This is a genomic window from Thalassolituus sp. ST750PaO-4 (assembly GCF_020320405.1).
GTDB classification, from domain to species: domain Bacteria; phylum Pseudomonadota; class Gammaproteobacteria; order Pseudomonadales; family Oceanobacteraceae; genus Venatoribacter; species Venatoribacter alkanivorans.
In genome coordinates, this window is sequence record NZ_JABVCB010000013.1 from 423015 (window position 1) to 538357 (window position 115343).

Here is a 115343-nt window from a genome sequence, read left to right on the forward strand (position 1 = left end):
GCGCCCGGTGGCGGAAGTACTGCAGCGTATGAACGGTGGTCATGTGTTGGTGGTCCATTCCAAAGACGGGCTGGATGAAATCAGTCTGGCGACGGAAACCTACGCCTGCGAATTAAAAAATGGTGAGTTGCGCGAATTTATTATCCGCCCCGAAGATTTAGGGATTGAGCCTCAGGTGTTGTCCGGACTGGATGTCGACAGTCCGGCAGCGAGTCTGGCTTTAATCAAAGATGCTCTCGGTAAGCGGGAAACTGCGGCCGGTAATAAAGCGGCGGATATTCTGGCATTAAATGCCGGCGCTGCAATTTATGTCGCAGGTCTGTCACAAAGTATGAAAGACGGTGTGGCGATGGCTCAGGATGCTATTTACACCGGCCTGGCGCTGGAAAAATTGAATGAACTGGTCAGCTTCTCCAAGTATCTGGCCGAAGATGAAGCGAAATAAATCATGAATACTCCAACCATTCTGAAAAAAATTCTGGCAACCAAGGCAGAAGAAGTCCGTAGCCGCAGTAAAACATTACCGCTGAATGAACTGAAAGCTCAGGCGCTGGATATGGATGCTGCTGAGTTGCGTGGATTTTATCGCGCTATGCAGGCCAAGGTAGATGTGGGCTTACCTGCGGTTATTGCCGAAATTAAAAAAGCCTCACCGTCTAAAGGTGTGCTGCGTGAAAACTTTGTACCACAGGCGATTGCTGAGTCCTATGAGCGGGCCGGAGCGGCTTGTTTGTCGGTACTGACCGATCGTGATTATTTTCAGGGTCATGAAGATTTTCTTAAAGCGGCCCGCAGTGCCTGTTCTTTACCGGTTATCCGTAAAGATTTTCTGGTCGATCCTTATCAGATTTATGAAGCGCGCAGCATTAATGCCGACTGCGTACTGCTGATCGTGTCAGCGCTGAGCAAGATGCAGTTACAGGATCTGGAAGGCATTGCCCATGAGCTGGGTATGGATGTGCTGGTTGAGGTGCATGATGAAGAAGAACTGCAGACGGCTCTGACCATGCAGACTCCGCTGCTGGGTATTAATAACCGCAATCTGCATACCTTTGAGCTGACGCTGGATACGACATTCGGCCTGCTGGAGCAGGTGCCTGCAGGTAAATTACTGGTAACCGAAAGCGGCATTCTGACGCCGGATGATGTGGCGCTGATGCGTGCGCGTAATGTGAACGCATTTCTGGTTGGCGAAGCCTTTATGCGCGCTGATGAGCCGGGTGAGGCACTGCAGGCTTTGTTTTTCTGATAAATCCGCAGAGGCTGTAATACCGTCAGACATAAAAAAAACCGGCAGTTGCCGGTTTTTTTTATGTTACTTACCGCAGAAATTAATCCGGATGGTTAGCGCGAATTTCCAGAACTTCATCAAGATTGGCCAGCAGCAGTTCAACCAGTTTCGGGTCAAACTGATGCCCTGATTCTTTTGTTATAAGATCGATAATATCTTTATCGTCCCAGGGCTCTTTGTAGCAACGTTTGCTGCCAAGGGCGTCAAATACGTCGGCCAGCGCGGTAATGCGTCCGGCAATATGAATCTGCTCGCCCTTTAAACCGCGCGGGTAGCCGGTACCGTCCCAGCGCTCATGATGCTGACCAGCAATAATAGCGGCCAGCTGCAGAATGCGGCGGTCAGACTTACTCAGAATATCGGCGCCGATCTGGGCATGGGTCTGCATGGTATTCCATTCCGCAGCATCGTGTTTTCCGGGTTTATTCAGAATACTGTCGGGGATAGCAATTTTGCCGACATCGTGCAGTGGTGCCGCCATCTTGATCAGTTCTGCTTCCTGCTCCGGCAGGCCATAAGCAACGGCCAGCAAACGTGAAATCTGAGCAACGCGTTTAACGTGGGCGCCGGTTTCTTTTGATCGTTTCTCAACCGCCTCACCCAGCATGTATACCAGCTCGCGCTGGGTTTCGATGATTTCGTCGCGCATTAACAGGTTTTCGTAAGTGATGGCGACATTGGTGGCGTAAATTTCCAGCAACTGCTTATCCAGTTCTGAAGGTTCGCGGTGGTAAGTCACGTACAGCAGGCTTTCGCTGCCACGTTCGGAAGCAAAATAGCCAATATAGTAGTTTTCGTAATACTGGCTTTCACGGCTGTTCATGGCTTTTTCAAAGCCTTCGCGCACATGCTCGGGAATGCTGTCGAAGGATTCCAGATCGGTCAGCTTCTGCATCTCTCCGGTGGCGGCGAGTACGCGGAAGCGGCGGACACCGAGCAGCTGATCCTGATGGTTGCTGCTGGAGCAGTACAGGGCGCTTTGTTCCAGACCAAGCAGGTTGGTGACCTGGGATAAAACCGCCGAAGCAAACTGGCTGATAGCGCCGGTGCTGAATACCTGAGCTGAGGCTTTGATAACCCGCTCCAGACCGCGGCGGTGTTCATTCAGTGTGCAGATATCGCGATAGCTGCGCAGGGTGGCGTACATCAGGGTATTGAGCTTGGTGGTGGTCAGCTCGGTTTTGTCTTTGTAGTCGTTGATGTCGTAGGTGCGGATAACTTCGTGTTCCGGAGCCTGACCCGGTTGCCCGGTACGCAGCACAATACGGGTGTAGCGGTTACGCAATTCTTCGCGGATGTAGCGGGCAACGTTAAGACCGGCGTGGTCTTCTTCCATCACCACATCAAGCAGAACCATGGCGATATCATCGTGTTCGGCCATGATCTGGCGGGTTTCTTCGCCGCTGTAGGCGCTGAGCAGTTCTACCCGGCGTCCATCAAACTGAAATCCGGACAGCACCATGCGGGTAATACGGTGCACATCGGGTTCATCGTCGGCCACCAGTACGCGCCAGGTCTGTTCCGGAGTGCTGACGGCGTTGTCCTCACTGAAGAGGTCATCGTCGGCAAAAAGGGAATCGTCGGCCATAACCGGCTCCGTAACATGAGTAATTAACTGAGTTTAGAACAGGGTGGCGGGATTCGCTGCCGCGGGTGGTTTTTTCTTCATCCGCCGGTCAATCAGCGGGTGCCGAATACCACCATGGTTTTACCCTTAACGGAAACCAGCCCCTGTTCTTCAAGATCTTTAAGAACCCGGCCTACCATTTCGCGCGAGCAGCCAACAATGCGGCCGATTTCCTGGCGGGTGATTTTGATCTGCATGCCATCCGGATGGGTCATAGCGTCCGGTTGTTTGCACAGGTCGAGCAGGGTACCTGCCACCCGGCCGGTCACATCAAGGAAAGCCAGATCGCCGGCTTTGCGCGTTGTGCGGCTGAGGCGATTGGCCATCTGGCGGAAAATATGGAACATCAGCTGTGGGTCTTGTTTGACCAGTTCCTGAAATTTGGCGTAACTGATCTCAGCGACCTCGCACTCGGTCTTGGCTTTTACCCAGGCGGTGCGGGGTGGTTGCTGATCGTCAAACAGGCCCATCTCGCCAAAAAAGTCGCCTTCGTTCAGGTAGGCCATGATCATTTCGCGACCGTCACTATCTTCAATAATGACGGTGACAGAGCCTTTCATCAGGTAAAACAGGGTGTCGCTCTCTTCACCGGCATAAATCAGTGTCGAGCGGGCAGGGTAACGCCTCTTGTGGCAATGCGACAGGAAGTCGAAAAGATGTTGGTGTTTCGATGGCGCGTGGGGAAGGCTCATGCTCGGGCATCCGATTCCGTGTAATCGACCTCCGATTATCACTCATTAGCCGTCGAAGGTGAACTGTTATGCCGCGACGGCCTCTTTGGCTGTCTATCGGGCTTTTTTGACCTCTTACGATTTATCCCCGCCCCCCGGGTATGGTAATCTCCGCGTTTTTTCCAGTCAGACCTCAGAGGCCAGAATGAAAGCAACGGTTAAATGGGTTGATAATGCCATGTTTCTTGGTGAATCCGGCAGCGGTCACGCCGTTGTTATGGATGGTCCTGCAGATCACGGTGGTCGCAACATGGGTATCCGCCCGATGGAAATGCTGCTGCTGGGGCTGGGTGGTTGTACCAGCTTTGATGTGATGAGCATTCTGACCAAACAGCGTCTGGCGGTCAGTGACTGTGTTGCTGAAATTGAAGCTGAACGTGCTGATGCCGTGCCCAGTGTTTTTACCAAAATTCACGTGCACTTCAAGGTGACCGGCCGCGCTCTTAAAGAGTCGGCAGTAGAGCGGGCAGTGAAGCTGTCAGCAGAAAAGTATTGCTCGGCTTCCATTATGCTGGAGCAGGGTGGTGTTGAAATCACTCACAGTTTCGCTGTGATTGAATCTGAGTAAAACCAAATCCGTTCGTGCGGTTGTGTGAGGATGAACTATTGAACAATAAATTGCGGTTGCATGGTTTCAACAATCTGACCAAATCCCTGAGCTTTAATATTTACGATATCTGTTACACCAAAACAGAAAAAGAGCGTCAGGAATATATTGAGTACATCGATGAGTTGTACAGTGCAGATCGTCTGACAAAAATTCTGACAGACGTAGTTGATATCATCGGCGCGAATATCCTTAACATTGCGCGTCAGGATTATGACCCGCAGGGTGCCAGTGTGACCATTCTGGTGGCTGAGCATGAAGTGCCGCCAAGCGAAGACCTGATGCAGGAAAAACCGGGTCCGCTGCGTGATACCGTCGTTGCGCATCTGGATAAAAGCCACGTAACTGTACACACTTATCCGGAAAGCCATCCGCATGGTGGTATCTCTACCTTCCGGGCCGATATCGACGTCTCTACATGTGGTCTGATTTCACCGCTGAAAGCGCTGAATTATCTGATTCACAGCTTTGATTCTGACATCGTTACCGTCGATTACCGTGTGCGTGGCTTTACCCGTGATGTTGATGGTGTGAAGCACTATATCGACCACAACATTAACTCTATCCAGAAGTATCTGACTGAAGATACCCGCAACGCCTATCAGATGATTGATGTGAATGTGTATCAGGAAAATACCTTCCACACCAAAATGCTGCTGAAGGATTTTGAACTGGATAATTATCTGTTTGGCGAAGGTGTAAAAACCATGGACGCCGACGAGCGCGCCGAGGTGGAAGCCAAGTTGCGCAAAGAAATGCTGGAAATTTTCTACTCCCGCAATATGCCCTAAGGAGGTCGCTGTGCCGGCTTTAATCTGGGGATTGATGCTGGCACAGGCGCTGGCACTGAGTGCCGCCCCGCTGATGGTCTTTGCCGGTGGCATCATCGGCAGTCAGTTACAGTCCGATCCGCGTTTTTCCACACTGCCAGTCGCCGCCATGATTATTGGTACGGCTCTGGCCGTGCTGCCCGCGTCACAACTGGCTGGCCGCTTTGGCCGCCGCCCTCTGTTTTTAACTGCGATGTTGTTTGGTGCTGTAGCGGCTGTTGCTGCGGCCTGGGCGGTGCATGCTCAGTCGTTCTGGGCATTTACCTTCAGTGCTCTCAGCTTCGGGGCGGTTGGCGCTGTCGTACAGCAATTCCGTTTTGTGGCGATGGCAGCAGTACCTGCGGCACAGACACCGCTGGTCGCTGCGCGCCTGCTGTTGGCGGGTATTGCTTCTGCCTTTCTCGGCCCTGAGCTTACCCGGCTGGCAACGTGGTTACCTGAATGGGGTTTTGCGGCGTCCTTCTCCGGTCTGGCAGTCTTTTTTGTACTGGCCGGTGTGGTGCTCTGGTGGTTTATGCCACGTCAGCAGGCAGAAAGCAGTCAGCAGCACGATGATGCCCGTCCTCTGCAGGAGCTGCTGCAGCAGCCACTGCTATGGCTGGCGATGTTGTCGGCGGCCTGCGCTTACGGCGTTATGGCCTACATTATGACGGCAACGCCGCTGAGCATGACGCAGGGAATGGGCTATGCCCTGAGCGATGCCAAGTGGGTCATTCAGAGCCATATTGCGGCCATGTTTCTGCCATCGCTGATCTCTGGCCATCTGATCCGCTGGGCGGGTCACTGGTGGATGATTATGACCGGTCTGCTGGTGATGGTGGTGTGCCTGCTTATCGCCTGGTTTGATCAGACTCTGCTGCACTACTGGCTGGGGCTTGTGTTGCTGGGACTGGGCTGGAACCTGCTGTTTGTTGCCGGCACCTCATTGCTGAGCCAGTGTTACCGGCCCGCCGAGGCAACCCGCGTGCAGGGCATTAATGATCTGGCGGTTTTTGGTGCTCAGGCGGTGGGGGCTCTGGCGTCGGGAGCGGTGGTACTGCTGATCGGCTGGCAGGGACTGTTGCTGACCACGGTGCCGGCATTGTTGCTGTTACTGGTGGTGCTGTTGCGGATGCCGCGGACGTCCTTGTCCGCATAACCAGGGGTTGTCTGGTCAGTGTTTGCGCTGATGGCGTTCTGCCGGATCGATGGCTATTTCCTGTGGAACAGGTGAGCGTCCAATCCGCTGCAGGCAGGCGTACAGGCAACCGGCAAGCAGTAAGCCGGCGAGCAGGCTGTATGTGATCATGGCGGTGTCCTCGCTGGTGTGACGGGTGAGTTGGCTTGTCAGGTCGTCTCTGAAGCAACGAATAAAGCCTAGCTCCCCTGCTGGTTTGCTGACCGCCGGATGTTTGCCGTGTGGCCGTCTGTTGCCAGTTTTTTTCTCTAATTCTCTGTTTTAAAACGGAAAACTTTTTTGTAACCGGCTGGGGCCTGGGTGTTCAGGTCAGAATTGTCCCTGAATGGTCAGGTACCACAAAGGTTTCAGATTCTGATACTGGCGGATGCCATCCTGGCGGACAAAAGGGCTGGCGCCCGGAGTAAGGTTCAGGGTTGCAAGTCCGCGCCAGCGGCGATTCCATTGATACTCGGTATACAGATCGAGATTTTGCGCGTCGCTGGTGTCCTGGGTGATGTAGCCATCGGCGCTGAGTGGGGCTGGCAGGGTTTGTTCGCTGCCACCCTGTACGCGCCAGCAGATACCGTGCCGCCATGTGTCATTAACGCGTTGTTGCAGGCCGATGCGGGCCATGTAATCCGGCTGGTTGGAGAGACGGTGGCGGTGGGGCAGTTCGGTGGTGGCCTGTACGTCAGAGCGGTATACGCCGCCGCCCAGTTCCAGACTGAAGCGATGATCGCTGAGTGGAAATTCCATATCCAGCTCTGCACCTCTTAATACGGCATTGCCGCTGCTGTTTTTAGGTCTCAGTACATAAATGTCTGTAATGCCATCACTGTCTTTTTCCTGACTGCTGGTCTGCAGGATGGCCTGATTGATGATGCGCTGGAAAGCGCGCAGGTAAAGTCCACTGTGACGGTCGGCATGACTGCTGCTGTTGGCGCGAAAATTGTGCTCGTAGCCGATATCAATATTGCTTACCAGTTCAGCCTCCAGTTCACCGTTTCCTCGCCAGATGGTGTTGCCCTGGCGGAACTCATGGGGAATGCGGTCCGTAATCTCCGGCTCGCGGGTGTTCTGGCTCATGCTCAGACGCAGGCGGCGTTTACTGTCGAGGTGATGCAGCAGGTGAAAGCTGGGTAACCAGTGAGTATCGGTAGAGATGCCGGAATCGCCTTCGGCGCTGAAGGAATCCTGGCTGAGTTCATAGGTGCTCATATGAACTCCGGCCTCAAACAGTGTATTGGGGGTCAGCTGCCAGCGGTCGAGAGCAAAGGCACTGAGGCGGTTTTCTTTGTAATCGTAGTTGTAGGGCAGGCCGCTGCGGTCGCTGTTGCTGGTCAGGATGGCATTACTGAGGCTGCCGCTTACGCGCTTCATCTGCTGCATGCTGAGGCCGATGCTCCAGCGGTGTTCGTTACGGGTCTCGTTCAGCTGCCAGCCGAACTGGTAACGGCTGTCATCAATCTGATTGGTCTGAGCGATGCTGGTCGGGTTGTTCTGGCTCAGGCGGGTATCCTGATCAAACTGTTCGGCAACAAAAAAAGCATCAAGCGACAGGTGTTGCCAGTTGAGGCGCATGTTGCCGCCTAAGCGTTGTGTAACACGCTCGCTGTCGCGTTCCGTTCTGGTGTCCGTCAGTTGTGGCGTTTGCTGGCTGCTTGGGCTGTTCAGCGGGTGCAATCCGCGCAGCTGGTCGTCGTTGTCGGCCTGCAGGTACAGGGCATAGAGGTGTAATGGATGGCGGTCATTGAATAACGTGTCGAAGCTGAGCAGCAGGCTGCGGCTCAGCTCACGGTTGTGCTCGCGCCAGTCGTCGTTGCCTGCCGGTGTGCGGCTGAAGCCTTCACTGTCCTGACGGGCGAGGCGGCGTTCGGCGCTGAGGTGCAGTGGCGAGTCGCCACCAATCAATTGTGCCGAAGCGGCCAGCTGGGCATTTAATGCTGCGCCACCGCCACTGACCTGTATCCGGTTATCGCTATAAGCATCGTGCAGCACGACATTGATGGTTCCGGCAGGACCTCCGCCGGCGTCGAGGTCGGCGCGGGAATTGCGGTCAATTTCAATGTGGTGCACCAGACTGGCCGGGATCTGACGGGTGTTAAGACTGCTGTTGCCGGCCCCGCCGAGCAGTGGATGGCCGTTGATCAGCAGGGCCAGATACTGCGAAGACAATCCGTGCAGCTGAATTTCCAGCTCGCCATCCGGCTGCCAGCCAAGGCTGATACCGGGCAGACGCTGCAGCAGGTCGAACAGGGTTTGCGGTGCGTAGTAGCGGAAATCCTCAGCCAGATAGATTTCCTGCGGATAGGCAACGGTATTGAGCGGCTGTGGCAGCGCACGGGTATGATGGGTGACCAATAGGGCGGCAACCAGTAACAAAGGCTTTAAATGCCAAGTGGTCATGCCACCTTCCCGCATGCTGCTATCTCCCTGAATGAGTTCAACCGTTCTGTACGCAGAGCAGTTTAAAGCCTTTATCCTGCACCATAATTTCAACCTGACGGAATTGCTCGGCCGCCCAGTCTTCGTATGGCAGGTGGCGGTTGGCAACAATCCACATCTGGCCATCCCGGGTCAGATGCTGGCGGGCTTCACTGAACAAGCGGCGGGCAAATTCGTAGTCGGTTTCTTTGCCGAGATGAAATGGTGGGTTACTGAACAGGTAATCGAACTTACCTTCGATGCCGCTCAGACCATCGCTGGCCAGAATCGCGGCAGGCAGGTTCAGGCGTACACTGTTCAGCTGGCTGCTGCGGATGGCAAAGGCATCGATATCGGCGAGGGTGATATCCAGCGCCGGTTCGGCAGCTTTCATGCTCAGACCAATAACCCCGGAACCGCAGCCAAGATCAAGCAGCTTACCGTGGGCTGGTGCAGGAACATGCTCCAGCAGCAGCGCGGTGCCGGTATCCAGTTTGCCATGGCTGAAGACTCCCGGCAGGGTCAGGTAGGCCTGCTCCTGCCAGTTAAACGACTGGGCCTGCTTCAGCCAGTTAAATTCGTTGTTGGCCCGAAGTTGCAGGTTCCAGAGGCTGCAATGGCGGGCCGAGTCGGTTTTTTCGCTGCTTTCGCTCAGTGCCGCGCAGGCTTTACCGATGCTTTTACCACCAGCGTCGTTAGCGCCGACGATCCAGCATTCCTGTACCTGAGTGGCAACCAGCTGAAGCAGTGCCAGGGCCTGTTGCTTGGCTTTCGGCCACAGCAGAATGACTTGTTTGTCCGCAATATCCTGTGGCTGCGGAATGGCAAAACGCACCTGCGGTTCCCCCAGTGGCCGGTATGCCTGAGCGGTCAGCCAGTCCCAGGTCAGAACCTGAGCGCCCGTGGTTTTCAGCAGTGTTTGCCAACCGGCGGGTAAATCGGCTTCCGCACCAATAATCAGAGTGTTGGCGGTAATCAGGTCGGGATGGCGTAACAGTAATTCGTATACAGCAGTGCTCATTCGGGCAGGCTCGTCAGCAGGTCGCGGATGGTCAGGGCCGCCTGGTGGATGTCATCGCCAAGGGTTATCAGACCATGGGCGAGCAGGGCGCTTTGATGGTTCGTGTTATGCCCGCTGACAAATACCGGCAAACCGCCTTCGCGGGCCAGGCGCTGCAACTGACCAAGCTGCATGTCGTTCTGGTCATTGCCAATGTGAAGCACTGCCGCCTGCCAGGGTCTGGCCTGCAGCAGTTCCGTGAGTTGATCGGGGGTCAGCATGCCGCTGAACCAGACCGGATGCAGGCCCAGCTGTTTCAGCAGTATGGCTGACTGTAACTGTTGGATATCGTCTTCCCAGGTGCAGTTTGCTATCAGTATCAGTGGTGACTGCCCGCTGTCCGGATCATCGCCGGTGTTGTCACTTAGCCGCGCTGCCAGACGGGACTGCAGAATTGCAGAGTAAAACCGCAATCTGGCCACTCCCAGTGTCTGGCTGCTGTTGTCGCGCAGATGGTGATACAGCGGTATAAACAGGAAACGCATCGCCACATCAACGGGAAAGAACTGGCCAACTTCGTGGAATAAGTCAGCTACCTGTTGATCGTCAAAATCCTGTACGGACTTATGCAGCCGCTCGCGGTAGTGCTGCCACTGTGAAGGTCTGGCCGGCGTGCTGATTGGTGCTTCAGGCAGCTCTTCGCCATTATTGATCATGGCCTGAGCCTGGGAGATGGGGATGCCGCGGTTGAGCAGGGCTACGACCTGACGGATTAGGCGGATATCCTGCTCTGTGTAGAGACGGTGTCCTTTCGCTGTGCGTTTGGGTGTAATCAGACCATAGCGCCGTTCCCAGGCACGCAGAGTGATGGCGTTGACTCCGGTCTCACTGGAGACGATCCGGATCGGGTAATAGGCCATTTGTGAATCGCTTGCGGGGTTTGACATCGCCGGTGGTTCTCCGCTGGCTCTGGTGTTACTGATTCCGGGGTTGTAGCGTGCCGGAGTGTGGCTGTGCAAAGTTGTTCAGATTCTATAAGTACTTATACACAAAGTAAAAAAGAGCAATGCAATAAAGCGCCTACTTGACCGCAGGCGGCCTGGAAATTACCTTGGGCGGACTAAAAAATGGAGGCAACCATGGTCAATGACCTGAACGACGAGCAAGGCCCTATCAGTCTGGAATTGTTGAAGAAGGCCGTTGATGCATCCAACGACGGTATTGTGATTGCAGAGCAGGAAGGCGATGACAATATTCTGATTTATGTAAATAAAGCGTTTGAGCGCCTTACCGGCTACCGTGCGGATGAAATTCTTTATCAGGATTGCCGCTTTCTGCAGGCCGGTGACCGTGATCAGGAGGGGCTTACGGCTATCCGCAGCGCAATCAGTGATGGTAAAAGTTCGCGTGTTGTTCTGCGCAACTACCGCAAGGATGGCAGCCTGTTCTGGAACGAGCTGAGTATCTCTCCGGTTTATAACAGCGAAGATCAGCTGACCTATTACATCGGTATTCAGAAAGATGTAACGGCTCAGGTGGAGTTTGAAGAGCGTGCTCTTAAAGCGGAGCAGGCACTTGCTGAGCTGCGTGCCCAGGGCGGTTGAGCCGTCAGTACTCAGTAAGACGCGAGCAAAAATATAAAAAAGGGAGCCTGGCTCCCTTTTTTATGGTTGTGAATAAGTGCGATAGCGCTTATTTGGTAGCTTCTGCAGCTTTAACGATCATGCCGCGGGCTTCCTCAGCGTTGCCCCAGCCCTGAACCTTAACCCACTTGCCTTTTTCCAGATCTTTGTAGTTTTCAAAGAAGTGAGAAATCTGGTCACGCAGCAGCTGCGGAACATCGTCGATGTCATTCACATCGTTGTAGATCTGAGTCAGCTTCTGGTGTGGAACCGCAACCAGCTTGGCATCGCCACCGGCTTCGTCTTCCATGTTCAGTACGCCAACCGCACGGGCACGGATAACAGAACCTGGCTGTACCGGGTAAGGAGTGATCACCAGTACATCCAGTGGGTCACCGTCGTCGGCCAGTGTGTTTGGGATGTAACCGTAGTTGGCCGGATAAAACATAGGGGTGGCCATGAAACGGTCAACCAGCAGGCAGTCCATGTCTTTATCGATTTCATATTTGATCGGCGCGTGGTTGGCCGGAATTTCGATAACAACGTAGAAATCGTTAGGCAGGTCTTTACCGGCCGGAATGGAGTTGTAGCTCATAGGAGTTTCCCAGGGGTTAATGAACAGAATGCGCGGATTATATCGGCTGGGCCTTGCTCTGTCAGTCTGCCATAAGTATAAAGCGCGTCCGACGTTTACCGATGAGACTCTGGCGCCTAAACTCCCTTAAAGCTTCTGAAATAAGCCCGTGCCTGTTTCTGTTACCCCAGATGTACGGTCCGATGCCGGTTTTGGCCGATGGGACCTGTAGCTGCCAAGTGCTTGCCGGGATTTCTGGTGTGTGGAATGACCCAAATAACCATGTCAAAAATTTCAAGAATTATCAGTCTGTGTGGTGCGCTGCTTGTGTCAGATGCACTGCTGGCGGATGAGTACGACGATTTTGAGCTGGATGCGCCTTTTGTCCTGGATGACGATATACCGGTGGTGCTGACCGCATCCCGCCTTAAGCAACCGCGTGCAGAGGTGCCCGCCAGTGTTACGGTAATTGAGGCCGCCCAGATTGCGGCCTGGGGCGTCCGTACTCTGCCGGAGCTGATGCGCTTTGTGCCGGGCATGAGCATGGGCCATGGCGATGATGAGAATAATGCATCCATCGCCTATCACGCCTCTAACCCCAGCATTATGCGTCGTCTGCAGGTGCTGGTGGATGGTCGCTCGGTCTTCAAAGCGGGGATTGCCTCGGTTGTCTGGGATGATATTCCGGTAGCCATGGAGGATATTCTGCGTATTGAGGTCACCCGTGGCCCGAACGCGGCCAGTTACGGTGCAAACTCCTTTTTGGGTGTGATCAATATCGTCACTAAGCATCCGGGAGATACCCTGGGTACCCGTGTGCGCTACCGCAACGGTAATAATGGCGTGGACGATGCTTTTGTCAGCTACTCGGGGGAGAGTAATCAGAACAGCTACCGTATTTCCGCGCAGATTCGTGCCGATGATGGTTATGACGGACGTGATGCCCGTAATGGTGATGATGACTACCGTGACAGTAAACGTCACGGCTTTATAACCGCCTATTTCAACCGGCCGGTAGACAGCACGACGCAGCTGAATATGCAGGCATCACTGAAGCAGGGGCATACCGATATCCGCCGCGAATCTTCTGAACTGGACCCTCCGGATCAGGAAACCCGGCAAGGTTATTTGTGGACCCGGTTGCGCAAAGAATTCAGCACCGATCACAGCTCTCACCTGCAGGCCTACTGGCAGGTCGATAACCGCAAGCAGCTGAGCGCGGCTTGCCTGCCTACGATATCGCTCGATCCGGGATTATTCGCGCTGTATCAGAATAACCCGCAGTGGGCGAATGCTGTCGTGCTGCTGAGTTATCTGGCAGATCGTCCAGAAGACAGTAATAGCAATAGCATCCCTGATATACAGGAACTTTATGCCGGAATGGGAAGTGGTTTGCTGACACCTCAGGCTCTCAAGCAAACATTGGGCGACAATGCTCTAATCAAGAAGTCTTTTATAAAGGAACTGGGTTTTTCCCCGGAAGATCTGGATATTACTCAGGAACAGCTGAACAGTGCCGGAGATATTTACCAGAATGGCTTTAACGGCAATGATTTTTCTCAGCTGAAGGACATTACCTGTGGCGATACCCGGCGGGAAATGCGTGAAGAGCGCTACGATATCGAATGGCAGGACACTGTGCAGTGGAGCGACACCTTCCGTACCGTTTCCGGCGCCAGTTTCCGTCGTGATCAGGTCGATTCAGAAACCTATTTTAACGGTAAAGTGCATAACGATACCTACCGTTTGTTTGCCAATGCTGAATGGCGGATGACGTCATACTTGCTGCTGAATGCCGGCGGTATGTACGAAATGGAAGATACCAACGACAACGCATTCTCACCGCGTGTTGCACTGAATTTATTACTGGCACCACAACACAGTATTCGTCTGGTGTATTCCGAAGCAGTACGTTCACCAGATTTGCTGGAGCAGGACCCGGAGTATTCGATCCGTGTTTCTGGGTTGACTGCGAATTATCTGAACCTCGGTAGTAGCCGGCTTTATGTGAATCAGACCCCCGACTCACATGATCTTAAGCATGAAAAAATTGCCAGTACCGAAATTGGCTATTACGGAAAATTTTCTGACCTTAATCTGGAGATGGATGTCAAAGTCTATCAGGATAAACTCACACAGCTTATTTCTGACAATATTGCCCTGAAGTCTTTATCGGTAGAGTCGGATACTAAGATGAATGTCAATGGCGCCGAAATGCAGTTACAATGGCAGGCTGACAGCCATAACTGGTTCTGGATGACAGCAGCTTATATTGATGCGGATGTAACTCTTGGCGATACCTCCGAACTGACAGAAGAAGAGCGTCAATCACTGTCGGTGGTCGAGCTGCGGCAGACTGCGAAAGATAATCTGGTGATGAGCTGGCATCATCAGGGGGAAGACTGGAGTCTTACCGCTTCGCATTTCTGGCTGGATGCCTATGGAGGAAAAAGACGTTATCGGCGTTATGAAATTAACACCAGAAAAACATGGTCGATCGGGAGTTATCATCCGTGGGCCGGTTTTTTTGTACAGCATCTGATCGATGATAATTCCCTGACTTATGCCGATCAGCGTTATTCAACCCGCGACTTGTATTACTTTCAGGTAGGGCTCGATTTTTAATGGATTTCTGTTGCAAGGATGCACACAACCTTTATCGCTGGCTTGCGGCATGTTTACTCACATGTTTGCTGGCGCTTCCTGTACAGGCTGACAATACCCAGATTGCATTTGTTGTTCATGAGAAGCTGCCCTCCGTTGAACAGTTACTGCAAAAAACGGCTGAGCGTCTGGATATTACAGCGGAATTACGTCTGCTGAATAATCCGCCGCCCACTGGCTGGCAATCTTATGCTGCGGTTGTTCTGGTGGGGCCTCAGGCTCTGGAAGCCTGGTCTTTTGCTGAAAGCCCTCCTGCGGTTGCAGTGTTTGTCAGCCGTGATGCGGTTGCAGCCATCAGTTCGAAGCTGGCTTCCGCGTTGTACCTCGAACCTCCGCTGAAGCGACAGATCGCTCTGGCTAAAAGTATTCTTGGTGCAGATCGCCCGCTGGGGGTTCTGATGCAGGATAAATCGGAGTGGAAAAACTCCGGGCTATCCTCGCTGCCTTTACAGCAATCACTGGTTACACCGTACTTCGTTGATCAATACGAGAATCTTAATCGTGCTTTGCTGGATCTGTTAAAAAACAGCCACGCATTAATTGGTACGTACGATACCGAACTGTACAGCTCGACCAATATCAAAAATATTCTGATTACGGCTTACCGGCAGAATAAACCCTTAATCGGTCCCTCCAGTGCCTATATCAAGGCTGGGGCTCTGGCGACGACATACAGCGATATTGATGATGTTGCACATCGCCTCAGTGAAATGCTTCTGACCGGCCTGAAAGAACATGTATGGCCTGAAGCAGATTATAATCCCTACTTTAAGGTCCGTTATAACCAGCAGGTTGGCCGCTCCCTGAATCTGCTGCTGCCCGATGCAGAATCTCTGGCGTCGCAACTGACAAAAGATGAGAGGGAGCACTGATGAGTCTCAGGCAGTGGTCAATCCGGCGGAGAATCCTGCTGGTAGGGACCGTGCCGGCTCTCATTGTTGTTCTGCTGTTAACCACTTATCACATGGTTAACCGCTGGTCGGATATCCGCAAAGAAAATCAGAGTATTGCCCGTATCGTGTTGGAGAATATCGGTGTTACGGCGGAATACCCGATCATTTCCGGCAATTACGAATTACTCTTCCCTTTGGTGCACGCCGCATTATCACAACCGGCGATTGTCTCGATCCGGATTCACGACGCTGCCGGGCGGGTGTTGCTGGATAATCAGACAGAACGGTTTGCTGAAGTACCTGCAGAAGATATCCGTTATCTGCGCTATGACATTGTGCGTCAGGTGCAGAGTCTGGATGAGTTTTCTGAATTTGGTGATGGCTCTACCGAGGCTAAAACACTGGGCTATATCCGTCTGGGTATGGCAGACACCTTTACCCGTGACCGCGAAATATCCATTCTGCGTCAGTCATTACTGGTCGGGCTTGGCGTTGTGTTGTTGGCTTTTTTCATCGGCCGTGCTGCCTCTCTGTCGATCATTCCTTCTCTGGAAAAACTGTCACTGTTTATTGCCAGACTGGCTAATGGCAATTCCAATGAGCGTATAAAAGTTGATGACGGTGCTGAAATCGGCCATCTTCAGGTGAATGCCAACCAGTTAGCACAGTCACTGCAACAGGCCGAAAAAGATCAGCAAAGCTATACCCGGCAACTGATGAGCGAACAGCAGAAAACCCAGCAGGCAAGTCGGGCGAAGAGTGAGTTTCTGGCAATGATGAGCCATGAATTACGCACGCCATTAAATGGTGCTATCGGTATGCTGCAGCTGCTGGATCAGGATATCAGCCGGGAAGAGTTTAATGACTATAAACGTACAGCCGATCAATCGCTGACGCACCTGACGCAACTGCTGGAAGATGTTCTGGTGGTGGTCGACACCGAGAAAAATAAACTTCCGGTAGTATTTAAAGAGCAGAAACTACCTGATGTGCTGAATAACCTGATTCAGGATTTTTCACATCGTGCACTGGATAAAGAGCTGTCGCTGGTGGTTGATTACGACACCGAGTTACAGCGGAATGCAATTCGCTTTGATCCTTCGCTGGTGCGCCAGGTTGTGCGCCATCTGGTTGATAACGCCATTAAGTTTACTGACAGTGGTATGGTCGTTGTGCAGTTGCAACTGGTTAAAAATAATAACCATGACTGGCTCAGCATTAGTGTTACAGACACCGGTATTGGTATTCCTGAAGATCATAAACAGCGCGTGCTGGAAGCGTTTGCCCAGGTTAACTCTTCTTTTAACCGGCGCCATGCTGGTGTCGGTCTTGGCCTGACTATTACTCACCATATCAGCCGGATTCTCGGTGGCCATATAGAAATCAGCGATGGCATTAACGGCGGCACCCGGGTGTTGGTGGATTTTCCTCTGGGGCACTCGCCAGAGAGTGAAGCCGTTGAACCTCAGGGAGTAGCCCATGGCTTACGCACCCTGATCGTGGAAGATAACCCGGTTAATTCCAAAGTGGCGGAAAAAATGCTGCTGAAAGTCTGCCCGCAGATGCAGATCAACAAAGTCAGCTCCGGGGAGGAATCGCTGGAACGGGTAAAAACCCAGCAGTTTGATCTGATTCTGATGGATTGCCAGATGCCCGGGCTGGACGGTTTTGAAACAACCAGGCGCCTGCGCGAATCCGGACTAACCACCCCAATCGTCGCCTGCACCGCCAATACCACTGATCAGATTCAGGACAAATGCCGGGCAGCAGGAATGGATGATTATCTGGCCAAACCGCTGAAAGTTGCCACGGTAGAGGCGATGGTTAATAAATGGCTGCAGCGTACCAGCCAGGAATGCTGAACAGAGGATTGCAGCTATAAAAAAGCCCGCTATTGCGGGCTTTTTTCTGTCTGTGTCTGGCTCAGATCAGGCGTGGTAACGGACAACGGTTTCCACTTCATCGGCCGATCCCATTACTACCGAAACGCGCTGGTGAATACTGGTTGGCTCAACCGCCATAATATCTTCAAAGGCGGTCGATGCCTTACCGCCAGCCTGCTCGACCAGCATGCTCATCGGGTTGCCTTCGTACATCAGACGCAGTTTACCGGGCTTTTGTGGTTCACGGCTGTCGTAAGGGTACATAAAAATACCACCACGGGTCAGGATGCGGTGAATTTCGGCAACCATCGAGGCGATCCAGCGCATATTGTAACGCTTGCCCAGTGGACCTTCTTCACCAGCCAGCAGATCTGCCACGTAGTTCTGCATTTGCGGCAGCCAGAAACGCTGGTTGGACATATTGATCGCAAATTCTTTGGTGGTGACCGGAATCTGAACGTTCTCGCGCTGAAGGAAGAATTCTCCAACGCGCGGATCAAGGGTAAAGGTATGGGTACCGTTACCTGTGGTCAGTACCAGCAGAGTAGAGGGGCCGTACAGAACATAGCCGGCAGCAACCTGCTGTTTACCGCTTTGCAGGTAAGTGGCTTCGTGGGTGGCATCGTCATTGGCTGATGCTTTCAGAATGGAAAAGATGGTGCCGACGGTGACGTTCACATCGATATTAGACGAACCATCCAGCGGATCGAACAGTACCAGCAGCTCACCGTCCGGGTTGCAGGCCACCGGGTCGGCTTCTTCTTCACTGGCCATGCCTTTGACTTCCGGCATGCCTTTCAGGCAGTACTTGATCAGATCGTTGGAGATGACGTCGAGCTTCTTCTGGCACTCACCCTGTACGTTTTCCTGCTCTGCACTGCCGAGAACACCGGCCAGAGAGCCCATATGTAAACGGTAGGCGATATCTTTACAGGCAACCATCAGTCCATCGATGACGGCCACCAGAGCCTGATCATCGCAGTGGTGGTCTAAAAAAGTCCGTAAGCGCTGCATCTTGTCTTCCCCAAAGGTCGGAATCTGTTCAAATTGCGGCGCATACTACCTTAATTGCCAGCGGATTTCAGCGCCGCTGTCAGGAAAAGCCGGATGAGGATCTGCCGGTATGGAATAAACAGCTCCGCCGGAAAGGCCATTCTCTCAGGCCCTATCTCCTTTAATCCGTGTTAAAAGTCCCCGGTGCTTGGGTGCAGAGAGCGTTATCAGTACACTAGCCGCCTGACTGGTTGATCTGGACATGACAGAAACTATGCGTCTGCACATTCTCGGTATTTGCGGCACCTTTATGGGCTCTCTGGCACAGCTGGCCAAACAGCTCGGGCACGAGGTTTCCGGCAGTGATGCCGGCGTTTATCCTCCGATGAGCGATCAGCTCGAAGCCGCTGGCATTGTCCTGAGCGAAGGCTTTGATCCGGCCAATATTCCCGCCGACACCGATCTGGTGATTATCGGCAACGCCATGTCGCGCGGTAATCCCTCGGTTGAGTATGTACTGGATCGCGGTTTGCCTTATATGTCCGGCCCGCAGTGGCTGGGGCAGTATGTGTTGCGCGGTCGCTGGGTAGCGGCGGTATCCGGTACCCATGGCAAGACCACGACCAGCAGCATGCTGGCCTGGATTCTCGAATACGCCGGGATGAAACCCGGCTTCCTGATCGGTGGTGTGCCACAGAATTTTTCGGTGTCAGCCCGTCTCGGTGATTCGCCGTTTTTCGTCATCGAAGCCGACGAATACGACACCGCGTTTTTTGATAAACGCTCCAAATTTGTTCATTACCAGCCACGTACGCTGATTATGAACAACCTCGAATTTGACCACGCCGATATCTTCCCGGATCTGGCCGCCATTGAGCGCCAGTTCCATCATCTGGTGCGTACAGTGCCGGCCAATGGGCAGATTGTGCTGCCTGCCGGTGAAGAAGCTCTGGAACGGGTGCTGGCGCAGGGCTGCTGGACGCCGGTAGTACGCTTCAGTGAGCAGGACGACGCAGACTGGCAATGGCGTCTGGATGCAGCTGATGCCTCGGTGTTCAGTCTGCGTCACGTTGCTGCTGGGAGCGGAGAGAGCGGGGCCGGCGATCAGGCGGCTCAGGTGCGCTGGAATCTCACCGGTTTACACAATGTCAGTAATGCCATCGCCGCCATGCTCGCCGCCCGTCATATGGGCGTTACACCGCCAATCGCTGCGGCCGCACTGAGTGAATTCGCTTCGGTGAAGCGCCGTATGGAGCTGGTGGGCGAGACTTCCGGCATTCAGGTTTACGACGATTTTGCTCACCATCCGACGGCCATAACCACAACGCTCGAAGGTGCCCGTGCGCGTCTGCAGCAGGAAAATCCGCAGGGCCGCATTCTGGCGGTACTGGAGCCACGTTCGAATACCATGAAACTGGGTGTGCATAAATCCGAGCTGGCTGCGTCGGTTGATGCGGCGGATCTGGCGTTCTGGTTTCAGCCGGACAACATTGACTGGTCACTGGCCGAGGTGGCCGCCGCCAGCCGCATTGCCGGCCAGAGTTTTACCGATCATCAGGCGCTGATCTCCGCGGTTGTCGCCGCGGCCCGCCCCGGTGACCGTATTGTGGTGATGTCAAACGGCAGCTTCGCCGGTATGCCGCGTAAATTGCTGGCAGCGCTGCAGCAGCGTGAGGACAGTGTATGAGCTCGCGCATTTGTGTCGCTATTACCGGCGCCTCTGGCAGCCTGTATGCGTTGCGGCTTATTGAGGTCTTGCTGGCTGCGGGCGCGCAGGTGGATGTGATTGTGTCGAAAGCCGCGCAGCTGGTATTCGCCACCGAAACGCCGCTGGCCCTGCCGGGCAATCCCGCCGCTCAGGCAACTTTTTTACAACAGTATTTTCAGGTGGATGATACGCGGCTGCGGGTGTTTGGCCGCGAAGACTGGATGGCGCCCTGGGCTTCAGGTTCCGGTCAGCCCGGCCCGCTGGTGATCTGTCCGTGCTCCACGGGTACGTTGTCAGCCATTGCTACCGGTGCCAGTAATAACCTGATTGAGCGTGCCGCCGATGTGGCGCTGAAAGAACGGCGCAAGCTGATTCTGGTGCCGCGTGAGACGCCGTATTCAGAAATTCACCTGCAGAATATGCTGACGCTGACGCGCATGGGCGCGGTAATTCTGCCGGCCAGTCCGGGTTTTTATCATGAACCGCAGAGCATTCAGGATTTAATCGATTTTATTGTCGCGCGTATTCTCAACCAGTTGGGCATCGAACAGCAGCTGATGCCGGCCTGGGGCAAGGATAACGTGCCGCAGTAGTGGCATTATCCGGCAAACCGGTGCGCGCTGTGCGCTGGCCACCGGGATACATTTCAGAACGTTTAATTATCAGTGATTGGGGAAGTAAGCATGAACGAGCAACAACCAGAGGCACAGGAAGTGGATTACCCGAAATGGATTGGCCTGGGTTTTATTGCCGGTATTGTCGTCGCCGTGCTGGCGCTGGAATATTATGGTTTCATTGCTCATCCGTCCGAGCAGGACAGTGCGGTGGTGGATGAATTCCGCTTACTGGCGATCACGCCGGAAAGCGATCTGAAAATTTCCCAGAAAGACTCTGGTAAAACAGCATTCTGCGTTGGTGGTTACCTGTTGCTGCGTCCGGATAATGGTAAAGAAGTGGCCGGCATTCTCGTTGATCAGAAAAACCGTGGCATTCATTGCCGTCACAGCATGAATGCCCAGGCCGATCGTGACACTGCAGGCAGTGCCGACAATACCGCCGACAGCGATACTGAAGCAGCCCCGGGCGAGACCAGCACGGCACAATAATAAAAATAATACTCAGCAGATAAATTATGCATTCTCTTTTCTCACCTTCTTTCGTGCGGGTCTGTTCTTTCTGTCAGGCGCGCGCGCGCCATATGCTCTGCGCGGCTGTTTTATGCGGCGCGGTCTTGGGCAGCAATCACAGCCTTGCCGCACTGAATGATCTCGATAACGACGGTATTGCCGATCATCTCGATACCGACCGCGATGGCGATGGCGTATCCAACTTCCTGGAACAGGCGGCGGGTACAGACCCCGACGTTGCCGACCAGACCGATGTGGATAATGACGGTATTCCGGATGCCATTGACGACGACTGGGATAACGATGGGGTGGTGAACCGCAAGGATGACTTCCCGCAGGACGGCAGCGAATGGCTGGATACCGACCGCGATGGTGTTGGCGATAATGCCGACCGCGATATTGATAACGATGGCATCCGTAACGACCTCGAAGTACAGCTGAATTACGACCCGCGCGACAGCCGCTCGACTCCGGTTGACCGTGACGGTGACGGCTGGCCGGATTTGCTCGATACCGATATGGACAACGACGGTGTTGATAACGCCGAAGATGCCTTTCCGCTGAATGCCAAAGAATGGGCCGACCTGGATGGTGATGGTATCGGCGATAACGCCGACCCTGATCTGGATAACGATGGCGTGAGTAACGAGCTGGAACTCAGGGCCGGTACTGACCCGCGTGACCGCGCCTCGGTGCCGCCGGATCTCGACCGCGACGGCATTCCGGATACACTCGATGATGATATGGATGGCGATGGCGTTGCCAATGCGCAGGATCTGTACCCGCAGGATGCGCGTGAATCAGCGGACACCGATGGTGATGGCGTACCGGATAATCAGGATGTGGACGCCGATGGCGACGGTATTCCCAATGTGTTTGAGATGCATCTGGGCACCGACCCGCTGGATGCTTCGAGCAAACCGGCGGACGCCGACAACGACTCCATGCCGGACACCTTTGATACCGACCGCGACGGTGATGGTACCGAAAACCGTTTTGACGCCTTCCCTGATGATAAAAACGAATGGCGTGATACCGATGGCGATGGCATAGGAGATAACGCCGACCCTGATCGTGATAACGATGGCTTCAGTAATGACATTGAACAACAGGCCGGCAGCGATGACCTTGACCCGCGGAACAAACCGGCGGATCTGGATCAGGACGGTATTGCCGATGTGGTTGATGCCGATATCGATGGCGATGCCATTGCCAATGAACTGGATGCTTTCCCGCTGGATCGCAGCGAGTGGGCCGACTTTGACGGCGATGGTGTCGGCGATAACAGCGATACCGATCAGGATAACGATGGCATCGACAACGAATACGAACGCACGCTGGGCTTTAACCCGATGGATGCGGTCAGTGTGCCGTTCGACCTCGATGGCGACGGTATTCCCGATGCCCTCGACAGCGACCTTGATGGCGATACCTTAGGCAATGCCATCGATCGTTTCCCGCGTGACCCGCTGGAGTGGAACGATATCGACAACGACGGCATCGGCGATAACAGCGATCCGGACCGCGATGGTGATGGTATCCGCAATGATCATGAATTGCTGGCCGGTACCGATCCGGCAGATGCTGCCTCGGTGCCTGCCGACCTTGATGGCGACCGTCTGCCGGATGTCATCGATGACGATATGGACGGTGACGGCCATCTGAACGAGGCGGATGTCTTTCCGCGCAACCCACGTGAATGGGCTGATCTGGATGGCGATGGCACGGGCGATAACAGCGACAGCGATATTGACGGTGACGGCATCCGTAATGACTGGGAAGTGCAGTTAGGCTTCGATCCGCGTGATGGGCAAAGCAAACCGGCTGATCTCGACGATGATGGCATTCCCGACGTGCTCGACAGCGACATGGATGGCGATGAGGTGGCTAACGCCGCCGATGCTTTCCCGCGTGACGTCAGCGAATGGGCCGATATGGACGGTGATGGTACTGGCGATAACAGCGACGACGATATTGACGGCGATGGCATCAGCAACGACTACGAAGTGGCGATGAACACCGATCCGCACGATGCACGCAGCACGCCGGCCGATCTTGACCGCGATGGCATTCCCGATGCGCTGGACGATGACCGGGATGGCGATGGTCATCTTAACGAGGCCGATGTTTTCCCGGATGACCGCCGAGAATGGGCGGATCTGGACGGCGATGGCATCGGCGATAACCGCGATCCGGACCGCGACGGTGATGGCTATGCCAACACCGTCGAGCAGCAGGAAGGTACAGACGAATGGTCTGCGACCAGCTTCCCTGACCACGAGCCTCCGGTTCTCGACTATGTGCGCTGGTCTGCGACGGAGCCAACTCTGGTGCAGGGCATGGCTTATGACGACGGTATGGGGCTGGCGCGTATCTGGTTGCAAAGCCCGGCCGGAGATATCTGCGAAGGTGAGATTATTTACACCGGCCACTTCCGCGTGCCCTGTGCGCTTAAAGCAAACAGCGAACGCTGGCAGCTGCTGGCGGAAGATAAGGCAGGAAATCAGACAGAACAGTGGCTGGGCAGCAGCGACTGAGGCCTATTGTTCTGCCTGCCTATCACTACAATAAACTACAAGACCGACGTTTAGCCCGGCGCAGACTGGGCTAGGCTGAAACAGATGCCTCTGGCATGTGTTTCAGCATTTTTCAGGGAAAGGTCATGTCGCTCAATTGTGTGTTCTGTAATAAACCGGTCTTTGGTCTGGGTGGATTGACGGTTCCGCTGAAGGGACCGGCCCATCAACAGTGCTTTCAGGCGTACAACGTGCTGAAACGCACCTTTCAGAAGCTGGATATTACCGCGCTGAATGATGATGAATTACGGGATCTGAAGGATCTGGTGCTGGCCGAAGAGAATGATCGTCGCCGCCAGAATGAGCCTGACGGCGATGATATTGAGCTGTTTTAAGCGGACAGGGTCAGGATCAGGGCTACAGCCTGAACTTTAACAGCAGCGCGTTAAGCTGTTCCGCCAGCCGCGCCAGCTCCTGACTGGATGCATGGGTCTGGTTGGCACCGGCCGATGTCTGGAACGACAAATCACGGATAGCGACCAGATTCTTATCCACTTCACGGGCAACCATTGCCTGTTCTTCGGCTGCGCTGGCAATGTTCAGATTCTGCTCGTTGATGTTGCTGATCAGGCCGGTAATTTCTCCTAATGATGTTCCTGCTTCGTTGGCCATTTTCAGTGTATTCATGGCCCAGCGGTTGCTGTTTTCCATATTAACGACCGCAGCATCGGTGGCAGTCTGTACCGTCTGGATCATTCGTTCGATTTCTTTGGTGGATTCCTGAGTACGGTGCGCCAGAGCCCGGACTTCATCAGCGACCACAGCAAAGCCCCGGCCTGACTCTCCGGCACGGGCTGCTTCAATGGCGGCATTCAGTGCCAGCAAATTAGTCTGTTCAGCGATGGCGCGGATAACATCAATCACTTGGCCAATATCTTTTACGTTACCTGCCAGTGCCGAAATGCCATCAGCGGTATTGCTGATCTCACCCGCCAGCTGATCAATGGTGCGGATGGTTTCATCCAGCGTGTTCTGCCCCTGGCGAGCCTTGTCATTGACCTGTTCGGAATTGGATGACGTGGTACTGGCACTGTTTGCCACTTCATCCACGGCTACGGTCAGTTCGTTAACGGCTGTGGCTGCCTGCTCCAGCTGAGCGCTCTGCTGGTGGACGATTTCACTGGATTCGTTAGTCACTACACTGAGTTCTTCTGAGGTGGTGGATAACTGCTGTGAAGAATCGGCGATATGGTTCAGCGTGTTGCGCAGTTGTTCCTGCATCTGATGCATGGCGGCCATCATGTCTGCGGCTTCGTCACTCCCATGGTCGCTGATGCGGTGGCTCAGATCGCCACTGGCGATGCGCTGTGCCGCACTGACGGCGTTTTCCAGTGGGGTAACAATGCTCTGGCTGAACAGGCTGGCGAGAATAATCACCGCCAGCAACGCCACACCAATAGCAATATAAATGGCCATGCTGGACGTGCTGTAAGTTGTGGCTGCATTGGTTACAGCGTGGTTGGCTACCTCACCTTCGTAGCGGGCAAGATCGTTCAGTGCTTCGGTAATGCCGATACTCAGGGCATCAATATGCTGTACGCGCAAGCGCTGCACGGCTTCCATATCACCCTTGGCAACCAGACCCAGCAGCTGCTGCAGGCGCTGATCGTATTCGTTTTTATCAGCGATGATGCCGTCTAATTTTTGTCTGGCTTCGGGCGTATCTGCACGGCCTTTCATATCCGCTTCGGCGGCTTTATAGCTTGTGGTTACTTCGGCCAGACGGCGGCTGAACTGGTCGCTTTGCTCTTTCGTCTGGCTGTTGACCAGGTTGACGGCATACAGACGGGTGTAGAGGAAATCGCGGCGCATCTCGCCGATCCCTTCAACCTTGGGCAGGCTTACCTTACCCAGCATGTTGATGCTGTTGTTCAGCTGGCTGAGTTGTTGGGTGGCAAACAGACCGAGTGCAAGGGTGATAAGGCCCAGAAGGCCGAAGAAAAGCATTGCACGTTTGGCAACGCGCATATTTCTTAACATCGTGTTCTCCGTTTTCTCTGAAGTAATGAACCGTCCAGGCCGCAGATTGGTATTAATAGAATGGCTGGGCGGGAAAGGTGAGAACTTAATGTTAGATTACTTTTTAGGATCTGCCTGATCGTTTTGCGCAAGGGATTGTGTCGCTGCTGGCGGAGATCGCAGAGAAGGTTCCGGCGTATCAGGATGTGTATAATTGCCCCCTTGTTCACTGGCTGCCGGAGAGTGTGATGTTGATTGAAAATACCTCGGATCTGATTGTCCGTACGGAACAGCGCCAGTTGCCATCGGGAGTGCCTGTGGATTTGGCTGGCTTGCAGAATGGTACGGTGCTCGCTATCGGTGCGGATGCCCTGGCTTTGTATCGTTCGTTCGAAGCCGTGGGGGATGCTCTGGGGAATGGTCTGATTGCCAGTGTGACTTTGCCATGTACCCTGGCCGCAGAAAACGGCGGCTTTGTGCTGGAGCACCGCGCCGGTTATGTCGGGCTGGCGGGCGGCTTTGTGCTGTTAATTACCCTGAACGATGTGCAGCTGTTCAGCAGCAAAGAGGATGCTTTGCGTAACCGCAATGAAATCGCCCGTTTATCGCTGGCTCATTGAAAACAGCTGTGAACCTGCCGCCGCTCAGCGGCAGGTTGTGTGCGCTTACGGACGCTGGTACAGCGCTTCCAGCGTGGTTTTAGCCAGCGCATGGCCATTAAGGTAATAACCAACCAGTGCACCGGAGCTGCCTGGTGCCAGATCCAGCTTGTCTGTGTTTAAAGCAAATACTGTAAATTGATAACGGTGAGCTTTATCGCCTTTGGGCGGGCAGGCTCCACCAAAACCAGGGACGCCGTAATCGGTACGGCTTTCGGTGCTGCCTTCTGGCATGGTATTGCCACTGGCACCGGTTTTCAGACTGGTGATATCCGCCGGAATATTAAACGCCAGCCAGTGCCACCAGCCGCTGCCGGTTGGGGCATCCGGATCATAGGCTGTGATGGCAAAACTTTTGGTGCCCTCCGGGGCTCCGCTCCAGCTCAGCTGTGGCGACAGATTGCCGCCTTCGCAACCAAAACCATTGAACTCCTGTGCTTTGGGCATCGGCGTGCCGTTGCTGATATCGCTGCTCTGTACCCGGAATTCGGCCAGAGCGCCCTGGCTCCACAGAGTGGCGGCGGACAGCAGTATTAATATCGGCTTCATCGTAATCTCCTTTGAGTCTGTTTGGATGTTTCACAGCTTACGTCAGAGGTGAGGCTGTGGTTCGCCTCAAACGGTCAAGGTTGAGCCTGAAACCGTCGTTTGCCGGATCATAGTGTCAGCCGTCTGGCTATGGCGCAACTCGGCCGGGCTGGTGCCAAAGCGTTCACGGAAGCGTTCACTGAAACGCGATGCCGAGCGGTAGCCACAGGCGTCAGCGACCTGCTGGACACTGAGGCTGCTGGTTTGCAGCAGGTTCAGGCCCTGCACCAGCCGCAGCTGGCTGAGCAGATCGCGGAAGCTGTGCTGCTCGTCGGACAGCTTACGTCTGAGGGTCGATTCACTGACAGCCAGACGCTGGCAAACATCGCTTATTTGCCAGTCGTGGCTCAGGTCTTCACTGACCACAGCCTGTACGCGGCGGCTGAAATGTTGCTGCAGACCACTGCGCAGTTCTGCACTGTAGCCCAGCTCAAGCAAACGCAGAGTGATTTCACGACGCCGCGCCTGCAGCAGTTGTTGTGGGTCAGACAATTGCGGCTGTATCTGCAGCCACTGTTGCATCAGGGTCAGCAATAGCGGGTCTGAGCTGAAATGCTGTAACTCACGGCGCACCGGACCGCGTCCCAGTGGCAGTAAGTCATCCGCCGGCAGGCTGATCACCCAGGCCAGATACCGGCAATGCTCGTCGGGCTGATTGGTAAAGGTAAGCTCACAGCCGGCCGGAATCAGCAGCATTTGTCCGGCAGGCAGATTCAGCGACTGGCCGGGAGCCGGTTGCAGTTGTTTTTCGCCCTGCAGTATCAGCATCAGACAAGGCTCGGCAAAAGGCACCCGGCGCAGGCTTTGTGGCATGCGTGTGCGGAAGGGCAGGATCAGGCCATTATCATTGGCAACCGGCTGCAGCAGCAGGCTGTGTAACAGAGCAGAGAGTGACATGATGGTTTCGCTGTCGGCGGGTAGTGGTGAATGCTCAGCATAACCAAGGATGCCGACAGGCCCAAGCCGCAGTATGGGCAGAATAAAAAAACGGGCGCCAGGCGCCCGCTTTCAGGTTGCAGCAGCCCAGGCTTACAGTGCCCAGCGCAGACCGGCGGCGAAGGAGTTCACTTCGGTTGTGACTTCACCGTGCAGGCGGGCACCCGCCGTCAGCAGATCGTTCTGATCAATATCACGCTTCTGCGTCAGGGTGTGCTGATAGCCCACGTCCAGAGTCATGGCTTCGGTCAGTCCGTAGCTCATACCCAGAGAGATGGCTTTGTAATCATCAAAGGCAAAATCGATCTTGGTTTTGTCTTTGTCGATCGGCGTCATATCCAGAGCAAAACCACCACGCAGCGTCAGCTGTGGGCTCAGTTTGTAGTTAGCCCCCAGAGCAAAGCGCTGGGACTCACTCCAGTCGTAAACCTGTGGTTCAGCGGCCAGAGCTGCGACGGTACTGTTGTTGCTTTCCACCTGCAGCTTGTCGAAGCGCGACCACTTGGTCCAGGAGGCATCCGCCTGCAGCGACAGGTCGCCGAGCTGGTGGAAGTAACTGATGTTGGCACTTTCTGGCGTGACAAACTGTACACGGCCATCGGCTTTGGTGTTCTCAAGGCCGGCCAGACCGGTGAAGCCTGAAGCGGCGGCCGGGAATTCCACCGTTGCACTGCCGGTCAGCTCATGGGCGATACGGGTGCGGTAGTTCAGACCCAGACGACTGTTGGGGGTGAACTCAACCAGAGTACCCAGGCTGAAACCGAAGGCTGTGTTGTGGCCTTCCATCACGAAGCTGCCGTCGTAGGTATTGTTGCCCAGCTCCGCAGGGTTAATGCCCAGGCTATTGCAGGTGGAGGCATCAAGCCCACCTAAACACAGGGCTGCAGTATTGACCGCCAGGGCCGTTTTGGCATTCATATACTGAGCAATAATACTGCCGCCAATGCTGACTTTTTCGTGTACACGGAAGGCCAGTGACAGGCCTGCGTCGATACCGGTGATTTCGCTTTCAGTTGTCTGATAACGGGCGATGGAGTCATCACCGAAGTCGGTGCCGGTAGCGTATGGAGCGTTAATAAAAGCACCGGCAGAGAAGCCTTCGCTCAGACTACGGACAAAATACAAGGTTGGCAGAAAATCGAGGTTATCCGCTTCGGCATCTTCACCGTTAATCGGGATGCTGCCGTCGCCGGTTTCAGCACTGCCTTTCAGTTCTGAGCGTACAGAAATAGCCGCCAGGTTGATGGCCAGCTCGTCACGTACCAGCAGCATAGCCGCCGGGCTGTAGTAAGCGGCAGAAGCATCGCTGGCTGAGGCTGCACCACCGGAGAAAGCATCTCCCAGGCGCAGGGCGGATTGTTCGTCGACATAGTAGCCCTGGGCGAATACCGGGCTGATGGCCAGCAGAGTACCCAAACCGGCGCAGGCTGTTGCGATGGTTTTAGCAAGGGGTTGGCGTTTCATGTTCGTCTCCATCCAATATTGGTCTTTTTATTAGCAATTCAATATCGGGACTAAGGTACATAAATGCCGGGTGATTGCCAAACTGAAATTTTGTCTGACAATCCCGTACTGCAGAGACAGGAGTCGGTTCAGGATAGGAATACGGCTGGCTCTGAGATTAATAACAGCAATGTTCAGCGGCTTTGCTGTTGGCTATCGGGAATGGATAAAGGCAGTGCGCAGCTGCGGTTCCTGCCCTGATCTTTGGCCAGATACAGCGCTTTATCAGCCTGTTGGTAAAGTACCTCCTGCTGATCACGCAGGGGAGGGATTGCCGCGCACAGGCCGACACTGACGGTCAGGCTGAGTATTTGCCCTTCGTGTTCAAGACGCAGGCGCTCAATGCGCTGGCGTACCAGCTCGGCGACCTGTATGGCTCCGCTTTCATCCGTGTTGGGCAGTAAAATTGCAAATTCTTCCCCGCCGTAACGATAAACGCTGTCCTGTGGACGCTTGATGGCCTGCTGCATGGTTTGTGCAACCTTTTGCAGTACCGTATCGCCCAGCTGATGACCATGGGTATCGTTAAATTGCTTGAAGTGGTCAATATCAATCAATAGTAATGCGAGTGGCGTTTGTTGTCTGAAGGCATCCTGATACAGGGTATAGAAACGCTGATCGAAGTAACGCCGGTTACGTACCCGGGTCAGGGCATCGGTGGTGGATTCTTCCCGCAGGCGCTGGTTCAGCAGCTCCAGATCTTCTGTACGCTCACGGACCTTCTGATCCAGCACTGCATTGGCTTCGCGCTGCATGTTGATGATGACATCCTGAGCTGCTAACCGTGCCTGACGTTCGCGGTTATGGCGCTCGGCCATGCTCAGTGCCAGCAGTACAACCAATATGATGCTGCCCAGCTCGGCGGCATGTTCGGTAACGACATTGACTGGAATGACACCAAACTTCTGCATTGCATACAGGAAGAGGCCAATCAGCAGTGAGAAGGCGGCAAGGAAAAACAGGAACACATCCCGTGAACGGGTTTGCCACCAGAGCAGTTGGCCCAATGCCAGCGCTGACAGACTCATCAGCACAGCCTGACCTGTAAGCAAACGAATCATGGTGTGATACGGCAGATAGAAGGCCAGTACGGCAAAGACTAGGGCACTGACGACGTAGCTGCTGTACAGCATAAAAGCACGGGGATGCAGTTTACGCAGGCGCAGGAATGAAACCCCGAACAGTGCAAGAAAGGCCTCAGACAGGGCGAGGCTGAGCAGAATCGCCAGGTCGTTCAGGTGTGGAGATTCTGGCCACAGTAACGCATAAGTCCAGCCATGCAGAGCGGCCATCATCATGGCAAAGGCGCCGATGCTGAGCGAATACAGGAAAAAAATCAGATCGCGGCTCAGTAAAAAAATCAGCAGGTTATAGGTCAGCATACTGAACAGGATTGCGTGAAATGCGGCGTCAAAGGTAACTTCGCCGACCCGTTGCTGCCAATAGTTCTGTTCTGGAAAGGTGCGGATGGGAATCTGCACCGATGACTCCGAATGCACGTACAGATACAACCATTGTGCCTGGCTGAGTGGCGGCACTGGAAAGGCGAATTCGGGCACAGCCAGAGGGCGGGAAGAATAGGGCAGGTCGTTGCCGGCATCGGTGTGCAGCAGTACAACATCACCGTGCATAATATAAAGCTCGATATGGTCGAGCAGTGGATATCCCAGTTCCAGAATCCAGGGTTGCCGCTGATAATCAAAGGGCAGCTGACTCAGTGGCATCCGTACCCAGACGTGGTCATCGCTGAAGCCAAGGTTGATGCTGGCAGCCGGCATGTCCCGCCACATATCGTCGTTTAAGCCCACAACCTGTTGCAGGCTGGAGAACTCTGCAGCCTGGTAAACCTGAGCCATCAGCGGGGCAGGAGCATCCGTTTCGCCGCCCGCATAACGGGCAGTCGCAAAAGCACCGCCGAACAGAAACAGTGCGAGTATGAACAAACGATAATATAAAGACATAAGTACAACAGGCAGCAATATCCCCTGAGTATAGACGGGTCGTACAAATGCACGTCGTGATTGGCCCGGCGGCAGGGTATTATGCAGGCTGTAATATCAGTGGCCCTCAGTCTGGCCCCAGCGCACAGGAGACCCGGAGTCTTGGCTATCAGCAGTTTTCACAGCTTTATCATCGGCGCTAACCGCCCGGTGGGACACTTTCTTACCCGCAGTCTGGCTTCTCAGGATCTTATGTATAAAGGCTTTGGCCTGGAAAGCCGTGAGCGTTTGGCTATGGCGGCCGTTGGCAAACCTTTTTTTGTACTGGTGCCATCACTGTTCCATCCGGATGACTATGCGCATGTTCCTTTCTGGCTGGAACAGGCGGAAGAGCAGGATGTCCCGGTGGTATTGCTGTCCTCCAGCGCTGTTTTCCGTGCCCGCGCGGATGCTGTCTACCAGGAAAGTGATGAGGATTATGCCGATCATCCACTGGCGCTGGATTTACTGGCTCTGGAAGCCTTGACCCGTAATAACCGTCGTCATCTGATCCTGCGCATTGGCCAGGGGTTTTCGCTGATGGCTGACGATTTTGCCAACCGCCTGCTGACGGCTATCCGTGATGAGCATTCCCTCAGCCTCGATATGCAGCGTAAGTTCAGTCCGACGCCTGCTGATGATATTGCCGAAGTGATTCTGGCGATGCTTAAACAGGCAGCCTGCAGCGACGATTTATGGGGTACCTATCATTTTTGTGGTGTGGAACCGATCTCTTCATATGCCTTCGCAGAGGCGCTGCTGGCGGAAGCCGGTCAGTATGAAAATCTCAGTGGCGTGGAGCTGAAATCACAGGAAGGCGGCTTGATGCCGGCGGTCTGGGCGCCGGTTACCGATAATACGCTGCTGTTTCACACCTTTGGCATCAAGCCGAAAGCCTGGCGTAAGGGGTTAAGTCGCCTGATCCGCCGTTATTATCGTGCCGAAGGCTAGTGGTACGGGAGACCTTTGCAGGGCGTTAAGATCTGGCCTGGAAATCAGGCCAGGTTCAGGGCTGATGATTCCTGATACAGTTTCATCAGCTTGTCAGTAATGATGGTGCGGATACCTTCGCGCTCAAGGCCGGACAGCGAAGTCAGCTCTTTCAGGCGCAGACGGTTCAGGTGCAGACAAGGCATCTGATCATTGAATTCACGCAGGTCGCCTTTCATCAGTACCGGCAGGAATGGATCTTCGGTATTGGAACGGCGCAGAATCTGGCGGATACCTTCCTGAAAAGGAATCGGTACCGAGCGCACGTTTTTATCCTTATGTGAGATCACCAGATACAAACCGGTTTTACCGATCAGATTGCCAGGGATAACATGCAGACCGGTTGACTGTACCGCATCCGGATTCAGATGGCTGAAGGTATCGTGGAAGGCGTAAGGGTCGGGCAGAATAACCATCTGACGGTTGGCTTCTTCGGGGAAGAAAATACTGTAGTTGGTATACAGCTGACGTACGGAGCCGGAGAATACGCAGAAGCGGTTTTCAAACTGCTTAACGAAATTCATAGCGCGCTGGTGCTGGTGGATTTTCTCCAGGTCCCAGACCAGATCTGAATTTTGTTGTTTGTTTACGGCGCTCATAACGAACATCCTCTTAGTCTGCATACTCAGCTTAGCATTACGTCATATTATTATATTTTAACGTTTTTACCACGACGCTTAACGTTAAAAGGCATAATGTGACAAAAATTGTCATCCGAATACGGCAATTGCCGCCATTACCACAGCAGTATCTCAGTTAAATGTTGGGATTTCTGTGACAGCGGTAGTGCTGAAACTGTTAACCAGTCGTCAGCCTTACACCTGTTAACAGTACAGTTAACTCACTTAACAGAAGCCAGGGATCATCACCGCTGCCTTTAATGGCTGCATCGATTTTTTCGGCCTTACGCAGGGCGGCATGGAGCTGTGGGGCGCGCAGGTTCTGCAAAGCTTTTTTGTAGGGAGGCTGTTGTTTGGGCCAGATATTCTGTGCCTTGAAGGCTTCACTCAGCTGTTGTCCGCCAAGATCCTGCATGGCAATCAGCTGGCGGATCTTGCGCGTCAGGGCGCCGAGAATCATCAGCGCATCGACCCCTTCCCCTTTTAAGTGCGAAAGAATGCGGCTGGCTTCGGCCAGGTTACCGAGCAGGCAGGTATCGGCCAGACCAAAGGCGTCAAAGCGGGAGCTGTCGCCAATGGCTTCGTTAATCATCTCTTCGTTGATGGTGGTCGTGCCCAGCAGGCGCAGCTTTTCGACCTCCTGCACGGCAGCGAGCAGGTTGCCTTCGGTCTGATGCGCCAGAGCGGCCAGGGCGGGAGGTTCGATCTGCAGGCCGGCAATCTGCAGGCGGCGTTTCAGCCAGCCTGGATATTGCGAGCGTTCGATGGGCCAGATCGGCAGGAAAACACCGGCTTTATCCACCGCTTTAAACCAGGCGCTGCGCTGAATGGTGCTGTCGAGGCGCGGGCAGATAATCAGCAGCAGGTTATCCGGGTTGGGATTATCAAGAATCTGCTGAATAGCCGCGCCTTTATCGGAAGGCTTGCCGTTACCAATCCGTACTTCAAGAATACGGCGGCTGGCAAATAACGACATGGCGTTGGCTTCTTCCAGCAAATGGCGCCAGTCAAAGCCGGCTTCAGCATGGAACAGCTCACGCTCCTCGACACCGGCCTTACGTGCAGCGGCACGGATCTCGTCGCAGGCTTCCATCACCAGTAAAGGGTCGTCACCGGACACCAGATAGCAGGGTGCCAGTCCTTTGGCCAGCAGGCCGCTGAGCTGGTCCTGGCGGATTTTCACGGCTGGGTGCCTGTTGCAGCAGGAGCGCTTTGGGTTGTGGCAGCGCTTTGGCTGCTCTTGCCGAGACTCTGCAGGCGGCGCAGCAGTTTGTTGACCAGTTCGCGCTCCAGCTCAGCCCGTTGCTGGCTTTCGGCGCTGGCGGTACCGACGACGTTGTTCACATCGTTGGTCAGGGTGCGGCGTGCTTTCAGTTCGATTTCGACATCGGTGTCGCGGCCAATGTGCAGGATATGAGCGGTCAGACGGCCGTTCAGTTCGAACTCGCCCACCTGACCACTGCTGCTGACCGACAGTGTACGCCGTTCGATATCCACCGGCTCAATACGCAGAATGGCCGGGGCGTCTTCGGCGCTGGCGGTCAGCACGACATCGTTGAACTCCAGCTGCAGCTTTAACTGTTGGTTAAAGCTGTTGCTGGCCTGACTCTGCAGATACATCACCCGGTATTCCGGCGGCAGCGGCGTGACACCACGCAGATGCCAGCCGCAGGCGCTGAGCAGAATAAGAGAGCAGACAACAAGTGCATGACGCATACGGAGTTCTCAGTTTGTTTAGTCCGGCGTCTGACGTCCGACGCCGGACATGGGGGCATCAGTTAGCGACGATATTAACCAGCTTACCCGGCACCACAATCACCTTGCGTACGGTCACACCTTCGAGTTGCTGGGCGACGGCGTCTTTGGCGGCGGCTTCAAGATCGTCTTTGCTGGCATTAGCCGCCACTTCGATCTTGGCACGCAGCTTACCGTTCACCTGAACCACCACTTCGATGGAATCACGCACCAGGGCGCTTTCGTCAATCACAGGCCAAGGGGCATCAATCACCAGACCGTCGTTGCCAAAGGCAATCCACAGAGCCTGGGTAATGTGTGGCGCAATCGGCGACAGCATGCGGATCACCGCATCCAGACCTTCTGCCACCACCGCACGGCCACCGGCAGATGCCATATCGGCTTTCTGCAGGGTGTTCATCAGTTCCATAATGGCGGCGATACCGGTGTTGAAGTTGTAGCGGCGACCAACGTCATCGCTCACCTTCTGAATGGTTTCGTGCACCTTACGGCGGGCGTCTTTCTCATCTTTGGACAGGTTCGCCGCATCACCACGATCTGCCTGTTGCAGCAGTTCGTAGCTCAGACGCCAGACGCGCTGCAGGAAGCGCTGGGCACCCTGTACGCCGGAGTCAGACCATTCCAGGGTTTGCTCCGGGGGCGCTGCGAACATGGTGTACAGACGCACGGTATCGGCGCCGTACAGCTCGATGGCTTCCTGCGGATCAACACCGTTGTTTTTCGACTTCGACATTTTGCTCATGCCGGAGTACTGCAGTTCTTTGCCGTCGCTCTTACGCTTGGCAGCGGTCAGGCGGCCTTTGTCGTCGCGCTCAACGCTCACTTCTGTCGGATTAACCCACTCTTTGGCGCCGTGTTCGTTGGTGTAGAAGAACGCATCGGCCAGCACCATGCCCTGGCACAGCAGGTTTTTGAACGGCTCATCGCTGTTCACCAGACCGGCATCGCGCAGCAGCTTGTGGAAGAAACGTGCATACAGCAGGTGCAGAATGGCGTGTTCGATCCCGCCGATATACTGATCGACCGGCAGCCAGTAATTGGCTTCTTCCGGGTTCAGCATCTGCGTATCGTCGCGCGGTGAGCAGTAGCGCGCGTAGTACCAGGACGACTCCATAAAGGTGTCGAAGGTATCGGTTTCGCGGAACGCCGGCTGACCGTTGTATTCGATGTTTTCGAATTCCGGGTTGTTCTTGATCGGTGAGTTCACACCATCCATCACAACCTCAGTCGGCAGAATTACCGGCTGCAGGCTTTCCGGCGCGGCAATGGAGTCACCATCGGCGGTACGGATCACCGGAATCGGTGCGCCCCAATAGCGCTGGCGGCTCACGCCCCAGTCGCGCAGGCGGTAATTCACTTTGATCTCGCCTTTGCCTTCTGCCGCCAGTTTGGCGGCGATGGCGTCGAAGGCGGCGTCAAAACTCAGGCCGTCAAATTCGCCGGAGTTAATCAGGGTGCCTTTTTCGGTATAGGCCGCTTTGCTCAGGTCGCACTCGTCGCCTTCGTTGGCGGCGATGACCTGATGAATTTCAATGCCGTATTTCTGTGCGAATTCCCAGTCGCGCTGATCGTGTGCCGGAACGGCCATGACCGCACCGGTACCGAATTCCATCAGCACAAAGTTGGCGACCCACACCGGTACTTCTTTACCGGAAATCGGGTGAATGGCAGTAAAGCCGGTTGCCATACCTTTTTTCTCGGCGGTGGCCAGATCGGCTTCGGCGGTACCGGATTTGGAACATTCTTCGAGGAATGCGGCCAGCGCAGCATTGTTGGCTGCGGCTTCTTTCGCCAGTGGGTGACCGGCAGCCACAGCAACATAGCTCACGCCCATCAGGGTATCCGGACGGGTGGTGTAGATTTCCAGTGCGTCTTCACGGTCTTTCAGGCCAAAGCGCATCTGCACGCCACGGGATTTACCAATCCAGTTGCGCTGCATGGCTTTTACCTGATCCGGCCAGCCGTCGAGCTGATCGAGGTCGTTCAGCAGTTCTTCGGCGTAATCAGTGATGCGGATAAACCACTGTGGAATTTCTTTACGTTCAACCACAGAGTCACAGCGCCAGCAGCAGCCGTCGATAACCTGTTCGTTGGCCAGAACGGTCTGGTCATTCGGACACCAGTTAACCGCGGATACTTTTTTGTAGGCCAGACCCTTGTCGATCAGCTTGGTGAAGAACCACTGTTCCCAGCGGTAGTATTCCGGGTCGCAGGTCGCCAGTTCACGGTTCCAGTCGTAACCGAAGCCCAGCGATTTCAGCTGGCCTTTCATGTAGGCGATGTTTTCTTTGGTCCATTTGCCCGGAGCAACCTGATGCTTGATGGCGGCGTTTTCTGCCGGCAGACCGAAGGCGTCCCAGCCCATTGGCTGCATAACGTTTTTGCCCTGCATGCGCTGGTAGCGCGAAACCACGTCACCAATGGTGTAGTTACGCACGTGCCCCATATGTAGCCGGCCGCTTGGATACGGGAACATGGACAGGCAATAGAATTTCTCTTTATTGCTGTCGACAACGGCTTTGAATACCTGATTTTCTTCCCACTGAGTCTGTACGGAAGGTTCGATAATATGGGGCTGATAAGTCTCTTGCATCATGGCGTATGGTCTGAATCTGAGCGCAGTTAGAAAGGCGGGAAGTGTACCTGAATGCGGGTGCAGGGCACAGCCCCTTATCCATAAGCCTGGCGGTGCGGGAAGTGGATTTGGGCAACTCTGGCCGGAGTTCGCGGTTAGCGCTTGATACAGGTCAGCCTTTATTTAGAAAAGGCTAATACGAAAGGCGATTGGCTCTTGGCCTGACGAGAGCAGACGCGTATGTTTCACTCCCTAATAATAAGTTGATCAGGGTCTTCAGGGCGTTTTGTCCGCGAAAACAGCCGCTCCTGAATAACTCCATAACAGCAAAAGAACAGAAAAGTACACTATGAACAGATTAAGCAGTACGTTGGCAGGATTGCTTCTCTTACTGGGCAGCCAGGTGCAGGCCGAAAGTGTGGAGTCCATGCTGCAGGAAATGGCCATCATCGAAAAAAATACACCGCTGTTACAGGCCGCTATTGAAGATGGTGTTGAGCGTGCGCAGTTGTGCTTCCGCTGTCATGGTGATGATGGCAACAGCAAGCGTGACTATATCCCGAATCTGGCCAGTCAGAATGCCGCTTATCTTTTTACCCAGTTTGAGCATTTTGCCGATGGTGTGCGCAAAGATTATGTGATGAGCAAACTGGCCACCACGCTGAGTAAAAAAGACCGCATTAATATCGCGCTTTATTTTGCTCACAAGCCGGTGGTTAGCCGCGAACAACCCGTACCCACAAGTGCAAAAGGCGAACAGATTTATAAAACCACCTGTTTTGTCTGCCATGGCAACGCCGGCCATGGCAGCAGCCTGTACCCGCGTATCGCCGGTCAGCCATATGAATATCTGACCAAAACCCTGATGCGTTTCCTGCATAACGATCCGGAGCGTAAAAACTCACCGATGATCGGCGTGGTGCAGAATATGGATGAGCAGCAGCTGCGTGATGTGGCCGCCTATATTGCCCATATGCCATAAACGCGCAGGGCAGATACTGCCGTGCTGTATGTATCTGCTGGCGGTGTTGTTTGCCGGCTGTGCCCGTCTGCCGGACTATCCGCATCCCACCTCTGAAGTTCATACTCAGGCTCCGCCGCACAGTCCGCTGACGGATTGGGCGGAGCCTCTGTTACAGCAACATCCCGGTCAGGCCGGGCTGGTGTTGCTGGCCTCCGGAACCGATGCTTTTCTTGCCCGCCTGTTGTTGGCGGCCAATGCTCATGACCGTCTCGACCTGCAATATTATCTCTACCATCAGGATCTGACCGGCAAGGTTTTTACCTGGGCCTTGCTGCAGGCCGCCGAGCGCGGCGTACGCGTGCGGCTGCTGCTGGACGATATGGCAACCCGCGGCGCCGATAATGAGCTGCGGCTGCTGAACCGTCATCCCAATATTGATATCCGCCTGTTTAATCCGTTTCTGCGCGACTATCCGCGCGATATGCAGTTTCTGACCCGTTATGGGGTTTCAACCCGGCGCATGCACAACAAAACCATGATTGCTGATAACACCCTGGCAATCAGTGGCGGACGTAATATTGGTGACGAATACTTTGATGCCGCGCGTAATGCGGTGGTATTCGGTGATCTGGATGTACTGACACTGGGGGCGGTGGTCGATGACGCCTCAACCGAGTTTGACCGCTACTGGAATAGCGAGCTGGCGGTGCCGGTGGAGCACGTGTTGCAGGATGCTGATCCGCATGACCAGCAACCGCTGAACGGACTGAGCCAGAAACTGCAGAACTGGCTGCAGAGTAATCAGCAGCACCCTTATGTGCAGGCTTTACAGGCACGGGTCCAGAACCTGGCGGCGCACTATGAGCCACGGCTGTTCTGGGGAAAGGCGTACGTAGTGGCCGATGCACCGGATAAAATCCGCAGCCGCCGTTACCAGTCGCCGTTGTTGGGAAATCTGCTCACTCTGCTGGAAAATGCGCAGCAGGAAGTGCTGCTGGTTTCGCCCTATTTTGTACCGGGCGATGAGGGGGTTGCCTTTCTGGCGGCACTGGTCGCGCGTGGTGTTAAGGTGCGGGTGCTGACCAATTCTCTGGCCAGCACCGATGTGCCTGCGGTGCATTCGGCTTATAAACATTACCGCGCGGCGTTACTGCGTGCCGGAGTCGAACTGTATGAGCTGCGCCCGGATGCCAGCTCCGGGCGTGAGAACCGCCGCTGGACCGGCTCTTCTTCCGCCAGTCTGCACGCCAAAATGCTGGTGATCGATCAGCGCTACTTTTACGTCGGCTCGATGAATCTTGATCCGCGCTCCATCCGCGAGAATACCGAAATGGGTGTGCTGTTTGAGCAGGCGCAACTGGGTCAGGAAGCCAGCCGGGATCTGCAGCAAAACCTGCCATTCGAAAGTTATCACCTGCAGCTACATCAGGGAGAAGTCCGCTGGCAGGAGCTGTACGGCGATGGCTCTGTGCAGAGCTATGACAGCGAACCCCGGGCCAGCCTGTGGCGGCGCCTGCAATCCTGGCTGCTGGGCGTTCTGCCGCTCGAAGCGGAACTCTGACGACCAGCATCGTCCACGTAAGTTCAGGAATTCTTCTTATTATTTGTTGATAATCATTCTCAGACTCAGTAGCATTCGCGTCCTTTCGTATTGCTAATTACCAATCCGTATCAGGACATGCCCATGAAAACTGCTGTTTTTGCGATGATTCCAGCACTGCTGGCTCCGGTGGCTTATGCCGCAGACACACAGCTTCCGGCTGACGCTTCTGCGCCAGCGGAAAAAGTAACGCTGGACCGGGTTACGATCTCCGCCGTTCGCGGTGAGCGTGATGTCGCTACCATCCCGCATATGGTGACGGTCATCGAGCGTGAAACCCTGCAGGCCACTCTCGGTGCCAGCGGCGATCTGACCAGCGCACTGAGCCGCCTGCTGCCAAGCTTTGCGCCGTCACGTCAGAAAATGACCGGCTCCTCCGAGAGTTTCCGGGGCCGTTCGCCGCTGATTCTGGTGGATGGTATTCCGCAGACCAACCCGCTGCGCGATGGCTCGCGTGACGGCTTTACCATCGACCCGTCACTGATTGAACGGATTGAAGTGGTACATGGTGCCAACGCTTCCATGGGCCTGGGCGCAACCGGCGGCATCATCAACTTTATTACCCGCAGCGCTGCCGACGGCGATAACGAAATCCGTCTGAATACCGCGCTGACCAGCAGCAACGATTTTGACGGTGACGGTTTTGAATACCGCCTGGGTGGCTCGCTGCAGCGCAAGCAGAGCGCTTACGATGTGCTGGCCTCGGCGCAGTATCAGAACAGTGGGCTGTACTACGATGCCAACGGCGACAAAATTGCCGTTAACGAAACCCACGGCGACCTGATGGATTCTGAATCCCTTGATCTGCTGCTGAAGCTGGGCATGGATCTGTCGGCTACCCGCCGTGTGGAGCTGATGCTCAATCGCTACGATCTGGAAAACAGCGGTGATTACCGCAACGTACCGGGTGACCGCGATCAGGGTATTGCCGCCACCACCGAAAAAGGCAAGCAGGTGGGCGATCCGAACCGCAACAAAGCCACCGCCGCCGCGCTGAGCTACAGCGACCGTGATCTGGCCGGTGGTAACTTCAGCGGTAAGTTTTATTACCTCGACCGTACCTCGCTGTACGGCGCAACCCAGACCAAAACCTTTCAGGACCCGGCTTATGGCAGCCAGTACGATGGCAGTGGTGCGCTGACGCAGAGCATCTACGATCAGTCGCAGATTGAAGTGCAGCGCAGTGGTGTGCGCCTGGGCTGGAACCGTGACGATTTCCTGCTGAATGAACTCGACTGGGTGCTGGGCTTTGACTGGGTGCGTGATGAATCGAAACAGACACTGGCGATGACCGGCCGTACCTGGGTGCCGGAAATGAAGTTCGACAACTACGCGCCTTTTGCCCAGCTCGATTACGCCCTGACCGATCGTCTGCAACTGACCAGTGGTGCGCGTTACGAGACTGCCAAACTGCAGGTGGATGATTTCACCACGCTGTATAACTACGGCTCGCGTGATGTGGCCGGTGGTGATGATGAATTCTCTGAACTGCTGACCAACCTCGGCTTTACCTACCGCATCAGTGATGGCCTGAACGCCTATATCTCCTACAGCGAAGGCTTCAATATGCCGGATGTGGGTCTGGTGCTGCGCGGCATCAACACCGACGGTCAGGATGTGGATGATCTGGTGCGTATCAAGCCGATCATCACCGATAACTACGAAACCGGTTTCAACTATCAGGGCGAAGCGCTGAGTCTGAAAGCCAGTTACTTCCGTTCGACCTCTGCCTTTGGTTCGCGCCTGGCCGACACCAATGGTGATGGCAGCTACGAAGTGATCCGCGAGAAAACCCGCACCCACGGTTACGAACTGCAGACCGCCTATATGTTTAGTTACGATCTGGAAATCGGTGGTTACTACTCGAAGCTGTTTGGCCGCGTAGACTCCGATAAGAACGGCAGTCTCGACAGCGACCTGGGTGCGGCTAATATCAGCCCGGATAAACTCTCGGCCTATGCCCGCTACGAGCTGAATGGCCGCACCAGTGCGCGTCTGGCCAGCACTTACTACTTTGACCGCAGCTTCCACGGTCAGGCCAACGCCAATGCCGAGTCTTTTGCTGGCTATGCGCTGGTGGATATGAGTGTCAGCTACCGTGGCAACAACAGCACTACCAGCCTGTCGCTCGGTAACCTGCTGAACCGCGATTACTTTGATTACTACGCACAGACCTCCGATCTCGGTAATACTGCGCGCTATTACAAAGGTCGTGGCCGCAGTCTGATGCTGGCGTACGAGCACAGCTTCTGACAACGAGTCTCTGAATGACCGCTTATTACTGGTTTCGCCGCCTGCATCTGTGGGTCAGTCTGGTGCTGGCCCTGCCGCTGCTGATTATTCTGCTCAGCGGACTGTTGCTGTTGCTGGAGCCGGTATTACAAACGGGGTTACGTGCGCCGGAGCCTCTGCCTCCGGCAGCGACGCAAAGGCTGCAGCAACGCATGGAGGTGTTGCAGGCTGAGCATTCCGGTTGTGCGGTCAGTTATCTGGGGCTTTCTTCACCTCTGATTGCTCAGCCGCGTCTGTATCTGCGCTGCGCCGACGGCTTCCGCTCGTATGAGCTGGCCGCCGATGGCAGCGCGAGCCCCCTGAGCGACGGTTTTTTTAACTGGGTACTGTCACTGCACCGCACGCTGTTACTGGGTGAGGGCGGACGTCAGCTGGTGGCGATCAGCAGTGTGTTGCTGGCGCTCAGTTGTCTGCTTGGCCTGTTACTCTGGCTGGTGCGTGGCGACCGGATTCAGCTCAGCCGCGAGCATTTTCTGCCGCAGCGTTTAGTGAGTGGCAAAGCCGATGGCCTGCGCCGCTGGCATGCACTGAGCGGTCTGTATATCACGCCGCTGCTGATCGTGATGGTGATTACCGGTATCTGCTGGCCCTGGCGCGCGCCGCTGTACAGCCTGCTCAGCGCCGGGCAACTCGATCAGCCGGCGCTGAAAACGGTGATGGCAGGTCCGGTGGCAACCGGCATGACGGCGGATGCTGTTGCGGCAGTGCCCGATCTTCTGGCCTTAAAGAGCCGGGCAGAAGCTCTGCTGCCGGGCTATCAGCTGACCGGTATTGTGACGCCACGGCCTCCGGCCTTTAACTATCAGTTGCGAATGGTTGCCCGCGGTGGCCTCAGTCTGGTGCCACAACACTATCTTTTTCTGCACCCGGCCGATCTGAGCCTGTTGCAGCAGGTGGATATCTGGCCGGTGCCCTCGTCAGAACCGCAGGTATCACAAAGCGCCGGAGAACAGGCGCTGATCAGTCTGCGTTTTCTGCAATACGGTCTGCACACCGGCTTTGTGTTCGGCCTGCCCGGTGTGCTGCTGTGGGCGCTGGCATTGTTACTGACCGGTGGTCTGTTGCTGGTGGGTGGCATTGTATTGTGGCAGAGGCGGCGCTCATGAGTTTACTGCCGTTGCTGATTCTGGCGCTGATGCTGCTGGGGATCTGCCTGTTTGTGCTGTATGGCAGCTGGTCGGTGGTGTTGTTCTGGCAGCTGCGCCAGCTGTTGCGGCAACCGCCTGCGGCCGGAGAGAAAGCACAAAAACGGCGTATGGGGCAGGAAAAGGCCCTGCGTCTGTTGTTGCTCAGTGCCCGCCGCTGGTTAGGGCGGGCACTGCTGCTGTTGCTGATTCCGGTGGCGGCAGCGCTGTTCAGTTTCTGAAGAATCCCGCTGTTTGCTGGTATGATCGCTGGCAGTAAATTACGGGTGGAATCATGTCTTCAGTTTCTTCGTTTTCCTCTGTGGATTCTTCGGCCGCGGATTCTTCTGCCACAGGTTCTTCTGCTGAGAGGCCGGCGCACTCCGGGCAATGGCAATTTTGGGTCGACCGCGGCGGTACCTTTACCGATATCGTTGCCCTGACTCCGGCCGGTGAATTAATTACCCATAAATTACTGTCGGAAAATCCGCAGCATTATGCCGATGCGGCGGTTGAAGGCATCCGTCAGCTGCAGGCCCGTTATCCGCACTACGACAGCGCCATTGCCAGTGTAAAAATGGGCACAACGGTGGCCACCAATGCGTTGCTGGAACGTAAAGGTGCGCGCACTTTACTGTGCATCAGTAAAGGTCTGCGCGATCAGCTGCGCATCGGTTATCAGACCCGCCCGGATATTTTTGCCATTCATATTGAGCAGCCAGAACCGTTATACGAACGGGTGTACGAAGTACCTGAACGTATACTGGCCGACGGCACAGTGGATTATCCGCTGGATGAAGAAACCCTGCTGGTGCAGTTAATTGAAGCGCGCTCACTGGGTTACGACAGCATCGCCGTGGTGCTGATGCACGCCTATAAATATCCGCAGCATGAAATTCGAATCGGTGATATTGCCCGCCAGCTTGGCTTTAAACAGATTTCGTTAAGTCACCGCGTCAGTCCGTTAATTAAACTGGTGCCGCGTGGTGATACCACGGTGGCTGATGCGTATTTGTCGCCGGTATTACGCCGTTATGTTAATCAGGTGGAGCAGGCGTTGCCGCCGACGGCACTGCAGTTTATGCAATCCAATGGTGGATTATGTGCGGCGCAGAATTTTCAGGGTAAAGATGCGATTTTATCAGGCCCGGCCGGTGGTGTGGTCGGTATGGTTCGCACCGCTCAGGCCGATGGTTTTAACCGCATTGTCGGTTTTGATATGGGCGGAACCTCGACCGATGTCAGTCATTTTAACGGTACGCTGAATAACGATCTTGAGCGTGAAACCCTGACCGAGGTTAACGGCGTAAAACTACGCGTACCGATGATGAATATTCACACCGTGGCCGCCGGTGGCGGTTCGCTGGTACATTTTTCTGATGGCCGCTTTCAGGTCGGACCGGAATCCGCCGGCAGTTATCCCGGCCCTGCCTGTTACCGTAATGGCGGGCCGTTAACCGTCACCGACTGCAATGTGTTGCTGGGTAAATTACAGCCACAGCATTTTCCCCATGTGTTTGGTCCTGAACAGAATCAGCCACTGGATGCCGATATTGTGCGGCAGAAATTCAGCGAGCTTGCAGTACAGATCCGCAACGACAGCGGTCAGGAATATTCGCCGGAAGAAATAGCCGCCGGTTTTCTGCGCATTGCGGTGAATAATATGGCCGCGGCGGTGAAAAAAATATCGGTGCAGCGCGGTTATGATATCCGCGATTATGTGCTCAATGCGTTTGGTGGTGCCGGCGCCCAGCATGCCTGTCTGGTGGCGGCCGAGCTGAATATTAAACAGGTGTATCTGCATCCGCTGGCGGGGGTGTTATCGGCCTTTGGTATCGGTCTGGCTGAGCAGCGCTGGCTGGGCGAAGACGCGGTAGAAATACCATTAATCGATGCTGCGGCGCTGACCTGCGCAGAAGAAAAATTCGCGGCGTTAATGCAGCAGGCGGATTTCACACCGGATGCTGAAAAACAGGTGCAGGTACAGGAGCAGGTACAGATATTACGCCGTGCCTATCTGCGTTATGAGGGGTCCGATACCCAGTTGTTGGTCAGCTTTGCCGACGCTGCTGCTATGCGTGCCGAATTTGAACAGCAGCACCAGCAATTATTTGGTTTTATTGCCGCTCATAAATCCCTGCGCTTAGATGCGGTACAGCTGGAGTTGGTAGCGGCCGGAAACAGCGCTCCGGCGATTCCTTTTGCCCGCAGCGAACAAACCGCACAGGAAAATGCACAATTATATCTGGGCGGGAAATGGCACAGTGTTCCGGTACTGGCGCGTACGCAGCTGGCGGCGGGTTTTATTGCACCAGGCCCGCTGTTATTAACCGATGCCAACAGCACCATTGTGGTGGAACCCGGCTGGCAGCTTGAAGTGTTAAAAAGCGGGGCTTTACTGCTGAGTGATCAGGGTGAAGAACTTCCGGTGCCTGCCAGTAACCTGGCTCAGCGCGATCCGGTCACGCTGGAAATATTCAATAATCTGTTTATGTCGGTCGCCGAACAGATGGGCTTTGTGCTGGAGAAAACCGCCAGCAGTGTGAACATTAAAGAGCGGCTGGATTTTTCCTGTGCGCTGTTTGATGGCCATGGTGAGCTGGTCGCTAATGCGCCGCATATTCCGGTGCATTTAGGTTCAATGAGCGAAAGCATTAAAGTGGTGATGCAGGGGCATACGGATATGCGCCCTGACGATGCCTTTGTGCTGAATACTCCTTATAACGGCGGCACGCATTTGCCCGATGTCACGGTGGTTAAGCCGGTTTTTATCCGGCCATTTACGGCGGGTAATAAAGCCGATTTTTATGTCGCCGCGCGTGGTCATCATGCCGATATCGGTGGTATTACACCGGGCTCAATGCCGGCGGAAAGCACCCATATCGACGAAGAAGGTGTGCTGCTCGATAACCTGATTTTAATGCGCGATGGCCAGCTTAAAGAGCAGGAGATCCGTAAGGTTCTGGCGGCGGCTACGTATCCGGCGCGTAATCCGGATCAGAATATTGCCGATTTAATGGCTCAGCTGGCCGCCTGCGAAAAAGGTGCAGCGGAATTACAGCGCTTATGTGCGGCCTATGGTTTGCCACAGGTGACGGCCTATATGCAGCATGTGATGGATAACGCCGAGCAGACGTTGCGTGACTGTCTGGCGGATTTACCGTCCGGTGAATTCAGCGCGCAAATGGATGATGGTACCTGCTTTAATGTGTGCATTGAGGTTGACCGGCAGCAGCGCCATGCCACGGTCGATTTTTCCGGTACGCAATACCGTGCAGAACAAAAGCAACATCCCGGTAATTTTAATGCGCCGACCTCGGTGGTGATGGCAGCGGTGTTGTACAGCTTCCGCGCGCTGGTCGCCAAACCTATGCCGCTGAATGCCGGCTTTTTCCGCGCGTTAACGGTTAAGGTGCCACAGGCTTCCATTATTGCGCCGCAATATCCGGCGGCGGTGGTATCGGGCAATGTCGAGACGGCCCAGTATCTGGTGGATGTGGTGATGGGGGCGCTGGGCTTAATGGCCGGCTGTCAGGGCACCAATAACAATTTCACCTTCGGTAATCAGCAGCTGCAGTATTACGAAACCCTGTGCGGCGGTATCGGTGCCAGTGCGCAGGGTGACGGCGCCAGCGCGGTGCACAGTCATATGACCAATTCGCGCCTGACAGACCCCGAGATTCTGGAACAGCGTTTTCCGGTGGTGCTCGACTGGTTTCATGTGCGGCCACAGTCCGGTGGCGACGGGCAGTATGCTGGCGGTAATGGTGTGGAGCGGCATATCCGTTTTCTGCAGCCGATGCGTGCCAATATCATCAGTGGCCACCGTCGGGTTGCACCGCATGGCCTGCAGGGCGGCGGTGACGGCAAGCCTGGCGTGAACTTTGTGCTGCGCCATCAGGGGCGGATGCAGCGCTTATCCGGCTGCGCCTGTGTCGAGCTGGAAGCCGGTGATCTGTTCTGCATCCACACCCCGGGTGGTGGTGGTTTTGGCAGTACCGCCGATGGCTGATACCCCAGTGGCGCTGTCAGGCTTTTGCTGCTTTGTGTTAGAATCGCCGCAATTTCCATTCAACGTTTGAGAGAGAAGACCTATGGATATCATGCAGGTCATCAAAGACCAGATCGAAAGCAACGACATTCTGCTGTACATGAAAGGCTCACCAAACCAGCCGATGTGCGGCTTCTCTGCCCGTACTGTGCAGGCGGTTATGGAATGTGGTCAGAAGTTTGCGTATGTGGATATTCTTTCCAATCCGGAAATCCGCACCAATCTGCCGGTATATGCCAACTGGCCAACCTTTCCACAATTGTGGGTAAAGGGTGAGCTGATTGGCGGTTGCGATATCGTCACCGAGATGCACGCCAAAGGTGAACTCAAGCCTTTGCTGGAAGAAGCGGCGCCACAGGCATAAGCCCTTCTGCAGCATGACGAACCAGCCTCCGGGCTGGTTTTTTTATGTCTGCAGTACAGGAAATAAAGATATAGGAAGGTATTTCCGTAAGAGGTATCCCGTTATAGGCAGGCGTATTTTGTTATATTTATAAACAATAATAATTAGCGTTTAAATATTGAAGTGATTCCTGTTTATGTTATCTTGCACGCCGATTTTATTGCCATTTATCCCAAAGGATTTAACGCTATGAAAACCCGTGCTCTGCTGTTGGCTGCTGCCATCACCTCATCCAATCTGGCTCTGGCCGACGATAACGCTCAACTGAAAGCCGAAATTGAAGCGCTGAAATCTCAGCTGAACAGTCTGGCCGATACCGTTGAACAGCAAGGTGCCGCAACCCAGAACAGTGGTGTAAATATCGGTGGTTACGGTGAAATGCACCTGAACCTGGCTAATGGCACTGACAACGAAATTGATTACCACCGCTTCGTGCTGTTCTTCAGCAAAGAATTCAATGAGCGTACCCGCTTCTTCTCTGAGTTTGAGCTGGAGCACAGTCTGGCTGGCGATGGTAAGCCGGGTGAGGTTGAGCTGGAGCAGGCTTACATCGAACATGACCTGAGCGCCAATACCCGCGCCAAAGCCGGTCTGTTCCTGATTCCTGTTGGTATCCTCAACGAAACCCATGAGCCTGATACTTTCTACGGCGTTGAGCGTAACAGCGTTGAAAACAAAATCATCCCGACCACCTGGTGGGAAGGTGGTGCTGGTCTGAGCGGCAAAATCGCCGATGGTCTGAGCTACGATGTAGCGATGCACTCCGGTCTGAATACGGCTACCGGTGAGTTACGTAAAGGCCGTCAGAAGGTTGCCGAAGCACCAGCGAATAAAGCTGCCTACACCGCACGCGTTAAATACACCGCGGTACCGGGTCTGGAACTGGCTGCAACCCTGCAGTATCAGGATGATCTGTTGCAGGGCAGTGGCGCCAAAGAAATCGGCGCGCGCCTGATCGAAACCCATGCGATCTATCAGAACAACGGTTTTGAACTGCGTGCACTCTATGCGCAATGGGATCTGGATAAAGATATCAATGCCATCACCGCCGGTGCCGCCAAACAGACCGGTTTCTATGTTGAGCCGTCTTACCGCATGAATGATGTCGGTGTGTTCTACCGTAACAGCGGCTGGGATACCAAGGCTGGCGACCGTACCGATTCCAAAGCCGAGCGCCACGATGTGGGTGTGAACTACTGGCTGGCTGAGACCGTGGTATTCAAAGCTGATTACTACCGCGAAAAAGCGGCCGGTGATCTGGCGGCCACCGGTTACAACCTGGGCGTAGGCTACAGCTTCTGATATGCGGTTACTGCGCGTTTTTCTGCCTCTGATATTGCTGCTGTCCAGCGCTGTCGCGCTGGGCAAAGGCACTTATCTGACCCTGCCGCAGCTGCTCACCGAGTGGTTTCCGGCAGGGCAGGAAGCGCGCACGTTATGGCTCAGTGCTGAGCAGAAAGATCAGGCCCGTGAGCATATCCGTTACGATCTGCGTCAGGCACGGGTTAAATACTGGACGCATAACGGCCACAACTTATGGGTGCTGAGTGAAATCGGCAAAGAAAAACCCATTACCTTTGCGGTGCTGACCCACAACGGTGTGATTGAGCGGATTGAAGTTATGGTGTTCCGCGAAATCCGCGGTGATGAGATCCGTTTGCCGGCGTTTACCGCGCAGTTTGCCAGGCTGCAGTTAACCGATAATGGTGAGCTGAGTGGCAATATCGACGGTATTTCCGGTGCCACCTACTCGGTGCGCAGTATGGAGAAAGTTGCTAAACTCGCGCTCCTTCTCGATCGCTGGACAGCCGCCCCGGATGAAAACCTCCACTAGACGCCAACTCCGTTTCTGGCTGCATAAATGGCATCGCCGTGCCGGCCTGCTGGCGGCGCTGATTGTTATTCTGGTCACCCTGACCGGTCTGTTGCTGAATCATATTGCCGCCACCGGCCTCGATCGTCTTTATCCTCAGAACTCACTGATTCTTACGCCTTACCAGCATGCACTCAGTCGCCCACTGGGCTTTGCTGTGGACGCTCACTGGTTGTGGAGTGCCGATGGTCAGTTGCGCCTGGATCAGCAGGTGTTAACCGGGTGTCGCCAGCTGCAGGGCTATGCGAGGGGCGATGATTCGCAGTTTGTCGATTGCAGCAGCCAGTGGCTGCTGCTGGATAACAACCATCAGCTGCTGGAAGTGCTTGAACCCTCGCTGTTCAGTGAAGAGCCGGTCACGGCGGTGGTCTGGCAGGACGATGCTTACCAACTGCAGATTGGCCAGGATTGGTTTGTGCTGGACCTGCTCAGCTATCAGCTGACGGCGGCGACAGCACCTGCCGAACCTGCGGCAGCGCTGCAGGTTTTACCGCCAGAACTGGCCGCAGCACGTAATGAGTCCATCAGCTGGCAGCGGGTGTTGCTGGATCTGCATTCCGGCCGCTGGTTTGGCAGCTGGGGTGTTTGGGTGGTTGATGTTGCCGCGCTGATTTTGCTGTTTCTGGCATTATCCGGAGCCTGGATCTGGTTCAGCCGCAAGCGTGGTTTCTGAACCGCAGAATCACAGCTGATCGGTAAAGAATGGTCATCGCCATCGCTGATGAGTACAGATGCGCCACTTCGTGTAATATGCTGCATAACTTAGCCGCCGCTATGTCGCTGCAATCAGCCTGTGACGGCGGTTTTTGATCCGTTAGCCGAGTCAGACAGTTTTCATGGTGTTTACAGCAAAGCCCGACGCGTCACAGTCGCCCTGGCTGGAATCCCTCGATCAGAAAGCGGTAGCCGCCTGGGTGCTGCTCAAAGGCCGTCGCCCGGATGCGCCGGTACACGCACTCGACCGTGCGCCGCTGCTGCTGAACGCGCTGGAGCAGACCCGTGTAGTGTGGGTTAACGCGCCCGCCGGTTACGGTAAGACCGTCTTATTGGGCGATACCGCCAGAGCGGCCGAGCGTAACGGCACCTCTGTTATCTGGCTGACCCTCGACAGTCGCGATACTCCCGATGCCTTTTTTCTGCGCCATTTCCTCGAAGCGGCTGAACGCCAGCTGCCTGGTGTGGCGACCGATGCCCTGGCGCACTGGCACGAAACCGGCCGCCGCGGGCACGTCGACGTTGAACAGGTGTTACTGCTGTGGCTGCAGGAGCTGGCCAGCTTCGAGCGGCCTTTGCTGCTGTGCTTCGACGATGTGCACTGCCTGCAGGACAGCGACAGCTGGCAGGTGCTGAACCTGATTGTTGAGCAGTTGCCTGCTGGTGTCAGCATGGTGCTGGCATCGCGCTATATCCCCAATCACCTTGGCCGTCTGCGGCTGAACTCTGCGCTGGGCTGGCTGGGCGTCGGCGAGCTTTCTTTCAGCGATGATGAAACCCAACAGCTGTTGTTATTGCATGGTGTGGATATCAGTCCGCAACAGATTCAGCAATTGATCCGGAGACTGGCTGGCTGGCCCGCCGGACTGGCGATATGGCTGGCCTGTTACCGCGCCGCCGGACGACCGCTGGAGCCGGCGGCACAGCTGGCGCAACAGGAGCTGAGCGATTATCTGCTGGGTGAAACCCTGCATCGTTTACCTGCAGATGTGCAGCAGTTTGTGCAGCAGGCTGCGGTGCTGGGCAGTTTTAATGAAGAGCTGCTGCAGCATTGCACCGGCTCGGCGGATTACCATCAGCCGTTGCAGCAGGCTTTACGCCTGAACCTGTTTATTGAGCCACAACTGCACCGTGCGGGCTGGTTCCGCATGCATCCGGTGATGGCTGATCTGCTGGCGCAGCAGCTGCCCCAGCAGGAGCGCAGTCATCTTCATCATCTGGCTTATGACTGGCTCAGTCAGCAACAGCAGCCGGTTGCTGCATTGCATCATGCCCGTGCAGCGGGCCTCAGCCAGGAAGTACAGGACTGGGTTGAACATGAGGCCGAAACCATTCTGGCCAATCTGGATATCGCCGGTCTGTTGTCATGGTTTGAATTACTGGGCGACGAGTTGCTGTACTCCTCGCCACGTCTGATGGCCATTGCCGCCTGGTCGTGGTTGCTGACCCATCAGCGTGAAAAAGCCGAAGATATGATCAGCCGCCTGCTGCAACGCCAGTGTCTGGCCAGCTTTGAAGAGGCTGCCTTGCAGGGCTATCTGGCGCGGTTAAAAGGTCAGTTAAGTCAGGCCGAACCTTTGTGTAAGCAGGCGCTGGAAAACCTGCCGCCGGCTCGTTTTACCCTGCGTATTCTGATGAGTTCAACGCTGGCGCAGCTGCGTCTGGCACAGCACGATGCCGATGGCGCACGTATCTGGAACCGGCTGGCGCAGGATCTGGCACGGCAGAATAACGCTCCGGCGATGGAAGCGCTGGCACTGTTTGATTACGCCCGCATTGAACTGAATCGCGGTCATATTGCTCACAGCCGCGAAATCGTTGAGCGTGGCCTGGCCCTGCTGAGTGGCTATGGTGAGCACGGCGAACGTTTACCGCGCGGTCGTTTACTGCTCTACCGTGCCGTGTTGCGCTGGCTTGGCGGTCATGATGACACCTTATTGGATGAAACCCTGCAGCAGGGCATTTCGGCCAGTACCCAGGTTCATGATGTGTCCGTTTGTTACGGCTATGCCATTATGGCGATGCGTTTTACTGCTGCCGGAGATTATGCCGCGGCACTGAATGCCCTCGACAGTGCAGAGCGGCTTATGCAGCGCTGGCAGGTCGAAGTGGACAGCTACCAGTGGCTGATCATGGTGAAAGCCAATGTCTGGATTTCTCAGGGTAAGCTCAGCCGGGCACAAAGTTGCATTGATCAGCTGTTACAGGGACAGAGCTGCGCGCAGCTGCCAAGGCCGGAGTTGTTTCCTATGCTGCCCGGGCTGGCGGTCGCGACTCAGGCGCGGTTATATCTGCTGGCCGGCAAAGCGGCAGAATGCCTGCACGAAACCGACAGCTGGCTGCGCCAGCGCAATAACAATCTGAGCATGATGCTGCTGCAATTACTGCGTGGTGCCGCGTTGCGCGCCCAGAATCAGCACACAGAAAGCCAGCAGATTTTCCTGCAGTCGGGGCGTGTTTTGCAGCGTGAGGGGATTGGTCTGGATCTGTTGGTCTGGGTGCCGAATCTCAGTGATTCTTTGCCACAGCGTGCAGACAGTGAGCCGGCGGATCTGAGCGTCAGCCTCAGCGAGCGTGAACTGGAAGTGCTGCGCAAAATTGCCCAGGGGTTATCCAATCAGGAAATTGCTGATCAGCTGTTTATTTCCCTGCATACAGTTAAAACCCACGCCCGCAAAATTAACGTCAAACTGGCCGCCAAGAGCCGTACTCAGGCCATTCATCGCGCCAAAGAACTGCAGCTTATCTGACCGTCCCGGTCATTTCATTTCTCTGTTGTTATATCTGTTGTTATATATGTTGTTATCTCCGTTGCCGGAATGAAGACTCATTCTGGTGGCCCTGGATCATCCCGCAGGCTGGCGGGATGTGTCTTCCTCGACTAAACATTGAGAAGGACTGGATTTGATGGATCGACTATGACAACGCGATATAAAGCAGTTGTACTCAGCAAAAAAACTGACGGGAAGCTGAGTGATCTGCTGGACGAAAAATACCTTCTGTTACAGGCCGACAGCGTCGCTCAAACGCAGCAGCTGGCGCGGGAACATGACCTGAAACTGATTCTGATTGATGGCAGCAGCATTCCCTCGGATGCCGTCATTGATACCTGTCGTCAGCTGAAAGATAACAGCGAGCTGCCGGTTGTTGTGCTGGAAAACGAAGAAACGCTGCAGCATAAGCTTGATGCCTATGACGCAGGCTGCGATGACTACCTGTCGCCGTCGATGATGTTTGAGCTGAAAGCCCGTCTTGACCGGGTTCTGTTCAATAAAATTGCCAACGATCAGCTGAAGATGCAGCTGAAACAAGCCAACGAAATGGCTTTTATCGCCATGTCTGATACGTCCGATCTGGGCGTGAATATCCAGTTTCTGCTTGATGTGAACCGCTGCAGCAATATTGATGAGCTGGGTATGCGCCTGTTTCAGGCGCTGCAGAGTTACGGCATTAACTGCAGTCTGCAGATGCGCAGCCGTTATGGCGTAAAGAATATGGAAGCCAACGGCATGGCCAAGGATATGGAATCTGTGCTGATGAGCGAATGCAAAGACAAAGGCCGTTATGTCGATTTTGGCCGCCGCTCCATTATGAATTACGGTGGCGTGTCGCTGCTGGTGAAAAATATGCCGGTGGATGACGAGAAAAAATACGGCGCCATTAAAGATAATGTTTTCTCGTTGTTGCAGGGCTGTGATGCGCGTATTCAGGCACTGGATAACTTACAGTCGCTGGCGCTGGAAAGCCGCCTGGTAAAGCGCCTGAGTGGCCAGATGAGCTATATGATGTCAGCGGTGGATGTGTCTTATCAGAATGTGATGCGCGATATCGCCGATGTGGTTGAAAACATGGCCGATGGGGTAGAGCAGAGCCTGCAGTTTCTGGGAATGGATGAGCGTCAGGAAGCTGCAATGCAGAAGATAATGGAAACCGGCATCGCTGAAACCAACCGCGTTTTTAACGAGGGTATCCGGGTGGATGAAGGGCTTAATGTGTTTCTGCAGAAGGTTGACCGGGTCTTTTCTGCCGACCATGTTGATCCGCAGGAGGTACAGGCTCTGCTGGATATGATGCCGAAAAATGACGACACCGAATCATAATCATTAAACCGACAGCCTCTCAGAGAGGCTTACGGAAACGCAGCGTCATGCGGTCGCTTTCACCAACAGCCAGATATCTGGCTTTATCGGTTTCACCCAGCCGCAGTGTCGGTGGTAAGGTCCACACCCCGGCAGGATAGTTTTTACTGTCGGCGGGGTTAGCATTGATTTCACTGCTTGCTTCCAGAATAAATCCAGCCTTTTCAGCCAGTTTCTGCACGTAGGCTTCACTGACATAGCCGGACTCAATCATCTGTGCACGGCTGAACTGCGGTGGTGCCCTGTGTTCAACCACGCCCAGAACCCCTCCTGCTTTAAGAGCAACAAACATGCTGTTAAACATCGCTTGCTCCTGATCGTTGCGCATCCAGTTATGTACATTACGGAATGTCAGAATACGGTCGGCCTGTATCTCAGCGGTTAACTGGTTCTGGCGTGGCGGCTCAAGCATTCGCACATGAACCGGCCCGTATGGCTGGTCTGACTGTACAAACTCCCGGTCAAACGCCGCGCGGCTGTTACGGAAAAACGTGACCGGAGAATCCGCTGCCCAGTGGGCGGCAATAAACCGGCCCTTATCCCGCAGATAAGGTGCCAGAATGCGACTGTACCAACCTGCGCCGGGCCAGATTTCCACCACCGTGTGATGGGGTTCAAGCTGAAAAAAGGTCAGTGTTTCGGCCGGATGGCGATAATGGTCACGGGCACGGTCTGCTGCTGGCCGGACACTGCTGTTGACCTGTGTGGCGACGGTGTTGCTGCTCAGGGATGCGGCATTTGGGTTACCGGCCGGACTGCTGCAGCCACTGAGCGAAACCGCTAATGCTGCACTGAATGTGATCAGCAGAGTGGTGGATAAAGCATTCCTGGCCAGCATAAAACATCCCTGTGCAAGTGTGTCGGATCGGGTGGGGCCGTGCTCAGTGCACGGCCGGTTTCTGTACGTCGTCTGCTTTGCTTTTGTCTCCGTTTGGACAAGCGCTTTCCAGCAGCTCCACTTCCCAGGGTGGATTCGGACGGATGCTGTCGATAACGAAATCGACAAAGCTGCGGACTTTGGCTGACAGATGACGGTTGCTGGGGTACAGCGCATGAATCGGGCTGGCTTCAAACGGCCAGTCGCACAGCACCGGTACCAGATTACCGGCACGGATAGCCGGAGCGGCAATCAGCATTGGCACCGGGGAAATACCGGCGCCCGACAGCGTCAGGGCATACAGGCTGGCAAAATCATTAACCTGCAACCGTGGTTTAACCTGAACGGTGTACTGCTCTTCTCTTGGCCCACTCATTGGCCATTGCAGCCACTGGGAGCCGGTCAGCAGGCGGTGTTCGTGCAGCTGCTCCGGATGGTTCGGCATGCCGTGACGTTCCAGATATTCCGGACTGGCACACAGGATTGCGCGGACATCCCCCAGATAACGGCCGATCAGGGATGAATCTTCCAGCTGGCCAATGCGGAATGCGACGTCGATCCCTTCCTGCACCAGATCCAGACGCTGATCAGACAAGACCAGATCAACCATCACCTGTGGGTGTTGTTCCATAAATTCGGCCACCAGACTTGACAATACGGTCGAGCCGAACAGGACCGGTGCGGTGATACGCAGGGTTCCCGTTGGCGTGCTCTGCATCTGGGTAACGGCGATATTGGCTTCTTCAATTTCGCTGAGAATGCGTGCGCAGTGGTTGTAGTAAGCGTTGCCGGTATCGGTCAGGCGCAGGCTGCGGGTGGTGCGCTGGATAAGGCGTACGCCGAGGCGTTCTTCCAGCTGGGTGATCTTGCGGCTGACCGTGGACTTGGGCAGACCAAGGTTTTTGGCGGCTCCGGTAAAGCTGCCGGCTTCTACAACATGAACGAAGATAGCCATCTCGTTCAGGTCAAATTCTTCACGCTTACCAATCAACATGGGACAGTTCCTCTTGCGAATGGATTCAGTATGGGGGCTATTTGTGAATTTTAAAGGTGATTTTGGAACAATAGCTATAAAAAAAACATGATTAGCTAAAAATTGCTGTCTTTAGTGGCTTGCCTGCCTCTGGACGTCGATCGCTCAAAAATGTACCTTGGTACCAAAATAATAAGAGATCAGGAATTCTGTATGCGTGATCTGAGTTTCCGTCCCTGTGTGGCAGCTGATGCCCGTGCCGCTGTGCCACTGATTTACAGTTCTGGTCCCGGAGCTTTTAACTACGTGTTCTGCAGTCGTCATGAACAGGAGGCGCAGAATTTTCTCCACCATGCATTCAGCAATGGTCGTTCCGAGTTTGGTTTTCAGCAGCATCTGGCAGCGGTGATCGATGGCGAAGTCGTGGGGGTTGGGGCATTGCGCACACAGTCGGAAAGTGCGGGATTTATGCTGGCGGCGATACGTGATATCGGCAGCTTTTATGCTGCCCGGCAAGTGCCGGGAGTCATGTTCCGCGGCTTGCGCACTGAGCGGGTGATCCGTCCGCCACAGGCAAACCGCGGATTAATCTATCAGCTGGGCGTTAAGCCGGAAATGCGTGGTCGTGGTATTGGTGAGCAGCTGGTAGAGCAACTGATTCTCCGTGCGCAGACTCTGAGTCTGACCCATGTTGCTCTGGATGTCGCCGATAATAATCCGCGGGCGCGGGCGTTATATCTGCGCTTGGGCTTTAAGCCACGGGTCATCCGTCACGGAGGTTTTCAGTCTGCTTTCGGCGGCATTGGCAGCCATGAATATATGGAAAAGCCCATCGTCTGATGGGCTTGTCTGGCTGTGGTTCTCAGATTTTGGCTTTAATACCGAACGAGATAATGGTCGGTAAATCGGTAACCTCTTCTTTTTCGCTGTAATCCGCCCCTTTGTATTCGTAGCCGGTGACGTTATCACGTCCGTACAGGTTCAGGATTTCTGCGTAAAAGTCCATTTCCCAGCCACTGAAGCGGTAGGTACGGTCAGCACGTACATCCAGTTTGTGATAGGCCGGTAGGCGTTCGGAATTCAGATTGCCATAGATCGGGTTATACAGTGCAGGATCATCGGCATCCTGTACGGAACCTTCAAGTGGTGTAATTAACTGGCCGCTCTGATAGCGCCATTTAAAACCAATCTGCCAGTCTTTATTCAGTTTGTAATTCGCCACGCTGTTGATAATAACCGGCTGGTCGTAGTTATAACTGAAGTCATCTCCGGTCAGATTATTGGTGCGGAAGGTGCGTGAGTAAGCCACCGACAACCAGCCATACCAGCGCTCGGTCAGGTTTTTATTCAGGAAAAATTCCATGCCCCAGGCTTTGCCATCAGCATCATTGGTATACAGTGGCAGGTCGTTATATTCATCATCTGTCAGGCTGCTGTAATAGGCCTGACCCGGGCGGCCGATAATGATGTTATCCAGGTCTTTATAATAAACCTCGAATTTCCACAGCATGTCATTGGCCAGCTGATTTTCAATACCCAGCTCGTAGTGCGTAGCGGTTGGCTGTTTCAGATCCGGATTACCGAAAGGTGCGACATAATCACCAAAATTATCCGGCAGAATATGGTGGCGGCCATAGGCACTGGTAAACCACCAGTTACTGGTGAACTGCCAGCGGCTTTGCAGGCGAGGTTCACCGAAATACTGCTCGGTATAATCATCATAGGACAGCGCAACACCAGGGGTCAGTGTCCAGTTCTGGGTTACGTCCCAGGCGTCTGCAAGGTGTGCATCGTAGTGATAAATTGTAGGTTTACCGTCACCTTCCAATACTTCGGTGCCATCTACGATACGGCAATCCGGCGTAAATTCATCACAGGGCGGAGCTTCAAAACGGCCTTTGTAACTGATCTGGCTTTCCGTTAATTCCACACCCCAGCGTAATTCATGCTGGTAATTCAGCGGGTAGCTGAACTGACTGCGCAGGTTATAGTCATTTACTTTCACGTCGATTTTGTTGTCGGGGCCAACTCGGAAACCAAGTTTTTGCTCCATTTGCGACAGACCGATTTTATGGGTCATGCCACTGTTATACAGCTTTTCCCAGACCAGCCCCTGGCTGTTGAAAAAGGCTTCAAAAGCCAGTCCGCCGGATAACCCCGGGTCCTGCAACACAGTGTCAGAGTCTTCGGCAAAGACCAGTCCGGCTTTATCGCGTGAACCAATGGCCTGGAATGACAGGGTTTCCGTTGCGCTGATACGGTATTCGTATTTTCCCTGATAATCGTAATATTCCGGAACGGTTGTGAATTCAAAGTCTTCGTCATCGAGAAAATTCTCGATGTAGTACTGAAACAGACTCTGCCGCGCAGCAATGTAAAAACTCTGATTTTCGCTGAGAGGTTGTTCGATAAAAATACCGGCCTTCAGCAGGCTTGCGTCAATAATAAACTGGCTGCGGTCGTTGTAGGGAGAACGTGATGTTGCATCAATAACCGCGCCGGTTGCATTGTTGTATTGCGCCGGAAACGCTGCAGTTTCGAGGGTAAAATCTTCAACGACGTTATCGCTGAGAATACTGGAAGAGTCGGTATGGAAAATATAACCAACGGGAATAAAATCAATAATATAAGCATTGTCATCCGGAGATGAACCACGCACGGCCGGTGCCGATGTTCTTCCTCCGGTAAAGGTCACACCGGGAAGACTCTCGATTGCGCGCAAAGGGTCATTACCTGAACCGGGAATCTTCAACAGTTTTTCTGTGGAAATCTCGGTCAGTTTCTCCTCTTTTCCACTGATCTGTACTGTATCCAGTTCAATAGCTTCAGTTTCATCGGCACTGGCCGGGGCAGCAAAAATAAGGCCGGAGATCAGCAGGCCAGCCAGCTGTATCTGTGCTGAGAGTGCGGTGCGTTTAGGCAATGCCATCGGTGATTTCATCGGACGTTTTCCCTGTTGATAATTCACAGATATAGTCATAATAGAGGTGATGTTAGCAGGTAAAGATGAATGCAAGGTGAACCATTGAGAAGTTTTGCTGTCGTCTGCGCCGTGGCCTGAAGAAACAAGCCGGACGGCGCCATCAGTTCGGGCAATCCCCCGGATATTCATAACGGATATCTGCGTGATAGGTATTACCAGCGGAATCCATAATGTTACTCAGGCCACGATAACGCAGCAGGCGCTGACTGTCGCGCTCATAGGTCAGCTCTATCGGATCCAGCAACCAGGCCAGCAGGCGCGATTTCAGGCGCATGCTGAGGACCAGCTGACGATCATCCAGCGATGTCTTCTCCAGCCGGAAATTAACAAGATCCTGACGGGCTGCAGAAGCAAAACTGAAGCTCACCTCTTTACCTGACAGTAACGATTGCCAATGAAGACGTACAAATTCGTCAAATCCGGCATCAATGACCAGGTTTTCCGGTAATTCTGTAAGGAGAGTCTTCTGCTCTTCTGCTGCAGAATTTTCCTGCAGGCTCAATAGCAGGCTGCCATCATCATTATATCTGGCCTGCTCATGATAATGATGGCGTAAGTCCTGCAAGCGGAAGTCGGGCGCTGCCGGGTTGCTGAAGTATTGATTTTCCTTTTGTGCTATCAGCTTTCCATCGGCATTAAAGTAACTGACGTTACGCCGGTAAGGTTTATCACCGCGCAGCTGCAAACGGTGCTTTTCACAGTAAAGCAGCTGCCGGGGGTTGTCCGGTGCATAAGCTTTTCCAGAATAGATCATAACCTCAGTGACGCCTGCCTGTGCATTAAGGATAAGGCCTGCCAACAATACTTTAACTGAAGTGGTTAACATGATTCTCGCTCCCGGCGAAAAAGGGCAACCGCCCCCAACAATAATGCCCAGGCGGAAGCTATCAGCAGTAACGCTGGTGATGTCAGCTGTACCGCATCAAACAGTGAGCCTGCGTAATAACTCCAGGGGGCTGCAACAGCACCAAGGGCTGCGGCCAATAATGGCTTTTTCAGCAACCAGGCCATCGAGTGATACAGGGTTGCTGAAAAAGCTGTCCACAGCAGAATCAGCCACAGTGGTATCAGTGGGCCTTCGTAAGAAGGAAATGTCAGCAAATCAAGATTCAGTAATAAACTGTCAAACAGCGTTCCTACCAGTGTGATCGTAATAATCAGCCACAATTCTCCGGTTTTAAGCTGCCACCAGTGCCATAACATAAATAGCGAAACGCAGATAGAAGCCCATAAGTTTCCGCCAATGACACAGGCAATCCAGCACAGCTGAAAACCGATAATATTCAGCAGAAGAGCCATTTTCTTGCTGCTTACCATTGCGTTCATTGGCAGGTTCATATCAGCTCAGATTACCCAATAGTGGCGGACGGCGATTTAATGGTTTGGCGAATACCAGCTGAACATCACCGATTACCCGCTCGGCAAATCCGCCTTCGCAGTAGGCAAAATAAAAGTCCCATAAACGGATAAAGGTTTCATCATAACCAAGGGCCATAATCTGCTCACGGTTACTGAGAAAACGTTTACGCCATGCATCCAGCGTGCGCGCATAATGGGGAGTAATATCCTCCATATGAGTCATTTTCATATCACTTGCGCGTGTAACAGCCTGACTGATGGCCGTGACGCAGGGAATGAAGCTGCCCGGGAATATATAGCGCTTAATAAAATCGACTTCATTTTTGGCCTGATCATAGCGCTGGTCATCAATCGTGATCGCCTGAATAAGGGCAATACCGTCATCTTTCAGCAGCCGGCTGCAGGTTGCTATGTAGGTATCCAGATACTGATGTCCAACGGCTTCAATCATTTCAACAGACACTAACTTATCGTACTGGCCTTCCAGCGCACGATAATCCTTTTTTAACAGCGTGATTTTATCTTCCAGTCCTTCTTCACGCACACGCCGTTCAGCCCAGGAATACTGCTCTTCAGAAATGGTGGTTGTGGTGACTTTGCAGCCATAGTGTTTAGCTGCATGAATTGCCATGCTGCCCCAGCCGGTACCGATTTCCACCAGATGATCTGCCGCTGTGAGCTGCAACTTCTGGCAGATACGATCCAGCTTGTACACCGACGCTTCTTCCATGCTGGATGTTTCTTCAGGGAATATACCGCTGGAGTACATCATGGTCGGGTCCAGAAACAGCTCAAACATTTCGTTGCCCAGATCATAATGAGCAGCAATATTCCGGCGTGAACCTTTCTCTGTATTGCGATTAAGGTAATGAAAGCCTTTCAGCAGTAATTTCCCAAAGCTGGCCAGTCCGCCGTCGATGCTGTCAACCACGTCTTTGTTGCGTGCGAGCACCCGGATCAGCATGGGAAGGTTTTCACTTGTCCAATCACCGGTCATATAAGACTCACCCGCTCCGACGCTGCCGTTAAGAGCAATATTGCGGTAAGCCTCCGCATCCAGTATTTCAATTGCAGCACTGAATTCTGTAGCGGCCGGATTGCCAAAAATATGCTGCTGATCTCCTTCTTGCAGGCGTATACAACCGGTATGAAGGTTTTCCAGTGTATTTAACAGTGCGTTCCGGCATAAGCGGTCGAGCCAGTGCATTTTTTCCGGATTCATCGTCAGAGTTTTCATCGCATTTGCTCCCGGCCAGAGCTGGCCTCAGACTTGTTATTGAGTTTGGTTTCAGGTGAGGGTTTACCCGGATGATCGTAAAAAGGTGAACGGCGCAGCCAAAGCTTAAAAGCATTCCAGTAAATACCGGCGACAACTTTCAGAGTCATCAATGGAAAACGCCACAACACTTTACTCATCATGGCACGGGAAAATTCTCGTCTTTCCAGCTTCATCGTTGCATCGAAATCTTTATGACCCTGGTTCGCAAGGTTAAAGGTATCCATATGAATCAGCAGATCTTCTGCCGGATTCTGAATGACCCAGCGGTACTCCATGGCCATTGGATTAAATGGTGAGACATGAAAGTCTTTATTAAAACGGTATTCGTAGCCGTGAAATCCTTTAAAAGAAGCACTGACCAAATGACGGACAGGTACGATACCCTGCTGTTTCTCTATCGTTGTGTTACCGGCGGTTGTGTTACCGGCGGTTGTGTTACCGGCAGTTGTGTTATTGCTGGTTGATAGCGTGTAGTGAAAACGCTCGTCCCAGGGGGTATTGGTAATTTCTGCAAGAATACCGGCAAGACTGCCATCGCTGCGGTAGCCAAAATAAAATGTAACCGGGTTTATCAGGTAACCAAAGCTGCGCAGGTTGGTGAGCATGGAAACCCGCTCGACCCGTTCATTTAACTCCTGATAAAAAGTATTGACCAATAAACGTTTAAGATCCGACGGTTGGTCACAGATCTTATGTTCAGCAGCAAAATAGTCATCACGACAGAAGCGGACCAAGGCCATACCTTTACTGCCGCATTTCCACAGCGGATGCCGTGCAAGTACCTGTTCTGCTTCATCCAGATCAAGCAGTACCATAAAAACCTGGTATTTAAAGGCGTTATCTGTCTGAGTAAAGCGGCGATGGCGAACCCAGCCAGTATAAATCGCGCTGTGCCGGATCTGAGCGGATGGTCGGCCTGAAGGCTTTTGCTGCTGGAATATCACAGCGACACTCCCAGTGATTCAGTAACGCGCAAAGCACTTTTAACGCCGTCTTCGTGAAAACCATTAAACCAGTAAGCACCACAGAAATGGCTGCGGTTATGACCACTGATTTCAGCATGACGTTGTTGTGCCGCCATACCTTGCAGAGTGAACACCGGGTGTGCATAACGGAAAGATCGCAGGATTTTTTTCGGGTCAATATCTCTGGTCTTATTCAGCGTAACGCAGAAATCAACCGGAGCATCATCAAAGTTCTGCAGGCGGTTCATATAGTAGGTTACCGCGACGGTATCCTGATCTTTTTGACCGATATGGTAATTCCAGGCTGCCCATGCCTTTTTGTTTTCCGGAAGAATACTGCTGTCGGTATGCAATACGACATCATTCATTTTATAAGGAATTGCCCCCAGAATTTCCTGCTCTTCTGCGGTTGGATGGGCAAGCATCTTCAGCGCCTGATCACTGTGACAGGCGAAAATAACCTGGGAATAGCGTTCAGCTCCCCGTGATGAATAGAGCATAACGCCCTGATCATCACGCTCTACCCGGGTAACTTCCGTATTCAGATAGATATGGCCCGCTTCCAGATCCTGCTCTATGCGGCGTACGTAACTGCGTGAGCCATTACTGATTACCCGCCATTGTGGCCTTTCATCCACGCTGAGCATGCCGTGGTTGTTGAAAAAGCGCAGGAAAAAATACAGAGGAAAATCCATCATCATGGCTTCGCTGGCTGACCAGATCGCAGCGCCCATGGGGATGATGTAATAGCGGCGGAAGTAATCGCTGTAGCCTTTGCGGATCAGGTATTCCCCCAGTGTTTCGCTGTTGCTTACACTGCCGGATGCGAGTTCTGCGCGGGTTTCTTTGTTGAATTTCAGAATATCCCTGATCATCCAGAGAAAACGCAGGTTGAAAATGTTACTGCGCTGGGCAAAGAGAGAGTCCAGAGAATGACCGTTGTATTCCATACCCGATCGCTCGCATTTAACACTGAAGCTCATATCCGAGTTTTCAGCGGCAACACCCAGCCGGTCCATAAGACGAATAAAGTCAGGATAGGTCCAGTCGTTAAAGACAATAAATCCACTGTTAACCGGATAGGTTTTTCCTGCGACCTCAATATCATTGGTCTGAGTATGCCCGCCGAGATAATCACCGGCTTCATACAGATGGACATCGTATTTTTCACGTAACAGCCAGGCACTGGTCAGGCCGGAAATACCGGAACCGATAATCGCAATACGTTCTTTCATGGGTGATGGTCTCCGGTTTCAGGTTGTGGATTGTTACGTGCCATAGCGCTGGTTATTTTCAGTCGCAGGCGGGCAGGCAATGCACCTGTCAGGCGCAGTATCAGGGTGAATAAAAATGGGAACCGGATTTCCAGGCGACGTTTTTTCAGTCCCCGGATAATGATATCTGCAGCACTTTCAGCATCGATTTTTCCGGGCATTGGAAAGTCATTGCGATCTGTCAGGGGAGTCTGAACAAACCCGGGAGATATAATGCCAACATCAATCCCTTTGTGTTTCAGATCCGCCTGCATGCACTGGAGAAAGTGGCGTACAGCTGCTTTGCTGGCACCGTAGGCCTGAGCACGTGGCATCGCCAGCCAGGTCACACTACTGCTCATGCCGGCAATATAACCCTGTTGGCTTTTCTCCAGCAGGGGCAGTGCGGCCTGAACGGTATTGACCAGACCGAAGAAATTGGTTTCATGAACGCGCCGGATTAATGCCCCATCAAAATGGTCGACATCGACATATTCACAGGTGCCGGCATTCGCGATTAAGGTATCGATATAGCCGAACTGGGCCTTAATAGCCGCTGCCGCAGCCAACATTTGTGCGGCATCAGTAATGTCAGCAACCTGAATGCTGACATTACTGTAATTTTCAGCCAGTTTTTGCAGAGCTATCGCATTGCGTGCACTGATTATCAGATGACGGCACTGTTGCTGTAATTTATGCACAAGGGCTTCACCAATACCGCTTGATGCTCCGGTTAACCAGATGATCTGATCTGTCAGGGGCAAAGGGTTTTGTCTGTTCTTTATATTTCTGAGTGTCATTGCATGCGCTCCTTCAGCTTACGGATAACCCAGCCAAGCAGAGGAATATGCTCATACAGCATGGCACCGGCATCAAAAAAGTCGCGGTGATATACAATGCGGTTATTTTCCCAGCGCAGTTCACTGCAGCCTTCGATGGTAATCAACTCACCGTTACGCAGTCGCGGGTGACGGAAATTCATGGTCCAGCGCAACATACTGCGCTCATCCTGATGCCAGCTGCTGGTGAAAATAAAATCGATATGGTTAACGTTGCTGTACATGCCGATAAAATAGTCTGTCAGTTCGCGGATGCCATGGATTTCATGGAAGGGATCGCTGAACACAATATTGTCGGCATAGCAGGTGCTTAACAGCTCACGAGAAATGGTATCGCGGTTAAGGTGGTGGTAAAGCGCCTGAAAGCGTTCAGCACTGTTACTGCCGGAAACTGCGGTAAGCATATTCACAGTGATTTCTCCTGCGATGTTTGCAGAGAGGTGTTACGGCCTTCCTCAAGAACATGGCGTGGAACCGGGCTTAGGTCGTACACAATTCCGATCCAGCTCATGAGTTTCAGAATCAGGTAGGTAATATCCAGCTCCCACCAATAAAATCCCTGGCGGGCTGATACTGCCCAGCGGTGATGATTGTTATGCCAGCCTTCGCCAAGAGTCAGCAGGGCCAGAAATGCGTTGTTGCGGCTTTCATCTTTCGTTGCAAAACGCTTTTTTCCCCAGATATGCCCCAGAGAATTAATAGTAACGGTAGAGTGAAACAGTAATACCGTAGAAATAAAGAAACCCCAGACAACCAGTTGCAGACCATTGGTGTTTAATTCCGGTGCCGCTACCGCTATCCATTCGCCGGCCAGAAACAGCAGTACAATAAGCAGTAAGGGAGCAACGCTGTCATAACGGTTCAGCCAGCGTAATTCGGGAAAGCGGGCAAAGTCTTTGATGCGCTGATACTGGGTGTTGAACGATGCATCACAGGTGAACCAGCCGGCATGACTCCACCAGAAACCACGCTTTACCGGTGAATGAAGGTCTTCATCGGTATCGGCATGCTGGTGATGAGCACGGTGATGAGCAGCCCACCAGAGTGGTCCGCGTTGTGCTGCCATATTGCCAAGTAAGGCGAAAATAAACTGCCAGAAACGATTGGTTTTATAAGCCCGGTGAGAAAAATAACGGTGGTAAAAGGCTGTGATAGCAAACAGTCTTAACCAGTAAAGCGCAAAACACACTGCTAATGCCGTACTGCTTAACGGAAGAAAAAACGCCAGCAAACACAGCAGATGAAGAATAATAAATGGCATAACCCTCAGCCAGTTAAATTCTGTACTGTGCATGTCGTCATCCTGACCGCTTTCAGAGTCGAACCAGCGCATGATGTTACGCCACAGGTTCCCGTTACGTGGTGATCCTGTGGATGATGAAAGGCCGTCATTGTTATTCATGCTCATCTCCGGCATTGGCCGTGGTTAGCGTCTGTTTAAAAGCGTCCAACGCCCGTTGGCGGGCAAATTTATGCTCTACCAATGGCGGTGGATAACCGCAACGCTGACGTTGCAGGTTGTCTGGCTGGTGACGTGATGCGCCGGGCAGATTGATTAATTCCGGGATATAGCGGGCGATAAAATCACCCGAGGCATCAAAGCGTTGTGATTGAGTGGTTGGATTAAATATACGGAAATACGGCACGCCATCGGCACCGGTTGATGCACTCCATTGCCAGCCTCCATTATTGGAAGCCAGATCAGCATCAAGCAGCCACTGATTAAAAAAGACTTCGCCTTTGCGCCAGTCAATCAGCAGATGTTTGGTTAAAAACATGGCGCTGATCATGCGCAGCCGGTTGTGCATCCAGCCTTCTGCAATAAGTTGTTTTTGTGCTGCATCAACAACCGGATAACCGGTACGACCTTCACACCAGGCTTTGAAATCCGCCTCGCTGTTGCGCCATGGAACCTGCTCGGTATCGGGTTTAAAGGCTTTGTGCTTGCACAGTTGTGGAAATGCGACCAGCAGATGACGATAAAATTCGCGCCAGATCAGCTCGCTGATCCAGCTGTCAAAACCAGGGCTGCCACCGGTAAAGCGGCCATTATTATGATCAAGTGCGACATGCAGGCACTGGCGCACAGAAATCAGACCTAATGACAGGTAAACCGATAAACGGCTGGTTGCGTCTTCGGCAGGAAAATCACGCAGTTGTTTATAGGCACAGCCACGCTCTTCCGCAAAGCGGTTCAGACGCAGGTGAGCTTCGTCTTCCGTAGCGGGCCAGAGCGGATCGGCAACGGCTTTTATTGGTGGAGCACTGAGTAATAAACCGGATTGCGCCTTAATCAGATCTGTTAACGCTGACTGTATTTTCTGATCGCGTTGCTCTGGCCGTGGCAGCGGTGCTGCTATAACGCTTTCTGCCTGCTGCATCCAGGCGCGTTTAAATGGCGTAAAAACTTTAAACGGAAGATCCTGTTTAGTGCGTACTTCACCTGGGGGAACCACACACTGGTCATGGAATTTATACAGTGATATTTCCTGCTCACGGCACCAGCGGCCAAACTCGATATCGCGCCGGCGCTCGTTAACTTCATATTCGATATTAAAAGCTACCGAACGGATATTCAGCTGAATAATGATGCGCTGAAGAATCTGATTGCAGTCAGCAAATGTATTAGCCGTGAGAATCAGAAGAGGAATATTCAAAGACTCCAGTTCAGTCTTCAATGCCAGCATGGTGTTTTCCATCAGCTGTATTTTTCGCTCGCCTAAGCCATGCTGAAGCCATTGCTGACGGGTAACAAAAACGACGCCGACAACACCTTCTTCAATATGTTTGCAGGCATGCCACAGTGCAGGATTGTCGCGGCTGCGCAAATCGGTACGGAACCAGACTAATTGAGTCAATGGAAACCTCCGTTATGAGTATGTTTCTCTGCATTGTTGTCAGTGTTTTTTTCAGTATTGTTGCCGGTAATAAAGGTTCTTACCTGGCGAGATAACTGATCAGGTAATCTGATCAGTGTTTTATGCTGTACTTGTGTATCCGGAGCAGCACCGGAAAGAAAATGTGTCACATGACAATGGCTGAAGTAGTCCTGCCACTGTTGCTGGTGAGCCGGAATTAACGGATGAAAATGAATCCAGACATTGGCTGCGGGTATCATCGTCAGGGTTAAACCCAGATCGGAAGGTGTTGGTTGTGGACCAAAGTATTCAACCCGGAATTCTGCAGCTCCCAATGCACAGGCACAGGCAAGCGTTTCTATTTCGGCATGCTCGTGATTGGTGGCAAGTAACAATACCGGGCCTTTATTATGGCGTTGTTGCTGCAACAGCATGGCGCCAAATTTGCGCTTCAGCAGATGTTCGAATGCATGTGTCACAATAAGGGGGGTACTGCTGCTGCGCAGAAAATGCAGTACAGGTGACAGACAGCGCTCGTAATAAACGGCCAGTGGATAGCTGGAAAAACCGGCATTCCACAGCTCGTCGAGATGTTGTGTATTCAGATGCTGTGCGGCACGGATAACCTGCTGCTGCTGGTTCAGCCAGTCGTCATTATTATTGCTGCTGTTTTCCTGACCATCTTTCAGCAGTAACTTTACCTGGCGGATCGGGTAACCCTGATCCAGCCAATACAGAATGTGACGCACGTGCTGAATATGCTCATCGGTGTAAAAGCGATGGCCTTTTTCGGTACGTTCCGGGCGAATAATGCCGTAGCGCCTTTCCCATGCACGCAGCGTTACCGGATTAACTCCGGTAAGGCGGGCAAATTCCCGGATAGGGTAGGTACCACGATCATCGAGGCGATTCATATCGCGTTCCGTAAACCCAGTTCATAAGGGTGCGGATTCAGATACACCTGCTGACAGGCGTACTGGTTACTTTCGCCATAGCGGTTGAGGTGATGTTTAAGCAGGGTCAGCGGTACGACCAATGGAATAATTCCCTGGCGGTACTGGTTTATGATTTCGCTCAGTTCAGCTTTATCACTGGCGGAGATCAGCTGTTTTAAATAACCCTGTAAATGCATCAGCGTATTGGTGTGCATTTTACGGCTGGCAGGTTTGGCCAGCGCTGTCATTAACTGCACAAAATAATCCTGCGCCAGCACTTTCAGATTACCTTCCCGCAGATTGGCCAGCAGGCGTCCCATGCTCTTGTAGTGCAGCATGCTGTGCGCCATGACCAGATATTTATAGCGCGAGTGAAAGCTGATCAGACCTTTGCGGCTGATACCGGCCGCCTGAAACTGCTGCCAGTCGTGATAGGCGAATACACGGGTCATAAAATTCTCACGCAGCGCCGCATCATTCAGCCGTCCGGCTTCCTCAACCGGTAACAGCGGGTGAGCTTTGCAGAAAGCATCGGCATAAATGCCACGGGTGCTGCCTTCAGGATGGCCATTGGCGAGGTAGCGCTTAACACCAAACAGGCCGCAGCTTGGGCTTTTCTGCATAAAGATGTAGCCACACAGTTGCTGCTGTTGCTGTGCCTGACGGGCGCCGTATTCTGCCAGTGCATCGGTAACATCGATGCTGCTGTCAGTCACTCCGACGGCACGGACGTTGTTGTCGGCGGCATGTTCGCTGACCAGGCGGATAGGCTCGCGTGGTGTGCCCATACCAATGGCAACTTCCGGGCAGATAGATACAAAGTCAAAGTACTGGCTCAGAGTGTCGGTACAGAAACGTGAGCGCTTGTGCGAACCGTTAAAACGTACCGCCTGACCCATCAGGCAAGCGCTGATACCAACCGGGATACGGTCGGAGCCAATGGTGCTGTGTGTGGTCTTGAAGGGATGCTGCTGAGCCATATGTATAACCTATGCATCGTTTGTTGTATAAGTTCATTCTGGCTCTGATAAGTTCTACAAGTCAATCATCTTTGTATAATATTTTTTCACTTTTGTATAAGGCTATGATTGTTAAGGAATTTGTCTGTCAGGGCGGATGGGGTGGTGCAGAGTGGCGTTATACAGCGCGCAGAAAGACTGGCTGCAATATCGTGGCGGGGATCTTCGGAAGTCAGGAAATGCGGGCAGGAGGCCTGCCCGTGGGATGCTATTGCAGCTGGCGCAGTACGACCTGGCTGATGGCTCTGGCGACTTCAGGTTCCAGGCCAATCGGGGGGTGTAAGTGGATACTGATATGCATACCTTCCTGCTGCAGCAGCTGCTGCATGTTATCCAGCATGGCGGGTACGTCTTTACGCAAATGGCGGCCTGCGGCAAAAAACAGCGGTAATACATCGATCTGGTCATAGCCTTCTTCAGCCAGACGCCTTATCTGGCTTTGCAGTGAAGGTTCTGCCAGTTCCATATAGGCCAGTTCGGCCCTTGCCTCCGGGTCGCTCAGGCTGTCACGGATGCGTTGTAATAACTGATCGAATGGCGCCAGCCAGTGCGGGTCGCTGCTGCCGTGGGCAAGCAGAATCGAAGCGGTTTTCAGTGTCATAGTGGTTCTTCTGCCGTATTCGGGAGTGTGGTCAGTAATGTTCGTGCAGCCTGCTGGCCGCTCAGCCAGGCACCTTCAAGGCTGGGGCTGTGGCACCAGTCGCCGCAGACAACGAGTTGCTGCCCGATGTCACTTAAGGCGCCCAGTGTAAGGCTATTGGCTGGTATTGCGTATAACCAGCGGTGCAGCCACTGCGTGTCGGGTTGTTGTTGCGGCTGTTGCAGTGCTGCAAAGAAGGCGCTCAGCAGTTCCTGTTGTACCAGCTCACGCGGGGCATCGGTATGCTCGCGGCTCCACTCATGACTAGCCTGAATCACCCAGGCCTGTTTCTTGTCCCGCCCGGGCTTGCTGCTGTTGCGCGCAATCCAGTTTACCGGGCCCTGTTTAACAAAAACGGCATCTGCAGCGCAGTTCATTGCCTCTGGCAGTGTCAGCAGCAGTGTCCAGCAGGGCAGCATATCCACCTGTTCACATTGCGCTGCCAGTTGTGGCGCGGCGCTCAGCAGCGGTATGGCCTGTTGTGGTGGCGTGTTGATCAGCAGGCCGTCGAACGGACCGAATGTCTTACCATCATCGCAGCTCAGTGACCATTGACCCGTGCTTGCCCCGCGGCTGGCGCTGACAATGCGGGTGCTGGCGATAAAGGCCGCCGCAGGCTCCAGCAACGAGCGGCTTAGGCCGGTCATGCGCGGCATGCCGACATAGCGCAGCACAGTATCCGGCGAAGGGTGCAGACCTTTGGCATCGGCAATCCAGGGAGTCATATTCCATTCCTCAACCCAGCCGTAGTGCTGCCATTGCTGCAGTTGCGCGGTAAAGGCAGCGCTGTGGGCACGGATAAACTGCGCCCCCATATCCCAGCTGGCATCGCCAACTTTTTTAGTGGCCATGCGTCCGCCGGAACCGCGGCTTTTATCAAATACCGTCACCTCGTGCCCCTGTGCGGCAAGAAGTTGCAGTGCGCTCAGTCCGGCCATGCCGGCGCCAATGATTGCTATGCGGGCCATATAAAATCCTTATCGGCTCTGTATAAGTTTTCCATTGTAGCGCTTTTCCTTGTGATGTATAACTATTGCATAGTTTTGGAAATGCTTTGCATCGTTTCAGATGCCTTGCATAGCTGTATGAAAATAAACTGCCGTTAGCGGCCCGTTGAACAACGAGGATACCCCATGAGTTATCAGGCTCCCCTGCGTGACATGCAATTTGTACTGTATGAACTGTTGAAAGGTGATGAAATTTTACCCGCATTGCCAGGCTATGAAGACGCAACCCGCGACATCATGGACGCCATGCTGACTGAGGGTGCGAAGCTGGCACAGAATGTTATCGCACCAACCAACACCAACGGCGATCGTCAGGGTTGTCATTACGAACCGGAAAGCAAAAGCGTCACCACGCCCGATGGTTTTAAAGAGGCATATAAGCAGTTTGCTGAAGCGGGTTGGACGGCATTGTCTGCGCCGGTGGAATACGGCGGTCAGGGTATGCCGCATACGCTGAACACGCTGGCCGAAGAAATGATGTGTTCGGCTAACCTGTCGCTGGGTATGTATCCGGGCCTGACCCACGGTGCAGTGAATGCGCTGATTGGCTATGGCACCAACGAACAGAAAGATTACTTCCTGCCACGCCTGATCAGCGGTGAGTGGACCGGCACCATGTGTCTGACCGAACCGCATTGTGGTACAGACCTGGGGCTGATCCGTACCAAAGCAGAGCCGCAGGCGGATGGCTCTTATGCGATCTCCGGTACCAAAATCTGGATTACCGGTGGTGAGCATGATCTGGTCGATAACATCATCCATCTGGTGCTGGCCAAACTGCCGGATGCGCCGGCGGGCTCCAAGGGGATTTCCCTGTTCCTGGTGCCTAAAGTACTGGAAGATGGCAGCCGTAACCCGGCATTTTGTGGCGGTCTGGAACACAAAATGGGTATCAAGGGTTCGGCGACCTGTGTGATGAACTTCGAAGAAGCCAAAGGCTGGCTGATTGGCGAGCCACACAAAGGTCTGCAGGCAATGTTCGTGATGATGAACAGCGCACGTCTGATGGTCGGTCTGCAGGGACTGGGGGTTGCTGAAGCGGCTTATCAGGTATCTCTGGGCTTCGCCAAAGACCGTCTGCAAAGCCGCTCACTGGCCGGTCCACAGGCGCCGGATAAACCAGCCGATCCGATCATCGTGCACCCTGATGTACGCCGTATGCTGCTGCGTCAGAAAGCCACCATTGAAGGCAGCCGTGCGCTGGCATACTTCACCGCACTGAATCTGGATATTGCCCATACCGCAGAAGATCCGGCCGAGCGTGAACACGCCGATGATATGGTGCAGTTGCTGACGCCGGTGGTTAAGGCCTTCCTCACCGATGAAGGATTTTTCTGTGCCAACGATGGTCTGCAGTTAATGGGTGGCTCCGGCTTTACTCAGGACTGGCCGCTGGAACAGCTGGTGCGTGATGCCCGTATCACCCGTATCTACGAAGGTACCAACGGTATTCAGGCGCTGGATCTGGTGGGCCGTAAAATCGGCATGAATGGCGGACGGGCACTGAAGCGTTTCTTTGCCATGCTCGACGGTTTTATCAACGACAACCCACAGGCTCCGCACCTGCCACAGCTGAAAGCGGCGATTGGTCGCCTGCAGAAAGCCACCATGTGGCTGATGCAGAATGGCATGAGTGACCGTGAGCAGGCCGGTGCTGCTGCAACGCCGTATCTGCGTCTGTTTGCCCTGACGGCGGTCGCCTATTTCTGGAGCCGTATGGCCCTGACTGCACAACAGCAGCTGGATGCCGGCTCAACTGAAACCGACTTCTATCAGGCAAAAGTGCACAGTGCCCGCTTCTTTATGGACAAACTGCTGCCGCAAACCGAAGCTCTGATGAGTGAAATTGAAGCCGGTAAAGACAGCCTGATGGAAATGGCCGTCGGCCAGTTCTGATTCGATCAGGCAAACCACCGGTAAGGAGAACACGATGACAGAACAACGCATTCTGATTACCGGTGGCACCGGCTTTATTGGCCAGACACTGATTAACCGCTGGCTGGCACAGGGTGCGGTTATTACCGTGCTCAGCCGCCGCCCGGCCTGGGTGCAACGGCGCTGGGGCGGCAGGGTGAAATCGGTGTCTGGGTTTGAGCAACTCAGAGGTCAGTTTGATGTGTTAATCAATCTGGCCGGTGAGGGCATTGCTGATAAACGCTGGACACGTGCGCGTAAGCAGGTACTGCAGGACAGCCGTATCGCGCTGACCCACGATCTGGCAGCCTGGGCCAGCCGCAGCGGGCAGCGTTTCCGCGTGGTGCTCAGTGGTTCAGCCATTGGCTATTACGGTGGCTACAGTGGCGCAGATGACAGAGCGCATGGAGAACAGGATGCACAGGGGAGTGATTTCTCCGCGCAGCTTTGTGCGGATTGGGAAGCGGCGGCAGAACCCCTGCGGCCGCTCACTGAGCGTTTTCTCATCCTGCGTACGGGTATTGTGCTGGGTGTGCATGGCGGCATGCTGAAGCGTTTATGGCTGCCGTTCAGTCTGGGGCTGGGAGGCATCATTGGCGATGGCCGCCAGAACCTGTCGTGGATTCATCTGCACGATTATTGCCGGGCTGTTGATTTATTGCTCAGTCATGATGCTGATAGTACTGTTAATGGCGTCATCAATATGACGGCACCACATCCTGTGACCAATCACGACTTTACTCTGAATCTGGCGCGCGAGCTGCAGCGGCCGGCGTTATTACCCATGCCGGCGATGGTGGTTAAACTGCTGTTTGGCGAAATGGGTGAGCTGCTGCTGAAAGGTCAGGATGTACGGCCGCTGCGGCTTCAGGAACTGGGCTTCAGCTATGACTTTGCAGACAATCGTGACGCACTCAAAGATATTGTCCGCCACTGGTAGCGGACAATAACGGGGTTTTTAGCCGAGGGTAAATACAGCAAAAAAATGGGTATTTATCCTCTTTGTAATATTCTGTTCATCTCCTGTAACACAACAAAAGATTGACGCCTGACTTTCCTATCAATGCTCTCCATCCGCAGGTAAATAACGTCGTTTTTTAACTGAAAAATGACACTTACAAAATATCTGTAGATTTGTGTTATTCCGCATTGCGATGCCTCCCCGCGACGACTAAACCTAAAGGTAACTCGCCAGTCACCGATATAGGTTTATTTATTCATGAGTATCAGCCGCCAAACACTCGATCAATATCTGTACGAATTCGATCAGGCGTATCGTGTAACCTACGTGAATTATTCACGGGCTAACGAGCTGACCGATGCCCAACTTATCCTCACATTGGAACGTGGCTGTGAACGTAAGACTTTTGCTTTTTCTCAGCCGCACTTTAACGATGTCGATAAAAATCTGATTGCCTGCCATGGCCTCTATATTGCCGCGATCAAAAGTTCACCGCTTGCTCCTAACCGGGTGGAAGTGGGCGATATAGAAGGTGGGTTCTCTTACTTCACCGCCAAAAACGTGAAAAACATTACGCCAACGGCGTAAGCCTGCGGTACGGATACCGCCAGCCAGGAGGCGGGCAGAAACGTCCTGGCACTAACCGATTCAGCCCCCTGATGTCCTTTGATCACAGCACCCGATCAAACTTCGTTCTCCGAGCAGCCTGGCTGCTCTTTTTTTTGCCTGTCTTTTTTAAATTGTCGAGTCTGATCCTTCAGCGCACTACAGCGTTTTACATGACAGTAATGACAGTTAAACCTCCAGCCTCTAAGCTGTGACCTCAGTCTGCTCAGTTCAATTGCCGGAGATGGATAATGTCTGATGAAGTATTCCTGATTGCCGCTTATGGCGTCATCGTTTTAGTCGGTTTATTGGGGCTGGTGGCGCTGGCGGTTACAGGCTGGATACTGGTGGCCTATGTGGTGGATATTACCCAGACCCGCCATACCGTTCGCCGTAACTTTCCGGTTATTGGCCGTTTCCGTTACTTCTTCGAACATCTGGGTGAGTTTTTCCGTCAGTACTTTTTTGCACTGGACCGGGAAGAGTTACCCTTTAACCGCGCTGAGCGGACCTGGGTTTACCGGGCTGCAAAAAAAGAAAATACGACAGTAGCCTTTGGTTCCACCCGCCGGCTGGATGTGCCCGGTACCATCCTGTTTGTTAACAGTGCTTTCCCGGCACTTAAGCATGACTTTGCCGATACCGGTCCGATTACTCTGGGTGAGCATTGCCGCACCCCTTACACCACCTCTTCGCTGATTAATATTTCCGGTATGAGTTTCGGAGCTATTTCCCGTCCGGCGGTACTGGCCTTATCCAAAGGTGCCAGCCTGGCCGGTTGCTGGATGAATACCGGCGAAGGGGGTCTGTCGCCCTATCACCTTGAAGGCGGAGCCGACATCGTCTTCCAGATTGGCACCGCCAAATACGGTGTGCGTAATGAGTTCGGTGAACTGGATGAGGAAAAATTACGTACGATTGCCGCCCATGAACAGGTACGTATGTTTGAAATAAAACTCAGTCAGGGCGCCAAACCCGGTAAAGGCGGGATTTTACCCGGAAAAAAAGTAACGGCTGAAATTGCGGCGATCCGTCATATTGCGGTGGGCGAAGATTCAATTTCTCCCAATGGTCATCCGGAGGTTCGTTCGGTTGACGACTTACTCGACATGATCGGTCAGGTTCGGGCCATCACCGGTAAGCCGGTCGGTTTTAAAGCGGTATTGGGTGATATTGGCTGGATTCGGGATTTATGCCGGGCTATTCAGGTGCGCGGTGTTGAGTGTGCACCGGATTTTATCACCCTCGACGGTGCTGAAGGTGGTACAGGTGCCGCACCACAATCGTTAATGGATTATATGGGCCTGCCGCTGGCTCAGGCGTTACCGATGCTGGTTGATGTGCTGGATGAATATAAATTACGGCCGCGTATCCGCATTGTCGCCTCGGGTAAATTAATTACTCCCGACCGCGTCGCCTGGGCGCTGTGCGTGGGTGCCGATTTTGTTACCAGCGCGCGTGGCTTTATGTTTGCCCTCGGCTGTATTCAGGCGTTGCAGTGTAATAAAAATACCTGCCCGACCGGCATCACCACCCATAATCCACGTTTGCAGCGTGGGCTGGTGCCAACGGATAAAGCCGCACGGGTTGCGCATTTTGTTGAAACCCTGAATCAGGAGGTTGGCATTATTGCCCACTCCTGTGGTGTAGATGAACCGCGTAAGTTAACCCGCCATCATGCGCGTATGGTACAGCCTAATGGCGAAGCAAAATTACTGTCAGAACTGTATGGCAGTGATCAGTTCCACCCGGGAACTGAGCCGGTCTTTGACGGTGAATTATCCTCAGAGTCTGTCAGATAAAGGCTGACAGGCCCTGAACAGCAACTGGTAACGTCGTTGTTATTCCATCCTGTTACTGCTGCAATCCAGATTCAGTTCCTGCACCGTCATGGTTAATATCGCCGTGGCGGCAGAAGCACATTCGTAATAAATCAGCGCGCTGTTGCCGTCGTTGTTGGTGATGGTCAGTTCGCTGTTCAGCTCCGGCGCATCGTAGGCGATGCGTATTTCGTTGCCGTTATCCAGATACCACTTTTCGCTGATCAGCTGATTATCGTCAGCCAGTTGCTGCTGATGTACCCGGCCATTATCAAGGTATGTCAGCCGTAATGCCGGGCTGCCGTTTTCGCCGAACATTTCGAACACACCCGCCGTTCCGGGCTCTGTGCTGTAGCGCCAGCGCTGGGCCAGAAAATGATTGTACTGGGTGTTCAGAGTTGTATGACGGCCATGCATAGTGATACTCCAGCCGTCGGGGTCCGAACGGGTCAGAGTGTAGGTGATGCCGTTGGCAATAAAACTGTTTGCTTCTGCAGGAAACAGCAAATAAGGAAACTGCCAGGCATTAAATACCGAGCCATAATCGCCGCCTTTGGCCTGAAACGGAATATTGAGCGGAGGACTGTTGTCGGTGTTGTTATCTGTATTGCTATTTGCACTGTTGGTTTCATCGTTGTTGCTGTTATCGCCACCACAGGCACAAAGCAGGGAGGCGATTAATAATACGGAGGGCAGGTGCATAGCACTGCGGGTCAGAGCTGACATAACGGTCTCCTGAGAAATCGGCAGAAAAGGCCAGGGTTGTTAGCCGCTGGCCTTTAACGTTTAGATGCGGGTTAAAATGCAACCGCGCTGGTGCAACTGCTGCTATCCGATGCGAGCGTAAACAGGTCGTCTGTACAGCCTTCATAACCTGTGCCGCTGCTGCCGTTGGCATCATTGAGGTCAACGATGGTTGCCGATGCTTCGCTGGCATCTTTGCTGATAATGCGGATGCCGCCATTACTTTTTGGTACCAGCAGCGCAGTGCTCTCCGTTGTACCGCTGTCATCCTGAACGTTCAGAAAAATGCGGCCATTGCGGTAATAGCTCAGCTCGCTGTTAATCACATCGCTGTTGTAATGATAAAAATAGAAGCGCCCGATCAGGTCGTTACTGGCTGGCGTTTCTTCATAGCCGAAGGCGGTCCAGTCAGAAAAAACATCACCTTCATATTCGCCGTCCCAGCTGACGTACCAGCTGCCATTGCCAGAGGATATGTGCAGTGTCTGGGTCAGTCCGCCGACGGTAACCTGAAAGCCATCAACGGCAGAAAAAGCTGAGCTGGAGGCATAACCCAGATTAAATGCCTGTGCATAGGCATTGTTACCAACACTGGGTAATGACAGCGTCTTGCTGTTATTGCTGCCGCTGTCTGATCCGTTGTCGCCACCACCACAGGCGCTTAATAACGCTGACAGGCAGAAACATGCAGTGAATAACCATGAATTTTTCATAAATATTTCCTCACAGATTTTCGGCAGAATTGCTGTCGCAGGCGCTGTTCAGCGTGGCGGCTGCAGCGTTCTGTAATGTTGTCAGGTTGCCTTCACAGCCGATGTAGCTGGTGGCGATACGGTTGTTAATAATAACGACGGTATAGCCGTTATGGATCTGGTTGGAACCTATGGTGATATAGCCAAAGTCGGTAATAAATCGCTGGTCATTCTGGCCGGGAAAATAATAGGTATCCGGCGCAGAACTGCTGAAATCATAGTGCGCCCGGCCGTCACGGTAATAGGTGGTCTGAGAAAAGAGATCGGTGCTGCCCGCGGCGTAATAGTAAAAAATGCCCTCAATATCGCCGCTGTCGAATGACTGATAACGGAAAGCCACCCAGTTACTGAAGCTGCTGCCGCCCGTGGTTGATGTACCGTTTTTGATCAGCACGAAATCACCGTTATTTTCCTGGCGGATGGTGGTGGTGATACCGTTGACCGAGCTCTGGTATTCACTGCCGCTGTATTGCTGAAACGCCGCGCAATTACCATCAAAGGTATTGGCAAATTTACCGTTAATACCATCATTAATTTCCGGCAGCGGAATGCCGGCCTGCTGAATGCGGCTGCAGATACTGTTTTGGTTGTTGTTGTTGCCGTTATCATTGTCGCCACCGGTATCTGTGGTATCGGATGAACCACCGCAGGCCGTGAGCAGCAGACTGCTGCAGAGCAGCGCCGGTAAGTAAACTGAGCGAGTGTCGAGGCCCTTCATAAATCTTTCCCTAAAGCATCTTTTATGGATGACAGCCACAGGCGATTGCCTGTGTTTCTCACTCTGATAATGGGAGAAAAGACGCAGGGACTTAACTGAGGATTTCCTTAGGTTTTGTTAAAGCGAGATCAGTTCGAGCTTTATTGCCAGGTAAATCGCGTGTTCCCTTGTGCGGGCGCCGAGTTTTTCCCGCGCGTTACGCAGGTGAAACTCAACGGTAGCTTCCGAGCGTTTCAGCAGGTCGGCAATATCACGGGTGCGCAGGCCGCAGGCGCTGAGTTCCAGACAACGCCGTTCGCGTGCGGTCAGCAGGCGGCTGTTGTCGTTGTCGGCAGCGGGGGCGTGCAGGTTACTGGCGAACATGGAGCCGTAGTAACTGATCATCTGCAGGTAGGGCAGTTTTTCCTGCAGAATGCGTGTTACTTCGGCAGCACTCAGGTGCGAGCCGATATTCCAGGCATTGACCTGATTACCATCAAAACGCTGCAGGGTGCTGGAAAACCCGGAGCGGAAACCACATTCCGAGGCCTCTTCAATAACCTGCATTTCGGCGGCGTTCAGATAAGGATGCTCGCGGATATGATCGATGCCGGTGCGTACCGTGCGGTAGCTGGTGGTGCAGTAACGCAGAAAAGGGTCGCGTTCCATAAAGCCCTTTTCTACATAGTATTCGTTCCAGCTGGCATCAAAGTTGGACACGATCTGCATACGGCGGGTCGTACCGGAGAGATGGATTATCCGGTCGAAGCCTTCATCGGAGAACGAACGGAACAGACATTGCCACAGCTGTCTGGTGCTCTGCTGCTTTTCCATCTGTTCGATGATGTGTTCGCGCTGGCGATGCATATGTGCTCCTGATGCTTCCTTTCATCGGCGTGAGCCGCCATTTTACAGCTGGCGCAAACTCTGGCGCTGGTTATTTTTACGTCAGGCAGGTGAGGCACCGACCTTTTGCCGGGGCAGAATATGGTTTTATCCGGACAAAAATAATAAGTGGCGTACGCTGTCTTTTTATCTCTCTGTTTTGTCCGGGGTGCTAAGATGCTCCCGAGCAGAGAATCAGGTATAAACAGCGCTGTTTATACGACATCAGCACTGAAGAGGTTCCCGAATGTTCAGACTCCACCGGTATGGCAAAGCTCCGCTGGCGTTTATCGGTATGCTGCTTTCTTGTTTGCTGCTTTCTTGTTTGCTGCTTTCTTGTTTGTTAGTACCGTCCCAGGCCATCGCGGCCGAAGTCATGGTGGCGGTGGCCTCCAACTTTACCGCACCGATGAAAGATATCGCCGCACGCTTTCAGCAGCACAGCGGCCATCAGCTGGTTATGGCCTTTGGTTCATCCGGTAAATTCACCGCCCAGATTCATAATGGCGCGCCCTTTGAGGTATTCCTGTCGGCGGATCAGGCCAAGCCCGAAGCCCTGATCCGTGCCGGTTTTGCCAGCGCCGACAGCCGTTTCACCTATGCGTTGGGGCGTCTGGCGTTGTGGACAACCACACCCGATGTGGATGTGCGCGCGCAGCTGCACAGCGGCCAGTTCCGTAAACTGGCGCTGGCTAACCCGCGCCTGGCGCCTTACGGTGCCGCTGCACAGCAGACGCTGGCAGCCCTGGCACTGACCGACAGCGTGGCGACCCGCCAGGTGATGGGGGAAAACATCGCCCAGACCTGGCAGTTTGTATCCAGTGGTAATGCCCAGCTTGGTTTTGTTGCGCTGTCGCAGGTGATGAGTGGCGGCGAGATTAATAATGGCAGCGTCTGGATCGTGCCCGACACTCTGTATTCGCCGATCCGTCAGGATGCGGTGCTTTTGAAGAACGGCGAACTGAAGAACGGCGAACCGAATCCGGCAGCCAGAGCGTTTCTGGCTTTTCTGCAATCGGCTGAAGTAACGGAGCTGATCCGTGGTTATGGTTATCACCGGGAGTAACGCATGTTGTTAACTGCAGCAGACTGGCAGGCCGTCTGGCTGACGCTGAAGCTGGCGACACTGGTCACGATGTTGCTGTTGTTAATCGGCACGCCGCTGGCGTGGTGGCTGGCGCGTACCCGCTCTGTCTGGCGCGGCCCGGTATCGGCACTGGTGGCCTTGCCGCTGGTTCTGCCGCCGACAGTGCTGGGGTTTTATCTGTTGCTGGCGCTGGGACCAAACGGTCCGCTCGGCCAGCTGACGCAGACACTTGGGCTGGGGCTGCTGCCGTTCAGCTTCAGCGGACTGGTGCTGGCCTCGCTGCTGTATTCGCTGCCCTTTGTGGTGCAGCCGGTGCAGAACGCCATTGAAGCCATGGGCGAGCGGCCGCTGGAAGTTGCGGCGACACTGGGCGCCGGGCCCTGGGATCGCTTCTTTACCGTGGTTCTGCCGCAGGCCAAACCGGGTCTGCTTACTGCCGCAGTGCTTGGTTTTGCCCATACCGTCGGCGAGTTTGGCGTGGTGCTGATGATTGGCGGCAATATTCCCGGTGAAACGCGGGTGATCTCGGTACAGATTTACGATCACGTTGAGGCCCTGAGTTATGCTCAGGCGCACAGTCTGTCGCTGATGATGCTGCTGTTTTCTTTTGTGGTGCTGCTGCTGATGTACAGCCTGAACCGCCACAGCCGCCTGAATTTTTCCATGAGCCGCCCATGACCGATCTGCACCTGAATCTTGATCTTCGCCGTGGCGACTTTCGCCTGCAGCTCAATACGGCACTGGCCGGGCAGGGGGTGACGGCGGTCTTTGGTCCCTCCGGCTGCGGTAAAACCACGCTGCTGCGCTGCATTGCCGGACTGGAGCAGGGTGGCGAGATTCGTCTGGGAGAAGAACTCTGGAGCAGTGCGCGGCAAAGCCTGCCGGCGCATCAGCGTCCGCTGGCACTGGTGTTTCAGGATGCCGGTCTGCTGCGTCATCTGAATGTGCAGGGCAATCTTGATTACGGCGTTAAGCGCGCGCGCAAACGTGGGCTGACCCCCTTACCAGCAGAGCAGGCCCGGCAGGTACTGGAACTGCTGGATCTGCTTCCCCTGCTGCAGCGTCCGGTGCAGCGTTTGTCTGGTGGAGAACAGCAGCGTGTGGCGCTGGCGCGGGCACTGCTGATTAATCCGCGGCTGTTATTACTCGATGAACCACTGTCAGCACTGGACAGCGCACGTAAGCAGGAGGTGTTGCCCTATCTGCGCCGCCTGCATCAGGTCTATCAGGGGCCGATACTCTATGTCAGTCATGCGCTGGAAGAGGTGGTGCAACTGGCCGATCAGCTGCTGGTGCTGGAAAAAGGTACGCTGAAAGATCAGGGCAGGCTGGGCGATGTTCTGGCACGGCTCAGCCTGGGCGATGAAACCGGGGTGGTGCTCGAAGGTACCGTGGCTGCTCAGGAAACGGACGGGCTGGCGCGGCTGGCTCTGACTGCAGACGGAACAGCCGCTGGCAGCGCAGAGCTGTTACTGAGCGCGCCTCAGGCGCTTGTGGGTGATCACTTACGTGCGCGGGTGCTGGCGCGGGATGTGAGTATCAGCCTCAGCCGTGCGGACGACAGCAGTATCCTCAATATTCTGCCGGTCAGGGTTGAAAGCCTCAGTCAGAGTGGCGCCTCGGTACTGCTGAATCTGCGCTTGCCGGATGGTGAATTACTGCGTGCCCGGCTGACGCAGCGTTCGGTGACTCAGTTGGGTTTACAGGCGGGCATGTCCGTCTGGGCGCAGGTTAAGTCGGTCGCGCTGGCCGGTTAAATTGTGCTCCATAAAAAACGCCGCTGCGGGAAACCACAGCGGCGTTTTCAGTTGCATGACCCTGTTCAGTGAATCAGGCCAGAGGCTCGGCCACCCGTTGCAGGCGGTTATCGCCGCTCAGGGTACGGTAGCTGCGGGCATGGTAAGTGTCGGCAGAACGCTTAAGGATCTGTGGCACGTAGTACCAGTCGGCCTGAACCTGTTCGCGGTTAGCGCTCAGCAGGATAAACCCATGCTGGCGCAGTTCGGCAAATTTAATGTGCGGGCTGGCATCCATAATGGTCTGCGCACCGGCTTCGGCAATTACTGGCGGGAAGCCTGGTGAGGTGACCGACGGACAAACAAATTCCACCGCCAGCGAACCGTCACCGTTGTGACGGTTGTAGTTATTGCGGTCGTAAGGGTTATCGCTCAGGTCGGCGGCAAAGGAGCTGTGCACATCGCCGGTGAGAATCACCACGTTATCAATCTGTTCGTTACGCAGCAGCGCCAGTAAGCGGTCGCGGGTGGCGCTGTAACCGTCCCAACTGTCGAGCCAGAGAGACGCGCCGCCGCCAAAATGATCCGGCAGATTAATAAAGTAGCGCTGCGCCATCATCACCTGCTGACCTACGATCTTCCAGCGTGCGCTGCTGCTCTGTAATTGCTGATGCAGCCAGGCTTCCTGTTCAAAACCAAGCAGGGTGCGGTTTTTGTCTTTGGCTTCGCGCTGTTTATCGCTGCCGGATGGTGCTTCATCACGGCCTTCAATACGGGTATCGAGCATCAGCAGGTCAAGCAGATCGCCGTAGCGCAGGTTACGGCTTATGCCGCCGTTGCTGTTCTCGCGGATCGGCATCCACTCAAAATAGGCTTGTTTGGCGGCGGCTTTACGCTCGTTCCAGTCACCTTCGCCGTCGTTATGGTTTTCGGCGCCGTAGGCGTTGGAGTCGTTGGCAAATTCGTGGTCATCCCAGACGGTGATAAACGGATGACGCTGGTGGGCGGCTTTTAAATCTTCATCCAGTTTGTACATGGCGTGACGGCGGCGGTAATCGGACAGGCTGACAATTTCGTGAGCCGGAGCCAGCGCACGTTTTTCGCGCAGCAGCAGTTCGCCGTATTCGTCCTGAGCGTATTCGTAGATGTAGTCGCCGAGGTGGATGACGGCATCCAGATCGTTGCGGTTGGCCAGTGCGCGGTACACGTTAAAGTAACCGTGCGGGTAGCTGGAGCAGGACACCACAGCAAAACGGGCGCTGTCGATATCGCCTTCCGGTGCGGTGCGGGTGCGGCCGATTTCGGAATCTTTGCCCAGAGCACTGAACTGGTAGAAATAGGTGGTGCCGGGCTGCAGGCCGTCGGCATCGACTTTAACGGTGTAGTCGCGGCTGGCGTCGGTGCGGAAGTCGCCGCTGCGTACCACCTGAGTCATGCCTTCATCCAGTGCGACTTTCCAGCTGACGGTCAGTGGCATGTTCACTTCCGGCAGAAAGTGAGTCCAGAGAATGACGCGGTCGGTGCGCGGGTCGCCGCTGGCAACGCCGTAGTTAAAATGGCCGGGATCATTGGCTTCAATTGGCGTCGGGCTGCTCATCGCCATGCTCAGGCCGGACTGACTCAGGGCTCCCATACCGGCAACGCCGGCGCCGGTGCGGGATAGAAATTTACGGCGGCTGATATCCATGTCGGACTCCTTTTATATAGGTGGATCGGCATACAATCCACGCGACGGGTGAGTGTGGTGCGTGCTAAAGAATGCGCGAGTCTAGGCAGGCTCTGTGTCAGCGCGGTGACAGTTTTTTGAAACTTTGGTACTTACGTTTTACAAGGCGCGTTTTACAACCTTGGCCCGATTGTTCGCATGGCTGGCGTAAGTGGTGTAAACAGTCCCTGGCGGTGCAATGCAGCGCTGTAATGTAGTGGTGCAACGCAGCGTTGCTATGTAGTGGTGCAGAACGGAGAAAATAACGTGGCATTAGAGCAGCTGGCTGAAGAGCAGGTTGAGATTTCCGGTTTTGGCGGTATCCGCGAACGGGTGCTGGTAATGGACCCGCGCCAGTTTGCTCATCATGTGCGCGAGGAATGCTGGCCCGGTTTTGGCGCCTGTGTTTATTTAGCCAATGCCTGGTTTTTACCTGGTGGTTCGACCGGACTGCACAGCCATGAGCAAATTGATATCGTCAGTGTGATGACCCGTGGTGAGCTGCATCATCAGGGCAGTATCGGCGATGGTGAAGTGCTGCAGGCCGGACAGGTGCAGTTACAGCGCAGTGGCGCCAAAGGCTTTCGTCATAACGAGCAGAATCCGGGCGCGGATTATCCGGCTATGGTGCAGATCTGGCTGGTGCCGCAAAGCCACGAAGGCGAGGCGGGTTATCAGGTGATTGAGCTCAATCCGTCCGGCCTGACCTGTGTGTACGGTGGCGAATTGTTTGCGGCTTCAACTCGGGTGGATGTGCTGCAACTGGCGGCAGGCGATGAGTGGGCGCTTGACGATGATGCGCTGGGTTATGTATTCCGTGGCACGGCCATCAGTGCCGATGGGCAGCGTTTACAGCGCGGGGATTTGTTCAGGCTCAGCGGACAGTCACTGAGCCTGACGGCGGAAAGCAGTTTTGCGCTGGTGATGATCCGCGAGGCCTGATTGCGGAATTACCACTCAATACCGGCCTGAGCTTTCACTCCGGCTTTAAAGGCGTGTTTTTCCATTTTCATATCGGTGACGGTATCGGCCAGATCGCGCAGAGCCGTTGGCGCACCACGGCCGGTCAGAATTACATTCTGCTCCGGCGGGCGGTTTTCCAGCGCGGTTTTTAATTCGTCAAAATCCAGCAGATCGTACGCCAGCATATAAGTGATTTCATCCAGCATCACGGTGCGTAGCTCTGGATTGCTGAGCATGGCTTTGGCTTTTGGCCAGACCGCATCAAAGGCACGCTGATCCTGCTCTTTATTCTGTGTTTCCCAGGTAAAACCTGAGCCCATCACTTCATGGGTAAGGCCCGGCAGGGTGGCGAGAATTTTGGCTTCGCCGCAGTCCCAGGTGCCTTTAATAAACTGCACCAGCCCAGCCTTATAGCCATGGCCCAGCGTGCGGATAACGGTGCCGAAGCCGGAGCTGCTTTTCCCCTTACCATTTCCGGTGAGCACGATGATAACGCCACGTTCTTCCTGAGCACGGGCGATGGCGGCATCGACCTTCTCTTTATGCTTCTGCATTTTCTGCTGGTGGCGATCGGTATTGGCTGTTTGCTCGCTGTTACTCATACTTTTTTGTGATTCCTGAAAGGTGGGATTTCCGCTGGCTAACGGGTGTTCACTCAGTCCTTAACTATACTGGATTACAACCATCGCCTGAACCGGGAATGCACAATGGATGAACGCAAGTTAAATCAGGATGTTACGGTCGATCCTGATCCACAGGAAACCAAAGAGTGGGTCGATGCCATTCACTCTGTGATCCGTGCCGAAGGGGTCGAACGCGCCCATTTTCTGATCGAACGTATCGCCGAACGTGCCACCCGTGATGGCATGCCGCTGCCTTATGCGCTGAATACGCCTTACCGCAATACCATTGCTCCGGAAAATGAAGCGCCGATGCCTGGTGACCTGTTTATGGAGCGCCGCATCCGCTCGCTGGTACGCTGGAATGCGCTGGCCATGGTTCTGCGCGCCAACAAAGAAGGCGCGGGCGATTTGGGTGGCCATATCTCCAGTTTTGCTTCCAGTGCCACACTTTATGATGTGGCCTTTAACCATTTTTTCCGTGCGCCTAATGCCAGCAGTGACGAATCACCACTGGGTGATCTGATTTATTACCAGGGCCATGTGGCACCGGGTATTTATGCCCGTTCTTATCTGGAAGGCCGTTTTCAGGAATCCGATCTGGAGCGCTTTCGCCGTGAAGCGTTAGCGCCGGGCTTATCCTCTTATCCACACCCGAAACTGATGCCGGATTACTGGCAGTTTCCGACTGTGTCTATGGGCCTTGGCCCATTGCAGGCAATTTATCAGGCGCATTTTATGCGTTATATGTCCGCGCGCGGACTGGTGCCGCGTAAAGGTCGCAAGGTATGGGCTTTCCTTGGTGATGGCGAATGTGACGAGCCGGAAACCCTGGGAGCTATTGGTCTGGCCGGACGGGAAAAACTCGAGAATTTAATCTTCGTTGTAAACTGCAACCTGCAGCGCCTTGATGGCCCCGTTCGTGGCAACGGCAAAATTATTCAGGAGCTTGAGAGCCAGTTCCGCGGTGCCGGCTGGAATGTGATTAAAGTCGTATGGGGGCGGCACTGGGACCCACTGCTGGCAAAAGACCGTAAAGGCATGCTGCAGAAGCGCATGGACGAAACCGTTGACGGTGAATATCAGAATTACAAAGCCAAAGGTGGAAAATACACCCGCGAGCATTTCTTTGATAAATACCCGGAGCTGACGGAGTTAATTAAAGATTTATCCGATGAAGATATTTTCCGCCTGAACCGTGGCGGCCATGATCCCTATAAAGTTTATGCCGCCTATCATGCGGCAGTAAATCATAAAGGACAGCCAACGGTTATTCTGGCTCATACCATTAAAGGCTACGGCATGGGTGCCGAAGCTGAAGGGCAAAATCAGGCGCATTCGGTTAAAAAACTCGATATAGAAAGCATTAAAGCCTTCCGCGACCGTTTTGATATTCCGGTTCGTGATGAAGATCTTCCGCATATGCCATTTTACCGGCCACCGGCAGACAGTCCGGAGCTGACCTATATGCGTAAACAGCGGGAAAAGCTTGGCGGCTATTTACCACAGCGCACAGAAAACTGGACGGCATTAACCGCACCGGACCTGGAGTTTTTTAAAGCCCAGACCGAAGGTAGCGGTGAACGTGAAATATCCACCACCATGGCCTTTGTGCGCATTATGTCGCAGCTGGTGAAAGATAAAATCATGGGCGACCGCGTAGTACCAATCGTGCCGGATGAAGCGCGCACCTTTGGCATGGAAGGTTTATTCCGCCAGTTGGGTATTTATTCATCCGAAGGTCAGTTATACGAGCCGGTCGATCAGGGCCAGGTGATGTATTACCGCGAGGATAAAAAAGGCCGCATTCTGGAGGAAGGCATTAACGAAGCCGGTGCTTTTGCCGCCTGGATGTCAGCGGGCAGTTCGTACAGTACCAACGGTCTGGCGATGATTCCGTTTTATATTTATTACTCGATGTTTGGCTTCCAGCGCATCGGTGATCTGGCCTGGGCAGCTGGCGATATGCAGTGTCAGGGATTTCTGATTGGTGCAACTTCAGGGCGGACAACCCTGAATGGTGAAGGTTTACAGCATCAGGATGGTCACAGTCATATTCTTGCATCCACCATTCCCAACTGTGTCAGCTACGATCCTACTTATGCTTATGAGCTGGCCGTGATTATTCAGGATGGCCTGAAGCGCATGTATGAGAAGAAAGAAAAAGTCTTCTATTACATCACCAGCCTGAATGAAAACTACGTTCATCCGCCGATGCCGGAAGGGGTGGAAGAAGGTATTAAACGCGGGCTGTATCGCCTGAAAATATCGGCAATTAAAGGCGCAAAAAACAAGAAGCCGGCGCGTATTCAGCTGCTGGGCAGCGGCTCTATTTTACGCCAGGTTGAACAGGCGGCGCAGTGGCTGGAAGGTAAGGGCATTGCTGCCGATGTCTGGAGCGTAACGTCCTTTAATGAATTACGCCGCGATGGTCTGGCCTGTGAGCGGACAGCGTTATTGTCCGCGACTGAGCAGCCTCCGGTTCCCTGGGTTACCCGTCAGCTGGCAGACAGCGAAGGCCCAATCGTTGCCACAACCGACCATATGAAAACCTATGCCGAACAGATACGCGCCTTTATTCCTGAAGGGCGGCGTTACCGCACGCTGGGTACCGATGGTTTTGGCCGCAGCGATTCGCGTGAAAATTTACGCCGCTTCTTTGAGGTGGACTGGCAACACGTAGCCTGGGCTGCGGCAAGCGAACTGGTCAGGAGCGGTGCGTTAAAAGCCGCTGATCTCGAACAATGGCGCAGCGAACTGAATATCGATGCCGCCAAACCTGACCCACTGTACAGCTGAGGATGGATGCATGACGACTTTAAAAATCCCGGATCTCGGTGGTGCCAGTCAGGTTGAAGTGATCGAAATACTGGTCAGCCTCGGCGATACGGTCGAAATGGAACAGGCATTAATTGTTCTGGAAACCGATAAAGCAACGATGGAAATTCCGGCCGAAGCCGCCGGCGTGATTAAAAACCTGAGTATTAAAGTGGGCGATAAAGTCAGCAGTGGTGATGTATTCGGTGAACTGGATAGCGATGCTTCAGGTACTGAAGAAAATGCCGCTGAAGAAAAAAACGCTGAAAGCGCTCCTGCTGCAGAACAGAAAACGACAGAAGCACCGGTAAAAAATGCTGTAGAAAGTGCGCCGTCACCGAGTGCTGAACCTGCTGCAGCCGTTGATATTGCTATCCCGGATCTTGGTGGCTCTGAACAGGTGGAAGTGATTGAGGTTCAGGTCAGTGCCGGTGATGATATTGATGCCGAACAAACAGTACTGGTGCTGGAATCGGATAAAGCGTCGATGGAGATTCCGGCCGGTCAGGCTGGCACTGTAATCAGTGTCGCCGTTAAAACCGGTGATAAAGTCAGTGCCGGTGATGTCATGCTTAAATTACAGCCGGCTGCTGGTAATGCTGTGTCTGCGGAAAACAACGCCGCTGAATCTGCAGCGGCTGAGGTTGCACCAGCAGAAAAAACAGTACAAACAACAGTCGCAGCAACTGCCGCTACAGCAACGATTCCTGCTGCTGATGTGCGCTCTTCCGCTGCTGAAGTTCATGCCGGCCCGGCGGTACGCAAGCTGGCGCGCGAATTTGGTGTCGATCTGGCACAGGTCAGCGGCAGCGGGCCAAAACAGCGTATCACCAAAGACGATATCCAGCGTTATGTAAAACAACGGCTGAACCGTGAGCCAGCCTCTGTGTCGGGTGGTTCAGGTATACCTGCGGTGCCTGTGGTGGACTTTGCCAAATTCGGTGCCGTCAGTGACAGTCCGCTGAATAATATTAAACGGGCAACCGCGCGGGCGATGACAACGGCCTGGCTGAATGTGCCACAAGTCACGCAATTTGATCAGGCCGATATCACTGACCTGGAAAATTATCGCAAACAGCAGAACGAACGTTATGCGCGGCAGGGAATAAAGTTTTCTATTGTTCCCTTCGTGCTTAAAGCGATTGCCAAGGCGCTGGAAGATTTTCCATCTTTTAATGCCTCGCTCAGTGCCGATGGCGAAAAGCTGATTCTGAAGCACTATGTGCATGTCGGCGTGGCGGTCGATACGCCGAAAGGATTACTGGTGCCTGTCATTCGCGACGTGAATCAGAAATCGGTTACACAAATCACACAAGAGCTTACCGATAAGGCCGAATTGGCCCGACTGGGTAAGCTACCATTAGCTGATATGCAGGGTGGCTGTTTCAGTCTGTCCAGTCTCGGTGGTATTGGTGGTACAGCGTTTACCCCTATTGTGAATCCACCGGAAGTTGCCATTCTTGGCTTATCGAAAGCATCGATGCAACCGGTATGGGATGGTACGGCTTTTATACCTCGCCTGATGCTGCCTTTATCTCTGTCTTACGACCATCGGGTGATTGATGGTGCCGAGGCGGCCCGATTCAGCCAGCGCCTGGTAATGTACCTGCAGGATTTACGTAATGTTCTGATGTAGTGATATCGCAGACACTGTCAGGCGTTGCCAGAGTAAGACGTTGTAGACAGATAATATTTTATAAATTAAGGGTACCCAGAGCGTCGTCGGTGAAAGGTTTTCTTACACCGGCGGATCTCCAGATAACAAGCATAAGTAAGGGTGTGAGGAGTCTATGCTGAAAGCACTAATGTGGCCGGCAATCAAATTTATGGGGCAGCTGAGTTATGCTGCCAAATTCGGCCTGATCAGTTTTTTGTTTATGGTGCCTCTGGTGGTTCTGAGCGGGCAGGTTTTTCTTGCTGCATTTGAATCGATGAAAAAAACGGAGCTGGAATTAAGCGGGCTGCAGAGCACTCAGCAATTATTTAATTTTGCCCATGAGCTTGAAGCATTCCGTGATCTGGCTGCGGTGGTTCCGCATCAGAATAATGCTGAACTCCGCGCCCGTGCAGAACAGCGCATGAACGATATTCCCCAGCAGATTCAGAAGTTACTGCAAAGTACTGACGATGAAGAGCTGCTCTCGCTGTTAAAAGGCTGGGAGAAAAAGTATGCCCATCGCCTGAAAATGACCGGTGAGCATCGTCAGCCGACCTTCCGTGATCAGTATAAGTATTATCAGATTGTAATTGACGAGCTGTATCTGGTTATTCGCCAGTACACCCAGTCGTCCGGTATTTCACTGGATTCTGATGGTGATATTCAGCGCCTTGTCGGCATTGTTATGACATTACCGGAAGCTCACCTTGTCGGCGGTATGGGGCATGCTGCAGGGGTGTATGCCTTTGTAGAACAGTATCTGCAATCAGCTACCTATGACCTGATGAACGTTGTCTACGACCAGCTGCTGGCCGCGCACCCTAATATGCAGCTGATGGTCAGCAGTGCGGAAGCGGTTGGTGATGCTGATTTGCTGACTGCAGCTCAGGCTGCTGTTAAGGCAGTTGACAGTATCCGTATGAAAATAGATGAAGAAATTATTGCGGCAGCGACCATCGAATCCAGCTGGCAGGATTATGATAAGTTCTATCAGAGTCAGCTACAGGTATTAAAAGACATAGAAAATAAAGCCTTCCCGCTGATCAGCCGTAAATTACAGTCGCGTCTGGACGGGCAGCAAAAACGCATCGGAATACTGGCTCTGGTTCTGCTGTCAGCGTTGACTATTATTGTTTACCTGTATCTCGCATTTTTTATGTCTATCCGTTACACCATTAAGCGTTTTTCCGGTACTGCCCGTGATATTGCCAATGGCGACCTCACCCATGAAATCAGCTTCAATGGCCGTGATGAAATGGGGCAGCTACGTGACGCTTTTAATGAAATGATCAGCAATATCCGCAATACCCTGACCGCGGTAAAAGACAGTGCCGGCTCGGTCAGCGCGAATGTTAATGAGGTAGAAAGCATTGCCAACCGCAGCCGTCAGGCCGTACAGATTCAGCTTGAACAAACCAATCAGGTTTCACAGATTATCAGTGATATGGCAGACCGTGCTGTTACGGTAACCCACCTGGCCGAAGAGGCAGAAGAAGCGGCGCACAGTGGCCATAAAAAATCGGATGAAGCCGGACAGGTTGTTACCCGGGTGATGGATCAGGTACGCAGTCTGGCCGATGAAATGGCTAACTCAATGGAGGCGGTGAACCGTCTGGCAGAGAATTCTTCCAGCATCAGCAGTATTCTGGCGACCATTAAAGGTATTGCGGAGCAGACCAACTTATTGGCATTGAATGCGGCCATTGAAGCAGCCCGGGCCGGTGAACAGGGCCGTGGTTTTGCTGTGGTTGCTGATGAGGTACGCACACTGGCCAGCCGCACTCAGGGATCAGCACAGGAAATTGAAGGTCTGATCAGTGAAGTGCAGAAAAATATTGTCAGTGCAGTGGATACCATGGAAGTGAACCGCAAAATGGTCGAAAGCACCGTCTCTCACTCTGAACAGGTCAGCACCACGCTGAATGAAATTCAGATCAGTATGGGTGATATTCAGAAGAAGACGACGGATATTGTCGTGACCGCCAATGAGCAAAAACGCAGCGCAGCTGATCTCGAACATAACCTGGAAGCAATCCGTAACAGTGGCCAGCAGACGTCCAGCAATGCCGAAGGAACCGTGCAGGCCGTACGTCAGACTCAGGCTATTACCGATTCACTTGCGCAGCGGGTTGAGCAATTTAAGGTCCGATAAATACCAGCGATATGCCATAAAAAACGCCCACGATACAGTGGGCGTTTTTTATGGTGCGTCAGACTACGGTATCAGGAATTATCGTCGTTGCGCTTATGCCGGCTTTGCCAGATAACCTCCTGACCATTATCACGCCGGGCGAGAACCCGGGCGAGAATAAACAGCAGATCTGATAAACGGTTGAGATAACGCAGTGCCAGCGAGCTGACTGTTTCAGTACGGGCCATTTCTACCAGAGAACGCTCAGCACGGCGACAAACGGTACGTGCCATGTGCGCACAGGCGGCACAACGATTGCCTCCGGGAAGAATAAAATCTTTCAGCGCTGGCAGAGAATCGTTCAGCGCTTCGAGATTATCTTCAATATCCTGCAGTAACTCTTCACTGAGGGCATAAAATCCCGGTACTGAAAGTTCACCGCCAAGGTCGAACAGATCATGCTGAATCTGATGCAGCAATGGCTGCAGGTCGTCATCAGCACTCAGTTCGGCGCGCAGTAATCCCATCCAGGAATTCAGCTCGTCCACATCGCCGATGGCATGGATACGTTCGCTGCTTTTACTGACACGGGAACCGTCGCCCAGACCGGTTTCACCACCGTCGCCGGTTTTGGTTACGATTTTGGATAAACGGTTGCCCATATGATCTCCGTTCAGTCGATACTCAGGAAACTAATAGATTTAGGTGGCATTTGCAGCTCAATACGATTACCGCTTTGAGTGTTGGTGTCGGTGTCTATCACGACGATACCAGGGTTTGTTTCATTGGAAACTCCTACCCAAAGGCGTTGGTTAGTATCGATTGCAATATCTGAAATAATGACTTCATTCAATGAAGTTATATTGAGCGGCTGACCTATTGTCTTACTAGTTGGATTAAATTCATACACTTTTGACGATAGTGTATCGTAGTGTTTTTCAATATTTACCGTGACATAACCGTGTTGATCGCTGGCCAGTGCAACATCAGTGATATGGAAGTAAGTGTTAGTTTCAGTATTATTCAGAGATGTAAACGTAGTGTTGTTAATAATATTACTGGAAACAAATGTTGTCATATCAATTTTTTCCAGACCACCAGTGTCAGAACCGTAGTTGCCGCGACCTGCGATGTAGAGATAGCCATTGTCAGCTTCTGCTGAAATCGGGTTGGTGACAGATAGTGGAATACCTTTTAATCCGCTCGTGCTTGGATCGGTATCAATTTCTGTGTTATCAGCAGTATCTATCACGGCAACATAAGCTGTTTGTGGATTATAGGCAGCATCAAGACGTTGCATAACTACAAACAGTTTGTCGTTATAGAGTGCGGCTTCACTCATACGGGGAAAGTCTGAATCAGGATAGTTGTAGGCTGAAAGATCAATGGTGTCGACAACCAATTGGTCGGCATTTTCTGCTTGAGGATTAATTTGCCATACCGTCTTGGCGCCGTAACGGATTACGTAAGCCTTATCATCGGAGACATGAACGATTTTATATGGGTTAGATTTCTCCGCACCATTATCATTAGTACTGTACTCCCATTGGGCTACGTTCAGGCTATTGGTAGAATCATAGCGAGCGATACTGTCTGTGTTGTACCGACCGATATGGTAGAGGTATTTTCCGTATGTATTAACGGTGAAATCCGACTTGTCTTTTACCAGAATGGTTTGTGAAACAGATCGATCACCCAGAATATTTCCGGTAACGACGGAGCTACTTGTGTAATCAGCTGCTACGGTTTGTACGGCATAGGAGCCTTCAGTCAGTGGAGTTGATTTTTTATCATCTTCACCAAAGCATCCTGCTAATAATGCGCTGGCCAGAAGCATGAATGAGTACTTTTTCATCTCTTTTCCTTTTTAAAAACGGGTGTTAAGAAAGATCAACCATTCCCTACCAGTCGTCGGGCGATTGGTAAAATCAAGAAAACGGTTATTGCTGATATTGATTATACGAAGACCTGCTTCGTGATCTGTTGCCTGGTAGCGGTATGATAGATTGATCAGCGCGCGCGCTTCGCCCTCGATCAGATTGCTCCTGTCTATGTATAAATCGTCACTGTATTCAACGCTGGATTCGATGTGATGTTTTGAAATGTTGAATCCAGTACTGGCTTTCAGGCTGGTGTGGTAAGTGCCAGGCAATTTCTTCTCATCAAACGATCTTATCTCACTGGTTGTCAGGCTGTCATAATGACTTCCTGATAATGTGCCGAACCAATAATCGGCACAATAGGCTGCATTCCATTCAATTCCGGTCAGGATTGCCTGACTGGTGTTTTCGTAGCGGCCAATACCGCGTGCGTCATAGACAGGTACAATGGCATTATCAAGGTCGCGATAAAAGGCAGAACCGGATATCTGCATTTTTTCAGTAATGTGCCATAAACTATTCAGCGTGAGCGTATTGCTTATTTCCTGTTGCAGGTCAGGGTTGCTTAAAAAAAGTCCATGATTGCCATAGCGTTCATACAAGGTTGGAGTTCGTGCAGCACGCTTCCAGGTTAAACTCCAGTCGCTGCGATCTGAATACCAGAGATAGCCGATAGCAGCACCGATAAACGCATTACTCTGAGTGCGTTCATCTGCGATAGCATAACGCTGACGACTGATATCGCTGGTATTCTGTCTGTATATATCGATATATGCCTGTTGTTGCTGGCTCTTGCTATTCCAGTTAAATTGCGATCCGATACTTGTACTTCGCTGAAATGAAAAAGCATCACAATTGCCTTGAGGCGTTAGACAGCGCTTACTGTCGTTATCCAAACGGTAGTCACTGCGATAGGTTTCTTCGCTGAATTTCAGGTCAATGCGGTGTTGCCATTGTGTCCAGGTCTTTTTATTGGAGGCGGACAGATAATTTTTTTCATATCGATAGCGGTTATCGTTTTGGCTCAGTCCTATCAGACCCAGTGTATTTCGAAAATTTTCAAAACGTTGAGAGTGTCCTATCCGCCATTGTTGTTGCATGCTGGAAAGGCTCTGTTCACCATTTAATTCCAGAACAGCATTACGTTCACTCAAATATGCACTATTGTCAGGATGATTACGGTAATAATCAGGGATGTTCTTTTTTTGTTGAGATAAACGCAGACGTGCCGTTAACTCCTCAGATCCACTATTAACCTGTACTGATTGACGCGAAAAACCGGCATTATTCAGTGCTTCTTTATTATTGCGGTTTTGACTATCGAAGGCTGGGCTTGCGACCGGATACAGATAGTTGTTGTCACTCTGTTCGTGTTCCAGTTGAATATTGATATTTCTGGCCGTTTGTTGGCTTAACGATGCCCGGTAGGTTCCATAAGAACCTGCCTGAATGCCGAACTGAGAATTACTTTTTGTCTTACGGGTAATAATATTGATAGTGCCGCCGATAGCACGATCAGCGTAGCCATTACTGCTACCATCCTGAGAAATTTCAATGCTATCAATCTGGCTGATTGGTAACTGGTTTAGATCATAGCCACCATTTTGTGCATCAGCATTCTCGATGCCATTAATTAACACTTTTGTTTGCTGTGCTGTTGCACCACGGATTGAGATAAGTGCCGGATTACCCAGTCCACTTAACTGCTGTACCTGTATCCCATTTATTTGACTGAGGAATTCACTTAGATTGGCAAAGCGACGCTCAAGATCTGTCCGCGAAAAAAACTGATATCCGGGTCGATTTAACGTCTGCAGCGAAGACGCGCGTGTCTCTACTGTGCTCAGCTGAGCTTCTTCAGCATGTAATGGTGCTCCACTGGCTAAACAAGCCAGTGTGACGAGAGAATAAAAACCACAGCGTTGTAATAAAGCAGTATTCAGAGTGCTCACCCGCAAACCCAAAACAGGGTTGCAGTGGCGGAGGTGCAAAAAGCAAAGTGCGCTGCAGTAAAGCAACGGTTTGCGATCACCCTCCGTCGCCCACCGCAACGTCAGTATCGTTATTCAGGCCGGTATCCGGGCTTACGACCTGAGCATTAGCTCGCTGACAACACCTTCCCATGCAGAGCACAGTGGCATTTGTTATCAGTATGGTCGATCACCGTTGCGGGGGCAGCGCTGGATTGGTGGTAAGAACACACGACACCAGACTTCCCGTTTAACCCTCGTCAGTAAAAAGGCTGAGGGCACCTGAAAGCGCGAAGGGTATAGAGCCCTGTGCGATGGGTCAATAGCGTTGGCACAAAAGGCAGTGAATTATCCACATGGTTGGTTTGAAAATAATTCACTTAGGTTTTGGGGTAAGAGGGGGTGCATAGCGGATTCAATCGCCGGCAGGCAGGGCAATCTCAAAGCAGGCGCCACCATGTTGTCTGCCAGGCCGGTAACGCAGCTGACCATGGTGATGACTGGTGATAATAAAATAGGAAACAAATAAGCCCAGACCGGTGCCTTCACCGACGTCTTTAGTGGTGTAAAAAGGTTCGAAAATATGCGCAGCAATGGTTGAGGGGATGCCCGGTCCATTGTCTTCCAGCACAATTACCTGCTGTTGGTCGCGCTGTTCGATGCTGAGGTGAATATTGGGCTGCCACTGAGAATCGTCAGGCTGGTACTCGCTCAGCGCCTGGACCGAGTTTTTCAGTAAATTCAGCAGAACCTGTTCTATTTCACCGGGCAGACATTCGACCCAGGCCGGTGTTTCTGTTGAGGAGAACCGCAGCTGAATATGGCGCAAACCGAAATCACCCCGGGCAATGCTCAGGGTGTTGTTGATCAGTGCATTAAGGTCGGTACGCTGTTTCTGCTGCTTATCACTGCGCGAGAACTGCAGCATATTGGCAATAATATTGGCGGCACGTTCGCCGGCCTGCTGGATATTATCCATAAATTGCAGAATATCGCGTTGCTGCAGATAGAGCTCAAGATTGTCCAGTGGCAGGCCGGTTTCTGCTGCTACACGTTCATTGGCACTCAGGCCTGGCTGCAGGCGACGGCGGATATTCTGCAGGTTCTGCAGAATGGCTCCCAGAGGATTATTAATTTCATGAGCGATGCCGGTCGCCAGTCCGGCAACCGTCATCATCTTTTCGCTGTGTACCATGATTTCTTCCAGCTGCAGACGCTGTGATACGTCATCAATACGCAGCACCAGTTTGGCCTGCTGTTGTTCCGGCAGAGGATAGATCATGGTGTCGGTCATCAGTGGCTGAATAAAACTGCTGATCGCCAGTCTTTCCAGTTTATGGACGGCACTGTTCTGTTCGGCGGCGTTCAGCAGATCGGCATGGGGAGCAAGCTCCGGAATCAGTTGCAACAGATGGCGGCCGGTTAATTGCTGGCGTTGCTTACCCAGCCAGTCTCCGGCTTGCTGGTTGCACTGCACGATGCGCAGCTGAGCATCCAGAGTGAACAGGGCTGACGGCATGGCATTAATAATACCGTCGAGCAGGGTCTGGGTATTTTTAAGCTGGGTTTCGATACCGCGGCGGACCGAAATCTCCTGCGCCAGGTTTTCGTTAATCTGACGGGTTTCAGTCGACAGACGTGTCGCACGCAGACGGGCACTTTCGGCTTGCTGATGAGCATTACGTAAATTCAGGGTGCGTTGATCATACTGCCAGAGCAGATCATTCAGGGCATTGGTCAGCGGCTGTACATCGGGGTCATCGCTGCGGATGGTAATGGCTTCTTCTTTTTCGCCATCGCGGGTGGCACGGCGCACGCTGCTTAACAGTTGCAGGTAAGGGCGTTTCTGCCAGCGCCGGGTCAGGGCATAGAGTGCAAAAATCAGCAGGGCAGAAATACTGACCACAAACAGCGTGGTGGTTAATGTATCGAGGATAAAAAAGCCGGGCAGGGAACGGTCGCTGATCACTAATAATTGCAGTTCCCCGCGCGGACTGCTGAGCCGGTACTGGTGCAGTTTGTCGATCAGCAGGCTGTCTTCGAGACGTGCCGACAAGAGTGGCGAATTGCGATAACTGTGGCTCAGGCGTTCTCCGTGGTTGTTGTATAAAGCGGCTTCACGGATCTGAAAGTGGCGGGTAAAACGCTCCAGCATCGACTGCAGGGTCGGCAGGTCAGTGATGTTATGGGTCAGCTGAATCTGCAGGATATCGGCAAAGGCATCGCTGATTTCGGGAGCCAGTTGTTCACGTCCTACACGGTCAGCGGCGGCAATGTAGGCCAGTGTGGTGAGGATAATAATCAGCGCACAGACTGTCACAGTGGCGAGCATGGTTTTTTGCCGTGCTAATAACATAGTGACTGCAACCTCCTGTGCGGATACATCCTATTACTCCTGTTTCAGACCTGCAGCTGTTGCATCAGCCGGTCGGTCAGCGGTAAAGACAGGCCGAGATTGTGCGCCTGTTGCTGCAGGTAGCCACAAATATAGGGCAGCTCGGTTGTTCTGCCGGCCAGAATATCCTGCAGGGTCGAGGAGCGGTTAGCGGCGGTCGCCAGGGCAACCTGTTCTACCCGGCCGGTCAGATCCTGTGACAACGGCCAGTGCAGCTGCTGATACAGGTTATCCACTTCTGCTGCCAGTGCCTGTAACTGTGGCAGATAAAGCGGGTTGCTGACCAGCTCGCCGTTATGGCAACGCAGGATGGCCGTCAGCGGATTGATCACGGCGTTGATGGCAAGCTTTTCGCGCATTCTGTTGTGGATATCGCTGACGGCTTCGATGTCCGGCGGTAGTTGTGTGTCTTCGCTATCATTTCCGCACCAGCGTCCGGCAATGGTTTGTCCGGCTCCGGCATAGACCACTTCGCTGCCCTGAGCATTATTGGCTGTGCGCCGGTAGCCTCCGGCGGTGGAGATGCCGGCCCAAAGTCTGACCGGCAGCTGCTGCCGTGCCAGCCAGTCGGCGCATTGCTGCTGCTGCCCCATTCCGTTCTGCAGTAACAGCAGGTTTTTCACCTGCGGCAGACGGCCAAGCCAGGGTTGCAGAGCGCTCAGGGTATCGGCGGCTTTGGTGGTGACTACCAGCCAGTCGAGGGCCTCTCCCTGCCAGCACGGCAGCGCCCATTGCAGCTGTTGTTCTCCCGCTTCGTTGTTGGGGAGATAAAGGTTGAGGGTTACTGCAGACGCCTTATCGCGCGGCAGGGCAAATACCCTGTGCTGACGCCAGTGGCTGGCCATCAGTGTGCCAACCGCCCCTGTGCCCAGCAGACCAATGCTGAGCGGGGATTGCCGGGATATGTTCTGAGCAGAAGGGGATGAAATCGTCATCGCGCGATTATAGGCAGGCCGGGCGCGGAAAGCAGCCTCAGCCTGCAGGTTGGAGATTACTGCGGCGTGACGCTGGCGGCTTCGGTTTCGACGGCGTTCAGGTTATCAGGCCCGGCGCTGTTGTCCGCTGCCGCAGGTTCAGCAGCTGAGTTATCGGCGCTTTCGAATTCTGATCCTGATTCTGGCTCAGCTTCAGGTTCTTCAGCTACCGTGCCGGCTGCCGCCATGGCCGTCAGTCCCGGCGCCGATGGTGACCACTGGCGGGCCAGTTTGTCACGGATATTGCGGGTATGGTCGGCGGGCAGGTTGCGTAACCAGAGCTGCAGCCGCACTTCGTCTTCGTCGACCAGTTTGGTCATGGCATCCAGATGCACACCGCGTTCACGCAGCAGCCAGATAACCAAAGGCATCAGGTGATGAAAACGGCGACGGTTATGTTTGTCACAAAGCTCGGCGGTGGTCAGATTAAATTGCCGGGCAACCAGCTGGCAGGCATCGTCGAACAGGCGCTGCACATCACTGCGTGAGTAGGCAGATTGAGTTAAAGCTTCTCTTTTCAGGTGCTGATCCACCCACTGATCGCGGGCCAGCGCCTGGTACAGCGGGTGGCTGCCGTGGCTCAGATCGAGCTTAGGGCTGAACGGTGCCTTCATTACGTCAATATAATGCTGGGCGCGGTTACGGCGGCCATTTACCAGCAGATTGAGCATGGATTCGGTATCCAGCCAGGCCGGCGGAGTCGGTTCGCGATAGTAGCGGTCACTGCTCCAGGGCCAGAGGCTGGCATCGGCCACTTTACCCTTGTGCACCGGAGAGTGATGCAACTGCAGTATCAGTTCGGTCAGTGCGACACGTTCATCGACCAGCAATACTACGCCCTGATCGGATAACACCTGACGGCGCTTGTGCCAGCAGCGTTCGTGCATGCTGTCGAAGGCGGCCTGGATATCGTCCATCACCTCGGTCCAGTCGCGCTGGCAGCGCAGCACAAACTGCATCTGACGCTCGTCCAGCACGTAGGCAAGCAGGCGGGTTCCGGTCACTCTGGACAGAATTCTGAGGCCATATTCGTACTCGAATACCGAGTTGAAGATGGGCTGGTCTTTCGCTCCGGTCACTGCGAAGTAATACACTCCGGCGCCGTGCAGGGTCATTTTGGTTTGCATAGCAAAAATTTTAGCTGACTTTTGTATAGTCGCCAGTGAGGACATACCGCCAGCACTGCTCTCCGAGACTTTGGCTTTATCGGCGGCGGACGGTATACAATGCGGCACTTTCATTATTTCGGCAGTGCTGTTCCGGTTGTGTTGTTGCGCCGGCAGGCATACCGACACAGATTTATTAGCGGCCGCTGTCAGGCCATAAGCAGGAGAATTTTTTATGCCTTCATTTGACGTCGTATCTGAAGTCGATAAACACGAAGCCCAGAACGCGGTCGATCAGGCCAACCGTGAGCTGAGCACCCGTTTCGATTTCCGTGGCGTAAGCGCCAGTTTCGAGCTGAAAGAACTGGTGGTCACCATGACCGCTGATCATGAGTTTCAGATTGATCAGATGAAATCCATGCTGACCGGCGCCATGACCAAGCGCGGCATTAAAGTCACCTGTCTGGAGTTCGGTAAGCTCGAAGGTGCAGGCAAGCAGGTTAAAGTAAAAGCCACCATGCGTCAGGGCATCGACAGCGATCTGGCGCGTAAAATGGTGAAGATGGTTAAAGACAGCAAAATCAAAGTGCAGGCTTCTGTGCAGGGTGAAACCGTGCGCGTACAGGGGAAAGCCCGCGACGATCTGCAGGCCGTGATGGCCATGTTCCGCAGCGACGAAAGCATTGATATGCCGCTGGCGTTCAAGAACTTTAAAGACTGATGATCATCCCTTATTTCCGCATCCCGCCGGAGGTAAAGCGCTGGCTGATAGAGGCCTGGGACATTTACCGGCAAAAGCCGGTTCTGGTCATCGCCTTGCTGGGCTTCAGTGCCGGATTGCCTTATTTGCTGGTGTTTACCACGCTGACGGCCTGGCTGCGGGATGAAGGAATAGAACGTACGACTATTGGTTTTTTTGCCTGGGTCGGTATTACCTACTCGGTCAAAGTGTTCTGGGCGCCGGTGGTCGACCGCCTGCGTCTGCCAGTGCTGCAGCGGCTGGGGCAGCGCCGCAGCTGGATTTTACTCGGCCAGTGCGGCATCGCCGCCGGCCTGATGCTGATGAGCATCGCCCATCCGCAGAATTCCTTATTACTGATTGCCCTGGCTGCCTTGCTGGTGGCGTTTTCGGCAGCCACGCAAGACGTGGCACTGGATGCACTGCGCATCGAATCCGCCGCCGATGAACAACAGGGTGCGATGTCGGCTGCCTATGTCTTTGGCTATCGTCTGGCCTTACTGGTTACCGGCGCCGGAGCTTTGTATATCGCCGAATTTACCAACTGGCATATCACCTATCTGGTGATGGCGTTGCTGATGGTGGTCGGCATGCTGGCCATTCTCTGGGCCGATGAACCGCCGCATCAGAGTGATGCCGAGCGGATGCGTAACGAACTTCTGTTGGTCGATGACATCATGGGCCGGCCGATGCATCTGCAGCAGCGGCCGCGCTGGCAGCGCTGGTTGCTGAGTGCGGTGATCTGCCCGGTGCTGGAGTTCTTCCAGCGTAACGGCCGTTTTGCGCTGCTGATTCTGGGCTTTATTGCGCTGTACCGTCTCAGTGATATCACCATGGGCATTATGGCCAACCCCTTTTATCTGGATCTGGGTTACAGCAAGCCCGAGATCGCCAGTGTGGCCAAGGTGTTCGGCTTCTTTCTGACGATTTTCGGTTCGGTGTTGTGCGGTGTGCTGGTGGTGAAGTACGGTATTTTCCGGCCTTTGCTGCTGGGCGCGGTGATGGTGGCGGTTACCAATCTGCTGTTTGCCACGCTGGCCATGGTCGGTGATCTGGGAACGCCGCCACTGCCTGCTCTGGCGCTGGTAATCAGTGCTGACAACCTCAGTGGTGGTATTGCCAGCACGGCCTTTATTGCGTATCTGTCGAGCCTGGCCAATAAAAACTACACCGCTACGCAATATGCGTTATTCAGTTCACTGATGACCTTGCCGGGTAAATTTATCTCCGGCTTTTCCGGCTGGGTGGTGGATGTGGCAGGTTACGCCGAGTTTTTCGTGCTGGCGGCGGCGCTGGGCCTGCCGGCGATTGTGCTGGTACTGGTGCTGATGCGTCATCATAAGCGCGAGCAGCAGAATCCTGACTCAATACCGGAAGCGCCCTGACGCTTCCGGCTCTCTTCATTTCAGCTCTCTGAGTTGCTGTTAAACAGCGCGTACATCTCAGCTGCGGTCATGTTTTTGGTGTCGTTGGCGAAGGAGTAATAGTGCGGTTTTTCGTCAATAAACACCTGATGGTCGAAGGTCGCTTCCGGGCCGCTGTCGAATAAACCCGCCGGCACAATATATTGCTGATTGTGCTTCAGTCGATAAAACAGATGGCTGCCGCATTCTTTGCAGAAACCGCGCTCAGCCCAGTCGGATGACTGGTACACGCCAATATGTTCCTGCCCCTGAAATTCAATATCCTGACCGCAGTCGACCGACATAAACGGGCCGCCGCCCCAGCGCCGGCAGGTAGCGCAATGGCAGGCGCCGATATGTTCACTGGGATTTCTGGCGCTGAAGGTCACGGCCTTGCACAGGCAATGGCCGTGGTGGGTATTGCTTTGAATGGTATCCGGGCTGGTCATGATGGCTTCCTCCTGAAACGGGTGTATGCCTCAGTTCTATCAGCCCGGCGCTGCCGCGACAAGGTCTACATAGAGTGAGCTGCTGTCCGCTTGCTTTCAGATGCGATTTTCCGGCCTTTGCTGGCAGCCTGTTGCAGCCACTGTTCGCGTTGTTTCGCGCTGGATTTGATCACCGGCCCGAACAGCGTGGTGGTGACCGGTTTGAAACCACAGAATCCCAGGGTGGCATGGTTCAGCTGATACACCGCCGGAGCTTTCTGAAACCAGCGGAAATACCAGGGCGGGGTATCCAGCGTCAGAAAGACTTCGGCGCTTTTGCCGCGCAGCAGCTTTTCCTGCAGGGTTTGTCCGGCTTCATAGCGGAAGGCAAAACCGGGCAGTAAGGTGCGGTCAAACAGGCCTTTCAGGCGGGCCGGAACACTGCCCCACCAGACGGGGGCGACCAGCAGCAGATGATCGCAATCACGCAATGCCTGCTGAAAGCTGAGCAGATCGGGCTCCAGCGGAGCTTCTTCAGCATAACCCTGGCTGAGGTTGGCATTAAACTGCATGTCGGCCAGATCAAAGCGCTGAATCTCAGCCCTCTCAGCCGCCGCGTTCTGATAAGCGTCAGCCAGCGCCCCGCACAGGCGGTTACGATCCGGGTGGCCGTTCAGGATTAGAATGTGTTTAGGCATAAACAGAAAACTCCGGTAGGTATGGTTGGGTTTTCAAGTATCGGGTCTGCCCCTAAGGGCAGAGTCAAGAGTGGGCCGGATTAAGCAGCAAAGTCATATTTTTTCTGCTGGTACCAGCGGACAATCGCTGATGCTGTGCAAACAATGGTCGAGCTGCTGCAGGCGTTGTTGCTGCCGCACTACTTCGGCTTCGACTTCGCCACGGAACTGCAGCAAAAACGTGCGCAGTGTGGTCCAGTCAGGCTGTTGATCCTGATAACGGATGGCGGCTTTCAGCCGTTGCAGCGGAATCCCCAGAGCGCGGGCTTCGCGGATCAGCAGCAACAGATCGATATCGGCAGCCGAAAAGTGGCGGTAACGGCCGATCCGCTGCGGCCGGATCAGTCCCTGCTGTTCGTACAGGCGGATGGCTTTCTGGCTCAGCCCGGTCTGTTTTGATACCGCGCCGATCAGCATGCCGCCGCTCCCAGCCAGGCGGCCCCGCGTACACCGCTGGAATCACCGTGCAGCGCCTGTTTCAGCGGCGTGCTGACGGTATCGGAGAATACATAGTCGGCCCAGAGCGCAGGCACTTCCTGATAAATGCCGGGCAGGTTGGAGACACCACCGCCCAGTACAATCACGTGCGGGTCGATCAGGTTGATGACACCGGCAAGGGCTTTGGCCAGACGGCGGTAGTAGCGTGCAAGCACCGCCTGCGCCTGCGGGTCCTGTTGTTCAGCCAGCGTGTTCCACTCCTGCGCGCTGAGGCTGAGGCCGGTTTCCTGTGCGGCCTGCTGGCGCAGTCCGGGGCCGGATAACAGAGTTTCCAGGCAACCTTTCTGGCCGCAGTAACAGTCAATTTCACTGTCAGAGGCTTCACGCCACAGCAGCGGGTTGTGCCCCCATTCGCCAGCGATGGCATTGGGACCGCTGAGCAGGCGGCCGTTGATCACCCAGCCGCCGCCACAACCGGTGCCGATAATCACCGCAAACACCGAGGCAAAACCGGCGCCGCTGCCATCGCTGGCTTCGGACAGGGCAAAACAGTCGGCGTCGTTGGCCAGTACCAGTGGGCGTTGCAGCAGAGGGTGCAGTCGCTTTTGCAGATCACCCTGTAAATCGCGGCCGATCAGGCAGGTGGTGTTGGCGTTCTTGATCAGTCCGCTGGTGGGGCTGACCGCTCCGGGAATACCGATACCCAGGGAAAAGTCATTGCAGCCGAGACGACCGGCCGCACTTTCCACCATGGCCGCGATATTGGCGACTATGGCGTCATAACTTTGTGCCGGAGTAGCACTGCGCTCACGCAGCAGGCTGTTACCCTGCGGATCGAGAACAATGATTTCGGTTTTGGTGCCACCCAGGTCGATGCCGAATTGCAGCATGGTGAAGGCTCATCAGAAAGAAACTGGCGGCAGTGTAACAGTCTGCAGGCGCAGGCCAACAGACTGTCAGGAGGAAGAATTAAGAGAAGAATTAATCGTGCGCGTGACTGTAGCTTTTCAGCATCACACCGAGAATGTCGTCCTGCTGGCTGATGCGGCAACCGCTGCCATACAGGCTGGGGGTTATTTTATCGCACCAGACAACCTCTGCACTGCACTGTCCGGTACGGCGGGCATTCACATTGGGGGCGATATCCACCAGATCGAGCTGCAGCTGAGTGCCGGGCTGCAGTTGTTCATAAGTTGAAATCATCACCCCCTGTTCTGAACAGTCGACCAGCAGGCCGAGGTATTCCTTACTTTGCCGTTCGAATACACTGACGTTGCTTTTCAGAATCCAGCGTGGATGCATACGTTGTTCGTGGTCAGAGTTCGTACTCATTGATCTTTCTCTGGTAAGTTTCCATTTTTTTAGTGTAGACCCAAGGTTCGTAAACAACATGAACAGGCTTGAACTGATTCTGGGCGGCGCACGTTCGGGCAAAAGCCGTTACGGCGAGGCTCAGGCAGAGCAGCTGGCCGGTGAGGCCGCAGAAGTGGTGTATATTGCCACCGCACAGGCGCTGGACGGCGAAATGCAGCAACGCATTATCCATCATCGTGAGCAGCGCCCGGCGCACTGGCTGACGCTGGAAGAGCCTTTGCAGCTGGCCGCCGCGCTGCAGCGTGTGCGTAAAGAGCATCCGGCGGCGGTGATACTGGTCGACTGCCTGACCCTGTGGCTGACCAACTGCCTGCTCAGTGATCAGAACGATTACTGGGAACGGCAGAAAGCAGCGTTAATGGATGAGCTGCAACAGCTACAGCAGCCGCTGCTGCTGGTGTCCAACGAAGTGGGCTATGGCATTGTGCCGATGGGCGAGCTGAGCCGGCGCTTTGTTGATGAAGCCGGGCGGCTGCATCAGGACATTGCCCGGCTGGCGCATGATGTAACGCTGGTTGTTGCGGGTATTCCCATGGCGGTTAAGCGCAGTTAAGGTACCCCGCTTTTTTTCATAATGTAATCAATAAGACAGGTGTTATGACCGTTGAATTCTGGTGGCAACAGGCCACCGCTCCTCTTTCTGCTGAAACCCAACAACAGGCGCTGGAGCGTCAGTCACAATTAACCAAACCACCGGGTTCTCTGGGCCAGCTGGAAGACGTTGCCGTGGCTTTTGCCGCCTGGCAGGGGCAGGTTAAACCGCAGATTAATAACCCGCATTGCGTGGTGTTTGCCGGTGATCACGGTGTGGTCGCGCAGGGTGTATCGGCGTTTCCGCAGGCGGTTACGGTTGAGATGCTGAAAAACTTTGTTGCCGGCGGCGCGGCGATTTCGGTACTGGCGCGTTTCCATGAGATGGGACTGTCAGTGGTGAACTGTGGCACGGCGTTCCCGGCCGATCAGCTCAGCGGCGTGATTCAGCGCGCGGTGATGCCGGGCACCAACGATTTTTCACAGCAGGCCGCGATGAACAACGTTCAGGCGCTGCAGGCTCTGCAGATTGGCGCCGAGCAGATCGACCGTCTGCATGGCGAAGGCTGTGACCTGTTTATTGCCGGTGAAATGGGCATTGGTAACACCTCCGCAGCCAGCTGCCTGAGTGCGCTGTTACTCAAACAGGATGTGAATGCACTGGTTGGCCCGGGCACCGGTGTTCAGGGCGAAGCCCTCAGCCATAAACAGCAGATTCTGGCGCAAAGCTGTGAGCGTGCCCGTGCGCTGGCGGATTCGCCACTGGCCGCACTGGAGCAGGTGGGCGGACTGGAAATTGCCGCCATGGCCGGTGCTTATCTGCGTGCTGCGCAGCTCGGTATACCGGTGCTGGTGGACGGGTTTATTGCCAGCTCTGCAGCCTTGCTGGCGGTGCAGCTGAATGCCGGCGCCCGTGACTGGATGCTGTTTGGTCACAGTTCAGCCGAACCGGGTCATCGCGCCTTACTGACTGCGCTGGATGGCAAGCCGCTGGTACAGCTGGGTCTGCGTCTGGGCGAAGGTTCCGGTGCGGCGGTGGCGGTGGGTCTGGTGCAACAGGCGCTGGCGCTGCATAACCAGATGGCGACCTTTGCTGAAGCCGCGGTACAGTCCGGTAACTGACATAAGGGAGTCGCTGATGAGCACCACCCGTATCGATCTTATCCGCCATGGCGAACCGGAAGGCGGCAACGTCTTCCGTGGTCGTACCGACCATGCCCTGACAGAGCTTGGCCGCTGGCAGTTTGCCGAACGGGTGCGCCGCTTTGACAGCCGCTGGACACGGATTATCAGCTCGCCGCTAAACCGCTGCCATAGTGCGGCAGAACAACTGGCCAGCGCCCGTAATCTGCCGCTGCTGTGTGATGAGCGCTGGGCGGAGATTGATTACGGCGACTGGGAAAACCGCGATGTCAGCGAAGTGATGGCTGAATATGCCGATGATTCGCGCCGCCTGTGGGCTGATCCGCTGAATTTCTGCGCCCCCAATGGCGAGCCGGTACCACAGTTGCAGCAGCGGGTCGGCGCAGCCTGGCAGGAGCTGCTGCAGGATCACCGTGGTGAACATCTGCTGCTGGTCAGCCACGGTGGTGTGATGCGGGTGCTGGCGCAGCAGCTGCTGAGTCTGGCGCCGGAAGCCATGAACCGGCTGGCCATTCCTTACGCCGGCTTGCTGCGTTTTAAAATTGATCACAGCGAATATCAGGGTAAAGAACAGGTCTGGGTGAGTCTCGAAGGTATGGACGGCTCGGTCTTACGTCCGGACGATCAGGAGGCTGTGTGAATCTGCACTGGTGGGCATTCTGGTATGCCATGGCGTTTTTAACCCGCCTGCCGACCCCGTATTTAAAACGTGTGGATGAGGCCGTAGCGGCCCGTTCTCTGGTGTTTTATCCATTGGTCGGGGCCCTGCTTGGACTGTGTCTGCTGGCCTTTACCGCCGCCTGCGTTTTTTATAATCCGCAGGTTTCGCTGCTGTTGCTGGCGGCGTTGTTGTTATTTATCTGGGTCGTATTCAGCGGTGCTCTGCATCTGGATGGTCTGGCCGACAGCGCCGACGCCTGGGTGGGTGGGCTGGGTAATAAAGAACGCACGCTGGCGATTATGAAAGATCCGCAAAGCGGGCCGATGGGCGTGACCGTTATTGCTGTTATCCTGCTGGTTAAATTTGCTGCCATTTATGCGCTGCTGGATAAAGCCCAGAGCGGCAGTGGCAGCTGGAATATCTGGCTGTTAATCGCCGGTTTTATGCTGGTGCCAATGCTGGCCCGTGGCGCGGTTCCTGGGTTGCTGGCAACCACACCTTATGTGCGTAAAAAGGGCTTAGCCAGTGCACTGGTGGCGGGGGCAACGCCGTTAGTGGTGGGTATTACCGGAACGCTGCTGGCGTTGCTGGCCGGTGTGTTTTTACAGACCCAGGCGCTGTTTATTCTCGCCCTGTGGCTGACCATTCTGATGATGGCGCGTGCGGCTATGATAAAACGTCTGGGTGGTTGTACCGGCGATACTTTGGGCGCCACCATTGAAATTCAGGAAGCACTGCTGCTGGCGGCTATTGCGCTTTAACAGGGTTATTGATCGTATATTTTTTCGGTAGATTTTATTTGTAATAAAAAATTACTGGCGGCTGGCCAGTAACTTAATACCCAGTGCAATCATGGCTCCACCTAAAATACGGTCAATCCAATGACCGAAGCGTTTAAAACGCGCTGATACCGCCGGGCGGGACAGCATCATCACTACCGCAGAAAACCATGCCATCTGAATCAGCATGATCCACACGCCGTAAATCGCTAACTGATACAGCGGCATATCGGCCGATAAAACCAGCGTAAATAATGAAACAAAATACACCGGTGCTTTAGGATTCAGCGCATTGCATAAAAAACCGCTGCCAATACTGCGCGCGGCCGTTTTTGGTTTTGCCGGTATTGCTTCTGCGGGAGCATTGTCCATGCTGCTGGCTTTACTTTTCAGTCCCTGAATCCCCAGATATACCAGATAACAGCCACCGACAATTTTCAGTATCAACAGTGCGAATACCGAGTTGGCAATCAGTGCCGCCAGGCCAACGGCCGAATACAGGATATGGACAGATAATCCCAGTGAAATACCCAGACTGCAAAGCAGCCCGGTTTTACGTCCGTGGCGCAGAGTCTGCTGGCTGACCAAAACAAAGTCAGGGCCGGGAGAGGCGGCCGCGAGCAGATGGATGGAAGTAATCAGCAATAAGCCCTGTAATAAATCCATAATTCCTCAATGAGAAACGTTTTGCCTGGTGATCAGCAGGGACTCGGATATTGAAAAGTAAACATGGGCCCGGCAGGCCAGAACGGGCCCGCTGTCTGTCAGCGCCAGGGTTTATGGGGCTGGCAGATGCCGGGCTGTCGATTAAAACACCAGTTAACTGCGCTGCGGTTCCGGTCTTTTTTGTCGGATCGCAGCTTTTACTGGTCGTACATGCTCTGAATCATTTCAATCGCCGGACGCAGTGTGGCACGCCAGATACGTTCCAGCTCGGCATCAAACAGCGGATCGTGTTTGCTCAGCGTTTCCATCAGGGCATCCATCCACAGGCTGTAATGTGCCGGATTAATATTCATATTTTTGCGGCTGTGGCTTTCTCCCAGCGCGCGGATTTTGCTGTCAGACATACCGCGCGCGTGCATCACCAGCCACATAATACCGCCACGTAATAAGCCACGCTGAGATTCCATGTTGGTGTTAATGAACATGGCCCGGATATCGGCGGACTTATTCATAAATGCGTTGTAAAAATCCTCATAAAAAACAGGGTTATTACAGCTGCGCCCATAGCTTTGAAAAACCTTATCGGCATCGCCCATGATTCTGTACCTTGTTGATAGCGCTATTATGGAGTGTGAAAAAGCGGCGCAGGGTACGGATTTTTGGCGCAAATTGCAAAGGCGCTTTAGTCTTAATGCTGTGACATTGTGTTACGCCCCTGACGGGTTAAATGCCTGCAGAGCTGCATTAAATTTTTGCCAGTCGATATTCTGTTTTACGCTGAGAGCCAGACGATCGATTTGTTGTTCGCGGATAGCATTGAAATCAATGGTCTGACCATCGGACAATCCGGCCCAGTGCAAAATTTGCTGCAGGGCTTCCGGCGTATCAAAAATACCGTGCCAGTAAGTTGCCATTACCTGACCATCGTTACTTAGCCAGCCGCAGCCGATATCCTGAATATCGTCGTTGCTGAGTGAAATTCCTGCATGAATTTCATAACCCTGAGCCGCAACAACCGGCTGATCCGGCAAGCGCAATTCGCCGCTGACAAGACGCAGGGTTTTATCGGCTTTTAATTCGCTGATTAATGGCAGATACCCCAGACCCTCGCTGATGCCGGCTGTTCCTTCAATGCCATGCGGATCGCTGATGCTTTCTCCCAGCATCTGTAAGCCACCGCAGATTCCCAGCAGTTTGCCGCCATAACGCAGGTGACGCTGCAGATACTGTGGCCAGTTACCGGGCTGGGTTTTCAGCCAGTTAAGATCGGCGCGGGTATTTTTGGAGCCGGGTAAAATAACAAAATCCGCCGGCGGTGGTGTTTGTTCCGGGCCGACCAGTATTAAATTTACCTGTGGATGTACGCGCAGTGCGTCGAAGTCAGTGTGGTTGCTGGTGCGCGGGTAGATCGGCACTACTATGTTGATAACTTTATTTTTATCCTGTTCTACCTGTTGCTGGCTGACGGCATCTTCGGCATCCAGGTATAAACCGTGCAGGTAAGGCAGAACCCCTAATACCGGTTTACCGGTTTTTTCTTCCAGCCAGTCGAGGCCATCCTGCAGCAGGGCAATATCACCGCGGAAACGGTTAATCACAAAGCCAACCACGCGCGCGCGTTCGCTGTCACTTAGGCAGGCCAGTGTGCCCAGCAGGTGAGCAAAAACACCGCCGCGATCAATATCGGCAATCAGAATCACCGGACAATCGACGGCTTCGGCAAAACCCATATTGGCAATATCATTGGTGCGCAGATTAATTTCCGCGGGGCTGCCAGCACCTTCGACCAGCACCCATGAATAGTGTTGCTGCAGACGCTGGTACGAATCCAGTACCGCATTCATGGCGGTTTTTTTATAGGCGTGATAATCCTGCGCCGGCAGATTACCGACCGCTTTGCCCTGAATAATCACCTGAGCACCGGTATCGCTGTTGGGCTTAAGCAATACCGGATTCATATCAGTGGTGGGGGCCAGACGACAGGCCTGTGCCTGTAATGCCTGTGCACGGCCAATCTCTCCGCCATCGGCCGTTACTGCGCTGTTGAGTGCCATGTTCTGCGGTTTAAAAGGCGCGGTGTGGATATGTGCGTCAGCCAGAATACGCCCCAGTGCGCAGACCAGTGTGCTCTTGCCGGCATCGGATGTGGTGCCCTGTACCATCAGGGTCTGGTGTGAGGGAAGCGTTGGCATAACAGCGGAGAAGTCGGACATCTGGTACACTTGGCGTCTGAAATTTACCGGCCATTGTATGACATGATTCCCCTGTTCAGTGGATTTTTTCCCGCCGGCGTTAGCCATCTTCCCCCGTTGCTGCTGTTGTTCTTTATGGGCGGGCTTATGCTGCTGGCATTGGCGTGTGATCGTCTTTTTGGCGAACCGTCGCGTTTTCATCCGCTGGTCGCCTTCGGTCGCTGGGCGGCCTGGCTGGAGTCGCGTTTTAATCGTCCTGAAAAAGTAACTGAGCCTGCCACTGCTGTACGCGGGCTGCTGGCACTCATTATTGTTTTGTTGCCTCTGCTGCCACTGGCCTTATTGTTTATCTGGCTGGCGCAGCAATCCCTGCTGCTGTGGGTAATCGTACAGGTGCTGGTGTTGTACAGCTGTATTGGCTGGCAAAGTCTGCAACAGCATGTACTGGCCGTAGCCAGTGCACTGGAACAGAACAATATTGCCTCTGCCCGGGAAAAACTCGGCTGGATTGTCAGCCGTGATACCGCGCAGTTATCGGCCGATGAAATTGCTCAGGCCGATATTGAAAGCCTGCTGGAAAATTCATCCGATGCCTTATTCGCCTCATTATTCTGGTTTGCGCTGGGTGGTGCATTACCGGTTCTGCTGCATCGTTGGGTGAATACGCTGGATGCGATGTGGGGCTACCGTAATCCGCGCTTTAATTATTTTGGCCGTGCGGCCGCACGGTTGGATGATGTACTGGCTTACTGGCCAGCGCGTATTACCGCCTTGTGTTTTATTCTCGCCGGGCCGAACAGAAAAGATGCCTGGCGCTGCTGGCGTACACAGGCAAAACACTGTGCCAGCCCGAATGGCGGTGCGGTAATGACCGCCGGAGCCGGTGCATTAAATATCCGCTTAAGTGAGCGAGCCTGTTATCACGGCGAGTGGAAGAATAAGCCGCCGATGGGTTGCGGTATCGCCGCGAAGCCACAGCATATCGTACCGGCGGTGAAACTGGTTAAGCGCAGTCTGTCTCTGTTTTTCCTGTTCTGGCTGTTTGTCACTCTGCTGCTGAACGCCATTATTCAGATGGTTTTCGGGGGCTGATATGCAATTAATTAACGTAGTCGAAACCGTTGTTCACGGTGCCGATCTGCAGCGCGCAATCAAACAATTTGGCGGTGAACCACAGCAGTGGTTGGATTTATCCAGTGCGGTCAGCCCTTACTGTTGGTGGTCTGAACGCGGGCAGGGGTTATCCTGCCCGGCGCAGTTTATTCACGATTTACCCGGCATTCAGCCTGACTTAAACCGTGCAGTCCGCGCCTATTATGGTCATGACGGTTTGCTGGTTCCCGGCAGCCAGCGCGCCATTGCGGAATTACCCGGCTGTTTCAGTCGTGGCAATGTGTGGATTCTGGCCGGTACCTATGGCGAACATGCATTGTGCTGGAAAAAAGCCAGGCATTCTGTGTATGAAAAAACCGCAGACGATATTCGTCAGGCATTTAATGCGGCTACCGATAACGACCACGAATTACCCGATATGCTGGTGCTGGTTAATCCGGGAAACCCCGGTGGTGAACGCTTCAGTACTGCTGAATTACACGGCTGGGCTGAACGGTTAGAGCAACGCCAGGGGTGGTTATTGTGTGACGAAGCCTTTATGGATTGTACGCCAGACGACAGCCTGTTAACCCGGATGCTGGCGGATAATATGCTGGTATTACGCTCGCTGGGGAAATTTTTTGGTCTGGCGGGGCTGCGTATTGGTGTGGTGTTTGCCGCGGCCGATGTGCTGCAGAATCTGGCCAACAGACTCGGCCCCTGGCCGGTGGCCGGGCACAGTCTGTGGCTGGCACAGCAGGCGCTGAGTGATCATCAGTGGATTGCCCGGCAGCGTGTGCGTCTGAAAAAAAATCATGAATTAATGGCGCAGTGGCTGAACGGTTTTTTTCTGGCAGGGGAAAGTGATTTATTTTTTACCCTGAAATTTTCCGAAGCCGAACGGGTTCAGACTTTTTTAGCCGAACGCTGTATATGGAGCCGCTGCTTTAAACAGCAGCAGTTAATCCGTCTGGGATTGGTGGGCGACGATGCCTGTAAACAACAACAGCTACAGCAAGCGCTGAATGAACTGAGAGAATTCCTTTTATGATATTGAATGCATTACGGATACCAGCTGCATTGATCGTGCTGTCTTTCTGCAGCTCTGTGCTGTTTGCTGCGGCAGAAAAAAATCCGGAAAGCCAGTCCGATACAGACAGCAAGGGATTCAGTCTGACCGACGATGCCGGTACGGTGCATCATTTTTCACAACCGGCACAGCGTATTGTCAGCCTGATTCCGCACAGCACCGAGCTGTTGTTTGCGGTGGGCGGCGGCGATGCCATTGTTGGTGCCGTGCAGTATTCCGATTACCCGGAAGCCGCAAAAAATATTCCCCGGGTTGGCGGTTATTCGGCCCTGAATATCGAAGCCATTGTGGCTCTTGAACCTGATCTGATTATCGCCTGGCCGGAAGGTAACCCGACCCGTGATTTGTCGCGCCTGAAACAACTGGGTTATGAAATTTTTGTCAGCGATCCGAATACCTACGAAACCATTGCCCGTAATCTGGAAAACTTTGCCACGGCGTCTGGCCATAAAGCAGAAGGCGAAAAGGTAGCGGCCGATTTCCGCCGTCAGGTGGCGCAGTTACGGGCGGAATATTCTGATAAAAAACCATTAACGGTTTTTTATCAGGTCTGGCATCAGCCATTATTAACCCAGAATGGCGATACCTTTATTTCCCGTGCCATTGAACTCTGCGGTGGCCGTAACGTGTACGCCGATCTGGATATTAAAGCGCCGCAAGTCAGTATCGAGTCGGTGCTGGAAATGAACCCGGATGTGATTGTGGCCAGTGGCATGGGCGAAAGCCGCCCCGACTGGTTAGATGCCTGGGGGCAGTACCAGAATCTGACGGCGGTTAAAACCAGAAGTCTTTATCATATTCATCCGGACTTATTGCACCGGCCGACGCCGCGTTTTTTACTGGGTACCCGCCAGTTGTGCGAGGCCATGGAGCAAACGCGGAAAAAGCAGCAGGCCATGGCTGATTAAGACCGGGTCTGCATTGTCAGTCTGTTTCGCGTTGCTGTCTGATCCTGATGCCGCAGATCAAGAGGCCGGCAGCACTTTTCCGCTACACTGCGTTTAACGTTACTGGTGTGGTGCTCTGTCGGGCACAGCTTAGCTGACGATAAGCGGAAACTGATATGTTAGAAATCTTCACCCGTCTGGCTGACTGGTTGGTATTCGATTTAGCGGGCTTGTCCGCCCAGAGTAAGTGGGGCGATGCGCTGCATTTCTTTGTTGAAGACGTCAGTAAAATCTTTGCCCTGTTACTGCTGATGATTTATATCATCGCCCTGCTCAGAGCCTC

103 protein-coding genes and 1 riboswitch (2 of these 104 cut by a window edge) are annotated in these 115343 nt (G+C 53.8%); of the genes, 50 read left to right on the forward strand and 53 right to left on the reverse strand.

The features are described from left to right. Window positions 1-445 carry the end of an anthranilate phosphoribosyltransferase gene (trpD, locus tag HUF18_RS17390; protein ID WP_225693098.1) on the forward strand. The gene continues 602 nt to the left of window position 1, outside the view, so 445 of the gene's 1047 nt are visible here — the last part of the coding sequence; the start codon falls outside the window, past its left edge; it ends in the stop codon at window positions 443-445. Window positions 446-448: 3 nt separating this feature from the next. Continuing rightward, window positions 449-1249: an indole-3-glycerol phosphate synthase TrpC gene (gene trpC, locus HUF18_RS17395; RefSeq protein WP_225693099.1), complete on the forward strand. Its 801-nt coding sequence runs from the start codon at window positions 449-451 to the stop codon at window positions 1247-1249. Window positions 1250-1331: 82 nt separating this feature from the next. Here the strand turns inward: trpC and HUF18_RS17400 are convergent, their stop codons facing one another. Together HUF18_RS17400 and crp are read right to left on the reverse strand one after the other, a co-directional pair. After that, window positions 1332-2879: a DUF3369 domain-containing protein gene (locus HUF18_RS17400; protein WP_145466360.1), complete on the reverse strand. Its 1548-nt coding sequence runs from the start codon at window positions 2877-2879 to the stop codon at window positions 1332-1334. 92 nt (window positions 2880-2971) lie between these two features. Next, window positions 2972-3610, reverse strand: coding sequence for a cAMP-activated global transcriptional regulator CRP (crp, locus tag HUF18_RS17405; protein WP_145466359.1), 639 nt, complete (start codon window positions 3608-3610; stop codon window positions 2972-2974). A 184-nt stretch (window positions 3611-3794) separates the two neighbouring features. Between crp and HUF18_RS17410 the strand changes: the two genes are divergently transcribed. Genes HUF18_RS17410 through HUF18_RS17420 form a run of 3 tightly spaced genes read left to right on the forward strand, consistent with a single transcriptional unit; the run spans window position 3795 to window position 6224 of the window. After that, window positions 3795-4217 carry an OsmC family protein gene (locus tag HUF18_RS17410; RefSeq protein WP_145466358.1) on the forward strand — a complete coding sequence of 141 codons (423 nt, stop codon included), beginning with the start codon at window positions 3795-3797 and terminating at the stop codon, window positions 4215-4217. A 38-nt stretch (window positions 4218-4255) separates the two neighbouring features. Then, a complete protein-coding gene (gene speD / locus HUF18_RS17415) occupies window positions 4256-5047 on the forward strand; it encodes an adenosylmethionine decarboxylase (protein WP_145466357.1) in 792 nt (263 codons plus the stop codon). 10 nt (window positions 5048-5057) lie between these two features. Continuing rightward, window positions 5058-6224 carry an MFS transporter gene (locus HUF18_RS17420; protein ID WP_225693100.1) on the forward strand — a complete coding sequence of 389 codons (1167 nt, stop codon included), beginning with the start codon at window positions 5058-5060 and terminating at the stop codon, window positions 6222-6224. Window positions 6225-6239: 15 nt separating this feature from the next. Here HUF18_RS17420 and HUF18_RS19660 read toward each other — a convergent pair whose 3' ends face one another. From HUF18_RS19660 to HUF18_RS17435, 4 genes are all read right to left on the reverse strand, one after another. Beyond that, the gene (locus tag HUF18_RS19660) at window positions 6240-6374 is read right to left on the reverse strand and encodes a hypothetical protein (protein ID WP_255448995.1); all 135 of its coding nucleotides are present in this window, start codon (window positions 6372-6374) and stop codon (window positions 6240-6242) included. A 198-nt stretch (window positions 6375-6572) separates the two neighbouring features. After that, a complete protein-coding gene (locus HUF18_RS17425) occupies window positions 6573-8651 on the reverse strand; it encodes a TonB-dependent receptor plug domain-containing protein (RefSeq protein ID WP_225693101.1) in 2079 nt (692 codons plus the stop codon). A 37-nt stretch (window positions 8652-8688) separates the two neighbouring features. After that, the gene (locus HUF18_RS17430; protein WP_225693102.1) at window positions 8689-9690 is read right to left on the reverse strand and encodes a class I SAM-dependent methyltransferase; all 1002 of its coding nucleotides are present in this window, start codon (window positions 9688-9690) and stop codon (window positions 8689-8691) included. After that, complete coding sequence (locus tag HUF18_RS17435; RefSeq protein ID WP_145466351.1) at window positions 9687-10616, reverse strand: MerR family transcriptional regulator; 930 nt, start codon at window positions 10614-10616, stop codon at window positions 9687-9689. The genes HUF18_RS17430 and HUF18_RS17435 overlap by 4 nt, the downstream gene beginning before the upstream one ends. A 192-nt stretch (window positions 10617-10808) precedes the next feature. Here HUF18_RS17435 and HUF18_RS17440 point away from each other — a divergent pair, with 192 nt between their 5' ends. Beyond that, window positions 10809-11273, forward strand: coding sequence for a PAS domain-containing protein (locus HUF18_RS17440; RefSeq protein ID WP_225693103.1), 465 nt, complete (start codon window positions 10809-10811; stop codon window positions 11271-11273). A gap of 88 nt (window positions 11274-11361) precedes the next feature. Here the strand turns inward: HUF18_RS17440 and ppa are convergent, their stop codons facing one another. Beyond that, window positions 11362-11886 (reverse strand): inorganic diphosphatase, encoded by a 525-nt coding sequence (ppa, locus tag HUF18_RS17445; RefSeq protein WP_225693104.1) that lies wholly within the window; start codon window positions 11884-11886, stop codon window positions 11362-11364. A gap of 246 nt (window positions 11887-12132) precedes the next feature. Between ppa and HUF18_RS17450 the strand changes: the two genes are divergently transcribed. The 3 genes from HUF18_RS17450 (at window position 12133) to HUF18_RS19810 (ending at window position 17284) form a co-directional block, all read left to right on the forward strand. Further along, the gene (locus HUF18_RS17450; protein WP_225693105.1) at window positions 12133-14490 is read left to right on the forward strand and encodes a TonB-dependent receptor plug domain-containing protein; all 2358 of its coding nucleotides are present in this window, start codon (window positions 12133-12135) and stop codon (window positions 14488-14490) included. Window positions 14491-14555: 65 nt separating this feature from the next. Further along, window positions 14556-15401: a hypothetical protein gene (locus HUF18_RS17455; RefSeq protein ID WP_225693106.1), complete on the forward strand. Its 846-nt coding sequence runs from the start codon at window positions 14556-14558 to the stop codon at window positions 15399-15401. A gap of 50 nt (window positions 15402-15451) precedes the next feature. After that, window positions 15452-17284: an ATP-binding response regulator gene (locus HUF18_RS19810; protein WP_225693107.1), complete on the forward strand. Its 1833-nt coding sequence runs from the start codon at window positions 15452-15454 to the stop codon at window positions 17282-17284. A 66-nt stretch (window positions 17285-17350) separates the two neighbouring features. Here HUF18_RS19810 and HUF18_RS17465 read toward each other — a convergent pair whose 3' ends face one another. Next, on the reverse strand, window positions 17351-18319 hold the full coding sequence (locus tag HUF18_RS17465; protein ID WP_145466339.1) for a class 1 fructose-bisphosphatase: 969 nt from the start codon (window positions 18317-18319) through the stop codon (window positions 17351-17353). A 253-nt stretch (window positions 18320-18572) separates the two neighbouring features. Here HUF18_RS17465 and mpl point away from each other — a divergent pair, with 253 nt between their 5' ends. The 5 genes from mpl (at window position 18573) to HUF18_RS17490 (ending at window position 24044) form a co-directional block, all read left to right on the forward strand. Further along, window positions 18573-19985: a UDP-N-acetylmuramate:L-alanyl-gamma-D-glutamyl-meso-diaminopimelate ligase gene (mpl, locus tag HUF18_RS17470; protein WP_225693566.1), complete on the forward strand. Its 1413-nt coding sequence runs from the start codon at window positions 18573-18575 to the stop codon at window positions 19983-19985. Further along, the gene (locus HUF18_RS17475; RefSeq protein ID WP_225693108.1) at window positions 19982-20599 is read left to right on the forward strand and encodes a flavin prenyltransferase UbiX; all 618 of its coding nucleotides are present in this window, start codon (window positions 19982-19984) and stop codon (window positions 20597-20599) included. The genes mpl and HUF18_RS17475 overlap by 4 nt, the downstream gene beginning before the upstream one ends. Window positions 20600-20689: 90 nt before the next feature. Further along, the gene (locus HUF18_RS17480) at window positions 20690-21112 is read left to right on the forward strand and encodes a hypothetical protein (protein ID WP_225693110.1); all 423 of its coding nucleotides are present in this window, start codon (window positions 20690-20692) and stop codon (window positions 21110-21112) included. Window positions 21113-21237: 125 nt separating this feature from the next. Continuing rightward, entirely contained in the window at window positions 21238-23670 is a 2433-nt protein-coding gene (locus tag HUF18_RS17485; protein WP_225693112.1) for a thrombospondin type 3 repeat-containing protein, read from the forward strand. 125 nt (window positions 23671-23795) lie between these two features. Further along, window positions 23796-24044: a DUF2175 domain-containing protein gene (locus HUF18_RS17490; RefSeq protein WP_145466330.1), complete on the forward strand. Its 249-nt coding sequence runs from the start codon at window positions 23796-23798 to the stop codon at window positions 24042-24044. Window positions 24045-24066: 22 nt separating this feature from the next. On the opposite strand, the gene HUF18_RS17495 is transcribed toward HUF18_RS17490, so the two are convergent. Then, complete coding sequence (locus tag HUF18_RS17495) at window positions 24067-25689, reverse strand: methyl-accepting chemotaxis protein (RefSeq protein WP_225693114.1); 1623 nt, start codon at window positions 25687-25689, stop codon at window positions 24067-24069. 227 nt (window positions 25690-25916) lie between these two features. Between HUF18_RS17495 and HUF18_RS17500 the strand changes: the two genes are divergently transcribed. Then, the gene (locus tag HUF18_RS17500) at window positions 25917-26288 is read left to right on the forward strand and encodes a hypothetical protein (RefSeq protein ID WP_225693116.1); all 372 of its coding nucleotides are present in this window, start codon (window positions 25917-25919) and stop codon (window positions 26286-26288) included. 45 nt (window positions 26289-26333) lie between these two features. On the opposite strand, the gene HUF18_RS17505 is transcribed toward HUF18_RS17500, so the two are convergent. The 4 genes from HUF18_RS17505 to HUF18_RS17520 form a co-directional block, all read right to left on the reverse strand. Further along, the gene (locus HUF18_RS17505; protein WP_225693118.1) at window positions 26334-26876 is read right to left on the reverse strand and encodes a YbhB/YbcL family Raf kinase inhibitor-like protein; all 543 of its coding nucleotides are present in this window, start codon (window positions 26874-26876) and stop codon (window positions 26334-26336) included. 66 nt (window positions 26877-26942) lie between these two features. After that, complete coding sequence (locus tag HUF18_RS17510) at window positions 26943-27812, reverse strand: AraC family transcriptional regulator (RefSeq protein WP_225693120.1); 870 nt, start codon at window positions 27810-27812, stop codon at window positions 26943-26945. A gap of 132 nt (window positions 27813-27944) precedes the next feature. Beyond that, window positions 27945-29315, reverse strand: a complete 1371-nt coding sequence (locus HUF18_RS17515; protein WP_186435751.1) for an OmpP1/FadL family transporter — start codon at window positions 29313-29315, stop codon at window positions 27945-27947. A gap of 173 nt (window positions 29316-29488) precedes the next feature. After that, on the reverse strand, window positions 29489-31315 hold the full coding sequence (locus HUF18_RS17520; protein ID WP_225693123.1) for a sensor domain-containing diguanylate cyclase: 1827 nt from the start codon (window positions 31313-31315) through the stop codon (window positions 29489-29491). 141 nt (window positions 31316-31456) lie between these two features. Here HUF18_RS17520 and HUF18_RS17525 point away from each other — a divergent pair, with 141 nt between their 5' ends. Further along, the gene (locus HUF18_RS17525) at window positions 31457-32284 is read left to right on the forward strand and encodes a sugar nucleotide-binding protein (protein ID WP_225693125.1); all 828 of its coding nucleotides are present in this window, start codon (window positions 31457-31459) and stop codon (window positions 32282-32284) included. A gap of 44 nt (window positions 32285-32328) precedes the next feature. Here HUF18_RS17525 and HUF18_RS17530 read toward each other — a convergent pair whose 3' ends face one another. The 4 genes from HUF18_RS17530 to leuS all read right to left on the reverse strand — a co-directional run bounded on the left by HUF18_RS17530 (window position 32329) and on the right by leuS (window position 37291). Continuing rightward, complete coding sequence (locus HUF18_RS17530) at window positions 32329-32922, reverse strand: hypothetical protein (RefSeq protein ID WP_145466314.1); 594 nt, start codon at window positions 32920-32922, stop codon at window positions 32329-32331. 199 nt (window positions 32923-33121) lie between these two features. Continuing rightward, the gene (holA, locus tag HUF18_RS17535; protein WP_225693127.1) at window positions 33122-34126 is read right to left on the reverse strand and encodes a DNA polymerase III subunit delta; all 1005 of its coding nucleotides are present in this window, start codon (window positions 34124-34126) and stop codon (window positions 33122-33124) included. Then, complete coding sequence (locus HUF18_RS17540) at window positions 34123-34659, reverse strand: LPS-assembly lipoprotein LptE (RefSeq protein WP_225693129.1); 537 nt, start codon at window positions 34657-34659, stop codon at window positions 34123-34125. Before HUF18_RS17540 ends, holA begins: the two co-directional genes overlap by 4 nt. 58 nt (window positions 34660-34717) lie before the next feature. After that, entirely contained in the window at window positions 34718-37291 is a 2574-nt protein-coding gene (gene leuS / locus HUF18_RS17545; RefSeq protein WP_225693568.1) for a leucine--tRNA ligase, read from the reverse strand. A 331-nt stretch (window positions 37292-37622) separates the two neighbouring features. On the opposite strand from leuS, the gene HUF18_RS17550 reads away from it, so the two are divergent. The 12 genes from HUF18_RS17550 (at window position 37623) to HUF18_RS17610 (ending at window position 54394) form a co-directional block, all read left to right on the forward strand. Further along, a complete protein-coding gene (locus HUF18_RS17550; protein WP_225693131.1) occupies window positions 37623-38255 on the forward strand; it encodes a c-type cytochrome in 633 nt (210 codons plus the stop codon). Window positions 38256-38283: 28 nt separating this feature from the next. After that, window positions 38284-39798, forward strand: a complete 1515-nt coding sequence (locus HUF18_RS17555; protein WP_225693133.1) for a phospholipase D family protein — start codon at window positions 38284-38286, stop codon at window positions 39796-39798. A 123-nt stretch (window positions 39799-39921) separates the two neighbouring features. Beyond that, entirely contained in the window at window positions 39922-42090 is a 2169-nt protein-coding gene (locus HUF18_RS17560) for a TonB-dependent receptor (protein ID WP_225693135.1), read from the forward strand. Window positions 42091-42104: 14 nt separating this feature from the next. Beyond that, on the forward strand, window positions 42105-43235 hold the full coding sequence (locus tag HUF18_RS17565) for a PepSY-associated TM helix domain-containing protein (RefSeq protein WP_225693137.1): 1131 nt from the start codon (window positions 42105-42107) through the stop codon (window positions 43233-43235). Then, the gene (locus HUF18_RS17570; RefSeq protein WP_225693139.1) at window positions 43232-43495 is read left to right on the forward strand and encodes a hypothetical protein; all 264 of its coding nucleotides are present in this window, start codon (window positions 43232-43234) and stop codon (window positions 43493-43495) included. Before HUF18_RS17565 ends, HUF18_RS17570 begins: the two co-directional genes overlap by 4 nt. Window positions 43496-43548: 53 nt before the next feature. After that, window positions 43549-47265 (forward strand): hydantoinase B/oxoprolinase family protein, encoded by a 3717-nt coding sequence (locus HUF18_RS17575; protein WP_225693141.1) that lies wholly within the window; start codon window positions 43549-43551, stop codon window positions 47263-47265. 82 nt (window positions 47266-47347) lie between these two features. Continuing rightward, complete coding sequence (gene grxD, locus HUF18_RS17580) at window positions 47348-47668, forward strand: Grx4 family monothiol glutaredoxin (protein ID WP_145466297.1); 321 nt, start codon at window positions 47348-47350, stop codon at window positions 47666-47668. 228 nt (window positions 47669-47896) lie between these two features. After that, window positions 47897-49009, forward strand: a complete 1113-nt coding sequence (locus HUF18_RS17585) for a porin (RefSeq protein ID WP_225693143.1) — start codon at window positions 47897-47899, stop codon at window positions 49007-49009. A gap of 1 nt (window position 49010) precedes the next feature. Next, window positions 49011-49541 (forward strand): FMN-binding protein, encoded by a 531-nt coding sequence (locus HUF18_RS17590; protein WP_145466294.1) that lies wholly within the window; start codon window positions 49011-49013, stop codon window positions 49539-49541. Next, the gene (locus HUF18_RS17595) at window positions 49525-50253 is read left to right on the forward strand and encodes a PepSY-associated TM helix domain-containing protein (protein ID WP_225693145.1); all 729 of its coding nucleotides are present in this window, start codon (window positions 49525-49527) and stop codon (window positions 50251-50253) included. Before HUF18_RS17590 ends, HUF18_RS17595 begins: the two co-directional genes overlap by 17 nt. Window positions 50254-50416: 163 nt before the next feature. Then, window positions 50417-53044: a LuxR C-terminal-related transcriptional regulator gene (locus tag HUF18_RS19730; protein WP_274704272.1), complete on the forward strand. Its 2628-nt coding sequence runs from the start codon at window positions 50417-50419 to the stop codon at window positions 53042-53044. 168 nt (window positions 53045-53212) lie between these two features. Continuing rightward, window positions 53213-54394: a response regulator gene (locus tag HUF18_RS17610; RefSeq protein ID WP_225693147.1), complete on the forward strand. Its 1182-nt coding sequence runs from the start codon at window positions 53213-53215 to the stop codon at window positions 54392-54394. A gap of 19 nt (window positions 54395-54413) precedes the next feature. Here the strand turns inward: HUF18_RS17610 and HUF18_RS17615 are convergent, their stop codons facing one another. Both HUF18_RS17615 and HUF18_RS17620 read right to left on the reverse strand, forming a co-directional pair. Next, window positions 54414-55271 carry a class I SAM-dependent methyltransferase gene (locus HUF18_RS17615; protein ID WP_225693149.1) on the reverse strand — a complete coding sequence of 286 codons (858 nt, stop codon included), beginning with the start codon at window positions 55269-55271 and terminating at the stop codon, window positions 54414-54416. Between the two features lie 43 nt (window positions 55272-55314). Next, window positions 55315-56304, reverse strand: a complete 990-nt coding sequence (locus HUF18_RS17620; protein WP_145466283.1) for a LysR family transcriptional regulator — start codon at window positions 56302-56304, stop codon at window positions 55315-55317. Window positions 56305-56496: 192 nt separating this feature from the next. Here HUF18_RS17620 and HUF18_RS17625 point away from each other — a divergent pair, with 192 nt between their 5' ends. Beyond that, window positions 56497-57123: a GNAT family N-acetyltransferase gene (locus HUF18_RS17625; RefSeq protein WP_186435747.1), complete on the forward strand. Its 627-nt coding sequence runs from the start codon at window positions 56497-56499 to the stop codon at window positions 57121-57123. A 22-nt stretch (window positions 57124-57145) separates the two neighbouring features. Here the strand turns inward: HUF18_RS17625 and HUF18_RS17630 are convergent, their stop codons facing one another. The 14 genes from HUF18_RS17630 to HUF18_RS17695 all read right to left on the reverse strand — a co-directional run bounded on the left by HUF18_RS17630 (window position 57146) and on the right by HUF18_RS17695 (window position 71381). Next, complete coding sequence (locus HUF18_RS17630; RefSeq protein ID WP_225693151.1) at window positions 57146-59224, reverse strand: TonB-dependent receptor plug domain-containing protein; 2079 nt, start codon at window positions 59222-59224, stop codon at window positions 57146-57148. 142 nt (window positions 59225-59366) lie between these two features. Then, on the reverse strand, window positions 59367-60020 hold the full coding sequence (locus tag HUF18_RS17635; protein WP_225693153.1) for a hypothetical protein: 654 nt from the start codon (window positions 60018-60020) through the stop codon (window positions 59367-59369). A gap of 65 nt (window positions 60021-60085) precedes the next feature. Beyond that, complete coding sequence (locus HUF18_RS17640) at window positions 60086-60592, reverse strand: DUF2878 family protein (protein WP_225693155.1); 507 nt, start codon at window positions 60590-60592, stop codon at window positions 60086-60088. 13 nt (window positions 60593-60605) lie between these two features. Further along, window positions 60606-61862, reverse strand: coding sequence for an SAM-dependent methyltransferase (locus tag HUF18_RS17645; RefSeq protein WP_225693156.1), 1257 nt, complete (start codon window positions 61860-61862; stop codon window positions 60606-60608). Further along, a complete protein-coding gene (locus tag HUF18_RS17650) occupies window positions 61859-62848 on the reverse strand; it encodes a DUF1365 domain-containing protein (RefSeq protein WP_225693157.1) in 990 nt (329 codons plus the stop codon). The genes HUF18_RS17645 and HUF18_RS17650 overlap by 4 nt, the downstream gene beginning before the upstream one ends. Continuing rightward, window positions 62845-64104: an NAD(P)/FAD-dependent oxidoreductase gene (locus HUF18_RS17655; RefSeq protein WP_225693158.1), complete on the reverse strand. Its 1260-nt coding sequence runs from the start codon at window positions 64102-64104 to the stop codon at window positions 62845-62847. Before HUF18_RS17655 ends, HUF18_RS17650 begins: the two co-directional genes overlap by 4 nt. Beyond that, window positions 64101-64886 carry an SDR family NAD(P)-dependent oxidoreductase gene (locus HUF18_RS17660; RefSeq protein WP_225693159.1) on the reverse strand — a complete coding sequence of 262 codons (786 nt, stop codon included), beginning with the start codon at window positions 64884-64886 and terminating at the stop codon, window positions 64101-64103. Before HUF18_RS17660 ends, HUF18_RS17655 begins: the two co-directional genes overlap by 4 nt. 32 nt (window positions 64887-64918) lie before the next feature. Further along, window positions 64919-65365, reverse strand: a complete 447-nt coding sequence (locus HUF18_RS17665; protein ID WP_145466757.1) for a nuclear transport factor 2 family protein — start codon at window positions 65363-65365, stop codon at window positions 64919-64921. 2 nt (window positions 65366-65367) lie between these two features. Then, window positions 65368-66363 carry an acyl-CoA desaturase gene (locus HUF18_RS17670; RefSeq protein WP_225693160.1) on the reverse strand — a complete coding sequence of 332 codons (996 nt, stop codon included), beginning with the start codon at window positions 66361-66363 and terminating at the stop codon, window positions 65368-65370. After that, complete coding sequence (phrB, locus tag HUF18_RS17675) at window positions 66356-67819, reverse strand: deoxyribodipyrimidine photo-lyase (protein WP_225693161.1); 1464 nt, start codon at window positions 67817-67819, stop codon at window positions 66356-66358. The genes HUF18_RS17670 and phrB overlap by 8 nt, the downstream gene beginning before the upstream one ends. After that, window positions 67816-68733: a MerR family transcriptional regulator gene (locus tag HUF18_RS17680; RefSeq protein WP_225693163.1), complete on the reverse strand. Its 918-nt coding sequence runs from the start codon at window positions 68731-68733 to the stop codon at window positions 67816-67818. The genes phrB and HUF18_RS17680 overlap by 4 nt, the downstream gene beginning before the upstream one ends. Next, complete coding sequence (locus tag HUF18_RS17685) at window positions 68730-69734, reverse strand: YbgA family protein (protein WP_225693164.1); 1005 nt, start codon at window positions 69732-69734, stop codon at window positions 68730-68732. Before HUF18_RS17685 ends, HUF18_RS17680 begins: the two co-directional genes overlap by 4 nt. A 247-nt stretch (window positions 69735-69981) precedes the next feature. After that, the gene (locus HUF18_RS17690) at window positions 69982-70374 is read right to left on the reverse strand and encodes a sirohydrochlorin chelatase (protein ID WP_225693166.1); all 393 of its coding nucleotides are present in this window, start codon (window positions 70372-70374) and stop codon (window positions 69982-69984) included. Then, window positions 70371-71381 carry an NAD(P)/FAD-dependent oxidoreductase gene (locus HUF18_RS17695; protein ID WP_225693167.1) on the reverse strand — a complete coding sequence of 337 codons (1011 nt, stop codon included), beginning with the start codon at window positions 71379-71381 and terminating at the stop codon, window positions 70371-70373. The genes HUF18_RS17690 and HUF18_RS17695 overlap by 4 nt, the downstream gene beginning before the upstream one ends. 165 nt (window positions 71382-71546) lie before the next feature. Here HUF18_RS17695 and HUF18_RS17700 point away from each other — a divergent pair, with 165 nt between their 5' ends. From HUF18_RS17700 to HUF18_RS17715, 4 genes are all read left to right on the forward strand, one after another. Beyond that, window positions 71547-73316 carry an acyl-CoA dehydrogenase C-terminal domain-containing protein gene (locus HUF18_RS17700; RefSeq protein ID WP_225693168.1) on the forward strand — a complete coding sequence of 590 codons (1770 nt, stop codon included), beginning with the start codon at window positions 71547-71549 and terminating at the stop codon, window positions 73314-73316. 34 nt (window positions 73317-73350) lie between these two features. Continuing rightward, window positions 73351-74274, forward strand: a complete 924-nt coding sequence (locus tag HUF18_RS17705) for a TIGR01777 family oxidoreductase (RefSeq protein ID WP_225693170.1) — start codon at window positions 73351-73353, stop codon at window positions 74272-74274. Window positions 74275-74553: 279 nt separating this feature from the next. Further along, entirely contained in the window at window positions 74554-74883 is a 330-nt protein-coding gene (locus HUF18_RS17710; protein ID WP_145466250.1) for a hypothetical protein, read from the forward strand. A gap of 269 nt (window positions 74884-75152) precedes the next feature. After that, a complete protein-coding gene (locus HUF18_RS17715) occupies window positions 75153-76703 on the forward strand; it encodes an FMN-binding glutamate synthase family protein (protein ID WP_225693171.1) in 1551 nt (516 codons plus the stop codon). A gap of 39 nt (window positions 76704-76742) precedes the next feature. Here the strand turns inward: HUF18_RS17715 and HUF18_RS17720 are convergent, their stop codons facing one another. From HUF18_RS17720 to HUF18_RS17735, 4 genes are all read right to left on the reverse strand, one after another. Then, on the reverse strand, window positions 76743-77447 hold the full coding sequence (locus tag HUF18_RS17720) for a hypothetical protein (protein ID WP_225693173.1): 705 nt from the start codon (window positions 77445-77447) through the stop codon (window positions 76743-76745). A 71-nt stretch (window positions 77448-77518) separates the two neighbouring features. Then, window positions 77519-78178, reverse strand: a complete 660-nt coding sequence (locus HUF18_RS17725; protein ID WP_145466244.1) for a hypothetical protein — start codon at window positions 78176-78178, stop codon at window positions 77519-77521. Window positions 78179-78188: 10 nt separating this feature from the next. Further along, window positions 78189-78935, reverse strand: a complete 747-nt coding sequence (locus tag HUF18_RS17730; protein WP_225693175.1) for a hypothetical protein — start codon at window positions 78933-78935, stop codon at window positions 78189-78191. Window positions 78936-79052: 117 nt separating this feature from the next. Then, window positions 79053-79781 (reverse strand): helix-turn-helix transcriptional regulator, encoded by a 729-nt coding sequence (locus HUF18_RS17735; protein ID WP_225693177.1) that lies wholly within the window; start codon window positions 79779-79781, stop codon window positions 79053-79055. A 358-nt stretch (window positions 79782-80139) separates the two neighbouring features. On the opposite strand from HUF18_RS17735, the gene modA reads away from it, so the two are divergent. From modA to modC, 3 genes are read left to right on the forward strand one after another with little or no spacing between them, the layout of a single operon-like run. Continuing rightward, window positions 80140-80865, forward strand: a complete 726-nt coding sequence (modA, locus tag HUF18_RS17740) for a molybdate ABC transporter substrate-binding protein (RefSeq protein ID WP_225693179.1) — start codon at window positions 80140-80142, stop codon at window positions 80863-80865. Window positions 80866-80868: 3 nt separating this feature from the next. Further along, window positions 80869-81564 carry a molybdate ABC transporter permease subunit gene (modB, locus tag HUF18_RS17745; protein WP_145466238.1) on the forward strand — a complete coding sequence of 232 codons (696 nt, stop codon included), beginning with the start codon at window positions 80869-80871 and terminating at the stop codon, window positions 81562-81564. Continuing rightward, window positions 81561-82643 (forward strand): molybdenum ABC transporter ATP-binding protein, encoded by a 1083-nt coding sequence (gene modC, locus HUF18_RS17750; protein WP_225693181.1) that lies wholly within the window; start codon window positions 81561-81563, stop codon window positions 82641-82643. The genes modB and modC overlap by 4 nt, the downstream gene beginning before the upstream one ends. A gap of 73 nt (window positions 82644-82716) precedes the next feature. Here the strand turns inward: modC and HUF18_RS17755 are convergent, their stop codons facing one another. Then, window positions 82717-84309 (reverse strand): alkaline phosphatase D family protein, encoded by a 1593-nt coding sequence (locus HUF18_RS17755; protein ID WP_225693183.1) that lies wholly within the window; start codon window positions 84307-84309, stop codon window positions 82717-82719. 285 nt (window positions 84310-84594) lie between these two features. Between HUF18_RS17755 and HUF18_RS17760 the strand changes: the two genes are divergently transcribed. Next, window positions 84595-85269 (forward strand): pirin family protein, encoded by a 675-nt coding sequence (locus tag HUF18_RS17760; RefSeq protein WP_225693185.1) that lies wholly within the window; start codon window positions 84595-84597, stop codon window positions 85267-85269. 8 nt (window positions 85270-85277) lie between these two features. Here HUF18_RS17760 and cobO read toward each other — a convergent pair whose 3' ends face one another. Then, window positions 85278-85892 carry a cob(I)yrinic acid a,c-diamide adenosyltransferase gene (gene cobO, locus HUF18_RS17765; RefSeq protein WP_145466230.1) on the reverse strand — a complete coding sequence of 205 codons (615 nt, stop codon included), beginning with the start codon at window positions 85890-85892 and terminating at the stop codon, window positions 85278-85280. Window positions 85893-85997: 105 nt separating this feature from the next. On the opposite strand from cobO, the gene aceE reads away from it, so the two are divergent. The 3 genes from aceE (at window position 85998) to HUF18_RS17780 (ending at window position 92536) form a co-directional block, all read left to right on the forward strand. Next, window positions 85998-88709 carry a pyruvate dehydrogenase (acetyl-transferring), homodimeric type gene (gene aceE, locus HUF18_RS17770; protein ID WP_225693188.1) on the forward strand — a complete coding sequence of 904 codons (2712 nt, stop codon included), beginning with the start codon at window positions 85998-86000 and terminating at the stop codon, window positions 88707-88709. Between the two features lie 10 nt (window positions 88710-88719). Beyond that, entirely contained in the window at window positions 88720-90363 is a 1644-nt protein-coding gene (gene aceF / locus HUF18_RS17775; protein ID WP_225693190.1) for a dihydrolipoyllysine-residue acetyltransferase, read from the forward strand. A gap of 154 nt (window positions 90364-90517) precedes the next feature. Beyond that, window positions 90518-92536, forward strand: a complete 2019-nt coding sequence (locus HUF18_RS17780; RefSeq protein WP_145466224.1) for a methyl-accepting chemotaxis protein — start codon at window positions 90518-90520, stop codon at window positions 92534-92536. Between the two features lie 71 nt (window positions 92537-92607). On the opposite strand, the gene HUF18_RS17785 is transcribed toward HUF18_RS17780, so the two are convergent. The 6 genes from HUF18_RS17785 to HUF18_RS17810 all read right to left on the reverse strand — a co-directional run bounded on the left by HUF18_RS17785 (window position 92608) and on the right by HUF18_RS17810 (window position 100861). Beyond that, on the reverse strand, window positions 92608-93177 hold the full coding sequence (locus HUF18_RS17785; protein ID WP_145466222.1) for a cob(I)yrinic acid a,c-diamide adenosyltransferase: 570 nt from the start codon (window positions 93175-93177) through the stop codon (window positions 92608-92610). Window positions 93178-93188: 11 nt separating this feature from the next. Next, complete coding sequence (locus tag HUF18_RS17790) at window positions 93189-94370, reverse strand: hypothetical protein (RefSeq protein WP_225693192.1); 1182 nt, start codon at window positions 94368-94370, stop codon at window positions 93189-93191. 12 nt (window positions 94371-94382) lie between these two features. Next, on the reverse strand, window positions 94383-96347 hold the full coding sequence (locus HUF18_RS17795) for a TonB-dependent receptor plug domain-containing protein (protein ID WP_225693194.1): 1965 nt from the start codon (window positions 96345-96347) through the stop codon (window positions 94383-94385). 100 nt (window positions 96348-96447) lie between these two features. Then, window positions 96448-96667: riboswitch (cobalamin riboswitch) on the reverse strand. A gap of 113 nt (window positions 96668-96780) precedes the next feature. After that, complete coding sequence (locus tag HUF18_RS17800; protein ID WP_225693196.1) at window positions 96781-98721, reverse strand: two-component system sensor histidine kinase NtrB; 1941 nt, start codon at window positions 98719-98721, stop codon at window positions 96781-96783. Window positions 98722-98765: 44 nt separating this feature from the next. Then, on the reverse strand, window positions 98766-99695 hold the full coding sequence (locus HUF18_RS17805; RefSeq protein WP_225693198.1) for a ketopantoate reductase family protein: 930 nt from the start codon (window positions 99693-99695) through the stop codon (window positions 98766-98768). 56 nt (window positions 99696-99751) lie between these two features. Further along, a complete protein-coding gene (locus tag HUF18_RS17810) occupies window positions 99752-100861 on the reverse strand; it encodes a hypothetical protein (RefSeq protein WP_225693199.1) in 1110 nt (369 codons plus the stop codon). Between the two features lie 214 nt (window positions 100862-101075). Between HUF18_RS17810 and HUF18_RS17815 the strand changes: the two genes are divergently transcribed. Further along, the gene (locus HUF18_RS17815; protein WP_225693200.1) at window positions 101076-101561 is read left to right on the forward strand and encodes a YajQ family cyclic di-GMP-binding protein; all 486 of its coding nucleotides are present in this window, start codon (window positions 101076-101078) and stop codon (window positions 101559-101561) included. Beyond that, window positions 101561-102964 carry an AmpG family muropeptide MFS transporter gene (locus tag HUF18_RS17820; RefSeq protein WP_225693201.1) on the forward strand — a complete coding sequence of 468 codons (1404 nt, stop codon included), beginning with the start codon at window positions 101561-101563 and terminating at the stop codon, window positions 102962-102964. Before HUF18_RS17815 ends, HUF18_RS17820 begins: the two co-directional genes overlap by 1 nt. Before the next feature lie 20 nt (window positions 102965-102984). On the opposite strand, the gene HUF18_RS17825 is transcribed toward HUF18_RS17820, so the two are convergent. The 5 genes from HUF18_RS17825 to HUF18_RS17845 all read right to left on the reverse strand — a co-directional run bounded on the left by HUF18_RS17825 (window position 102985) and on the right by HUF18_RS17845 (window position 105917). Continuing rightward, window positions 102985-103431 carry a GFA family protein gene (locus tag HUF18_RS17825; protein WP_225693202.1) on the reverse strand — a complete coding sequence of 149 codons (447 nt, stop codon included), beginning with the start codon at window positions 103429-103431 and terminating at the stop codon, window positions 102985-102987. A gap of 65 nt (window positions 103432-103496) precedes the next feature. Then, a complete protein-coding gene (locus HUF18_RS17830) occupies window positions 103497-104108 on the reverse strand; it encodes an NAD(P)H-dependent oxidoreductase (protein ID WP_225693203.1) in 612 nt (203 codons plus the stop codon). A gap of 93 nt (window positions 104109-104201) precedes the next feature. Further along, window positions 104202-104564, reverse strand: a complete 363-nt coding sequence (locus tag HUF18_RS17835; RefSeq protein WP_225693204.1) for a MerR family transcriptional regulator — start codon at window positions 104562-104564, stop codon at window positions 104202-104204. Continuing rightward, window positions 104558-105475 carry an ROK family protein gene (locus tag HUF18_RS17840; RefSeq protein ID WP_225693206.1) on the reverse strand — a complete coding sequence of 306 codons (918 nt, stop codon included), beginning with the start codon at window positions 105473-105475 and terminating at the stop codon, window positions 104558-104560. Before HUF18_RS17840 ends, HUF18_RS17835 begins: the two co-directional genes overlap by 7 nt. A gap of 91 nt (window positions 105476-105566) precedes the next feature. After that, window positions 105567-105917 carry a PilZ domain-containing protein gene (locus HUF18_RS17845; RefSeq protein WP_186435744.1) on the reverse strand — a complete coding sequence of 117 codons (351 nt, stop codon included), beginning with the start codon at window positions 105915-105917 and terminating at the stop codon, window positions 105567-105569. Between the two features lie 58 nt (window positions 105918-105975). On the opposite strand from HUF18_RS17845, the gene cobU reads away from it, so the two are divergent. From cobU to cobS, 4 genes are read left to right on the forward strand one after another with little or no spacing between them, the layout of a single operon-like run. After that, window positions 105976-106512: a bifunctional adenosylcobinamide kinase/adenosylcobinamide-phosphate guanylyltransferase gene (gene cobU, locus HUF18_RS17850; protein WP_225693208.1), complete on the forward strand. Its 537-nt coding sequence runs from the start codon at window positions 105976-105978 to the stop codon at window positions 106510-106512. Between the two features lie 44 nt (window positions 106513-106556). Further along, the gene (gene cobT, locus HUF18_RS17855; RefSeq protein WP_225693210.1) at window positions 106557-107612 is read left to right on the forward strand and encodes a nicotinate-nucleotide--dimethylbenzimidazole phosphoribosyltransferase; all 1056 of its coding nucleotides are present in this window, start codon (window positions 106557-106559) and stop codon (window positions 107610-107612) included. Window positions 107613-107628: 16 nt separating this feature from the next. Next, window positions 107629-108273, forward strand: a complete 645-nt coding sequence (locus HUF18_RS17860; RefSeq protein ID WP_225693211.1) for a histidine phosphatase family protein — start codon at window positions 107629-107631, stop codon at window positions 108271-108273. Next, on the forward strand, window positions 108270-109055 hold the full coding sequence (gene cobS, locus HUF18_RS17865; RefSeq protein ID WP_225693212.1) for an adenosylcobinamide-GDP ribazoletransferase: 786 nt from the start codon (window positions 108270-108272) through the stop codon (window positions 109053-109055). The genes HUF18_RS17860 and cobS overlap by 4 nt, the downstream gene beginning before the upstream one ends. A gap of 51 nt (window positions 109056-109106) precedes the next feature. Here the strand turns inward: cobS and HUF18_RS17870 are convergent, their stop codons facing one another. From HUF18_RS17870 to HUF18_RS17880, 3 genes are all read right to left on the reverse strand, one after another. Beyond that, the gene (locus HUF18_RS17870; RefSeq protein WP_225693213.1) at window positions 109107-109739 is read right to left on the reverse strand and encodes a LysE family translocator; all 633 of its coding nucleotides are present in this window, start codon (window positions 109737-109739) and stop codon (window positions 109107-109109) included. A 197-nt stretch (window positions 109740-109936) separates the two neighbouring features. Then, entirely contained in the window at window positions 109937-110251 is a 315-nt protein-coding gene (locus HUF18_RS17875) for a globin (RefSeq protein ID WP_225693214.1), read from the reverse strand. A gap of 195 nt (window positions 110252-110446) precedes the next feature. Further along, window positions 110447-111952 carry a cobyric acid synthase gene (locus HUF18_RS17880; RefSeq protein WP_225693215.1) on the reverse strand — a complete coding sequence of 502 codons (1506 nt, stop codon included), beginning with the start codon at window positions 111950-111952 and terminating at the stop codon, window positions 110447-110449. Window positions 111953-111961: 9 nt separating this feature from the next. Here HUF18_RS17880 and cbiB point away from each other — a divergent pair, with 9 nt between their 5' ends. From cbiB to HUF18_RS17900, 4 genes are all read left to right on the forward strand, one after another. After that, window positions 111962-113023, forward strand: coding sequence for an adenosylcobinamide-phosphate synthase CbiB (gene cbiB, locus HUF18_RS17885; RefSeq protein ID WP_225693216.1), 1062 nt, complete (start codon window positions 111962-111964; stop codon window positions 113021-113023). Between the two features lies 1 nt (window position 113024). Continuing rightward, the gene (locus HUF18_RS17890; RefSeq protein WP_225693217.1) at window positions 113025-114074 is read left to right on the forward strand and encodes an aminotransferase class I/II-fold pyridoxal phosphate-dependent enzyme; all 1050 of its coding nucleotides are present in this window, start codon (window positions 113025-113027) and stop codon (window positions 114072-114074) included. After that, the gene (locus HUF18_RS17895; RefSeq protein ID WP_225693218.1) at window positions 114071-115021 is read left to right on the forward strand and encodes a cobalamin-binding protein; all 951 of its coding nucleotides are present in this window, start codon (window positions 114071-114073) and stop codon (window positions 115019-115021) included. The genes HUF18_RS17890 and HUF18_RS17895 overlap by 4 nt, the downstream gene beginning before the upstream one ends. A 155-nt stretch (window positions 115022-115176) precedes the next feature. Further along, on the forward strand, window positions 115177-115343 hold the start of the coding sequence (locus tag HUF18_RS17900; RefSeq protein ID WP_225693220.1) for a permease. 823 nt of this gene lie beyond the right edge of the window; the window shows 167 of its 990 coding nt (coding positions 1-167); its start codon is at window positions 115177-115179; its stop codon lies beyond the right edge, outside the window.

Bases quoted from the DNA above. Each gene is read 5' to 3' on its own strand.
- trpC (WP_225693099.1), top strand. From the start codon at position 449: ATGAATACTCCAACCATTCTGAAAAAAATTCTGGCAACCAAGGCAGAA.
- HUF18_RS17400 (WP_145466360.1), bottom strand. From the start codon at position 2,879: ATGGCCGACGATTCCCTTTTTGCCGACGATGACCTCTTCAGTGAGGAC.
- crp (WP_145466359.1), bottom strand. From the start codon at position 3,610: ATGAGCCTTCCCCACGCGCCATCGAAACACCAACATCTTTTCGACTTC.
- HUF18_RS17410 (WP_145466358.1), top strand. From the start codon at position 3,795: ATGAAAGCAACGGTTAAATGGGTTGATAATGCCATGTTTCTTGGTGAA.
- HUF18_RS19660 (WP_255448995.1), bottom strand. From the start codon at position 6,374: ATGATCACATACAGCCTGCTCGCCGGCTTACTGCTTGCCGGTTGCCTG.
- HUF18_RS17425 (WP_225693101.1), bottom strand. From the start codon at position 8,651: ATGACCACTTGGCATTTAAAGCCTTTGTTACTGGTTGCCGCCCTATTG.
- HUF18_RS17430 (WP_225693102.1), bottom strand. From the start codon at position 9,690: ATGAGCACTGCTGTATACGAATTACTGTTACGCCATCCCGACCTGATT.
- HUF18_RS17435 (WP_145466351.1), bottom strand. From the start codon at position 10,616: ATGTCAAACCCCGCAAGCGATTCACAAATGGCCTATTACCCGATCCGG.
- HUF18_RS17440 (WP_225693103.1), top strand. From the start codon at position 10,809: ATGGTCAATGACCTGAACGACGAGCAAGGCCCTATCAGTCTGGAATTG.
- ppa (WP_225693104.1), bottom strand. From the start codon at position 11,886: ATGAGCTACAACTCCATTCCGGCCGGTAAAGACCTGCCTAACGATTTC.
- HUF18_RS17450 (WP_225693105.1), top strand. From the start codon at position 12,133: ATGACCCAAATAACCATGTCAAAAATTTCAAGAATTATCAGTCTGTGT.
- HUF18_RS17465 (WP_145466339.1), bottom strand. From the start codon at position 18,319: ATGCAGCGCTTACGGACTTTTTTAGACCACCACTGCGATGATCAGGCT.
- mpl (WP_225693566.1), top strand. From the start codon at position 18,573: ATGCGTCTGCACATTCTCGGTATTTGCGGCACCTTTATGGGCTCTCTG.
- HUF18_RS17475 (WP_225693108.1), top strand. From the start codon at position 19,982: ATGAGCTCGCGCATTTGTGTCGCTATTACCGGCGCCTCTGGCAGCCTG.
- HUF18_RS17480 (WP_225693110.1), top strand. From the start codon at position 20,690: ATGAACGAGCAACAACCAGAGGCACAGGAAGTGGATTACCCGAAATGG.
- HUF18_RS17490 (WP_145466330.1), top strand. From the start codon at position 23,796: ATGTCGCTCAATTGTGTGTTCTGTAATAAACCGGTCTTTGGTCTGGGT.
- HUF18_RS17495 (WP_225693114.1), bottom strand. From the start codon at position 25,689: ATGTTAAGAAATATGCGCGTTGCCAAACGTGCAATGCTTTTCTTCGGC.
- HUF18_RS17500 (WP_225693116.1), top strand. From the start codon at position 25,917: ATGTTGATTGAAAATACCTCGGATCTGATTGTCCGTACGGAACAGCGC.
- HUF18_RS17505 (WP_225693118.1), bottom strand. From the start codon at position 26,876: ATGAAGCCGATATTAATACTGCTGTCCGCCGCCACTCTGTGGAGCCAG.
- HUF18_RS17510 (WP_225693120.1), bottom strand. From the start codon at position 27,812: ATGTCACTCTCTGCTCTGTTACACAGCCTGCTGCTGCAGCCGGTTGCC.
- HUF18_RS17515 (WP_186435751.1), bottom strand. From the start codon at position 29,315: ATGAAACGCCAACCCCTTGCTAAAACCATCGCAACAGCCTGCGCCGGT.
- HUF18_RS17520 (WP_225693123.1), bottom strand. From the start codon at position 31,315: ATGTCTTTATATTATCGTTTGTTCATACTCGCACTGTTTCTGTTCGGC.
- HUF18_RS17530 (WP_145466314.1), bottom strand. From the start codon at position 32,922: ATGAGCGCCGTAAACAAACAACAAAATTCAGATCTGGTCTGGGACCTG.
- HUF18_RS17540 (WP_225693129.1), bottom strand. From the start codon at position 34,659: ATGCGTCATGCACTTGTTGTCTGCTCTCTTATTCTGCTCAGCGCCTGC.
- leuS (WP_225693568.1), bottom strand. From the start codon at position 37,291: ATGCAAGAGACTTATCAGCCCCATATTATCGAACCTTCCGTACAGACT.
- HUF18_RS17550 (WP_225693131.1), top strand. From the start codon at position 37,623: ATGAACAGATTAAGCAGTACGTTGGCAGGATTGCTTCTCTTACTGGGC.
- HUF18_RS17555 (WP_225693133.1), top strand. From the start codon at position 38,284: ATGTATCTGCTGGCGGTGTTGTTTGCCGGCTGTGCCCGTCTGCCGGAC.
- HUF18_RS17560 (WP_225693135.1), top strand. From the start codon at position 39,922: ATGAAAACTGCTGTTTTTGCGATGATTCCAGCACTGCTGGCTCCGGTG.
- HUF18_RS17565 (WP_225693137.1), top strand. From the start codon at position 42,105: ATGACCGCTTATTACTGGTTTCGCCGCCTGCATCTGTGGGTCAGTCTG.
- HUF18_RS17570 (WP_225693139.1), top strand. From the start codon at position 43,232: ATGAGTTTACTGCCGTTGCTGATTCTGGCGCTGATGCTGCTGGGGATC.
- HUF18_RS17575 (WP_225693141.1), top strand. From the start codon at position 43,549: ATGTCTTCAGTTTCTTCGTTTTCCTCTGTGGATTCTTCGGCCGCGGAT.
- grxD (WP_145466297.1), top strand. From the start codon at position 47,348: ATGGATATCATGCAGGTCATCAAAGACCAGATCGAAAGCAACGACATT.
- HUF18_RS17585 (WP_225693143.1), top strand. From the start codon at position 47,897: ATGAAAACCCGTGCTCTGCTGTTGGCTGCTGCCATCACCTCATCCAAT.
- HUF18_RS17590 (WP_145466294.1), top strand. From the start codon at position 49,011: ATGCGGTTACTGCGCGTTTTTCTGCCTCTGATATTGCTGCTGTCCAGC.
- HUF18_RS17595 (WP_225693145.1), top strand. From the start codon at position 49,525: ATGAAAACCTCCACTAGACGCCAACTCCGTTTCTGGCTGCATAAATGG.
- HUF18_RS19730 (WP_274704272.1), top strand. From the start codon at position 50,417: ATGGTGTTTACAGCAAAGCCCGACGCGTCACAGTCGCCCTGGCTGGAA.
- HUF18_RS17610 (WP_225693147.1), top strand. From the start codon at position 53,213: ATGACAACGCGATATAAAGCAGTTGTACTCAGCAAAAAAACTGACGGG.
- HUF18_RS17615 (WP_225693149.1), bottom strand. From the start codon at position 55,271: ATGCTGGCCAGGAATGCTTTATCCACCACTCTGCTGATCACATTCAGT.
- HUF18_RS17620 (WP_145466283.1), bottom strand. From the start codon at position 56,304: ATGTTGATTGGTAAGCGTGAAGAATTTGACCTGAACGAGATGGCTATC.
- HUF18_RS17625 (WP_186435747.1), top strand. From the start codon at position 56,497: ATGCGTGATCTGAGTTTCCGTCCCTGTGTGGCAGCTGATGCCCGTGCC.
- HUF18_RS17630 (WP_225693151.1), bottom strand. From the start codon at position 59,224: ATGAAATCACCGATGGCATTGCCTAAACGCACCGCACTCTCAGCACAG.
- HUF18_RS17635 (WP_225693153.1), bottom strand. From the start codon at position 60,020: ATGATCTATTCTGGAAAAGCTTATGCACCGGACAACCCCCGGCAGCTG.
- HUF18_RS17640 (WP_225693155.1), bottom strand. From the start codon at position 60,592: ATGAACGCAATGGTAAGCAGCAAGAAAATGGCTCTTCTGCTGAATATT.
- HUF18_RS17645 (WP_225693156.1), bottom strand. From the start codon at position 61,862: ATGAAAACTCTGACGATGAATCCGGAAAAAATGCACTGGCTCGACCGC.
- HUF18_RS17655 (WP_225693158.1), bottom strand. From the start codon at position 64,104: ATGAAAGAACGTATTGCGATTATCGGTTCCGGTATTTCCGGCCTGACC.
- HUF18_RS17665 (WP_145466757.1), bottom strand. From the start codon at position 65,365: ATGCTTACCGCAGTTTCCGGCAGTAACAGTGCTGAACGCTTTCAGGCG.
- HUF18_RS17670 (WP_225693160.1), bottom strand. From the start codon at position 66,363: ATGAATAACAATGACGGCCTTTCATCATCCACAGGATCACCACGTAAC.
- HUF18_RS17680 (WP_225693163.1), bottom strand. From the start codon at position 68,733: ATGAATCGCCTCGATGATCGTGGTACCTACCCTATCCGGGAATTTGCC.
- HUF18_RS17685 (WP_225693164.1), bottom strand. From the start codon at position 69,734: ATGGCTCAGCAGCATCCCTTCAAGACCACACACAGCACCATTGGCTCC.
- HUF18_RS17690 (WP_225693166.1), bottom strand. From the start codon at position 70,374: ATGACACTGAAAACCGCTTCGATTCTGCTTGCCCACGGCAGCAGCGAC.
- HUF18_RS17695 (WP_225693167.1), bottom strand. From the start codon at position 71,381: ATGGCCCGCATAGCAATCATTGGCGCCGGCATGGCCGGACTGAGCGCA.
- HUF18_RS17700 (WP_225693168.1), top strand. From the start codon at position 71,547: ATGAGTTATCAGGCTCCCCTGCGTGACATGCAATTTGTACTGTATGAA.
- HUF18_RS17705 (WP_225693170.1), top strand. From the start codon at position 73,351: ATGACAGAACAACGCATTCTGATTACCGGTGGCACCGGCTTTATTGGC.
- HUF18_RS17710 (WP_145466250.1), top strand. From the start codon at position 74,554: ATGAGTATCAGCCGCCAAACACTCGATCAATATCTGTACGAATTCGAT.
- HUF18_RS17715 (WP_225693171.1), top strand. From the start codon at position 75,153: ATGTCTGATGAAGTATTCCTGATTGCCGCTTATGGCGTCATCGTTTTA.
- HUF18_RS17720 (WP_225693173.1), bottom strand. From the start codon at position 77,447: ATGTCAGCTCTGACCCGCAGTGCTATGCACCTGCCCTCCGTATTATTA.
- HUF18_RS17725 (WP_145466244.1), bottom strand. From the start codon at position 78,178: ATGAAAAATTCATGGTTATTCACTGCATGTTTCTGCCTGTCAGCGTTA.
- HUF18_RS17730 (WP_225693175.1), bottom strand. From the start codon at position 78,935: ATGAAGGGCCTCGACACTCGCTCAGTTTACTTACCGGCGCTGCTCTGC.
- HUF18_RS17735 (WP_225693177.1), bottom strand. From the start codon at position 79,781: ATGCATCGCCAGCGCGAACACATCATCGAACAGATGGAAAAGCAGCAG.
- modB (WP_145466238.1), top strand. From the start codon at position 80,869: ATGTTGTTAACTGCAGCAGACTGGCAGGCCGTCTGGCTGACGCTGAAG.
- modC (WP_225693181.1), top strand. From the start codon at position 81,561: ATGACCGATCTGCACCTGAATCTTGATCTTCGCCGTGGCGACTTTCGC.
- HUF18_RS17755 (WP_225693183.1), bottom strand. From the start codon at position 84,309: ATGGATATCAGCCGCCGTAAATTTCTATCCCGCACCGGCGCCGGCGTT.
- cobO (WP_145466230.1), bottom strand. From the start codon at position 85,892: ATGAGTAACAGCGAGCAAACAGCCAATACCGATCGCCACCAGCAGAAA.
- aceE (WP_225693188.1), top strand. From the start codon at position 85,998: ATGGATGAACGCAAGTTAAATCAGGATGTTACGGTCGATCCTGATCCA.
- aceF (WP_225693190.1), top strand. From the start codon at position 88,720: ATGACGACTTTAAAAATCCCGGATCTCGGTGGTGCCAGTCAGGTTGAA.
- HUF18_RS17780 (WP_145466224.1), top strand. From the start codon at position 90,518: ATGCTGAAAGCACTAATGTGGCCGGCAATCAAATTTATGGGGCAGCTG.
- HUF18_RS17785 (WP_145466222.1), bottom strand. From the start codon at position 93,177: ATGGGCAACCGTTTATCCAAAATCGTAACCAAAACCGGCGACGGTGGT.
- HUF18_RS17790 (WP_225693192.1), bottom strand. From the start codon at position 94,370: ATGAAAAAGTACTCATTCATGCTTCTGGCCAGCGCATTATTAGCAGGA.
- HUF18_RS17800 (WP_225693196.1), bottom strand. From the start codon at position 98,721: ATGTTATTAGCACGGCAAAAAACCATGCTCGCCACTGTGACAGTCTGT.
- HUF18_RS17805 (WP_225693198.1), bottom strand. From the start codon at position 99,695: ATGACGATTTCATCCCCTTCTGCTCAGAACATATCCCGGCAATCCCCG.
- HUF18_RS17810 (WP_225693199.1), bottom strand. From the start codon at position 100,861: ATGCAAACCAAAATGACCCTGCACGGCGCCGGAGTGTATTACTTCGCA.
- HUF18_RS17815 (WP_225693200.1), top strand. From the start codon at position 101,076: ATGCCTTCATTTGACGTCGTATCTGAAGTCGATAAACACGAAGCCCAG.
- HUF18_RS17820 (WP_225693201.1), top strand. From the start codon at position 101,561: ATGATCATCCCTTATTTCCGCATCCCGCCGGAGGTAAAGCGCTGGCTG.
- HUF18_RS17825 (WP_225693202.1), bottom strand. From the start codon at position 103,431: ATGACCAGCCCGGATACCATTCAAAGCAATACCCACCACGGCCATTGC.
- HUF18_RS17830 (WP_225693203.1), bottom strand. From the start codon at position 104,108: ATGCCTAAACACATTCTAATCCTGAACGGCCACCCGGATCGTAACCGC.
- HUF18_RS17835 (WP_225693204.1), bottom strand. From the start codon at position 104,564: ATGCTGATCGGCGCGGTATCAAAACAGACCGGGCTGAGCCAGAAAGCC.
- HUF18_RS17840 (WP_225693206.1), bottom strand. From the start codon at position 105,475: ATGCTGCAATTCGGCATCGACCTGGGTGGCACCAAAACCGAAATCATT.
- HUF18_RS17845 (WP_186435744.1), bottom strand. From the start codon at position 105,917: ATGAGTACGAACTCTGACCACGAACAACGTATGCATCCACGCTGGATT.
- cobU (WP_225693208.1), top strand. From the start codon at position 105,976: ATGAACAGGCTTGAACTGATTCTGGGCGGCGCACGTTCGGGCAAAAGC.
- cobT (WP_225693210.1), top strand. From the start codon at position 106,557: ATGACCGTTGAATTCTGGTGGCAACAGGCCACCGCTCCTCTTTCTGCT.
- HUF18_RS17860 (WP_225693211.1), top strand. From the start codon at position 107,629: ATGAGCACCACCCGTATCGATCTTATCCGCCATGGCGAACCGGAAGGC.
- HUF18_RS17870 (WP_225693213.1), bottom strand. From the start codon at position 109,739: ATGGATTTATTACAGGGCTTATTGCTGATTACTTCCATCCATCTGCTC.
- HUF18_RS17875 (WP_225693214.1), bottom strand. From the start codon at position 110,251: ATGAATAAGTCCGCCGATATCCGGGCCATGTTCATTAACACCAACATG.
- HUF18_RS17880 (WP_225693215.1), bottom strand. From the start codon at position 111,952: ATGTCCGACTTCTCCGCTGTTATGCCAACGCTTCCCTCACACCAGACC.
- HUF18_RS17890 (WP_225693217.1), top strand. From the start codon at position 113,025: ATGCAATTAATTAACGTAGTCGAAACCGTTGTTCACGGTGCCGATCTG.
- HUF18_RS17895 (WP_225693218.1), top strand. From the start codon at position 114,071: ATGATATTGAATGCATTACGGATACCAGCTGCATTGATCGTGCTGTCT.